Source organism: Xanthomonas sp. 3075, assembly GCF_014197275.1.
In the GTDB taxonomy this organism is placed as follows: Bacteria; Pseudomonadota; Gammaproteobacteria; order Xanthomonadales; family Xanthomonadaceae; genus Xanthomonas; species Xanthomonas campestris_B.
Map to the genome: position 1 here is coordinate 287,302 of NZ_JACIFI010000001.1, position 113,004 is coordinate 400,305.

A 113,004-nucleotide genomic window follows, 5' to 3' on the forward strand; every position below is an offset into this window, starting at 1 on the left:
GCTCTCGCGGTACGGCTGCAACGAGGGAATCTCATCCAGCAACTCGCTGCTGAGCTGTTGGATCTCCGGCGTGGCGGTCAGCTTGATCGACTTGTATTCCGGATCCGCGCCGGCGTCGTTGACCGCCTGCTGACGCAGCATCTGCAGATGCCCGAACAGCAACTGCAGCTTGGCGCGCGTCGGTTCTTTCTGCGGTAGCGCGATATCGTCGATTTTCAGCGTACCGTCGGGGGTGATTTCCGCATTGGCGGCCGGTGGACGGCGGATCATCACCGACTGGGTGGTGATCGCAACGCGTGGCTTGCCGCGTTCGGCGCGGCGGGACGACTGGTCGCCACAGGCGGTCAGGGCGCATAGCAGCAGCGCCATGCAAAGCATCACGAACTTGTTCATGGGGTCAATGGGTCGAGGGGAGCGCGCTAGTGTAATCCTGCCCCGGCCTGCTGATCGGGGCGGTGGCCGCCCCGACTGGCTGACAAAATGTCGCAGGCCGCTGTCGGTGGGTTGTTTGCGTGCAGCATTCGGCACCGTCCTGCGATCCATCCGGAGGCAGGCAACCGCTGCGCCTGCCAGTGGCTGCGCAGCGGCCGTCATCGCCGCGCTTACTTGCGGCAGTCGTCGACGTCGTTCTGGGTCAGGGTGGAGTACGGCGCGAATACCGGCACCAGTTGCGCAGCGGCGTCTTGCGCGCTGCGCAGCTTGGCCAGTTGATCGCAGATCTGCATCGCCTTGTGTTTGAAGGTTTCCGCCTCGGCCTGGATCTTGTCGCCGATCTGGTCGGTATTGCCGCTGAGCACGCCCTTGAGCGCTTCGCCTGCGGCATGCGCACCGAAGGCCGCGCCCTGGGTGCCGATGTCGATGCCTTTTTCGGCGACGCCCTGGATCTGCGCGTAGAAGCCGCGCATTGCCTGGCGCTGCGCAGCGTTCAGCGCCACCGGCTTGCCATCGATGCTGAGCGCGCCATCCACGCCGATGGTGGCGGCCGGGAGTCCGTCACGCTTGAGCGTCACGCTCTTGCCATTGAAGGTCACGCCACTGCCGCTGTTCTGGCCGGACATATCGACCGTGGGTTCGGATTTGCCGCAGCCGACCAGCAATGCACTCATCACCACTGCAGAGATAAACAATTTCATCGGTAGTCCCCCTTAGGTCGTCAATGAAGTGATCAGTTATCGGCCGGCACGCGCGTGGTGCCGGTGACATTCTCGACGTCGATATCGCCGCTGCCCTTGCGCGCGACGCCGACATCGCCGCGCACCTTGTGCACCGTCAGTGCGCCGGAGTTGACCGCGTCGACGCTGACGTTGCCTTGCACGTCGTCGATATCCACGTCGCCCGAACCGACCGTGCCCAGCGTGACGTTGCCTGCGACCCCGCGCAGTGTGACGTCGCCCGAGCCGACTTTGCCGACATCGGCCGCGCCACGTATCTGGCGCGCCTTGAGGTCGCCCGAGCCCACGCTCAGTACGCGCAGCGACCCCATGTCCTCCAGCTCGATGTCGCCGGAACCGACCTTGGCGGTCACGCGGCCTCTGGTCCGGCGAATGGCCATGTCGCCCGAGCCGACGTCGGCACTGACGGCGGCAGCGCCGCTGATGTCGGCGTCACCGGAACCAAGATCGAACTGCACCAGCATGCTGTCGGGCACGCTGCCGCGCAGGTCCAGATACGAGTAGCTTTCGCCGATGGAAATACGCAGCGGGCGGTCCTCCGCCAGGGCCACCACCAGCTTGTCGCCAACGCGCTTCTGGGTGATGGTCAGGCCCTTGAGCAGATTGGCGTGTGCTGCACAGGCGCGGCCGCTCAAACGCCCGCCGTTGCCGGGTGCTGCGGTCAGATGCAGGTCGTTGGAGCCGACCTCGAACAACACCGTCTTCACTCCCGTCAGTTGCAGATCCAGGCTGCGCGGTTCGGAGAACTTGCATTGCTCCTCGGCAAACGCCGCGCCAGGCAATGCGAACAGGATGGCCAGACTCAGACTCAGATGCAGGCGCATGCGGACCTCAGGCTTCGGAGCGCCGACGGCGCAGATAGATGGAAGCGGCGATCAGCGCGATGCCGATGGCGGCACCGATCCAGATGTCCGGGTCGCCGTAGACCCGCGAACTATCGGTGTGCTGCAACGCCCATTGCACCAGGTCGCTGGGGTTTTGCATCGCACTGCTGTCCAGATTGCCGCTGACGGCAAGCGGCGACCAGGTGCCGGGCAGGGCGCTGAGCAGGCCGCGATAGCCGACGATGTACCAGATCTCGCCGATCGGCAGCGAGACGCCCGGCATGGCCGCGAGAATGCTCAACATCACGCATGCCAGCAGCGGAAACAGCACCGCCCACAGGAACGGCTTGCTGGTGGCCCAGGCCGAGCAGAACATCAGCCAGCCTACGGTGGGCAGCGACCACAGCAAGCCCATCGGGACAGTCCGCAGCATCAGCCACAACAGCGAGAACGGATGCGAGTGAGTGGCCAGCCCCCATGGATTGGGCACGCCGGCGATCAACGCGCCGCCGATGGCGATCAGCCATAACGCCAAGCCGACCAGCACGCCGATGGCGATTGCGACAAGCGGGGCCAGCAACAACGCCCAGGCGGCTTTGGACAGCACCGTCTGCACGTCGGACACCGGCAACGATTTCCAGAACAGCACGCTGCGGTCGCGGCGGTCGTCGTAGAGGCTGCCAAGCGCGTAGAAAAACACGACAAACGCCAGCACCACCGAGGCGATGCCGATACCGCCCAGCAGTAGGCCGTCGCCGACCTGGCCAAGGGTGCGGGTGTACTCGGCCATGTCCGACATCGTCATGCTGTCGCCGACCATGTTGCGGCGGGCGCTGATCGCACCGATCACCGCGCCCAGCAGCGCGAAGAACACCGCGATACCGCCGGTGATGACCTGCGCCCAGACGAAGCCGCCACGGTGTTCCCAGTATTCGCGTTTGAGCAGCCAGCCGAAGGTACGGGCAGGCGATGCGTGGTTGGTCATGGCATTCATGCGTAGGTCCCCTTCATGACGGCAACAAACAGGTCGGCCAGGCCGGGATTGCGGGTTTCGCCGAAGCCGGCGAGTTGTGCCTTCGGCACGCCATCGAACAGCATCACGGTCTTGCCGAACGGCAGGCCACGTTCGTCGATCGGGTTCAAGGCGCGGGCGGCGTCGAGGTGCTCGGCAGTCACCAGCACTTCGGTGTAGCGCTCGGCCACGTTTTCCATGTCGGCGGTCAGCACGATGCGGCCGTCGCGGATGAACATCACATCGGTGAGGATGTGCTCGATCTCTTCGACCTGATGGGTGGTGACGATGATGGTCTTCTGCTCGTCGAAATAATCCTCCAGCAGACGCTGGTAGAACTGCTTGCGATACAGGATGTCCAGCCCCAACGTGGGTTCGTCCAGCACCAGGATGCGCGCGTCGATGGCCATCACCAGCGCCAGATGCAACTGCACGATCATGCCCTTGGACAGTTCGCGCACCCGCGATTTGCGGTTGAGCTGCGTATTGGCCAGAAAACGCTCGCACTTGGCGCGATCGAAGCGCGGATGCACGCCGGCAACGAAGTCGATCGCCTCGCCCACCCGCAACCAGCGCGGCAATACCGCCACGTCGGCGATGAAGCAGACCAGGTTCATCAGGGCGTTGCGCTGGGTCCGCGGATCCATGCCCAGCACGTTCAATTCGCCATCGAAATCGGTCAGCCCCAGCACGGCCTTGAGCGCGGTGGTCTTGCCGGCGCCGTTGGGGCCGATCAAGCCGACGATGCGCCCGGGGGCAATGGTGAAGCTGGTGTTGTCCAGCGCGAGCCGATGCTTGTAGGCCTTGCGCAGGCCACGTGCGTCGACTACATGGTCGTTGGAGACGGCAGTCATGGTGTTTTTCCCTGTGGCAACAGATCGTCGATGGATAGTCCCAGGCGCTGGATGCGTTCCAGCACCGCAGGCCATTCTTCGTTCAAGAAACGCTCGCGTTCGCTGCCGCGCAGCTTCTGTGCGGCTTCCGGGGTCATGAACATGCCCAGGCCGCGGCGTTTCTCCACCAGGTTCTCATCGGCCAATTCCTGATAGGCGCGCGAGACGGTGATAGGGTTGAGTTGGTAGTCGGCCGCCACTTGCCGTACCGAAGGCAGGGCGTCGCCAGGCTTGAGGATTCCATCCAGCATCATGGCAATGACCCGTTCCTTGAGTTGGCGGTAGATCGGAGCGCCATCGCTCCATTGAATGTCGGTCATGATCAGCTCCGTGGACGCAGGACCTGCGCGAAGGAGAAAAAGGGCATCGACAGCGAAGCGCGCAGGTGCCGACTGGGCCGGGTGCGCTCCTCGGGGGGAGTTGTCGCGTTTTCCGTAACCGCCTCCGACACGCCATAATCGGCGCCGGACTCCGTCATCTGACTGGAAGCGGCTCCCAGGCAACCAACGACGAGCAGGGTGCTGCCGAACAGCAACAGCGGAACTGGTCGCTTGACGCGTGTGCTGTTCATGGATTCCCTCTGCGTTGGGTGACTGGTGTTGTATTCAACTATAACACCGACACGCAGGTAGTCAACTCCTGTCCTACCCAACTGATGGCACCCCGCAGCGGCGGGTGGCCCTGAACCTTTCGAAGGGGATCGCGCATGTTGCTCAATCGCTTGCTAGTTGTTGTATTCGCTGGGGTTTTTTCGATGTCGGCCATGGCGGCGGGCACCCCCGTGCTGGATCTGGACTATCGACCGCTGGCCGGGAAGGCGCCAATCAACCTGAACCGTGCCTACGCAGGCAAGGTGGTGATGGTGGTCAATACCGCCAGCAAATGCGGCTACACCCCGCAGTACGAAGGGCTGGAAGCGCTCAACCAGCGTTTCGGCAGCCGGGGTTTCACCGTGCTGGGGTTTCCGTCCAACGACTTCCAGGGCCAGGAGCCCGGGTCGGAAAAGCAGATCCAGGAATTCTGCACGCTGACCTACGGCGTCAAGTTCCCGATGTTCGAGAAGGTGCATGTGCTGGGTGCTGAGGCAACCCCGCTGTATCAGCGCCTGACCAAGGCTACCGGCGTGGCGCCTGGCTGGAACTTCCACAAGTATCTGATCAGCCGCGATGGACGCGTGGTGGCGCAGTTCCCCAGCAAGATCAAGCCGGACGATCCGAGCGTGCTGGCGGCCATCGAACGCGAGCTCAAGGCACCGACGCGCTGAGGACGGCTCTCGCATCGCCGCGCGCGCATGCGACAATGCCTGTTCAGCGCCATCGGTGGCGTGTCTTTTCACTTTCGGGAAGTGCATCGAATGAAGATGGGAAAGCGCGGCGCGGCGGCGTCGCTACTGATGGTGGCACTGTCGGCGTCGATGCCGGCGATGTCGCAGCAACCGGCCGCAGCGGCCACCAAGGAGAAGCCAGTTTTGAATGCATCGTCTGAGAAGAGCACGCGCGAGAACGTCAGCTACGCCATCGGCATGGACGTGGCGCGTTCGTTCGAGCCGATTGCCCAGGACATCGACCTGAGCGCAATGCAGCGCGCCATCGAGAATGCATTCAAGGGTGGCAAGCCGCTGCTGTCCGACGAACAGACCCAGGCGACCGATACCGCCTTGCGCACGGCGCTGGCGGCCCGCAATGGCCAGCCGGTTCCGGGCATGGCACCGGGAAGCGCGCCGGCCGCGCCGTCCAAGGAAAACGTTGGCCTGATGCTCGGCGACCGCGCGGTCGGTCCGTCGCTGGCCGGCATCAAGGACGAGATCGATCTGTCGATCCTGATGGAGGCCGTGCGCACCGTGTTCGCCAAGGGCACCACGCGTCTGACCCAGCAGGAAGCCGCCGCCACCATGCAGGCGTTCGCCTCTGCCAAGCAAGGTGCGGTGGGCGCCAAGAATCGCGAGCAAGGCAATGCCTTCCTGGCCAAGAACAAGACCGAGAAGGGCGTGATCACCACCGCGTCGGGCCTGCAGTACATGGTGCTGCGCCAGGGCAGCGGCGAGCGCCCGATGCGAACCAACAAGGTGCGCGTGAACTACGAGGGCAAGCTGCTCGACGGGCAGGTGTTCGATAGTTCCTACCAGCGCGGCCAGCCGGCCGAATTCGGCCTGGATCAAGTCATTCCCGGTTGGACCGAGGGCGTCGCATTGATGCCGGTCGGTTCGAAATATCGTTTCTGGATCCCATCCAACCTGGCCTACGGCCCGAACGGCACACAGGGTGGGCCGATCGGACCTGACGCAACGTTGACGTTTGATGTCGAACTGATGGGTATCCTTCCCTGATCCCCCACAGGAGTACCCCCACCCATGCGAGTTGCGATCTTTGGTACCGGCTATGTTGGTCTTGTCACCGGTACCTGTCTGGCGGAAGTAGGTCATCACGTTATCTGCGTGGATATCGACCAGGCGAAAGTTGATGGTCTCAATCGTGGGGTGATTCCCATCTATGAACCCGGCCTGGAGCCGATGGTGAAAGCCAACCACGCCTCTGGCCGGTTGCGCTTCACCACCGACGCTGCAGAGGCGATCGCGCACGGCGAAATTACCTTCATCGCCGTGGGCACGCCGCCGGACGAGGACGGCAGTGCCGACCTGCAGTACGTGCTGGCGGTTGCGCGGACCGTCGGTCGTCATATCGACGGCCCGTCGGTGGTCGTCAACAAGTCCACCGTGCCGGTCGGCACTGCCGACAAGGTGCGCGTGGCGATCCAGGAAGAGCTGGACGCACGCGGCGTGGACCACGAGTTCGACGTCGTCTCCAACCCCGAGTTCCTCAAGGAAGGCGACGCCGTGGCCGACTGCATGCGTCCGGATCGCATCGTGATCGGTGCCAAGAAGCCGGCGGCCATCGCGCGCATGCGCCGTCTGTATGCGCCGTTCAACCGCAACCGCGACCGCATCGTGGAAATGGACGTGCGCTCGGCCGAGCTGACCAAGTACGCGGCCAACGCGATGCTGGCGACCAAGATCAGTTTCATGAACGAGATCGCCAATATTGCCGAGCGTGTCGGTGCGGACGTCGAGCACGTGCGTAACGGGATCGGTTCCGACCCGCGCATCGGCTGGCACTTCATCTACCCAGGCGCCGGTTATGGCGGCTCGTGCTTCCCCAAGGACGTGCAGGCGCTGGCCAAGACCGCCGAGCAGTACGGCATGCAGCCAACCCTGCTCAACGCGGTGGAGAGCGTCAACAACGCGCAGAAGGGTCACTTGTTCGAACTGGTGCAGCGCCACTACGGCGCCGAAGGAACCGGCAGCATCGCTGGCAAGACCTTCGCGGTGTGGGGCCTTGCGTTCAAGCCCAATACCGACGACATGCGTGCCGCCTCCAGCCGCCGTTTGATGGAGCAGTTGTGGGACGCCGGTGCCACCGTGCGTGCCTACGACCCGGAAGCGACCCACGAAGCCAAGCGCATCTTCGGCGAGCGCGACGACCTGACCTTCTGCGACGACGCATTCGCTGCGCTGGAAGGTGCCGACGCCCTGGTCGTAGTCACCGAGTGGAAGCAGTTCCGCAGCCCGGATTTCGGCAAGATCAAGCAGGCCTTGAAGGACGACGTCGTGTTCGACGGCCGCAACCTGTACGACCCGCAGGAGATCGAAGCCGCAGGTCTGGCCTACTACGCCATCGGACGAGGCCGTTCGTTGCATGCATGAGCAACTCTCACCGCGCGACCAGGAACTGGACGCGCGGTTGGTGGAACTGGAAACGCGCCTGTCCTTTCAGGAACAGGCGCTCAATGAACTGAGTGAAGCACTTGCGGACGCCCGTTTGACGGGCGCCCGCAATGCCGAACTGATCCGCCACCTGCTCGAGGATCTGGGCAAGGTGCGCTCCACGTTGTTTGCCGATGCAGCGGATGAACCGCCGCCTCCGCATTATTGATTGCAGATTGCCACCGCCATGAGCGATACCTTACGTGACCAGCTGCTTGGGTTGGGCTTCAAGTCCGCCCCCAAGCCCGAACGCAAACCCGACGCCCGGCCCGGCGCGCGTCACCATGGCAACGGTGGCAGGCCTGCGCCCGGCGGCAACAAGCCGGGCGGCCAGGGCAGGGGGCCGCAGCGGCCGCACGCCGCTGCGGCAACCGACGGCAAGGGCGAGCGCAAAAGCGATGGCAGGCCCGATCGTCGCAACGATGGCAAGCCTGCAGCTGCTCCACCTCCGCAGCATCCCAATGCCGACCGACGCGGCCCCAGGCCCGCACGCACGCGCGAAGATATCGATCTGGCCAAGGCCTATGCGATTCGCGCACAACGCGAGAAGGACGAGCGCATCGAAGCCGAGCGGCTGAAGCAGGAAGAAGCACGCCTGCGTCGCGAAGCCAAGGCCAAGCTCGAAGAACTGCTCAAGGACAAGGGGTTGAATCATGCCGACGCGGAGATTGCCAGGCATTTTCCGTATGGCGGCAAGATCAAGCGTATCTACGTGACTGCCGAGCAGCTCAAGGCGCTCAACGCCGGTGAGCTCGGTGTGTTGCAGCTCAATGGTCGCTATCTGTTGGTCACCGCCGAGGTATTGGCGGAGGCCGAAGCGGTGTTCGCACCCTCGGTGGCATTGAAGGTGGATCCAAACGCGCCAGCGGGTGAGGACCCTTACGCCGACCCCCAGTACCAGGTGCCAGACGACCTGGTCTGGTAACGCCGCACGACGCAACCATGTTGGCACCTGGGCACCCGATGGGTGCCCATCTGTTGAAAGGGCCACACAACGGCTGCGCGGCCGCCAGCGTGATGCGCTGGATCCGCAGCGATACGTTCTCGCTGCATCGCGGGGCCGGCCGTGGTCCATGCCAGCTGCGTCTGCCGGCGGCGTATCGCCGCTCACGCAGATTCAAAGCACCGATTTTTCGAGGATCAGGATGACGCGCTCGGTTTCAGGGACTGGTTACTTTGCCCATATCGATGGCTTGCGCGCGCTGGCCGTACTATCGGTCATCGCCTATCACCTGGATGCGAGCTGGTTGCCCGGTGGCTTCACTGGCGTGGACGTGTTCTTCGTCATCTCCGGGTTTGTGGTCAGTGCGTCGGTGGATCGGCTGCCGCGCATCTCGTTCGCTGCCGAGCTGACGCGGTTCTACGCGCGCCGCCTGCGGCGGATCGCACCGGCGTTGCTGGCCTGCCTGGTGACTACCGCGCTGTTTTCGACGTTGTTCATTCCCGAGTCGTGGCTGAGCGAAGCCAGCACGAAAACCGGCCGCATGGCGGTGTTCGGGTTGAGCAACTGGGTGCTGGCCAGTGTCGGGCAGGATTATTTCTCGCCGCGTGCCGAATTCAATCCATACACCCAGAGCTGGTCGCTGGGCGTGGAAGAGCAGTTCTATCTGCTGTTTCCGTGGATGTTTCTGGCCTGGATGCGTGGTGGTGCCGGGCGCGCCTGGTCGCTGGGTGTGTTCGTGCTCGCCAGCGCAGCGTCGTTGGGATATGCGTGGCAACGCACGCATGTGCCCGGACATGAGGTCACGTCGTTCTATCTGACCACCGCGCGCTTCTGGCAGTTGGGTGCCGGGGTGTTGTTGTACCAGCTGATGACGTTGCTGCGCGGTCGCGATGGGCGCAATCTGTTTGCCGCAGGCATCGGGGTGCCTGCGCCGCTACGCGCGGTGCTGTTGCTGTTGGCCCTGGCAAGCATCGGCAACGGCTTGTGGAACGCACGTCCCGGCCACTCGCCGTGGAGCGACGGTCTGTGGCCGGTACTGGGCACGGTGGCGTTGTTGGCGTTGCTGCATCGCCATGCCGACGGCTGGGTGGGGCGCGTATTCTCCGCCACGCCGGTGGTCGCGATCGGGCGCATTTCGTACTCGTTGTACCTGTGGCATTGGCCGGTGCTGGTGGTGCTGCGCTGGACCATCGGGCTGGAGACGTCGGGCGCCAAGCTGCTGGCACTGGTGCTGACGTTTGCATGCGCAGCGGCGTCGTATCGCTGGGTGGAACTGCTGTGGCGCACGCGGCGCCTGGGCGGCTGGTCGAACATGCGCGTGGTGATGGTCGGTATCGGCGCCTTGGTGCTGGCCGCTGGCGTGCAGTCGGCAGTGATCAAGTTGGCGCCCTATACGTCGTTGAGTACGGTCAGTCGTCATCCGCTGGACTGGTATGCGTACGCGCGCGGCTTGCGCAAGGAGCTGCCGGACTGTCGTCTGGTTGCGAGCAATGCGTCTGTGGCCGGGCAGCCGGTGCGGATCTTCGCGCGCGGACAGTGCGCGCGGCCTGCCGCCAGTCAGCGGCAGGTGTTCGTGATGGGCGACTCGCATGCGCTTGCTTACAACGAGCTGTTGCGTCGCTTTGCGGTGATGGAAGGCGGCAGCGTGCGCGTGTATGGGGTGGCCGGGTGTTCGGTCGCATCGATGCAGCCGGGGGGGCTGTCGGCAGGTTGCGATGCGTTTGTGCGTCCGGCGCTGGAGGATGTGGCTGCCAGAGCGCGGCCGGGCGATGTACTGTTTCTGCCTGGCCTGCGCGTGCCGCGCCTGGCCGAGCAGGATGTGGTGTTCGATCTGCACCGCAATATCGCCATATTGCAGAGCGAACAGGCACAGCACGAACGCGATGCGATGGTGGCCGGGACGATCGCGTTGTTGACGCCCGTGCAGGCGCGTGGCGTGCTGATCGTGCTGGAGGCGCCCAAACCGGTCCTTATGGCGCCGCCGTATCGCTGCTCGGACTGGTTCAATCGCGGCAACGCGATCTGCGCCAACGGCATGCAGATCGAGCGCAAGACGATGGAGGACTATCGCGCGCCGGCCCTCGACGGGCTGCAGCGTATTGCGGCTGGACTGCAAGGCGCCAGCATCTGGGATCCGCTGCCGCTGTTGTGCGATGCGCAGCTGTGCGCGCCGACGCAGCAGGGTCGGCCGCTGTTCTTCGATGCCGATCACTTGAGCGGTTATGGCAACCGTGTGCTGCTGCCGGGTTTTACCGTGCATCTGCGCAATTTGCCCGCGCCTGCATCGCCTGCTCCATGATCCATGCGCGTGGTGGGAGATGCACGGGCCGGTCACGGCACGCGCGCCACCATGCACGCCGTTATTGGTTGACGTAGGGGCGCGTGTTGCCGGCTGCGTCGCTGCTCACTTTTTGCCGATGGTGCCGTCTATGTCCATGTCCTCCAATTCCCTGCAGTCCCGTGCCGGTGCAGTCGCGCTTCTGACGATGCCTCGTGCTTCACGCCTGCATCCGGGGCGTCTGGCATCGGCCGGATTGGCGTTCGCGCTGTGCGTGGCCAGCCGGCCGGCGGCAGCGCAGAGCGAGGATGCACCGGCGTTCGATCGCCCTGGCATTCCGTTCGCTGCCGAAACGCTGCAGCCCGGCGTGTTTGCCTGGGAGCAGGGCCTGCCGGATGCGAGTACCGACCGCAGCGACGGTCAGCGGATCACCCAGTACAGCGCCGATACGATGCTGCGTCTTGGCGTGTCCCGGAACGTGGAACTGCAGGTGGGGAGCGACAGCTACAACTGGCAACATGGTGGCGGCAGGCGTGTGCATGGCGGCGGCGATAGCCAGGTCGGAGTGAAGGTGGCATTGCCGTCGCGCTCGGACAGTTTCCACTGGGCCGCACTGGGCACCTACAGCCTCCCGACCGGCAGCCGCGCGTTCAGCGACGGCTATGCACGCGAGGTGGGCGTGACCGCGTCCTGGGATCTGGCGCAAGCGCGCGCACTGGCGGTGTACGTCAACTACGCACGCGACGACACCGGACACACCTGGACGTTCTCACCCAACTACACCTTCTTTTCTGGCGAACATTTCAGTAGCTATGTGGAAGCAGGCGTGGACACCGGCAGCGAGCATTCGCGCGTGGCCGGTGCAGGCGGTGCCTGGCAGCTGCCGCACGCAATGCAACTGGACGTTTCGCTGCTGCGCGGACTGACCTCGGAAAGTCCGGATTGGCAGGGCGGGATCGGGTTGTCGATTGCGTTTCAATGAGCGAAGCGGCACGCCGCGCCTGTCGCACTGCTGCAGACGTGATTGCATTGCATCGTCTCCGACGTGGGTGCTGCGCTTGCGGCGACGTTCGATCGCCGGGAAATCGGTATCTGCCTGGTGGGTCTTTGACGCGATCAGTGTCCTGAAACGCGGTGTCTTTTTCCGACCCAAGGCGCGGTTGCTTTGGAGCACATGTCGGCGTGACATCTTTACGTGCTGTGTGAGCAGGCCTGCAGAGTTGACTGCCAGCCTTTAGATGAATGCCAGCGATCTGCGAAGGCCGTCATGTTGCACTGCCGCATGCATTGATTGCGGGGAAAAGGCCTAATTGGATCGATCCAATCAACGTTAGATGCATGCGCCCTTTTCTTACCGCAAGGCCCGCAACGTGACGCCTGCAAAGCCGACGGCTTCGGTTGGGCATGACGACGATGCGCGCCGCGTCCGTCGTGGTGCGGTGACCTTGCGTGATATCGCGCTAGCCATTGGCGTTTCCCGCGCGACGGTGTCGTTGGTGCTGCGCGGCAGCCCGCTGGTGCATGCGACCACGCGCGCGCGCGTGCAGGCCGAGCTGGATCGCCAGAATTACGTCTACAACCGCGCCGCCGCCAATCTGCGCCGCCGCACCTCGTCCAGCATCGCGTTGGTCATCAACGATCTGTCCAATCCGTTCTTCGCCGAATTCGCGGCAGGCGTCGACGAGGCATTGGGGGCAGCCGGCTACGTGACCCTGCTCGGCAGCACCGGCGAATCGACGCAGCGGCAGCAGGCGGTGCTGACCTCGCTGATGGAACACACGCCCGCCGGCATCATCCTGTCGCCGGCCGAAGGCAGCCAGGCGCAGGCGCTGACGCAGGTGCTGGGACGTCAACACAACGTGGTGCTGTTCAATCGTGAAGTGGAGGGCGCGCATTGGGATCTGCTGGCCCTGGACAACGAGCAGGGCGCGTTGCTGGCCTGCGCGCATCTGATTGCACAAGGGCACCGGCGCATCGTGTTTTTCGGCGGACATGCCCAATCCAGTTCCTGCCGCCAACGCCGTGCCGGTTACGCGCGCGCGATGACCGACGCCGGCCTGGCCGTGCACTACGTCGAATCTGCGCCCAATCGGCAGGACGCCGCACTGTGCGCCGAACGCATGCTCGGCAGCGCCGATCACGTCGGCGCCACTGCGGCGGTTTGCTACAACGACAGCGTCGCGTTGGGCCTGATGGCCGCCTTGACGATGCATGGCATCGTGCCGGGCCGCGACTTTGCGGTGACCGGCTTCGACGATATCGCCGAAGCGGTGTTGTATACCCCGGCGTTGACCACCTTGGCTGCAGATCCGCGTGCGCGTGGCCGGCAGGCCGCGCAGTTGGTGTTGCAGCGGATCGGCAGCCCCGAGCTTGCATCGCAGCGGCTGACCGCCGCGGTCGAATTGAAGATCCGCGCCAGCAGCGCATTCGCGCCAGGCTGCGGACCTTTGCTGCAGTCTTCCAACGATTCTCCCGTGCATTCCCCCACCAAGGCCTCAGGCCGCTGACCAGGCAATTCCTATGGTTTCCCTTTCCACGCAATCCACTGTGCCAAGCGGCAACAAGGCGCCCGTCAACAACGGCGTCGCGTTGTCGGTCGCCACCACGATCTTCTTCATGTGGGGCTTTCTCACCTGCCTCAACGACATCCTGATTCCGCATCTGAAGGCGGTGTTCGAGCTCAACTTCGCGCAGGCGATGCTGGTGCAGTTCACCTTCTTCGGCGCGTACTTTTTGATGTCGTTGCCGGCCGGCTGGCTGGTGGCGAGGCTGGGCTACAAGCAGGGCATCGTTGCCGGTCTGGCAGTGGCCGCGGTGGGCGCGCTGGGCTTCTGGCCGGCCGCGGAGCTGCGCGTCTACGGAGCGTTCCTCGGTGCGTTGTTCGTGCTGGCCACCGGCATCACCATCTTGCAGGTGGCGGCCAATCCGTACGTGGCATTGCTCGGTCCCGAGCGCAGTGCCTCCAGCCGTCTGACCCTGGCGCAGGCGCTCAATTCGCTGGGCACCGCGATCGCGCCGCTGTTCGGTGGCTGGCTGATCCTGTCCAACACCGTGATGAGTAGCGATCAACTCAAGGTGCTGCCGCAAGCCGAGCAACTGGCCTATCGCGTGCAGGAGGCCCAGGCAGTGCAGGGGCCGTACATCGGTCTGGGCATCGTGCTGTTCTTGCTGGCGATCTTCGTCTTTTTGTTCCGTCTGCCGGCGCTGACCGACGCAGGCGCGCAGAAGGATGAAAGCAAGCATTCCTTGCTCGATGCCTTGCGTCATCCACATGTGCGCTTTGGCGTGCTGGCGATCTTCTTCTATGTCGGCGCGGAAGTGGCGATCGGCAGCCTGATGGTCAATTACTTCTCGCTGCCGCAGATCGGTGGCTTCACCGAGCGTGAGGCGACCAACTACGTGTCGGCGTACTGGACACTGGCGATGATCGGCCGCTTCATCGGCTCGGCCTTGCTGGCCAAGCTGTCGCCGCGCGTGTTGCTGTCGGTCTTCGCTGCGATCAACGTGCTGCTGTTGGGGGCGACCATGCTCAGTGGCGGCATGGTGGCGGTGTATGCGCTGGTGGCGATCGGATTGTTCAACTCGATCATGTTCCCGACCATCTTTACCTTGGGCATTGAACGCCTTGGTCCGCTGACCGGTCGCGCATCGAGTCTGTTGATCATGGCCATTGTCGGCGGCGCCATCGTGCCGTATCTGCAAGGCCTGCTGGCCGACAGCATCGGCCTGCATGAGTCGTTCGTGCTGCCGCTGCTGTGCTACCTGTATATCGTGTTCTACGGCATCTGGGGCTCACGTCTGCGCGGTGCCCTGGCGGAGGTGCGCGCATGAGTGCCGTCAGAAACCAGGTGGTGTGCTTCGGCGAGGCCTTGATCGACATGCTGGCGTTGCCGGCGGAGGGTCCGCACGAGGCGCGCACCTTTGCGCAATATGCCGGCGGCGCGCCGGCCAATGTCGCCGTGGCGGTGGCAAAGCTGGGCGGTGCAGCGCATTTTGTCGGTATGCTCGGGCGCGACATGTTTGGCGACTTTCTGCTGCAGAGTCTGCAACAGGCGGGCGTGGTGACCGATGGCATCGTGCGTACCGATCAGGCCAAGACCGCGCTGGCCTTCGTTGCCTTGGACGAGGCGGGCGAGCGCAGCTTCAGTTTCTACCGCCCGCCGGCAGCGGATCTGTTGTTCCGTCCCGAGCACTTCGCCGCCGACGGCTTCAAACAGGCCGCCGTGCTGCATGTGTGCTCCAACAGCATGACCGAGCCCGCAATCGCGCAGTGCACGCTCGACGGCATGCGCCGCGCGCGCGCCGATGGCGCGATCGTCAGCCTGGATTTGAACCTGCGCCCGATGTTGTGGCCGCAGGATGTGGATCCTGCGCCGCTGCTGTGGGAAGCGCTGGCGTTGGCCGATGTGGTCAAGCTCTCGCGCGAAGAACTCGATTACCTGGCCGGCACGCTCGATGGCGATGCTAGCGCGGTCACCCAAAAGCTGTGGCAGGGCAAGGCCAGCTGGTTGCTGGTCACCGATGGTGGCGGGCCGGTGCATTGGCAGACGCGTACCGACTCCGGCCAGCTGCCGGCGTTCCGCGTGCAGGTGCGCGATAGCACCGCAGCCGGCGATGCATTCGTCGGCGGCTTGCTGTTCCAGCTGGCCGCGCGTGCGACCACGCTGGAGCAGCTGTGCGGCGATACCGGTGCGATCGGCGAGGTGATCCGTTTTGCTGCCGCAGTCGGTGCGCTGGCGGTGACGCGCAAAGGCGCGTTTGCGGCGATGCCCAGTGTCGATGAAGTCCATTCCTTGATCCAGGAACAACCATGAGCCGTTTAGCTGCGACCCCTGCACCCGATTTCCGTTCGGCCGACGTGCTGCGTCAGCATATTGCCGACACCATGGCGTTCTACCACCCGCGCGCGATCGATCCGGCGGGCGGGTTTTTCCAGTATTTCCGCGACGACGGTTCGATCTACGATGCCGGGCACCGGCACCTGGTCAGCAGTACACGCTTTGTCTTCAATTACGCGATGGCCTACCGCGAATTCGGCAATGCCGACTATCTGCAGGCGGTGCGTCACGGCCTGGACTATCTGCGCAACGTGCATCGCAATGCGGCCACCGGCGGCTATGCATGGACCTTGCGTGATGGTGTGGTCGAAGACGACATGAATCACTGCTACGGCGTGGCCTTCGTGTTGCTGGCGTATTCGTGCGGCCTGAAGGCCGGTGTCGATGAAGCGCGCGCATGGATGGACGAGACCTGGCAGCTGCTGGAAAAACATTTCTGGGAGCCGGAATTCGGGCTGTACCGCGACGAAGCCGATGCGCAGTTCAACTTCACCAGCTACCGCGGCCAGAACGCCAACATGCACATGTGCGAGGCGATGATCGCTGCGTATGAAGCCAGCGGCGAGCAACGTTATCTGGACCGCGCCCTGTCGCTGGCCGACACCATGACCCGGCGGCAGGCAGCCAAGGCCGATGGCCTGGTCTGGGAGCACTACGATCTGCAGTGGAACATCGACTGGGACTACAACCGCGACAATCCCAAACACCTGTTCCGCCCCTGGGGCTTTCAGCCGGGTCACCAGACCGAATGGGCCAAATTGCTGATGTTGCTGGATCGCTATGCACCTGCCGATTGGTTGCTGCCGACCGCGCAACATCTGTTCGATGTGGCAGTGGCGCGTTCGTGGGATGCGCAGCGTGGCGGGCTGTATTACGGCTTCGATCCTGAAGGCAAGGTCTGCGACGACGACAAGTATTTCTGGGTGCAGGCCGAGTCGTTGGCGGCGGCGGCGTTGCTGGCCCAGCGCAGCGGCGAGGAGCGCTATTGGCAGTGGTACGACAAGCTCTGGGATTACTCCTGGAAGCATATGATCGACCATCGCTATGGCGCGTGGTATCGCATCCTGGATGCGGACAACCGCAAGTACAGCGACGAGAAGAGCCCCGCCGGCAAGACCGATTACCACACCATGGGTGCGTGCTACGAGGTCTTGAACGTGTTGCGGCCGGCTGCGTGATGCGACACGGTCGGTGAGGTGTGCCGACCTTTCAATGACGTCAAGACGCCGAGATATCGATTCGGAGTCTTCGTTTAGCTGCAGTCAGACGTTGAGGTCAGAAGCCTGGTTGGTCGAGGGCGCGATGTCCTCACCGCTGGCGGGACACGCCGTGAATCCATCCCTGGAGGCTCGGTGGCGGCATCCATGCCGCCACACGGTCCCGCAAGCGGCGAGGACACCGCAGCAGAGACTCCGCTGGTTGCTGTGTTTAAACCCATGCATGCCGACCATCTCGACTGGTCCTTGCCCGCCAAGCGTCGCTGGACCTTACGCGGCATGGATGCCGCGTAAGCGCTTACAAGGACGTACTTGCAGCGTGTCCCGCGACGCTGGGCGGGCAAGGGCCCTGCAGCCAGGCGGCAGAGCATCCAGGCGGCAGATCAGCTGCCCTCACTCCGGGTCGTAATCCAGATTCGATGCCAACCAGCGTTCGGCCAGCGCCAGTGTGATGCCCTTGCGTTTGGCGTAATCGGCTGCCTGTTCCTTGCCAACTCGCCCGACTACGAAATACTGGCTCTTGGGATGGCTGAAGTAATAACCCGACACCGCTGCGGTAGGCAGCATCGCGAAGCTTTCGGTCAGCGTCATCGTGGTGTGGCGCTCGGCATCGAGCAGGTCGAACAAGGTGCGTTTTTCGCTGTGTTCCGGGCATGCAGGGTAGCCGGGTGCAGGACGGATGCCGCGATAGCGCTCGGCGATCAGTGCCTCGTTGTCCAATCCCTCGCCTTCGATGTACCCCCAGAACTCGGTACGCACACGCTGATGCAAACGCTCGGCAAGTGCTTCGGCCAGACGGTCTGCGAGCGCCTTGAGCAAGATGGAGTTGTAGTCGTCGTGCGCGGCTTCAAAACGCGCCACATGCGGGTCGATACCGATGCCGGCGGTGACTGCGAACGCACCGATCCAGTCCTGCTTGCCGCAGCTCCTGGGCGCGATGAAGTCGGCCAGGCAGAAGTCGGGGCGGTCGATGGGTTTGTCGACCTGTTGGCGCAGGAAGTGCAGGGAATGGGGAATGGAGAATCGGGAATGGTCAGGCGCTGATGGATCGCTTTGCGATTCCCGATTCCCGATTCCCGATTCCGCAGGCTCGTTGAGCAACACAACATCATCGCCCACACTATTGGCCGGCCATAGCCCAAACACGGCCTTCGCGGTCAACCATTTTTCGGCGACGATCGTGCGCAGCATCTTGCGTGCATCGCGATACAACTCGCTGGCCTGGGTGCCGACCACTTCGTCGCTGAGGATTGCCGGAAACTTGCCGGCCAGTTCCCAGGCCTGGAAGAACGGGGTCCAGTCGATCAGCTCGATCAACTCCTGTAGCGGATAGTCGTCGAACACATGCAGGCCCGGCTGGCGCGGGGTGGGCGGTGTGTAGTTGTCCCAATCGCCGTCGAAACGCTGGGCGCGTGCCTTTTCCAGCGAGACCAGACGCTTGGCATCGCCGCGGTTGCGGTGACGCGCGCGGATCTCTGCGTAGTCGGCATCGTTGGCGGCCACGAAGGCCTGGCGCAAGTCGCGCGAGATCAACGATTGCGCAACGCCCACCGCACGCGAGGCGTCCTTCACCCAGACGGTGGGCGAGGTGTAATGCGGGTCGATCTTCAATGCGGTGTGCGCACGCGAAGTGGTGGCGCCACCGATCAACAGCGGAATCTCGAAACCTTGTCGCTGCATCTCGCGTGCAACATGCGACATCTCTTCCAGCGACGGCGTGATCAAGCCGGACAGCCCGATCAGATCCGCATTTTCCGCGCGCGCACGGTCCAGGATCACCTGCGCGGACACCATCACGCCCAGGTCCACCACATCGAAGTTGTTGCACGCCAGCACCACGCCGACGATGTTCTTGCCGATGTCGTGGACGTCGCCCTTGACCGTGGCAATGATGATCTTGCCGTTGGACTTGCCGACATCGCCGGTGCGCAGTTTTTCCGCTTCGATGAAGGGGAACAGGTACGCCACCGCTTTCTTCATCACGCGTGCGGACTTGACCACCTGCGGCAGGAACATCTTGCCGGCGCCGAACAGGTCGCCGACCACGTTCATGCCATCCATCAGCGGGCCTTCGATCACATCCAGTGGACGCGTGGATTGCTGACGCGCTTCTTCGGTATCGATTTCCACGAATGCATCGATGCCGTGCACCAGCGCATGCGCCAGACGCGCACGTACCGGTTTGTCGCGCCAGGCGAGGTCTTCGACTTTCGCCGCGCTCTTGCTGCCCTTGTAACGTTCGGCGATTTCCAGCAGCCGCTCGGTGCCGTCCTTGCGGCGGTTGAGGATCACATCCTCGACGCGCTCACGCAGTTCCGGGTCCAGCTCGTCGTAGATCGGCATGCCGCCGGCGTTGACGATGCCCATGTCCATGCCGGCCTTGATCGCATGGAACAGGAACACCGAGTGGATCGCCTGGCGCACCATCTCGTTGCCGCGGAACGAGAACGACACGTTGGAAACGCCACCGGAGATATGGCAATGCGGCAGGGTGCGCTTGATCTCGCGGGTGGCTTCGATGAAGTCCACTGCGTAGTTGTCGTGCTCTTCGATGCCGGTGGCGACGGCAAAGATGTTCGGGTCGAAGATGATGTCTTCCGGCGGAAAGCCCACCTGCTCGGTCAGCAACTTGTAGGCGCGCGTGCAGATTTCGACCTTGCGCGCGCAGGTATCGGCCTGGCCCACTTCATCGAAGGCCATCACCACCGCAGCGGCGCCGTAACGCAAGACCTTGCGCGCCTGCTCGATGAATTGCGCTTCGCCTTCCTTGAGCGAGATCGAATTGACCACGCTCTTGCCTTGCAGGCACTTCAGGCCGGCTTCGATCACGCTCCACTTGGACGAATCCACCATCACCGGAATGCGCGCGATATCGGGCTCTGACATGATCAGATTGAGAAAGCGCGTCATCGCCTTTTCCGAATCGATCAGGCCCTCGTCCATGTTGACGTCGAGGATCTGCGCACCGTTGGCGACCTGCTGGCGCGCCACTTCCACCGCCTCTTCGTAGCGCTCTTCCTTGATCAGCTTGCGGAACTGCGCGCTGCCGGTGACGTTGGTGCGCTCGCCCACGTTGACGAATAGCAGGTCTGGGGTGATGACCAGCGGTTCCAGGCCGGACAGGCGGGTGTGGCGGGGAGTGCTCATACGATGCTCTGGTGGGCGTCGGACGTGGCGAATGTCCAGGCGAGACGATGATGATTGGCGGTCGGCAGGGCGCGGATCGCGATGGCCCTCATCCGCCCTTCGGGCACCTTCTCCCGCGTGCGGGAGAAGGTGGCGCGCAGCGCCGGATGAGGGCCAACGTACTGCATCACGCCGCCAGCTCCTGCGCACCCGGCAACTGCCGCGGCGGCAGATCCGCTACCGCTTCGGCAATTGCGCGGATGTGGTCCGGCGATGTGCCGCAGCAACCGCCGACCAGATTCAACAAGCCGGACTGGGCAAATTCGCGCAAGGTCTCGGCCATTTCCTCCGGTGTTTCGTCGTACTCGCCAAAGGCATTCGGCAGGCCGGCATTCGGATGCGCGCTGACGTAAGCGTCGGCGATCTGCGACAGCGTTTCCACATGCGGGCGCAAGTCCTTGGCACCCAGTGCGCAGTTCAGTCCCACCGACAGCGGACGTCCGTGCGCGACCGAGGCATAGAACGCCTCGGCGGTCTGCCCGGACAGGGTGCGGCCGGACGCATCGGTGATGGTGCCGGAAATCATCACCGGCAAGCGCCCGCCGCGTGCTTCGAAGACTTCTTCGATCGCATACAGCGCGGCCTTGGCGTTGAGCGTGTCGAAGATGGTTTCCACCATCAAGGTGTCGGCGCCGCCGTCGATCAGGCCGTCGATGGCCTCGCGATAGGTCTCGCGCAAGGCGTCGAAGCTGGTGTTGCGGTAGCCGGGGTCGTTGACGTCCGGGCTGATCGAGGCGGTACGGCTGGTGGGGCCGAGCACGCCGATCACAAAGCGCGGTTTGTGCGGCGTCAGCGCTTCGACTTCATCGCAGCATGCACGCGCGACCTGTGCGCCGGCCTTGTTCAATTCGTAGACCAGATGTTCCAGGTGATAGTCGGCCTGGCTCACCGAGGTCGCGTTGAAGGTATTGGTTTCCAGTAAATCCGCACCGGCATCCAGATAGGCGCGATGGATGCCGGCGATGATCTCCGGGCGCGACAGCAGCAGCAGATCGTTGTTGCCCTTCAGGTCGTGGCCTTCCGGGGCGTGGGCGTGATCGCAGCCGGGGCCATGCACATGCGCGCTGTCGTAGCCGTCGGCAAAACGGGTGCCGCGGTAATCGGGCTCCTGCAGGTCATGGCGCTGGATCATGGTGCCCATCGCACCGTCGATGATGAGGATGCGTTCGCGCAGCGCGGCGGTGAGCTTGGCCGCGCGCTCTGGGTGCAGCCATGGCAGCGTGAACGGGATGGAGGATTCGGCAGGGGGGATTGGCAGATGTGTCATGCGTTGGTTCTCCGCGGCGCGTTGCTCTTGCTTTCAACGATTCCCGATTCTCGACTTCCGATTCCCGGCTTCATCGCAATCAACGAAATCACTTCGAAATGCGGCGGGCGCTTCTCGCGTGTCACCGTCTCCAGGCTGGACACCTCCAGCCCGGCCTTCTCGGCGAACTTGCGCAATTCCTTGGCCGCAAAGCCGAGATTGACGTGGCCATAGGCATGCACTGCCGCGCGATGTTCGTGTTTGGCCAGGCTGCACAGCAGCAGCCGGCCGCCGGGGCGCAGCACACGCGCCGATTCGGCCACCGCCTGCGCCGGCTTGGCGGCATAGGTGAGCGCGTGCATCAGCACCACCAGGTCGAAGCTGGCGTCGGGGAACGGCAGTGCATGCATGTCGCCTTCGCGCACTTCCACGTTGCGCAGTTTGCGCAAACGCTCGCTGGCAGCGGCGACCACGCGTGCACTGGTGTCGATGCAGATGTAGCGGGTGGCGTGCGGCGCCACCAGTTCGGCCAGCACGCCATCGCCGGAGGCGATGTCGAGCACGTCGCCGGTTTCCAGCAGGGGCAGCGCGGTGCGTGCCAGCGCTTCCCAGGTGCGCCCCGGGGAGTAGTGCCGTTCCATGTCGCCGGCCACCGAATCGGCCCAGTTCTGGTCGGCGGCGCGATTCGCCAGCACGGCGGCCACGCGCTCGGCGTCCTGGCGCAGCAGCGGATCGTCGCTGCCGGTGCTCAGTGCCAGCCACAAGGCGCGCTGCGCCGGGTCCAGCGACACTTCATCGAAGCGGTAGTAGGCCGACACGCCGGCGCGGCGGTCGCGCACCAGCCCGGCCTCCTTGAGCTTGGCCAGATGCGTGGACACGCGCGGCTGCGCCAGACGGGTGATCGCCGACAGCTCGGCCACGGTGAGTTCTTCCTGCTCCAGCAAGGTCAGCAGGCGGACGCGGGTGGCGTCGGCAAACACCTTCAGGCGCGCCGACCAGTCTTCCAGATCCATGAATATCTCTATATCGCGATATGGAGATATTTTCGGCCCGGCCGGGTGTGGGGTCAACTACATACGCATGCGAATGGTTGTGGCTACAATGGGCGCTCAGCCTAGGCCTGGAGGGATGCGACGTGGATTTCAGCTTTACCGAAGAACAATTGATGATCCAGGATGTGGCGCGCCGCATCGCCCAGGAAAAGATCGCCCCCAGTGCGGAGCGGTTCGATCGCAGCGGCGAGTTCCCGCTGGAGAACATCCAGCTGCTCGGCGAAAACGGCCTGATGGGCATCGAAGTGCCGGCCGAGTACGGTGGCGCCGGCATGGACCCGATCAGCTACGCGTTGGCGATGATCGAAATCGCCGCCGCCGATGGCGCGCATTCCACCATCATGTCGGTCAACAACTCGCTGTTCTGCACCGGCATCCTCAAGAACGGTAGCGAAGCGCAGAAGCAGCTGTATGTGCGCGCGATCGCGGAGGGCACGCAGATCGGTGCGTTTGCGTTGACCGAACCTCAGTCCGGTTCCGACGCCTCGGCGATGCGTTGCCGCGCGGTAAAACAAGCCGATGGCAGCTTCGTGATCAACGGCAAGAAGAGCTGGATTACCTCCGGCCCGGTCGCCAAGTACATCGTGCTGTTTGCAGTGACCGAGCCGGACAAGGGTTCGCGCGGCATCACCGCGTTCATGGTCGATACCGACAAGCCCGGCTTCCATCGTGGCAAGACCGAGCCCAAGCTCGGCATCCGCGCATCGGCCACCTGCGAGATCGAGTTCGCCGACTACATCGCGCAGCCCGATGAGGTGCTGGGCGTGGAAGGCCAGGGTTTCAAGACCGCGATGAGCGTGCTCGATGCCGGACGCATCGGCATCGCCTCGCAGGCGGTCGGCATCGCGCGCGCCGCTTATGAAGCAACGCTTGCGTACGTGAAGGAGCGCAAGGCGTTCGGCGCGGCGATCGGCACGTTCCAGATGACCCAGGCCAAGATCGCCGACATGAAGTGCAAGCTGGATGCCGCGCTGCTGCTGACGCTGCGTGCGGCCTGGTTGAAGGGGCAGGGGCAGCCGTTCGGCACCGAAGCGGCCGTGGCCAAGCTCACCGCCTCGGAAGCGGCGATGTGGATCACCCACCAGGCGGTGCAGATCCACGGCGGCATGGGCTATTCCAAGGAAATGCCGCTGGAGCGCTACTTCCGCGACGCCAAGATCACCGAGATCTACGAAGGTACCTCGGAGATCCAGCGCCTGGTGATTGCGCGCGCCGAGACCGGACTGCGCTGAGGATTTGCCGCACAAGCGTTCTGCTGAAACATGCTCGGCGACGCCGGGAGCAGTGAGCTCCATGACGGCGCCTGCTCGAAGGCGTCTCGGAGATCATCTTCCTTCCCCCGCCTGCGGGGAAGGTGCCCGAAGGGCGGATGGGGCGGCACCTACATACATACAGAGCGCCCTCATCCGACGCTGCGCGCCACCTCCTCCCGCAGGCGGGAGAAGGGTGTGGGTGTGTCGTTGCATCGTGATTCCTGCCTCCGCCAGCTGGACAGGGTGAGGGCGCCTGTCTCGGATCAGCTTGTGACGCGCCAACAGTGCAGCCCACAATCGGGGGTCTTCCGCTCCTTCCGGCCGCGCATGATCCTGTTCCCCTTCCTGTTTCGTAGCCTCGGCCGGCGACTTGTCGTGACCGGCCTGCCCATCTGGCTGTGCCTGCTGACGCTGCCCGCGCTCGCGCAGACTCCGCCACCTTCGATCGTGCCGACCGACCGCTTGCAGGAGACATGGTGGGCACAGCGCCACGCGCAGGTGCTGGAACAGGTGAAACAACATGCCGATACGCCATTGCTGTTGATCGGCGATTCGATCACCCAGAACTACGAACAGGCCAAGGCGCCGGACGAAGACTTCCAGCCGACCTGGCAGGCCTTCTACGGTAGCCGCGGCGCGCTCAACCTGGGTTTCAGTGGCGACGGCACCGAAAACCTGCTGTGGCGGCTGGCCAATGGCGAGGTCGATGGCCTGCAACCCAAGGTTGCGCTGGTACTGATCGGCACCAACAACACCGGCCATCTTGGCCAGACCGCAGAGCAGGCCCAGCTCGGGATCGATGCGGTGGTCGCGGCGATCGAGCAGAAACTGCCACGGACGCACATTCTGTTGCTCGGCGTGCTGCCCAGCGCGATTTCCGCAGAGAAGTCGCGCCGCGATGCGCAGATCAATCAGGGCCTGGCGGTGCGCTACGGCGACAATCCGCGCGTGACCTATCTGGATGTCGGTTCGATCTTCTTTCGCGGCGGCAAGCTGCGCACCGAGCTGTTCTACGACACCCGTCTCCGTCCGCCAGCCGGTGCCTTGCATCCGGACACGCGAGGCCAGCGCATGCTGGCCGAAGCGATCGAGCCGACCCTGGCGCGGTTGCTGGGCGAGCCGCCGGCCAAGCCGGTGGCCGAGCTCGGCCGCGATTTTGCGACGTCCTTGTTGCCGGTCGATTGGCTGGAACAGGATTCCTACGACTGGTACGCCCGTCACCATGCAGCGCTGGCCGCTGCGCGTGCGCTGAAGCCGGAGGTGGTGATGATTGGCGATTCGATCACCCACTTCTGGGCCGGCCTGCCGCTGGCCACCCGCGTCAGCGGTGCGCAATCCTGGCAGTGGCTCTACGGCGCACGCCCGGTACTGAATCTGGGCTTCGGCTGGGATCGCACCCAGAATGTGCTGTGGCGCATCCGTCAGGGGGAGCTCGACGGTCTGGACCCGCAGTGGGTGGTGCTGCATATCGGCACCAACAATCTCACCGGCACCGCGCAATCGCGCGCCAGCACGCCAGCCGAGACCGCGCTGGGCGTGGAGGCAGTGGTGAGCGAGGTGCGTCGCCGCCTGCCCAATAGCAAGCTGATCCTGATGGCGATCATGCCGCGCGGCCGCCATGCCGACGATGCGCAGCGCGCACCGATTGCCGAGACAAACCGGCTGTTGATGGCGCGTTATGGCAAGGATCCATCGGTGCGCCTGGTCGATATCGGCAAGCAGTTGCTGCAGCCCGACGGCACATTGCCCGAGGCGCTGATGCCCGACGGCACCCATCCCAGCGAGGCCGGTTACGCCGTCTGGGCACAGGCGCTACGCCAGGCAGGGATCGCTGCCCGGCCATAAGCGCGTCCGCCGCGAAGGTGATAGGGCAGTGGCGTCACGTGGGGCGCTGCTGTCGTGCGTGGTGATATTCCGTTGCGCGATGACCGAAGGCTGGCGTCATCTGACGGGTGCTTCGTCTGCCCGATCCATCCACCGTTCCAGCAACGCGAGTACCCACGGCCGTTGAAGATTTCCAGACCCCAGATACCAGAAGACCCCCGATCGCTCGGAGGTCTTTTTAAACTGGTGCCCAGAAGAGGACTCGAACCTCCACGAAGTTGCCCCCGCTAGCACCTGAAGCTAGTGCGTCTACCAATTCCGCCACCTGGGCAGGTGAGCCGCGAATTTTGCAGCCTCCCGGTGGGCTTGTCAATGCCTGTCGAATCGCAATTGCAACCGGTTGGGCGAGCCTTGCTGCCCATGTGGCGGCCGCAAGGGGTACCATGTAAGCAATGACAAAGAAAAACACCCCAGATTCCGATCGGCCCAGTCGCCGCAAATCCACCAGCCCGGGCGAGTCCACCACCGCCGAAAAACAGAAGTTGCCGGGCTGGATGCCGGACTTCCTGGTCCGCGCCGCCGCTGGCGCGTCGACCAAGTCCGCAAATAAACGCGCTGCCGACAAGGCCGCCAACGCCTCGCCCGAACTGCCGGTAGCGCCCGCGCTGCCCACGGCGCCGGCACCACGCGCGCCGCATCCACGCAAGAGCGGTCCGCCTGCGCCGCCGCCGGAACGCCTTCAGCACGCGCCGACGGAAGTGGCCGCGCCGGCGACGGAAGTGTCTGCGCCGACGGCGGAGTTCAAGGATCCGCATGCCGATCGCGAAGCGCTGCGTTACGCCGAGCCGATCGCCAGCCGCGAAGCCATCCTGCAGCTGCTCGACGCCTGCGACGGCCCGCAGACCGCCGAGGAAATCGCCGAACAACTCAATCTCAGCGACCGCATCGATGCGCTGGGCAAGCGCCTGGCGGCGATGGTGCGCGAAGCACAGCTGGTGCAGAACCGTCGCGGCGGCTACGCGCCGGTGCAGCAGACCAGCCTGATCGCCGGTGTGGTGATCGCCAACCCGGAAGGCTTCGGCTTCCTCAAGCCGGACGAAGGCGGCGACGACCTGTTCCTGCCGCCGTACGAAATGCGCAAGGTCATGCACGGCGATCGTGCGCTGGCCAACGTCACCGGCATCGACCGTCGCGGTCGTCGCGAAGGCGCGATCGCCCGCGTGCTCGAACGCCGCATGTCGCGCATGCTCGGGCGCTTCTTCTACGAACATGGCGTGGCCTATGTCGACCCGGACGACAAGCGCGTGCAACGCAACGTGCAGATCGCACCGGACGGCATCGGCGACGCACGCGAGGGGCAGCTGGTGGTGTGCGAACTGATCGCGCCACCGGATGCGCGCCGCCCGGCGATCGGCAAGATCATCGCGGTGCTCGGCGACAAGCTGACCCCGTCGCTGGTGGTGGAAATGGCCATCCACGGCCACGAACTGCCGCACGAATTCCCGCAGGAAGTGCTGGACGAAGCCGCGGCAGTGCCGTTGGTGGTCGAGCCGCAGATGATCGGCGGGCGCGTGGATCTGCGGCAGATGCCGCTGGTCACCATCGATGGCGAAGACGCCAAGGATTTCGACGACGCGGTGTATTGCGAACCCAACGCAGACGGCTTCCGTCTGGTGGTGGCGATCGCCGACGTGTCCAACTATGTGCGTCCCGGCACGCCGCTGGACGACGAAGCGCAGAAGCGTGCCACCTCGGTGTATTTCCCGGGTTTCGTGGTGCCGATGTTGCCGGAGACCCTGTCCAACGGCATCTGCTCGCTGATGCCCAAGGTCGATCGCATGTGTTTCGTCTGCGACATGCAGGTAGGACGCGATGGCGAAGTGACCGGCTCGCGTTTTTACGAAGCGGTGATGAACTCGCACGCGCGCCTGACCTATAACCAGGTCTGGAAGGCGGTCGGCGAAGACGATGCCGATACCAAGGCGTTTATCGGCCCGTTGCTGCCGCAGGTGCAGCGCCTGCATCAGCTGTACAACGTGTTGTCGAAGGCGCGCACGCATCGCGGCGCGATCGAATTCGAAACCTCCGAAGTGCGCTTCGTGCTCGACAACACCGGCGAGGTCACCCAGGCCGGCATGCTGGTGCGCAACGATGCGCACAAGCTGATCGAAGAATGCATGATCGCTGCCAATGTCGAGGCCGCGCGTTATCTGCTGAGCATGCATGTGCCGGCGCCGTACCGCGTGCACGAGCGGCCGCCGGAGAGCAAGTTCGAAGACCTGCTGGAGTTCCTCAAGGAATTCCAGTTGAGCCTGCCGGCGTGGAGCAAGGTGCGTCCCGGCGATTACACCAAGTTGCTGAAGAAGGTGCGTGCGCGCCCCGATGCGGCGTTGCTGGAATCGGTGCTGCTGCGCAGCCAGAGCCTGGCGGTGTATTCGCCCGACAACAACGGCCACTTCGGCCTGGCGTTGGAGGCGTATGCGCACTTCACCTCGCCGATCCGGCGTTACCCGGACCTGCTGGTGCATCGCGCGATCAAGCATGCGTTGACCGGCGCCTCCCCGGAAAAATACATCTACACCCCGCGTCAGATGGCCGCGTTGTCGCTGCAGTGTTCCGAGCGTGGTCGGCGTGCCGACGAAGCCGAACGCGAGGTCGATGAGCGTTATCGCGCCGCGTGGATGGAAAAGCATGTCGGCGGCCAGTTCGATGGTGTGATAAGCGGCGTGACCGGCTTCGGCCTGTTCGTGGAGTTGACCCAGTCCAAGGTCAACGGCCTGGTGCACGTCACCCAGTTGCCGCAGGACTACTACCAGTTCGATCCGATCCGCAAGACGCTCAGCGGCGAGCGCCGTGGTCGCGCGTTCCGGCTGGGCGATCCGGTGCGCGTGCTGGTGCTCAAGGCCAGCATGGAAGAGCGCAAGATCGACTTCCGTCTGGCCGAGGATCGGGACGATACGTCCGAGGCTCCGCTGCCGCCGCGCGCGCAGCCGCCCAAGCGCAAGAAGAAATCTTACTGAGGCGCATCAATACTGCGTTGCGATCAGCCGCCTGCCGGTTGATCGCAATCAGTGATGGCCGCTGGGCCGGAAGCACATGCCTGCCGCGAAGCACACGCCTTGCGGTGGGCACGCTCTATCGCGGGTGCCCGTCACCGCAGGTCGGCCGTGACGTGGCAGGCCACAGGCCCTACCATTCCCCTTTATCTCTTCGTATGTCCGCGCAATGAGCAAGCAGAATCAGTGGATCGTCGGTGTCAACGCTGTCGCCTCGTCGATCGAGAACGACGCCGACAATGTGCGCGAGGTATTGATCGAGGCCGGTAGCAAGAATCCGCGTCTTACCGAGATCGAAGAGCAGGCGCGCCGCAAGGGCATCGACGTGCGCCGGGTCAACACCCAGGCGCTGGACGGCGTGGGCGGGCAGGTACGCCATCAGGGCGTGGTCGCGCGCTACGCAGCGGCACGGCTGTGGGCAGAAAACGAGCTTGAAGCATTGGTGGCCGCGGCCGAGGGGCGCGCGCTGCTGCTGATCCTCGATGGCGTGCAGGATCCGCACAACTTGGGTGCGTGTCTGCGCAGCGCGGCTGCGGCCGGCATCACGGCAGTGGTCATTCCCAAGGACAAGTCGGCCACGGTGAATGCCACTGTGCGCAAGACCTCGGCCGGTGCGGCCGACCGCATTCCGGTGGTGGCGGTCACCAACCTGGCGCGCTGCCTGCGCGATCTGCAGAAGCAGGGCGTGTGGCTGTACGGTTTGGCCGGCGAGGCCGAGGCGTCGTTGTACAGCGTGGACCTGCGCGGCAATGTCGGGCTGGTGCTCGGCGGCGAGGCCGATGGCCTGCGTCGGCTTACCCGCGAACATTGCGACGGCCTGGTCAAGATTCCGATGCCGGGCGATATCGAAAGCCTCAACGTGTCGGTCGCCGCAGGCGTGACCTTGTTTGAAGCGGTGCGGCAGCGCCTGGCCGTGTAATCGCGCCACGTCGGGACGCATCCGTCAGGATTGGCGTGTGGCGAGCGTTGATCGGCTGGTAGAGCGGTGCTCTGTGCCGGCAACAGTCGGTCAGGTGCGTGCAGCTTTGCGCAGATGCTGGTCGTCCGGTGTTGCCGCTCGCAGCTTCAACGCTTATGCATCAATGCTTTCGGGCGCACGCCAGCCGCCCCTCGGCGCGTGTGCGCTTTTTTGCCTACCATATGGATTGTGAATGGCGCGTCATGTCAGATGAACGATGGGGTGGACGCCCGGCAGTCGGGCGGAAATAGCGGCGCAGTCGGCGTGGTGCTGAGGGGAGAGTCGCGCTGGCTGCGCTGGATCGGTGCCTGTGGCTGGCTGCTGCTGGCATGGTGTTCGTTCGCTGCGATCGCCGCACCCGCAGGAACCGCGCGATTGCGCGACTACGCCATCGACAGCTGGAGCTCGCGTAACGGTCTGCCGCACAACTCGTTGCGCGACATCGCCCAGACCCGCGATGGCTATTTGTGGTTCGCCACCTGGGAAGGGCTGGTGCGCTACAACGGCCTGGAATTCAGCGTCATCGATCGCAGCACGCGCCCGGGCCTGCCCGATAACGGCGTCGGCGCCTTGTACGTGGATCGCGATGGCGCGCTGTGGCTGAGCGATGCGCGCGGCAATCTGGTGCGTCACAGTGCCGATGGACAGTGGCGGCACTGGCAGCGGCAAGGTCAGTGGCCGCAGGCGCTGATCCACGCGATGACCATGGATGCCGACGGTCGTATGTGGTTGCTGTTCGAAGGCCACGGGCTTGGCTGCCTGTGGCCGGATGGGCGCTTCGACTATTTCCCGCCGCGCGATGGCGTGCCGCTGCAGAGCAGTTTTCCGCGCATGGCGTTCGACGATCAGGGCAGGCTGCTGATCGGTACGCTCGATGGGCTCGTCTACCGCGAGCCGGATGGGCACATGCATCGTGCGCCGGCGGCATTCGGCCTGCCATCGGGGCTGGCATGGCCATATCGCGCGACGGACGGCACGCTGTGGGTGGTCGCAGGCGAGCAACTGTATCGGCTGCAGGGCGAGCGCGCCGAGCTGGTGCATCGGGTGCCGGGGCAGGGCCGCTTCACCGCGATGCTGCAGGATCGTCATGGCGACCTGTGGCTGGGGAGCGAAAATCAGGGGCTGCTGCGTATCGGCAGTCATGGCGTGGAGCATCTGCCGGCCGGTCGCAGCCTGCCCAGCGGACGCATCGTCAGTTTTCGCGAGGATGCCGAAGGCAGCATCTGGGTCGGCACCAATGGCGGGCTGTTCCGGCTGCGCGAAACCCTGTTCAGCAGTTACAGCCAACGCGATGGCCTGAGCGGCGACTACAGCCGCGCCATGCTGGAAGACCGCGATGGCAGTTTGTGGATCGCCGGTAGCGCCGGGCTGGATCGCATGTTGCCGGATGGGCGCATCGTACCGGTGGCGGTCGCCACGCCGTCCGGGCGTCGGCTCTCGGTGCTCAGCCTGGCGTTGGACCGGCAAGGCGATCTGTGGGTCGGTACCTTTGCAGACGGCGTGTTCGTGCTGCGCGATGGACGCGTGTTGCGGCACTATGGCGAGGCCGAGGGCATGCCCAGCGGGCATGTCCGCGCCATCGTGATCGACGACCACGCCGTGGTGTGGCTGGCCACCCAGCGCGGTGTGGTGAAGTTGGTGGACGGTACGCCTGTGCCACTGGCGATCGACGGCATGCCCGCCAGCGTGGTGACTGCGATCGCTGCGATTGGGAAGGCGCTGTGGATCGGGTCGGTCGATGGTGCGGCGGTGTTGCGCGACGGCAAGCTGCATCAGCTGGACCTGCAGCGCCTGGGTGGTGCGCGCAGCGTCTTCGGCTTCCAGGCCATCGGCGACGCTGTCTGGATCTCGACCGATCGCGGTCTGTATCGGGTGCGCAACGGGACGATCGCACGCGTGGGCCTGGAGCAGGGCATGCCGGTGGATACGGTGTTCCAGCTGGTCGTCGACCGCCTCGGCAATGCATGGATCAGCAGCAATCGCGGCATGCTGCGCACCGGACTCGACACGCTCAACGCCGTCGCCGATGGGCGCGGCAAGCTCGTCATCGAACGCTATGGCGAGATCGACGGCATGGGCAATGCGCAAGCCAATGGCAGCTCCGGCCCGAGCCTGATCGAACGCGCCGATGGCTCGGTGTGGGTGGTCACTGCAGGCGGCGTGAGCTCGGTTGCCCCGTCGCGTCTGCAATCCTTTCGCGAACGCCGCGCACCGCCTGCGCTGATCGAGAGCGTGCAGCAGGATGGCCGCCCGTTGGCGTGGCGGCAGCAGGCAAGATTGCCCGGTGGACATCGCCTGAATGTGTCCTACGTCGGCATGAGTTTTCTGCTGCCCGAGCGGATCGAATACCGCACGCGCCTGGAGGGACTGGACGGCGACTGGACCGAACGTGGCCGGCAGCGCAGCGTGGAATTCATCGGCTTGCCGCCGGGGCGTTACCGCCTGCATGTGGCCGCCCGCCACCCGGGCGGCGCGTGGAGCCGGCGTGAAGCGGTGTGGGCGTTCGAGATCCTGCCGTGGTGGTGGCAACGGCAGGACGTGCGTTTTGCAGCGGTGCTGGCTGCGATTCTTGCGCTGGCCCTGGTGTATCGATTCCTGTTGCGCCGCTACACCACCCACAACGCACGATTGGCCGAACTGGTACGCAAACGGACCGAAGACCTGCAACTGCAGGCGCAGCGGCTGCTGCAGGCCAATCAGGAAAAAACCGACCTGCTGACGCGGCTGCGTATCAAGTCCGATGTGTTCGAGCGCCAGGCGCACGAGGACGCACTGACCGGGCTACCCAATCGCCGCCACTTCGACGAAGCGCTGGCGCGCGATATCAGCCGTGCGCGGCGCAGTGGTGGGCCATTGGTCCTGGCGATCCTGGACATCGACCACTTCAAGCGCATCAACGATCACTATTCGCACGCCAGTGGCGATGCGGTCCTGCATGAAGTGGGCGTGCTGCTGACCGCCGCTGCCCGCGCCTCGGATCTGCCGGCGCGCATGGGCGGCGAAGAATTCGCCTTGCTGCTTGCCGATACCACCCTGGATGAAGCGCAGGCGCTCTGTCTGCGCATCCGCGCGCTATTCCATGCACGCCACGACTGGGGCGGTGTGGACGGCCTGCAGGTGACTTTCAGCGCCGGTGTGGCCGAATTGCGCGATGACGACACCGGCGCATCGTTGATGCAGCGCGCCGACCATGCGCTCTACCAGGCCAAGAGCGCAGGGCGCGACCGGATTTGCGTGGGCTAGGGCGGGATGGGGGAGTCGGGATTGGAGGTTGGGAATAGGGAATAGGGAATAGGGAATCGAGCTTGGTGCTAGGTGAGACGGCAAAGCCAGCTGCGCGCATCTCCCTTCTCCCGCTTGCGGGAGAAGGTGGCGCGTAGCGCCGGATGAGGGGAGTGCGGCTACAGGTTCAAGCCTGCCCCCATCCGCCCTTCGGGCACCTTCCCCCGCAGGCGGGGGAAGGGAGCTTTTCGCTGTGGTTAGGCTGTCGGCGCACGAGGCGCTCACGTCCTGCAGCCCGTCGCCGCTCTCTTCCCCCGCAGGCGGGGGAAGAGAGCTTTTCGCTGTGGTTAGGCTGTCGGCGCACGAGGCGCTCACGTCCTGCAGCCCGTCGCCGCTCTCTTCCCCCGCAGGCGGGGGAAGGAAGCTCTTCGCTGTGGTTAGGCTGTCGGCGCACGATGCGCTCACGTCCCTGCAACCCGTCGCCGCTCTCTTCCCGCGCAGGCGGGGGAAGGGAGCTTTTCGCTGTGGTTAGGCTGTCGGCGCGCGATGCGCTCGCGTCCCTGCAACCCGCCGCCGCTCCCTTCTCCCGCCTGCGGGAGAAGGTGCCCGAAGGGCGGATGAGGGCGCGGTTGTCGCGGTCATCCTGCTTTTAGCTCGAGCAACATCGCGCGTTTGCCAACAATCCCCAATTCCAGCCCACTCAGCCGACGCGGGGCCCCGGCCAGGCATTGGCGATCGCGCAGAACAACCGTGCGGTTTGTTCGGTGTCATACACCGCGCTGTGCGCATCGGCGGTGTTCCAGTCCAGGCCTGCCGCTTGCGCGGCGCGCGCCAGCACGGTCTGCCCGTAAGCAACACCGGCCAAGGTCACCGTGTCGAACACACTGAACGGATGGAACGGATTGCGTTTATGGCCCACGCGCGCAACCGCCGCATTGAGAAAGTTCAAATCGAAATGCGCGTTGTGGCCCACCAGAATTGCGCGTTGGCAACCATATTTCTTCACTGCCGCACGTACCGGCGCGAACACGTGGTCCAGCGCGTCCTTTTCCTGCTTGGCGAAGCGAAACGGGTGGTCGAGCACGATGCCGGTGATTTCCAGCGATTTGGGATCGATCTCCAGGCCCGGCGCCGGCACCAGATGCGCACTGGCGGTTTCCCCAGGGAAAAAACGTCCTTCGGCGTCCATTTCGATCGGTACGCAGGCAATTTCCAGTAGCGCGTGCTTGTTCCAGTCGAACCCGCCGGTCTCCACATCCACCACCACGGGCAGATAGCCGCGGAAACGCCGCGACATGGGCATCAGGGAGGGGGCAGGCTGCAGGTCGACCGGTTCGTTCATGCGCATAGCCTAGCAGGTCGCATCACCGGCTCGATCCTGGCGTTACGCATTGTTGATCCAGGCCCTGCGCAAAAGAAGGCCCGACCCGCGTCGCCGCAGATCGGGCCCCCCTCCGCCTGTTGTTGGCAGTCTGGCCGTCAGATCAGCGGCCGGTCACCACGCTGGCAATCAGGCCGGTGGCCACTGCAATCAACACGTATTGATTGTCCACACGGCGCCACTCATGCCCGCGCGGTGGTTGCTTCAGATGATGCCTGCGGTAATCGGCGACATGGTTGCCGCGATGGCCCGGCGCCAGGCGCTCACCGCGTTTGAACGGAGGTCCAGGACGGTCGTTGTGGTGGTCGTCGTGACGGATATCGCGCCGATCTGCGCGCCTGTCATCGTGGCGGTCGTCGCGACGGTCAGGGCCATGTGCGTCATGCCGCTGTTCGATGCGAGCATGATCGTCGTGCTGCTGCTGGGGCGCAGCGAACGCTGCACCAGAGGTCAGCAGCGACAAAATCACGAGAGATCCAATGATCTGCGTCATCTGCCTACCCTGCGTCACAGGAACGGCCTGTGCCACCGCAGCCTAGGTGCGATCAGATGAATACGTAATGATATTAGGCCTTTCAGCCTGCCCATCAGGGTGCCGGCAGGCGCTGCCGGCACGCGGATTCGTCAGATCACTCCGGTGGTGCTGGTGTCGTCGCGCTTCACGCGCGGTGGCAGCGGCTGTTCGCCATGCACCAGGAACCACACGTTCTCGGCGATGTTGGTGGCATGGTCGCCGATGCGCTCTAGATTCTTGGCCATGAACAACAGATGCGTGCACGGGGTGATGTTGCGCGGGTCTTCCATCATGTAGGTCAACAGCTCGCGGAACAGGGCGGTGTATTGCGCGTCCAGGCGGGCGTCTTCGTCGCGCACGCGGATGGCGGCATTGGCATCCTTGTCGCGATACGCCAGCACGGCGTCGCGCACGGCGCTGGCGGCCATCTGGCCGAGCGCGCGCAGGCCCACCGTCTGCGGCAGCGGCGGTGCGGAATTGAGTGCGATCGAGCGCTTGGCGACGTTTGCCGCGTAATCGCCGATGCGTTCGATGTCGGCCGGGATACGCAGGCCGGCCAGGATCTCGCGCAGGTCGCGCGCCATCGGCCCACGCAACGCCAGGCGCATCACGTCGTGACTGATCGCATGCTCAAGCGCATCGATCGCCTCGTCGTTGACCACGATGCGGTGTGCCGCGCTGTCGTCGCGGCGCTCCACCACATCCAGTGCGGCTTCCAGCTGCGCCACTGCCGTGTCGCCCATGCGCACGATCTCGGCGACAAGACGGTTCTGCTCCTCGTCGTAACTTTTGACGATGTGGTCGTTGAGGTGCTGGTTCATCGTGGTCTCGATTCGTGGCAATGGTGGAAGCCCGCCGCTGTGTTGGCAGCATCGCACGCGATGTAAAGAGCGTGCAGGGCAGGGTGTGACGGTGCTACTTCTTCAGTCGGGCGCTGCTGCGTAGTGGGACGACATCAACCGAAGCGGCCGGTGATGTAGTCCTCGGTCTGCTGCTTGGACGGTTGCGAGAAAATCGTTTCGGTGCGGTCGTGTTCGATCAGGTCGCCCAGGTACATGAAGGCGGTGTAGTCGGACACGCGCGCGGCCTGCTGCATGTTGTGGGTCACGATGACGATCGTGTAGTCGCACTTGAGCTCTTCCACCAACTGCTCGATGCGGCTGGTGGAAATCGGGTCCAGTGCCGAGGTCGGTTCGTCCAGCAGCAACACGTCCGGCCGCAGCGCCACCGCACGTGCGATGCACAGACGTTGCTGCTGGCCGCCGGACAGGCCCAGCGCGCTTTGCCCGAGCTTGTCCTTGACCTCGTCCCATAACGCACCCTGACGCAGGGCGTGCTCGACACGATTCTGCATGTCGGCCTTGGAGAGTTTTTCGTGGTGACGGATACCGTAGGCGACGTTTTCGAAGATCGTCATCGGAAACGGCACCGGCTTCTGGAACACCATGCCGACCTTGCTGCGCAGGCGGTTCATCGGGTACTTCGGCGACAGGATATTCTCGTTATCCAGCAACACTTCGCCACGCGCTTCCATCTTCGGGTACAGCGCGTAGATGCGATTGAAGATGCGCAGCAAGGTCGACTTGCCGCAACCGGACGGCCCGATCAGCGCGGTGACGCGCTTTTCCGGAATCTCGATATTGATGCTCTTAAGCGCGTGGTACTTGTCGTAATAGAAATCCAGATTGCGTGCGGCCACCTTCACCGGCGCCTGCGCGCTTGGCGCCCCCTTGGCGGCCGGAACAGCGATGCGATGCATCGGCTTGGCGTTTTGGAGATCGTTCATGTCGGGTGTCCGGAGGGAAAGGTCAGTCATTGGAGATCTTGTTGCGCAATAGCAGGGCACGGGCGCCCAGGCTCACCAGCAGCACGAACACGGTCAGCACCAGCGCGCCCGACCAGGCCAGGGTCTGCCAGGTCTCGTAGGGGCTACCGGCGAACTGATTCATGATCACCGGCACGCTGGCCATCGGCTGGAACACGTTGCTGTTCCAGTACTGATTGCCGAACGCGGTGAACAGCAGCGGTGCGGTCTCGCCGCTGATGCGTGCCAGGGCCAGCAGGATGCCGGTGAGGATGCCGGCCGAAGCGGCGCGATACAGCACCTGCACGGTGACCTTCCACTGCGGAATACCCAGCGACAACGCCGCCTCGCGCATCTGCGCCGGCACCAGACGCAGCATCTCGTCGGTCGTGCGCACCACCACCGGCAGCACGATGAAGGCCAGCGACAGCGCGCCTGCAAACGCGGAGAAGCGCCCGCCGGTCTGCATCACGTACAGCGTGTAGACGAACAGGCCCAGCACGATGGACGGTGCCGACAGCAGGATGTCGTTGACGAAGCGCACCACCACGCCGGCCTTGCGCGCATTGCCGTACTCGGCCAGCCAGGTGCCGGCGGCAATGCCTAATGGCGTGCCGATCGCGAGCGCCAGGCCGCACATCACCGCACTACCGAAGAAGGCGTTGAGCAGGCCGCCTTCCTGCATCGGCGGGGGTGTCATCTTGGTGAACAGATTGACGTCGATGCCCGGCACGCCCTTGGACAGCAGGGTCCACAGGATCCAGGCCAGGAAGAACAGGCCGAACAGCGCGGTGGCGCACGACAGCAACAACGCCACCACATTGGTCACGCGGCGGCGGTTGTAGAGGGATTGCGAGGCCGAGGACATCAGTTGCCCTCCCGGCGCGACAGTTGCATCAGCATGAAGCGCGCAATCGCCAGCACGATGAAGGTCACGATGAACAGCACAAAGCCCAGCAACAGCAGCGCCGACCGGTAGGTCTCGGTGGCTTCGCCGAAGTCATTGGCGATCAACGCGGCGATGGTGGTGCCAGGCTCCAGCAGCGACGGCGACAGCCGCACCGTGTTGCCGACCACGAACGCCACCGCCATGGTTTCGCCCAGCGCACGGCCCAGGCCCAGAAACACGCCGCCGATCACCGCCGAGCGCGTATACGGCAGCACGATGTCCCAGCTGACTTCCCACTTGGTCGAGCCCAGTGCGTACGCCGATTCCTTCAGGCGCGTGGGCACGGTCAAAAACACTTCGCGCATCACCGATGAAATGAACGGGATCACCATGATCGCTAGCACGAAACCAGCAGTCAGCAGGCCGATGCCCAGCGGCGGCCCCTGGAACAACGGGCCGATCACCGGCAGCGTGCCCAGATGATCGTTGAGCCATGGCGTCACGTGCTCGGTCATCACCGGCACCAGCACGAACAGGCCCCACATGCCGTAGATGATCGACGGGATGCCGGCCAGCAATTCGATGGCCGTGCCCACCGGGCCACGCAACCAGCGCGGCGCCACTTCGGTGAGGAAGAACGCGATACCGAAACTCACCGGCACCGCAATCACCATCGCAATCAAGGCGGTGACCAGCGTGCCGTAGATCGGCGCCAGCGCGCCGTATTTGTTTTCGACCGGATTCCAGTCGGCGGAATAGAAAAAGCTCAGGCCCTGCATCTGCAAGGCATGGCGTCCGCCCCACAGCATCGACAGCGCAGCGCTGCCGAGTGCCAACAGGACGAAAACGACCGTGGCGGCCAGCGCGAGTTTGAACAGGCGGTCGGCACGCGCATCGCGCAGGTCGCGGCCGCGTGGTGCGGTCATCGCTTTGGGAATGGCGGAGGCATTCATTCGATTGGACTCGTCACCCGCGCAAGGGCGGGAGCGTGAGACATCAGGAACGGCGAGGCGCCCGCAGGCACCTCACCGCCGAGCAGCCCGCCGTGTGGCGGGATGCAGGCATTACTTGAACTCGCTGGCCCAATAGGACTCGATCTGCTTCACCAGCTCCGGCGGCAGCGGCACGTAATGCAATTCGCTGGCCTGCGCCTGGCCGTTTTCCAGCGCCCACTTGAAGAAGTCCAGCGTCGCCTTGCTACGCGCCGCATCCTTGGGCTGCTTGTGCATCAGCATGAAGTTGGTGGCGGTGATCGGCCAGGCCTTCTCGCCCGGTGCATTGGTGATCACCAGGTTGAAATCCTTGGCATTGGCCCAGTCGGCGCTGGCCGCAGCGGCGGCGAAGCTGTCCGCGTTCGGTTCCACCCACTGGCCGGCTGCATTCTGCAGCGAGGTGTAGGGCATCTTGTTCTGCAGTGCGTAGGCCAGCTCGACATAGCCGATCGAGCCCTTGATCTGCTGCACGTACGAGGCCACGCCTTCGTTGCCCTTGCCGCCGACGCCACCGGGCCACTGCACGGAGGTGCCTTCGCCGACCTTGCTCTTCCACTCCGGGCTGACCTTGGACAGGTAGTTGGAGAAGTTGAAGGTGGTGCCCGAACCATCCGAACGATGCACCAGGTTGATCTTGGTGGCCGGCAGGGTCACGCCCGGATTGGCCGCGACAATCGCCGCGTCGTTCCACATCGTGACCTTGCCCAGGAAGATGTCGCCCAGCAGTGCGCCGGTCAGACGCAGCTTGCCCGGTGCGATGCCTTCCACATTGACCACCGGCACCACGCCGCCGATCGCGGACGGGAACTGGCCCAGGCCGGCCTGCTGCAGTTCGGCGCTGTCCAGCGGCTTGTCGGTCGAACCGAAATCCACCGTGCCGGCCTTGATCTGCGCAATGCCGCCGCCGGAACCGATCGACTGGTAGTTCACCTTGTTGCCGGTGGCGGCATTGTAGTCGGCCGACCACTTGGACACCAACGGGTAGATGAAGGAGGCGCCGGCACCGGAGATCTCGGCGCTCTTGCTGTCGCCGGCAGACGCACCGGCGGTGGGGGCGCCCTTGGCGGCATCGCCGGATTGCGCGTCCTTGCCTGGCGAGCAAGCGGCCAGGGCGAGGGCGATGGTGAGAGACAGGGCGGTCAGGCTGGCCGACTGCAGTTTCATGGAAGCTCCGAGGCTGGATTGGCCGGTGGGTCCGGCAGACCACGCTATGAAATGATGTTTTTGTTACACGTGCATGACAGTGCCTTCTGGCAAGCCATCACAAAAAAAACGCGGACCCCAGAGGATCCGCGTCCCGGTGCCGACGCCGGGAGAGAAGCGGCGTCGTTCCTGTACGTTTTAAGAGCAACCAACGACCACCTAGCCAGCGGTGCCGGACGAGCGCCGGACCCGAGTGTACGGGTGCGATATGACGATTCCAGGCGCCGGCCGCGCCCGCCTCGGTGGCGAGCACAGCCGTGACGCGGCCGCCTTAGTGGGGCAGATTCTTGGCCCAGTAGGTCTCGATCTGGGTCACCAGGCTGTCCGGTAGCGGCACGTAGTCCAGCTGCTTGGCTTGCGCATCGCCCTTGCTGTAGACCCAGCGGAAGAATTCCAGCGTGTTCTTGAGGCCCGCGGCATTCTTCGGCTTCTTCTGCACCAAAATGAAGTTGGTGGCGGTGATCGGCCAGGCGTTGTCGCCGGCGGCGTTGGTCATCACCAGGTAGAAGTCCTTGCTGTTGGCCCAGTCGGCGCTGTTGGCCGCGGCGGCGAAGGTTTCATCGGACGGCTGCACGAACTTGCCGGAGGCGTTCTTCATCGCGGTGTAGGCCATCTTGTTCTGCAGCGCGTACGACAGCTCGACATAGCCGATGCCGCCCTTGATCTGCTTCACATACGCGGCCACACCCTCGTTGCCCTTGCCGCCGATCCCGGTCGGCCACTGCACTGCCGTGCCTTCGCCGACCTTGCTCTTCCAGTCCGGGTTGACCTTGGACAGGTAGTTGGTGAAGTTGAAGCTGGTGCCCGAGCCATCCGAGCGGTGCACCACGGTGATCTTGCCGTCCGGCAGCTTCACGCCCGGGTTGAGCGCGGCAATCGCCGGATCATTCCAGGTGCTGACCTTGCCCAGGAAGATATCGCCCAGTGTCTTGCCATCCAGCTTGAGCGCGCCGGGTGCAATTCCTGGCACGTTGACGACCGGCACCACGCCGCCGATCACCGACGGGAATTGCGCCAGGCCGGCTGCGGCCAGTTCTTCCGGCTTGAGCGGGGCGTCGGACGAACCGAAGTCCACGCTGGCCGCCTTGATCTGGGCAATGCCGCCGCCCGAACCGATCGATTGATAGTTGACCTGCTTCTTGGTGGCCGCGTTGTAATCGGCCGACCACTTGGACATCACCGGATAGATGAAGGATGCACCGGCACCGGTGACATCGGCAGCCTGGGCGCACAGCGCCAGCGACGCGGCGAGCACGCCGACGGCCAGACGGGTCTTGAATGCATGGATCACGGAACTACTCCTGTAGCGAAGAAGGAAAGACGTCCCGCACGGAAGCCATTGCAGGGCAAGGGTATGACCGCGCGGTGTCGCGAACATGACAGGGCAGTGACGGCAGGACGCCAGGCGCGCGTGGCCGGATCGGGCGCGCCGGCTGGGCGGTGACGGCGCCGCACGCGCTCGACCGAGCATCATGCGGCGACCGACCCGGCGATCACTTACCAATAGAACTGCGCGCGTGCCTCGATGATCGACGGGTTGTCGTCCACCAGGCCACGCGTGGCGCTGTTGTAACGGGTGCTGTCTACCTTCGCGTAGTCGAGTGCGAACTTGAAGTTGGAGCGCCAGTACCAGTTGGCACCGACGGTCCACACGTTCATCTTGCCGCCCAGCACGCCGTCCACGAACGGGGTGTTGCTGTTGGCGATCAGGTGGCCATCGTTCAGGTCCAGGGTGTCGTAGCGCACGGCCAGCTGCCACAGGCCCGATGCCGGTTCGTTCGGCAGCGGGGTGGTCGGCACGCCGGCCTTGTAGCCCCAGGTCTCGCCGGTGATGTTCCAGACGCCGCTGACGTACCAGCCGTCACTCTTGTAGTCCTGCGCGTTGTTGCCGATGCGCTTGGCGTTTTCCTGGAAATATTCGCTCTGCAGCTTGAACGGCCCGGTGACCCACATCGCCTCGGCACCGGCCACACCCACGCGATCCACATTGGTGATGGCGCCGCTGTCGATCAGGCGGATGGTGGTGAGGTCGGCGTCCGGACGTGCGCGCAGGCGCAGGGTGTCGTCGTCGGTGTCGTAACCCAGGTAGCTCAGGCCGAAGTGCAGCACATTGCCGCTCTCGTTGATCGGCGCCCAGGTGCCGCGCGCACCGTAGCCGCTGCCATGGGCCTGGTTACGGGTCAGTTCGCGGCCGAAGGCACTGGCAGTCACGCTCCAGTTGTTGTCGCCCATGCCGTACGCCACGCCCAACCGGCGCGAGATGCCATAGGTATTGGTCACCGACGCCTTGGAGACGAAGTCGTTGTTCTTGGTGCTGGACAGCTCTTCCAGGCTGTTGGGCTGCTTGAACTGACCGATCTGCAGGTAGTTGTTGGCGTTGCCGCCGAACTTGTACTTGATGTTGTTGTCCAGAAAACGGCCGGTGCTGCGGATGGTGGTGCCGCGGATGGTCACTTCCTTCAGCACACTCGGGTCGTACCCGGCCACCCATTCGACATTGCCCGGGCCCTTGCCCTTGAGCACCAACTCGGCGCGACGGATGCTGAATTCGGAATTGTCGCCATTGGCGCCGATCGGACCATTGAGGTCCTGCACATCGTTGTGGAACCAGTTGCCGTCGGCCTGGACCAGGCCTTCGAGCGAGATCTCCGAGCCACCGATCATGTCGATGGCGATTTCAGCATGTGCAGCAGGCGCGGCCAGCGCCAGCAATAGGGCGGAGCCAAGCAGGGTCGGAGAGAGTTTCATGGGTGCGCTGCAACCTGAGAGAAAGTGAGCGCAGGCTATGGCGTGAAAGTTGCGTTAATGTGACAACTTGAGATCGCGTCGTTATTTTATTTTTGCCAATCAAGACAATGATTTACGTGTGTTTAGATCTTGTCAGAATGTGTCAGAAGTCTGAACAAGACGGAGGGTTATGACAACTATGACACTGCCTGAAAGGCCGGTGCCGCCGAGCTCTACCATGCTGTGACCTGAACCGGAGTTTCCGCGCGGCGACTTATCCCCGCATTGGTGCGTCGCACCACTTGCACTGGGGCGGTCTAAATTGTTAGTTTCGAGGCCATGTTTCCTCGATTCCTCCACTTGCTGTTGGTCTGCCTGCTCGCGCTCACGGCGTGGTCGGCAGCCAATGCGCACACCCGCATCCACGATGCGCTGGTGAGCGATGGCGTGGCGGTGATGGTGGATGCTGGCGAAGAACGCGACGCAGCCGAAGATCTGCAGGACGACGCGGACGCACAGTCCCAGGTCGATACGCACTCTGCAGACGACATCCCCTTGCTCTCCCAAGCATGGCCGGTGGTCGCGCGGTATTTTCCCTCTTGGTACGCGCATTACGCGCCAGCATCTCAAAAACGCGACCTGATCCCGCAACTGCGTCCTCCTAACGCACTGCGCGCCTGATCCTTCGTTCGTCGCGTCAACCGGTGCCACGCACCGGACTCCTTTTTGATTTGTTCGTCTTTGCAGTTCGCGGCTTGCGCCGCGGATGGCCTTTTCGTTGCCTAGAGGTATCTCCCATGGAAAGTTTGCTTGATGGTTTTCGTCATTTCCGCAAGGAAGTGTATCCGCGTCAGAGCGCGCGCTTTCATGAACTCGCTGCCGGCCAGAAGCCGCATACGTTGTTCATCACCTGCGCCGATTCACGCGTCATGCCGGAGCTGATCTTCTCCGCGCAGCCCGGCGAGTTGTTCGTCTATCGCAACATCGGCAATGTCGTGCCGCCTTATTCGCAGCACGTCAGTGGCGTGGTTGCCGCCATCGAGTACGCCATCGCCGTGCTGGGTGTGCGTCATATCGTGGTCTGTGGCCACACCGATTGCGGCGCCATGAAGGCGGTGCTCAAGCCGGAATCGCTGGAAACCGTGCCCACCGTCGCGGCCTGGCTCAAGCACACCGATGCTGCGCGTCACGTCACCGAACACCACGGTCACGATCCGCAGAGTCAGGAAGCACTGAACTGCATGACCGAGGAGAACGTGGTCTCGCAGCTGGATCATCTGCGTACGCAGCCAGTGGTTGCAGCACGTCTGGCTGCCGGCACCCTGCGCATCCATGGCTGGATCTATGACATCGCCCATGGCGAGATCAGCGCCTTCGATGCCGAGAAGGGTGGCTTCCGCTCTTTGCTGGGCGAGAACACACCCGAAGCCACCCCGCGCCCGCGACTGCAGCAAGCAGTCCGAGCCGAACTTGCCTGACCGGAGCCGACCATGAACACATCGGGTATCGGCGGATATTTCCGTCAGGGACTGTTTGGACGTGATTTGCTTTCGTCTGTGGTGGTCTTTCTTGTCGCGCTGCCGCTGTGCATGGGCATTGCGATCGCTTCCGGCATGCCGCCTGCCACAGGCTTGATCACCGGCATCATCGGTGGACTGGTCGTCGGGTTCCTGGCGGGCTCTCCCTTGCAGGTGAGCGGACCGGCCGCCGGCCTGGCTGTGTTGGTGTTTGAACTGGTCCGCGAGCACGGCATCGCGGCGCTCGGCCCGGTGATCCTGCTGGCCGGTGCGATCCAGCTGGTTGCCGGTCTGTGCCGCGCAGGCGTGTGGTTCCGGATGACCTCGCCGGCCGTGGTGGCCGGTATGTTGTCGGGTATCGGCATCCTGATCGTGGCATCGCAGGCGCACGTGCTGATGGACGCCGCTCCCAAGGCGCGCGGTCTGGAAAACTTCGCTGCATTGCCCGCCGTTGTATGGCAGGCGATCACCGAAGGGACCGGACGCACCGCGTTGTTCGTGGGTCTGGCCACCATCGGCATCATCCTGGCGTGGGACAAGCTGCGCCCGCAGCGCCTGCGGTTTTTGCCGGGTGCGTTGATCGCAGTGGTCGTGGTGACCGCGACGGTGCAGTTGCAGGGCCTGAACGTCAACAAGGTCGATGTCCCGACCAACCTGTTCTCGGCGATCACCATTCCCAGCTTTTCGGACATCTTCGGGGTGTTCAATGCCACCTTGCTGGTCTCCGCGGTGACCTTTGCCTTCATCGCCAGCGCGGAAACCTTGCTGTCGGCGGCGGCAGTGGATCGCATGCATCAGGGCGCGCGCACCCAGTACGACCGTGAGCTGGCGGCGCAGGGCGTGGGCAACATGCTGTGCGGTTTCCTGGGCGCACTGCCGATGACCGGTGTGATCGTGCGTAGCGCGGCCAATGTGCAGGCAGGTGCGGCCACGCGTGCATCGACCATCCTGCATGGCAGTTGGTTGCTGGTATTCGCGATGCTGCTGCCGTGGCTGTTGCGGATGACGCCGGTGGCGTGTCTGGCCGGCATCCTGGTCTACACGGGCGTGAAGATGATCAAGATCGGGCAGGTCAAGGAGCTGGCGACCTATGGTCGTGGCACTGCGGCGATCTACCTGGCGACCACCTTTGCGATCGTGGCGACCGACCTGCTGACCGGTGTGTTGATCGGCTTCGGTCTGTCGCTGTTCCGTCTGGCCCTGCACTCCTCGCGCCTGAAAGTGGACGTGCGCGAGCACGAGCACAAGAAGGACGAAATGCATCTGACCCTGCAGGGCTCGGCCACGTTCCTGAAAGTGCCGGCGATGGCGCGGACGCTGGAAAGTGTGCCGCCCAATACCGCACTGCATCTGGACGTGGCCAAGCTGCATCACGTCGACCACGCCTGCATCGAGTTGTTGCGCGACTGGAGCCGGAATGCGGCATCGCGCGGCTGCGAACTGGTAGTGGACTGGAACGAGCTGGATCGACGCGTGGAAGGCCAGCCGAAGGTGGAAAGCGTGCTGGTCGAACAGCGCGTGGAACAAGCCAAGGCGGCGTAAACCTGCTGCAAACGCCCGGCGTCCGCGCCGGGTGACCTCTGTCGTGACCGGGTGATGCATGGCGCCGCAAGACGCATCATCCGGTCACGATTTTTTTGGCCGGGAATCGGGAGTCGGGATTGGGGAATCGGAAACGCCGGGATTGGCCGTGCTGATACGAGACGCCTGGTGCCTGGCTAGTTGTTGCGACGGTTTTGCTAAGAGCAGCTAACAAAACCTGGCGAGCGAGCGCCTGTCAGTGAGTGCAGTGGTTTTGTCGGTCGTATCTTGGTGGATGCAGTCAGAAGTCCAGATCAAACACGGAGTGGGTCGAATGCGCGGTGCCCTCACCGCTGGCGGGACACGCCGTGAATCCGTCCGTGGAGGCTCGGTGGCGGCATCCATGCCGCCACACGGTCCCGCAAGCGGCGAGGACACCGCACCAGAGACTCCGCTGGTTGCTTTGTTTAAACCCATGCATGCCGACCATCTCGACTGGTCCTTGCCCGTCCAGCGTCGCGGGACCTTACGCGGCATGGATGCCGCGTAAGAGCTTACAAGGACGTCCTTGCAGCGTGTCCCGCGATGCTGGACGGGCAAGGGCCCTGCAGCCAGGCCGCAGATCAGCCGGCCTGCAGTAGGCTGACGCGAGGTCGTTTTGTTAGCCGCTCTAAGGCGTGTCAGCCATGTTGATTCAGATTGCGTCAGCTTTTGGGAATTGTCGGCCGTTCGGCTGGCGCAGGCGTCTTGTCGCGGTAGCGGCATAGATCGTGGATCACGCAGCCTGGGCAATCGGGTTTGCGTGCCTTGCAGACGTAGCGGCCATGCAGAATCAGCCAGTGATGTGCGTCATGCAGAAAGTCCGCAGGAATGACCTTGACCAGCGTGTCCTCGACCGCGCGCACGTCCTTGCCCGGCGCAAGACCGGTGCGGTTGGCGACGCGGAAGATATGCGTGTCCACCGCCATGGTGGGCTCGCCGTACGCGGTGTTGAGCACCACGTTCGCGGTCTTGCGACCGACGCCCGGTAGCGCCTCCAGTGCCGCGCGATCGCGCGGCACCTCGCCACCGTGTTGCTCCAGCAGGATCTTGCAGGTGGCGATGACGTTCTTTGCCTTGGCGTTGAACAGGCCGATGGTGGCGATGTAGCGCTTCAGGCCTTCTTCGCCAAGCTCCAGAATAGCGCCTGGCGTGTTGGCCACCGGATACAGCTTGCGGGTGGCCTTGTTGACGCCGACGTCGGTAGCCTGCGCCGATAGCAGCACGGCGATCAACAGCTCGAACGGCGTGGTGTATTCCAGCTCGGTGGTCGGGTGCGGATTGAGTTCGCGCAGGCGCTCGAACATTTCCTGGACGTCGGTTTTGCGCATATTGCTGCCGCGCCGTCTCGGCGCAGCGGGACGTGCCTCGTTCATGGCTGCGCTCCACCGGCAGCCTTGGCCTTGGCGCGGGCCAGGATCGCGGCGGCCAGCGGCGGCAACGCGGGTGTTGCCGGTTGGCTTGGGACGGGTGCAGGTGCTCGGCGTGCATCGCGTTCGGCGGCGCGACGTTGCAGACGTGCGGCGCGTGCGCGGTAGCGTTCACGTGCGGCCCAGGCATCGCGCAGGCGGTGCTGTGCGGCCATCACGATCGCGCGCACATGCGGGCACGCCGGGTCCAGCAGGTCGTCGCGTGGATCGGGCTGGTACTCCATCAAACCGAGTGTCAGCGCGCGATCGAGATCGTCGGCTTGCACGCAGTCGACTAATTGCAGCGGTAGCGGACGCGTTGCCGGTGTGGGGTCGAACGTCATGGTCGATGAATCAGCGATTGCGGAAATGCGCGGGGCGCTTGTCGAGAAACGCGCGGGTGCCTTCGCGCATGTCGTCGCTGGCGAACAGCAACGCGAATTGCGCGGTTTCCAGCTGCAGGCCTTCTTCGATGGCGCATTCGCCACCGAACACCACCGCATCCAGAATGCCGCGCAGGGCCAACGGTGCGGCATTGGCCAGGCGCTGTGCCAACGCCAGCGTTTCTTCCTGCAACGCCTCCGGCTCCACCACGCGGTTGACCAGACCCAACTGCAATGCGCGCGCCGCATCGATCGGCAGGCCGAGCAGGCACAGCTCCAGCGCCGCCGCCCGCCCGGTCAGGCGCAACAGCCGTTGCGTGCCGCCGAAGCCGGGAATCAGGCCGAGATTGATTTCCGGCTGTCCCAGGCGTGCGGTGGATGCGGCGATGCGCAGATGGCAGGCCATGGCCAGTTCCAGCCCGCCGCCGAGCGCAAATCCATTCACCATCGCGATCACCGGCTTGGGCATCCGCTCGATGCGGCGCATCAGGTGCTGGCCGAGCAGCGAGAACTCGCGTCCCCGCATCGCCGACAGATCGCACATTTCAGCGATATCGGCGCCTGCGACAAACGCCTTGGGGCCGGCGCCGGTGAGAATCACCGCGCGTACGTTGTCCGCGCCTGCGGCATCCAGGAACGCCTGGTCCAGTGCCCGCAGCGTTTCCTGGTTCAAGGCGTTCAGTTTGTCCGGTCGATTGACCGTGATCGTCCGTACACTGGCGTGGTCGGCGATCAGAATGACGTGACTGGACATGGAAATCCTTGCGAACGTAAAAAATTAGTAAATGCGGAACTTCCGAAAGCCTTGCTGGTCATAGCTTTCGTGATAAGTAGCGGTTCGGTATCGCGGCCGCTATCCTAGCGCGTCATCTCAGGCGGCAGACCCGTCCTGTGCCACCACCCTGGAGAATTGTTTGATGAAGTTGCGTTCTATCGCGGTCGCTGTGGCGGCCCTGGCCCTGACGGGCAATGCACTGGCCCAGGACACGACGTCCGAGAAGGGCAAGTTGAGCTACTACTTCGGTTATGACTACGGCAACAACCTTGCCGAGCTCACCGGTCGCGGCGAGCAGCTCGACATCAACTCGGTGGTAAAGGGGTTGCAGGACGCCTATGCCAAGAAGCAGCCGGCAATCACCGCCGACCAGCTGAAGCCGGCCGTCGAAGCGTTCCAGAAGCGTGAGCAGGGCCGTGCCCAGCAAGCCAAGGCCGAGTACGAAAAGGCCGCTGCCGCCAACAAGACCAAGAGCGACCAGTTCCTGGCCAAGAACAAGGGCACCGCTGGAGTGCAGACGCTGCCGAGCGGCGTGCAGTACCGCGTGATCGAGGCAGGCAAGGGCGCCAAGCCGACCCAGGCCAGCACCGTGCAGCTGGAAGTGGCCGGTCCGTTCCCCTTCGGCGACCGCGAGAAGGCACGTCCGGCCCAGCAGATCCCGGCCATCAAGGTCAGCGAAGTCGAAATGCAGGCCATGCGCGACACGCTGCTGCAGATGCCGGCCGGTTCGAAGTGGGAAGTGACCCTGCCGCCGGAAAAGGCATACGGTGCCGATCCGCGGACGCCGTTCCCGCCGAACGTGGCTGTGCAGTTCGAGATCAAGCTGGTCAGCGTCAAGTAATTGCGTTTGATGGTGCGTTGACAACGCCGGCCACCAGGCCGGCGTTGTCGTTTATCGCATCGGTGGCCGATGACATGGACCGGTGCGCGACGCAGCGGTGGCAGGAGCGAGCGATGACAGGCACCGATTCCGATCCCAGCAGTCTGCCCAGCCCGTGTATCGGTGTATGTTCGTTGGACGCGCAGTCGCACTGCGTCGGCTGCTTGCGCAGTCTTGATGAAATTGCACGTTGGATGAGCATGAGCGACGCCGAACGCCAGCGGTATCTGCACACGGTGCTGCCTGCACGCGCCCTGGCTGCGCGCTTGCCCGAGTCTGCGCAACTGCGGCGGGCGTTGTATCCGCTGGAGACCGCGCCTGCCGGGCCGGGCTGGAATCATGCCGAATTGATCGATCTGACCGAGGCGGGTGCGTCCGCCGAGGCCGCTGTGCTGTGCGGTCTGGTGCCGCGCGCGCAGGGCACCATGGTGCTGTTGACGCGGCGTACCGACAGCCTGCGCCACCACGCCGGACAGGTCAGCTTTCCGGGTGGGCGGATCGAGCCGTCGGATGCCGATGTGGCCGCCGCCGCCTTGCGTGAGAGTTGCGAAGAGATCGCGCTTGGCGCCGATCAGGTGCATGCGCTGGGCTATCTGGATCCGTTTTTGACCGTGAGCGGTTTTCGCGTGACGCCGGTGGTTGCGGTGATCGACCCGGCATTCGTGCCGGTACCGCAGCCTGATGAAGTGGCCGAGGTGTTCGAGGTGCCGTTGGCCTACCTGATGGACCCGGATAATCTGCGCAGCGTGGCGCTGGAGTTTCGCGGTCGGCCGCGCCAGGTGTTGGAATACGACTGGCCCGGGCAGCGCATCTGGGGCGCCACTGCGGCCATCCTTCTGAATCTTCGTCGTCGCCTGGAGCAGGTTGCATGAGGACTGAGCTCAACTGGACCACGCTGGTCGACAGCACCACGCTGGCGGCCGCCCTGCAGCATCCGCAACTGCGCTTGCTGGACGCGCGCGCAGCGCCGCCGACCGCGCCGGACCCGGACGCCGCACGCAAGGCATACGCACAGGGGCATCTGCCAGGCGCGCAGTACGCCGATCTCGATACCGATCTGGCCGATCTGTCGCGGCCTGCGCAGGGGCGCCATCCGCTGCCGCAGAGCGCTGCCTTCGCCAAGCGTCTGGGCGCGTGGGGTATCGATCCTGACAGCCAGGTGGTGGTTTACGACGCCGGCGACGGCAGCATGGCCGCCGCGCGGGCATGGTGGATGTTGCGACTGATGGGGCATCGCCGTGTGGCGGTGCTCGATGGCGGGTTTTCCGCCTGGCGCGCTGCCGGATTGCCGGAAACCACCGAGCATTCGGAGCTGAGCGACGGTCCGGCCTATCCGGGCAGTTTCGATCACGACGCCGTGGTCGAGGCCGAGCAGATCCTGGCGCGGTTGGATCAGGCGCCGGGCTGGTTGCTGGATGCGCGCGCGGGCGAGCGCTTTCGCGGGGAGGTGGAGCCGATCGATCCGGTGGCCGGCCATGTGCCGGGTGCGCTGAGTCGCCCGCTGGGTCTGAGCCTGCGCGATGGGCGTTTCAAACCGGCCGACGAATTGCGTGCCGAGTTGTCTGCGCTGCTGGGTGCGTATCGGCCCGAGCAGGTGGTGGTGATGTGCGGATCCGGCGTGACCGCCTGCCATCTGCTGCTGGCGCTGGAAGTTGCCGGGTTGTCGGGTGCGCGTGTTTACGCCGGTTCCTGGAGTGGTTGGTTGCAGGATCGGTCGCGACCGGTCGCGACCACGACCTGATTGCAGGCACAATAGCCGCAGGAACGGTGGTCTGTGGGGGACGCAGACTCGCTGCGCGGAGCGCAGTTTCTCGCAGTGCTGGGTGAATGCATGCGGTTGCAGTTGCAAGTTGGCGCGTTATGCGTCGCGGCGTCGTTGATGACTGCGTGTTCGGCAGGGTCGACGACTGGCGCCAGCGATGCGCGGGTTGCCGGTCATCGAAAAGGCGATGGCGCCGGGGTGGCGTACCAGCTCGAGCTGGCGCACGCGCGTGCACAGCGGTTGAAGCAGTTGCGCGCGCCCGACGGCTGGCTGAGCTACACCGGCTCCGGTCGCGTGCGTGCGGGCCAGTATCGCGTGGGCAGCGATCCGCACAGCGATATCGTGTTGCCGGCCGGTCCTGCGCAGTTGGGGAGGCTGAGCCTGGACAACCACGGCTACGTCTACTTCAAGGCCGCCGCCGGTGCAGTGGTTACCTTGAATGGCCGGCGCGTCGACCAGGTCACCCTGGATTCGGAACGGGCAGGGCAGCGCGGCGATCGCCTGGATGTCGACGGCCGGGAGTTCTATGTGGTGCAGACCGGCAGCCTGTTCGGCTGGCGGTTCCGCGACCCGACGGCGGCGGCGCTGAAGCAGTTCGATGGTCTGGAATATTTCCCGACCGACCCGCGTTGGCGTATCCAGGCCCAGTGGCAGCCCTATGCCAAACCGCGTACGACGATCTTGCTGACCTCGATCGGTACACCGCTGACGGTAGAGCTGCTCGGCGAAGCGGTGTTTTCGCGCAATGGCCAGCAATATCGGTTGCAGCCGCTGTTGCGCGAGGACGGGAAAGGGCTGTTTTTCCTGTTTGCCGATCGCACCAGTGGCAAGGAGAGTTATGGCGGCGCACGCTATCTCTACACGCCGCTGCCACGCGATGGCCGCGTCACGCTCGATTTCAATCTGGCAGAAAACCCTCCCTGCGCGCTGACGCAGCATGTGGTTTGCCCGATCGCCCCACCAGAAAACCGGCTGGATGTGGCGGTGAATGCAGGCGAGATGACGTATCGCGCAGCGGAGCGCTGAGCGCGATGCGAGTGACCCCGACCTCTGTGATGCGCGTTGATTGCGGCATGCAAGCGCGGCCAACGCGAGTGCGCAGGGCTGCTTGAAGGCCGCATGTCGGCGAGACACTCGCTGTGCAGGGCGGGGGAGTGTTGCAGGGCTTGCTGACCGCATCGCCAGGTTGCGTCGACACGCGGCGGCTTGCCGCACCGACACCTCGTGCACGCGTCAGGTAACGCGCTCAGCGCGGCGTATGCGACCAACTCACCGCAGCTTCGATCTGCGGCCACGGGAACAGCGGGCCGGGGTCGAGCTTGCGTTGGATCTTGCGCGACGGATCGTCGCTGGCCGCTTCCTGGGTGGTGTCCAGGGCCTGGTGCCCGGCGATCCGGCGCACCGACGGCAGCTGTTGTTGCAGCCACTGCAGCAGCGTGATCAGTGCGGCGATCTGCGCCGGCGGATACGGCTCGGTCATCGTCTGGTGGCGCGAATCCAGCCAATGCGGATAACGGCCGCTGTTGACCAGTTCGATGCCCAGCGTATGCGGGTTGTGGCCGCGCACGTGGTGGGCGACGCGCTCCAGGGCGACGTATTGCTGGATGCTGCCGTTGCGATCGATGTAGTAATGCCCGCTGTTGCCAGTGCCGCTGTCGTACAGCACGCGCTCGCCGTATTCGCGCGCCATCGCCATGTCCGGCAACTCGGTGCAATGGATGACCACCATGTCGATCTGGGTGAGCGCGCGGCGCGCCAGCCGCGATTCGTAGGACAACGGTGCGTAGGTGATCGGCGGAGACGGCAGGACGGCATCGGACATGGGACGAATGCTAGCATTCGACGATGGCTTTGAATCCCGACAGCCCATTGGGCAAATTGATGGCAACGCTCCCGCAGACCGGTCAGCTGACCTGGATCGGCGTGCGCCCGGCGCGCGATGTGGACATGATCGAGGTGGACGCGGCGCAGGCCACCACCGGCATTGGCCTGGTCGGTGATCGCTACAAGGGCGGCAGCGGCAAGCGCGGCGTGACCTTGATCCAGGCCGAGCACCTGCCGGTGATTGCGGCACTGACCGGTCACGCAACGATTGCGGCCGCCATGTTGCGGCGCAATCTGATGGTCTCGGGCATTCCGTTGATCGCCTTGAAAGGGCGGCGCTTTCGCATCGGCGAGGTCGAGCTGGAAGGCACCGATCCGTGCGATCCGTGTTCGCGCATGGAAGATGCATTGGGTGCCGGTGGCTATAACGCCATGCGCGGCCATGGTGGGCTGTGCGCCCGTATCCTGCGTGGCGGCGTGCTGCGCCTTGGCGATACGGTGCAGGCGCTATGAGTCGCGGTCACTGCATCCTGTCGCACGGGTTCGAAAGCGGTCCCGACGCGCTGAAAGTCACTGCCTTGGCCAATGTCGCCGAGCAGCTGGGCTGGACGCACGAGCGCCCCGATTACACCGACCTGGATGCGCGCCGCGAGGTGAGTGCGCTCGGCGATGTGCGTGGCCGCCTGCAACGCTTGCTGGACATCGCGCGTGCGGCCGCCGACAGGGGCCCGCTGGTGTTGGTCGGTTCCAGCCTGGGCTCGTATGTCGCCGCGCAGGTGTCGCTGCAGGTGCCCACGCGCGGATTGTTTCTGATGGTGCCGCCAACCCGGATGGGGCCCTTGCCGGCGCTGGATGCGGCGCAGATACCGATTTCGATCGTGCATGCCTGGCGCGACGAACTGATTCCTGCCAGCGATGTGATCGCCTGGGCGCAGCCGCGTGGTGCGCGCCTGTTGTTGGTCGATGACGATCATCGCCTCGCGGCGCATGTGGATGCCTCTGCACGTGCGTTCGCCGAACTGTTGCAGAGCCTGTGATGCGCCGCCGCCCGATCGACTGTTGCCTGCAGGATTGCCGATGAACGTCCTGATCCGCGAAGCCAGCGAAGGCGATGCAGCCGCCATCGAGATCCTGACGATGGTCGCGTTCATGCGCGCCGAGCACAGCCGGCATGACGAACAGCACGTGATCGCCGCCTTGCGCGACGACGGCGCACTGGCGTTGTCGTTGGTGGCCGACCATGACGGCTATGTCGTCGGCCATGTGGCGGTGTCACCGGTGTCGCTGTCGGACGATTCGCCCGGTTGGTACGCGCTGGGGCCGCTGGCAGTGGGGCCGGGACACCAACGTCAAGGGCTGGGCACGCGGTTGGTGCAGGCCGCACTGGCCAGCTTGCGCGAGCGGGGCGCAGCCGGTTGTCTGGCGCTTGGCGAGCCGGCGTTCTTCCAGCGGCTGGGCTTTGCGGTGGAGCCGGGGCTGGTAGTGCCCGATGTGCCCGTCTCCGAGCTGCAGGCGCTGGCATTCGGCGACCGCCTGCTGCCGCTCGCCGATGTGTCCTATCACCCGGCATTCGGCTTGGGCTGAGTGCACGCGGTGGCCGCTCACTGCGCGGGTGTTGTCGCAGCACCTGCAGGGTTAGACTGGTCGCACAGCAACTGCCTGAGGATCGGTCCAATGCGCCATTGATGCCGCCGTCGTGATGACGGCCTGACCCGCTGCTGATCCGGTTGGATCGGTGCGTGTGCTGGCATGCAATGGAGACGCTGATGACCTGTCCGTCGCTGACGCTGCAAAGCGTGGCGTATGCGCTGCCCGATGGCAGCCCGCTATTTTCCGATTTGAGTATCCACATCGACCAACGCGCCACTGGCCTGGTCGGGCGTAATGGTGTGGGCAAGAGCGTACTGGGACGCCTGCTGGCCGGCGAGTTGCTGCCCAGCGCCGGGCGCTGCGTGCGCAACGGCAGCGTGCATTACCTGCCGCAGCGGGTGAGCGTTGCGCCGGGGCAGCGCATTGCCGACTTGGCCGGGATTGCGCCGCTGCTGGATGCGTTGGACAGGATCGCCGCCGGTAGCGTTGCGCCAGACGATTTCGAACTGGTCGGCGAGCGCTGGACGGCACACGAACACTTCGCCGCAGAACTCGAACGGCAAGGGTTGGGAGGGCGCGATCCGCGAGCACTGTCCGCGCAACTCAGCGGCGGCGAAGCGATGCGCGTGGCGCTGGCCGGCGCGTTTGTGACCCAGCCGGACCTGTTGATTCTGGACGAGCCCAGCAATCACCTGGATGGCCCGCAACGCCAGCGGCTGATGGATCAATTGCAGGCATGGAGCGCTGGCTTGCTGGTGATCAGCCACGATCGCCTGTTGCTGGACACGATGCAGCGCATCGTCGAAGTGTCTGCCCACGGGCTCCGCAGCTACGGCGGCAATTACGCGTTCTATGCGCAGCAGCGCGCGCTGGAACAGCAGGCGGCCGGCGATCTGCTGGCCCAGCGCAAGCACGCACGCGCGCGCGGCGAGCAGGCGCTGCGCGAGCAGCATCGGCGTCAACAACAACGCCAGGCGCGGGGCGCACGTGCCGCCGGGCAGGCCAATCAGGCATCGATCCTGCTCGGCGGGCAGAAGCAGCGCAGCGAGGTCAGCGCCGGCCGGCTGCAACAGCACCATCAGGCCGAACAGGCGCGGCTGCGCGAGGCGGTGGTGCAGGCCGCAGCGCAGGTGGAGATCGATTCGACAATCGCGTTGCTGGCGCCGGCAACGCCAGCCGGCGTCGCATCGCGGCGGTTGGCGACGCTGCGGCAGGTGGAACTTGCAAACGGGCGACTGGGCGGGCGACGGCTGGAACTGTTGTTGCATGGGCCGCTGCGGATTGGCCTGGTCGGCCCCAACGGCAGCGGGAAGTCGGCGTTGCTGCAGCTGTTGGCCGGGCGCCTGCAGCCCAGCGCAGGGCGGTGCGAGGTGCATGTACCGGTGGCGTATCTGGACCAGGACGTGGGGTTGCTGGATCCGGCGCGTTCGGCCGCTGCACACCTGCAGGATGCAGACCCGGGCGCACAGGCCCACGCACAGCGGCTGCGCCTGGCGTTGCTGGGACTGGATCAGACACGCGCCGACCTGCCCACCGGCCAGCTCAGCGGCGGGCAGCGGCTCAAGGCGGCGTTGGCCTGCGCGCTGTACCGGGCGCAGCCGGCGCAGTTGCTCTTGCTGGACGAGCCGACCAACCACCTGGATCTGGCCTCGGTGGACGCGATCGAAGCGCTGCTGCGCAGCTATGCCGGTGCACTGATCGTCGCTTCGCACGATGCCGCGTTCCTGCAGCGGCTGGGGCTGCGGCAGCGCCTGGATACCGCGCAGCCGCAGTGGCGGCTGGCGCCGTGGTGAACCGCGTAGCGGGCCATCCGGCCACCGGGCTGGTAAAGCCGGCTCCGATGGCCGACCATTTGCGCCCCGCCCGCAGCGGCCACGGCTTTGCCCCTCCGGGCGCCGGCCCAGCGTCCTGCTCCCACGCTCGCCCCCACGGCCAGCGTCTTTATCGATACCTGCCTACGTGAAATTCTTCGCATCCTGTGCCAAGGGCCTGGAATACCTGCTTGCCGACGAGCTGCTGTCGCTCGGCGCCAGCAAGGCCACTGCCACCATCTCCGGCGTCAACGTCGAGGGCGACATGCGTGACGCGCAACGCGCCGTCCTGTGGTCGCGCCTGGCCAGTCGCGTGCTGTGGCCGTTGAGCGAGTTCGATTGCCCGGACGAGGACGCGCTGTATGCCGGCGTGTCCGAGTTGCCGTGGGACGAGCACCTGTCCGTCGGCCACACGCTGTCGGTGGATGCGCATGTCTCCGGGACCGCGATCACGCACGCGCGGTACGCGGCGCAGCGGATCAAGGACGCGGTGGTCGACACCATGCGCCGGCAGGGCCTGGAGCGCCCGTCGGTGGATGTGGAAAGCCCGGATCTGCGCCTGAACCTGTCGCTGCGCAAGGGCCGCGCCACCATCTCGGTGGATCTGGGCGGCGGCCCGCTGCATCGGCGCGGCTGGCGCATGGCGCAGAACGAAGCGCCGCTGAAGGAAAACCTGGCCGCAGCGGTGTTGCTGCGCGGCGGTTGGCCGCGCGCGTACGCCGAGGGCGGTGGCCTGCTGGATCCGATGTGCGGCAGCGGCACCTTGTTGATCGAAGGCGCGCTGATGGCCGCCGACGTCGCGCCCGGGCTGCAGCGCTATGGCAGTGATCTCCCCAGCCGCTGGCGCGGCTTTGACCGCGAGGGCTGGCAGCAGCTGGTGAGCGACGCGCGCGAGCGCGACAGTCTCGGCCGCGCCGCGCTCAAGCAGGTGATCCACGGCAGCGACATGGATCCGCATGCGATCCGCGCGGCCAAGGAGAACGCGCAGGTGGCCGGCGTGGCCGAGGCGATCTGGTTCGGCGTGCGTGAGGTGGGCGATCTGCAGACTCCGCCGCAGGCCACCGGCGTGGTGGTGTGCAATCCGCCTTACGACGAGCGTCTGGCGGCCGACGCGGCGCTGTACCGCCGCCTGGGCGATACCTTGCAGCGCGCCGTGCCGCAATGGCGGGCCAGCCTGCTGTGCGGCAATGCCGAGCTGGCCTATGCCACCGGGCTGCGCGCGGGCAAGAAGTATCAGCTGTTCAACGGCGCGATCGAATGCGCGTTGATCGTCTGCGACCCGATCGCGGTGCCGCGGCGCACCCCGTTGGCCGCACCGACCGCGCTCAGCGAAGGTGCGCAGATGGTCGCAAACCGTTTGCGCAAGAATCTGCAGAAGTTCAAGAAGTGGCGCGCGCGCGAAGGCATCGAATGCTTCCGCGCCTACGACGCCGATCTGCCGGAATATTCCGCCGCCATCGACGTGTATCAGCAAGCCGATGGCGATCGCCGCGTGTTTCTGCATGTGCAGGAATACGCAGCGCCGGCGACGATTCCCGAAGCCGATGTGCGCCGTCGTCTGGGCGAACTGCTGGCCGCCGCGCGCGAGGTGTTCGAGGTGCCGGGCGAGCGCGTGGCGCTCAAATCGCGCGAGCGTGGCAAGGGCGGCAGCAAGTACGGCCGCTTCGAGCAGCGCAATGAGGTCATCAATGTGCGTGAGCACGGCGCCTTGCTGCGGGTGAATCTGTTCGATTACCTGGACACCGGCCTGTTTCTGGACCATCGCCCGTTGCGCGGCACCATGGCCACGCAATCCAGGGGGCGGCGCTTTCTCAATCTGTTCTGCTACACCGGCGTGGCCAGCGTGCAGGCGGCGGTGGCCGGCGCGAGCTCCACCACCAGCGTGGATCTGTCCGGCACCTATCTGCAGTGGTGCGCCGACAACCTGGCCTTGAACGGCCAGGCCGGCAGCAAGCACAAGCTGGTGCAGGCCGATGCGCTGGCCTGGCTGGAAGCCGAGCGCGCGCATTTCGACGTGATCTTCTGCGACCCGCCGACCTTCTCCAACTCCGCGCGCGCCGAAGACTTCGACATCCAGCGCGAGCACGTGCGCCTGCTGCGTGCGGCAGTGGCGCGGCTGGCACCGGGCGGGGTGCTGTATTTCTCCAACAATTTCCGTCGCTTCAAGCTGGACGAGGAGCTGGTGGCCGAGTTCGCGCAGTGCGAGGAAATCAGCCCGCGTACGATCGATCCGGATTTCGAACGGCATGCGCGGATTCATCGGGCGTGGCGGTTGACGGCGTAAGGTCGCCCGGGTCGCGTCTGCCGGCCCGGGGTGCGCGTTGCGCTATCGGTCGTGTCCGCGCCCGCTTGGCTGCCGCACGCCGGCTCGTCGGTCTCCCTTGATCGCGCAGGCGCAGGCGCGGCCAGGTATGCGAGGGCAGGGTGCGGCCCCCAACAAGCCCGGCACAGGGCTGGGGTATGCTGATTCGCATGTATTGGAGTCAACGATGAACGCACCACCTCGCATCGCCTTTCTCGCCAGTCCTGCCGAACCGGCAGTGACCGCGCGCGCACGTCTGGTGCAGCGCTACGGCGATCATTCGCTGGACACTGCCGACATCGTGTGCGCCCTGGGCGGAGATGGCTTCATGCTGCAGACCCTGCATCGGCATGGTGCTTCCGACAAGCCGGTGTTCGGCATGAAGCTGGGCTCGGTCGGGTTCCTGATGAACCACTACCGCGACGACGAAGACAATCTGCTCGCGCGCCTGCAACGTGCCGAGCCCGCCTACCTGCGTCCGCTGGAAATGCTGGTGCAGACCGAGTCCGGGACCAGCGCAGGCTCGCTGGCCTATAACGAGGTCTCGCTGTTGCGGCAGACCCGTCAAGCCGCGCATTTGAGCGTGGACCTCAACGGCCAGACCCGCATCGCCGAGCTGATCGGCGACGGCGTGATGGTCGCCACCCCGGCCGGCAGCACCGCGTACAACTATTCCGCACATGGGCCGATCCTGCCGCTGGGTTCGCATACCCTGGCGCTGACTCCGATCGCCCCTTACCGCCCGCGTCGCTGGCGTGGCGCCATCCTCAAGGCCGATACCGAGGTGCGTTTCCGCGTGCTGGACCCGTACAAGCGTCCGGTCAGCGTCACCGCCGACTCGCACGAGATCCGCGACGTGGTCGAAGTGACCATCCGCGAATCCACGCAGCGCCAGGTGACGCTGCTGTTCGATCCCGAACACAATCTGGAAGAACGCATTTTCAGCGAGCAGTTCGCGGTGTGAGGGGCGGGGATTGGGCATTGGGCATTCGGGATTGGAAACGGCAGCAGCACGGCACGTAGTCTTTAGAATCGCGCGCACGCGCTACGATGCTGCGCGGATGCGCGATTAAGTCCCGACCTCCGGTTACTGCTTCAACCAATTCCCCACTCCCGATTCCCGAATCCCGGCCCCCAAATGACCGACAACTCCCCCAGGCTCCTGACCGTCGCGGTGACCTCGCGTGCGCTGTTCGATCTCGAAGAAGGCCATGCGCTGTTCGAGGCCGACGGCGTGGAGGCGTATTCGACGTTCCAGCGCGAGCACGAGGACGACATCCTGGAGCCGGGCGTGGCCTTTCCGGTGGTGCGCAAGCTGCTGGCGCTCAACCATGACGTGCCCGAAGACACCCCGCGCGTGGAGGTGATTCTGCTGTCGCGCAATTCTGCCGATACAGGCTTGCGTATCTTCAATTCGATCCAGCACTACAACCTGGGCATCGTGCGCGCGACCTTTACCTCCGGCGAGCCGACCTGGCCGTATGTGAAGCCGTTCGGTACCGATCTGTTTCTGTCGGCCAATCCGGAGTCGGTGCGGCGAGCGCTCACCCATGGCATCGCGGCGGCGACCATCATGCCGCGCGCACCGGGCGAGCGTGCCGAGGCTGCGGCGGCGATCGTGGACAACGACGAAAGCCGTTTGTCCACGCAGCTGCGTATCGCCTTCGACGGCGATGCGGTGATCTTCGGCGACGAGAGCGAGCGCATCTCGCGGGAGCAGGGCGTGGAGGCGTTTGGACGCCATGAGCGCGAGCGCGCACGCGAACCGTTATCGGTCGGGCCCTTCCGTAATTTCCTGTCGGCGCTGCATGCGCTGCAGTCGGCGTTTCCGCCCGGCGAGGCGTCGCCGATCCGTACCGCGCTGGTCACCGCGCGTTCGGCACCGGCACACGAGCGGGTGATCCGTACCCTGCGCGAGTGGGGCGTGCGTCTGGACGAGGCGTTGTTCCTCGGCGGGCGGCACAAGGGGCCGTTCCTGGAAGCGTTTGGCGCGGATATCTTCTTTGACGATTCGCAGCACAACATCGATAGCGCGCGGCAACACCAGCACGTGGCGGCCGGCCATGTGCCGCATGGCGTGGCCAACGACCCGCCGAGCAGATGAGCGATACACCGCGCACGCCCGGGGCCGCCGCGTTGCGCGCCACCTGGCGCACGCTCGAACTGTCTTTCGCCGATGACACCGTGCAGACGCGCATGGCGCGCTGGGCGCCGCATTGGTTGCTGCTGCCGTATACCCGCAGCATGCTGGCCGCGCTGTGGCTGCAGCCGCAGCCCGCGCGCATCGGCATCATCGGCTTCGGCGGCGGCGCGCAAGCCACGTTCTGTCACCGTTATCTGCGCACCACGCGCACCGAGGCGGTGGACGCCGATGCGCAGGTACTGGCGTTGCGCGATACGTTTGGCGTGCCGCGTGACGATGCACGGCTGGAGGTCACCCACGGCGACGGTGCGCAGTGGATCAGCTCCCGCGTCGGCCGCTACGACCTGTTGTTGCTGGATGCCTACGATGCGCACGGCATTCCGCCGGCATTGCGCACACCCGAGTTCTACGCCGATTGCCGCGCTGCACTCACCCCGGGCGGTGTGCTGGCGCTGAATCTCTACGCCGTGCCGGTGGCCGATCATCTGGCGCAGCTGCGTGCGCTCTTCGAAGGCCACGTGCTGTTGCTTGCCGAGGCGGATCCGCGCAATCAGGTGCTTTACGCCTGGAATGGCAAGCGCACCCCGCAGACGGCCGAGCAGGTGCTGGCGACGCTGCCATGGTCGGCGCGCCGGCAGTTGCGAGCACCGATGTCGCGGCTGCAGGCGGCATGGATGGAGCGGGCCTGGCGGTTTGCCTGAGGCCGGATGTCAGGCGGCTGCCGGCAGCGTCTTGTTGCGAGACCTGCGCTGCGCGACATGCGCGGCGGCACTGCGTTTCGCTGTTACCGGGTCGGCGGCGCGGTATCTGCCAGCGGCAGCTGGATGTCGGTCAGTCGCCAGCGCAGGCCTTGCCGGGTCAGCACGAAGACCACCGGTGTGCCGGTCGCAGTGTGCGTTGTGGCAGTGAAGCGGCGGCTGGATTCGAAGCGTTGTTCGGCAGCCTGCAGCGGGCGCGCAGGCGATGGCGCTGCATAGGTATCGGCACTGACGGTATCGCCGCTGACGCGATTCCAGACGCTATGGCCCTGCAGCAGCGCACCGATGCCCAGTGGCGTGACCAGGGTGTCCACGCCCGCACCGCTGATGCCGCTGGCAAGCTGCAAGGCGAATCCGCCGAACAGGCTCGATTGCAGGCTGCTGCCGGCCTGGCGAATCAGGTAATCGTCCAGCTGCGCCTTGAGGTTGACCCGCAGACTGGGGAAATCCACGTGGCGCTCCAGTTGCCCGGCATCACGATCGGCAATCGCTTGGCTGATCCCGCGAATGGCCAGGTACGGGCCGGCAACCACGTAACCGGCCACTAACAGCACGGCCAGTAAGGGCAGTAGCAGCCAGCGCTTTTTCATGGTTCCCCTTCCGGTGCGGTTGATGGCGGCGACGATATCGATGGCTGCGAATGCGCAGCGAAACACCGCCACCGGCCGTTGACTGACGGCGCGGCTTCGATCGCTCTGCGCGCGCTGCGTTGCATCAAAATTCCAGGTCCAGTGCGGCGCACAGGTAATCGACAAACGGTGCCAGTATCACCAGATCCGCATCGACGGTCTGGCGCAGGCGCGGGCCGGTCATGGTGGCGTCGTCCAGGTGGCGCAGATAGGCCCAGTTGCGATGCTTGAGATCGTCGATGAATTCGAAATCGTTGGGAAACCCGCGCGGTGCACGCACCAGTTTCTCGCTGTCGTCCAATGCAAATTTGCGGCGCAGTTTTGGTTCGTACGCGGCTGCTTTCCAGTTGGCGGGATTGTCGAAGATGAACTGGCGCAGTTTGCGCTGGGTGTCCGGCTCCGGATGCCACAGCCCCGCGCCGACAAAGCTCTCACCCGGCTGCAGATGGAGATAGAACGAGGGCGCCGGCACCTGGCGACGGCGTGCATGAAACAGCCGCGCGCCCTGCCAGTTCTTGTAGGGCGATTTGTCGTTGGAAAACCGCGCATCGCGATAGATGCGGAACAGCGAGCCACCCTGGGTCTTTGGATCGGCGCGATAGTGTTCGCTGACCTCGGCCAGCGCAGGCTGCAGATCGGTGATGAGCTGCAGAAACGGCTGGCGCACATGCGCCTCGTACTGATGCCGGTGGTCATTGAACCAGGTCTTGTCGTTGTGGCGCGCCAGGGCGCGCAAGAACTTGAAGCTGGCGTCGGAAAAATAAGTGGTCATAGCGTGCGTTGGAGGTCCGAACCCCAGGCGGCGAGCTGATCGAGCAGGGTCTGTTTGGTAGCATCGTCGCAGTGAGCAAGCCGTAAATCCGCGATCTGCGCATGGAACTGATCGAGCGTGACTTCGCCCAGGCCACGGTCTTCGAGCAGGCGTTGACGGCGGTACGCGTTCCAGCGTTCCTGCTCGTCGAACGACAGCGTCTGCGGCCAGTTGCGCGCACGGTAACGGAACAGCAGCTCGATCAGGCGTGGGTCGCGAAAGCGCGATTCCAGCGCGCCAAGCTCGGTCGGCGCGCTGGCCCGCACCTGTGCCAGCAGCCGCTTGTCGCCTTCGGCGAGGAAACCGTCGTAGAGCGATGCATCGGCATCGTTGACCGCTGGCGCCGCAGCGCGCTCGCTGCCATACACCTGGCGGACCTTTTCAGCCAGCTCGGGGCCGAGTTCGCGCAGGCGTGCGGCCTTGGCCAGCACGGCGTCGCGGTCCACGCCCAGGCGCTGCAAATCCGCCTCGCGCAGATGCTGCCAGGCCACCAGCGCGGGCGACTTGTTCAGATGCACTTCCTTCAATGGAATGCGCTGCTCGCCTTCGGGTAGATCGGCGGCGCGGATATACAGTCGGTCGGCGATCTCGTCCGGGCTCAAGCGCAACAGCACGTCCGGGTCGCCGTCCAGATCGAACACGATCACGCGGCTGTCGATGCGCGGATGGCGCGTCAACGGCAGCACGGCGGCGGCGCACATGCGCGAGGCCGGATAACGCTGCGAGATATGCAGCACCGGCTGCATGGCGATGACGTCCAGCAGCGTGGCGGCAAAGCGCTTGTCGCGTAGGCGCAGTGCGTAGTCCCATAGTTTGGGTTGATGCTGCTGGAATTTGCGCGCCATGCCGATGGTGGCGTACACGTCCGACAGCGCCTCGTGCGCATCGCCCTCGCGCACCGCGTTGGCATCGGCCAGGTGTTCGAGCTTGAACGAGGTGGCGCCGTCTTCGCGCTGCGGCCAGACGATGCCATCCGGGCGCAGCGCATGCACCAGCCGCAACACGTCGAGCAGATCCCAGCGCGAATTACCGCCGCGCCACTCGCGCTCGTATGGGTCGTAGAAATTGCGGAACAGCCCGCAGCGCACGAATTCGTCGTCGAAGCGGATCGAGTTGTAGCCCAGTGTGCAGGTCTGCGGCCGGCTCATCTGCTCGGAGATGCGCGCGAACGCTTCGGCCTCGCTCACGCCTTCGCGCAGTGCGTGTTGCGGGGTGATGCCGGTGACCATGGTCGCGTACGGGGAGGGCAGCAGATCGTCGGCCGGCTGTACGAAGAAGCTGATCGGTTCTTCGATCACGCGCAGTTGCGCATCGGTGCGCACCGCGGCGAACTGCGCGATGCGCGTGCGGCGCGGGTCCTGGCCGAAGGTTTCCAGGTCGTAGAAGAGAAAGCTGTCAGCCATGCCGTATGAAATCCAGATCTGCGGCGCGCTGTGGAGCGCGCCGCCGGTGCTGCCTAGTATCTCTCATCCGCACGCCGGCACGCTGACGCCGGCCTGTGCAGGCGGATCAGTGCGCGCCTTCCAGCGGCTGCAGACGCGCATGCACGACCGCTTCCAGCGCTGCCCAGTCGATGCGCGACAGGTCGGTATGCCCGCGTGTGGCCTCGACCAGGATCTCGCGCTGGATCTCGCTGCGCGCCAGGGCGATCGAATAACGCGTGCGCAGGAAGGTCACCATCGTGTAATGCGGCACGAAACGGGTGGGCCAGCGCGCCTGCAGTTGCTGTTCGAGCGCGCGCTGCAGCAGGAAGTCGGGATCGTCGACGCGGTCGCGCATCTCCAGATAGTTTTCCAGCGCCATCTGCTGGATCGCGGCCGCATCGTCGCGACGTGCGGCTTCGAACGCGGCGAACGCGGTTTCCAGATCGTCGTGCGTGTCCAGTTGCTGTGCCAGCGCCACGCAATCTTCGAACGCGCAATTCATGCCCTGGCCGTGGAACGGCACCATCGCATGCGCGGCATCGCCGATCAGCAGGGCGCGACCATCCAGATGCCAGCGGTCCAGCGTCAAGGTGCCGAGCAGTCCGGGCGGATGTTCTTCCCAATGTTCCTTGAGCTGCGGGATCAGCGGCAAGGCATCCGGGAAATCGCGCGCGAACAAGGCCAGCGCTTCGTCGCCGGTGCGCGTGGTGGCAAAGCTCGGCTCACCCGCGTTGGGCAGAAACAGCGTGACGGTGAAGGTGCCGCCATCGTTGGGCAGTGCGATGCACATATAGCGCCCGCGCGGCCAGATGTGCAGCGCATTGCGCTCGATGCGAAAACCCCCGCCCGGCAGCGGCGGAATTTCCAGTTCCTTGTATGAATGATCGAGGAATTCGGTGCGCTCGCCCAGCGGCGATTTGCGTTGCATCGCCGCGCGCAACGCCGAACCGGCGCCATCGCTGCCGATCAGGCTCTGGAAATGGATTTCGTGCGGCTGGTCGTCGCGGTCGTCGATGAAGCGCGCGTAGCCGGCGTCGAAGTCCACGGTATGCAGGCGGCGGTAAAAATGCACGCGTGCGCCGGACTGTTCGGCCAGATCCAGCAACGCGACATTCAACGCGGCGCGGTGGATCGACCAGATCACCTCGCTGTCGTCGCGCCCATAGCGCTGCAGCTGCGGCTCCCCAACCAACGGATGCACCATGCGCCCGCGCATCATCACCGCCTTGGCCATCACCGCCTCTTCGGCGCCGGCCTGGCGCAGCGCATGGCGGCCGCGTTCGGCCAATGCCAGGTTGATCGAGCGGCCGGATTCGTAGCCTTTGATGCGCGGATCGCCGCGGCGCTCGTACACAGTGACCTGCCAGCCGCGACGCGACAGCAGGATGGCCAGCAGGCAACCGGCCAGGCCGGCACCGATCAATGTCAGGGAACGAGGAGAGACTGCGTTCAATGCGATATCCAGCAGCGGCCGGACGCGAATGCCGGCAGGAAATGAGAGTGGCGCGACCAGCGCCGGTGCGAGGCGTGGTCAGCTGAGTGAAAGTGAGAAATCTATGGGTGCCTGTGCCTTACCGCGCCGCTGTGTACGCGTCGCGCTCAGCCGGCAGCCCAGCGTTCCACCTGCTCCACAAACTGGTGCAGATCGCAGAAACGGTTGTAGGAAGGCACCGGTGCGATGCGGATCACGTCCGGTTCGCGCCAGTCGCCAAGCACGCCGACCGACTGCAGATATTCGAACAGCGCACGTCCTTGCGTACGTCCACCGGCCACCCGCAACGACAGCTGGCAGCCGCGTCGCGCTGGCTCGGCCGGGGTGAGGATCTGCAGCACCTGCGGCACGCGGGCATGGATCAGCTGCTCCAGATGCCCGGTCAGTTGTTCGGATTTCGCACGCAGCGCCGGCATGCCGGCCTGATCGAACAGCTCCAGCGACGCCCGCAGCGGCGCCAGCGCCAGCACCGGCGGATTGCTCAGCTGCCAGCCTTCGGCGCCGGGCGAGGGCACGAATTGCGGGTCCATACGGAAACGGGTCTGCTGCTCGTGCCCCCACCAACCGGCCATGCGCGGCAAATCGCTGTTGGCATGGCGTTCGTGCACAAAACAACCGCCCACCGCGCCGGGGCCGGCGTTGAGATATTTGTAGTGGCACCACACCGCGAAATCCACGCCATCGTCGTGCAGCGTCAGCGGGATATTGCCGACCGCGTGCGCCAGATCGAAGCCCACCGCCGCGCCCTGTGCGCGTGCCAGCCGCGCGATGTCGCCCAGCTCGAACGCCTGGCCGGTGCGGTACTGGATGCCGGGCCACAGCACCAACGCAAGCCGTGGACCATGCTGCGCGATGGCAGCGGCGATCGCGTCCATCGACACCGTGCCATTGGGTTCGTCGGCTTCCACTTCGATCAGCTGCGTGGCCGGATCCAGCCCATGCAGGCGCAGTTGCGATTCCACCGCATGGCGGTCGGAGGGAAACGCACCGGCTTCGATCAGGATCGCGCCGCGCTCTGGCGTGGGACGGTAGAAGCTGGCCATCATCAGGTGCAGGTTGACGCTCAGCGTATTCATCGCGACGACTTCGCCGGGCAGCGCGCCGACCACGCGTGCCAGTCCATCGCGCACCAGCTGGTGGTAGGTCAGCCACTGGGTGGGGCCGGTGAAGTGGCCTTCCACTGCGAGTGCGCCCCACTGGTCGAGCACCTCGGCCACCATCGCGCGTGCTGCACGCGGTTGCAGGCCCAGCGAATTGCCGACGAAATAGGCCTGGTCCTGGCCGCCATGCTGCGGGAACACGAAGGCATCGCGCAGGTGGCGCAGCGGGTCGTCGGCATCCAGTGCAACGGCATGGGCGCGGGACAGCGGGTCGGTCATCACTAGGCTCGCAACGCAGGTTGGTGGCGCAGTTTACCTGCCGGCATCGTGTGCACCGTCATGCACGGCTGGTGGCTCGGAGGAGGCATCGGCTGGGGCTGGTCGGGCAGGGCGTAATAGATGGGTCAACGTGCCAATAATGTCGGTGATGCGGTCGACGGTGTCGGCCAGTGCAGCGGTGCTGGGCGAGCCATCGGGCAAGGTGGCTAATGCATCGGAGAGGCCGCGCTCGGCGCTACGCAAGGTGGCTGCTGCGGGAATGCCGCCGTGGATCAGGCAGTCGATCAGTTCCGACAATGCCTGGTCGGCCTGTTCAGCAAAGGCGGGCAGCGCCTCGAGCGTGGGCAAGGCGTGACCATCGCGCAGCACCGCTTCCAGCGACAAGGTGGCGCGAATCAATCGGTTACCGTTGGCCAGCAGCGATTCGGCGAGTGTGAGTTCGTGCAGATTGCGCCGGCTGCGCGGCTCGCCGCGCAGGCGCTCGATCGAGGCCTGCGCATTGGTGCGCGCCACGCGCGCGGCGGCGCGGGTATCGCTCAGATCCTCCATCTGGCCGAGCAACAAGTTGCGTAGATGATCGCGGTAGGCGGTCAACAGCTGCGCCAGCGAAGCGCGGATATGCCGGCGCTCGCGCGTGGGCCACAGCGCGTAGGCGATCAACGCCCATGCGCTGCCGGCGACCGTCGCCTGCAGGCGCGCACCGACGGCCTCGCCCGGGGCCACGCCTTCGAAGGACAACAGCAGCACCAGCATGCCGGTCAGAAACGCCACGCCGATGCCGTAGTTCACCTGCGTCAACAAGCGGAAGCCCAGGCAGAACACTGCCAGCAGGAGCATGCGGATGCTGGCGCCATCCATCGCCAGATGCGCCAGCACTGTGGCGACCAGCAAGCCGACGAAGGTGCCGGCCACACGCAAGGCGCCGAAGCTGAGAGTGCCGCCGAAATCCGGCTTGAGCACGATGGCGGTGGTCATCGGAATCCAGAAGCCGTGCGGAATCTGCTGCCAGCGCTGAAAGGCGATCGCCAGCGCCAGACAGACGCCACAGCGCACCGCATGCCGGAACGCCACCGACGACAGATCCAGATTGGCGCGCAGCGTGGCCCAGGTCGCTGCGGGCCTGAGTGCCGCAGGCAGGCGCGCTTCGGCCAATTGCGCCTGGATTTCGCCACGGCTGCTGGCCCAATGCGCGTTGCGGATGAGTGCGCGCAACTGGCCGCCCAGGCCTTGCGCGCGCGCCACCGCCACACGCACCAGCCGGCGCTCGCGGGTATCGGCATTGTCGTGTTGCAGGTGCGCCAGCGCAGCGACCAGATCGTCGAAGCCGGTCATCGAGGCATTGGCGGCGACCGGATCTTCGCCCATCGTCATCGCATACGCGAGTTGTTCCAGCACGATCGCGCTGCGTTCGAGCACGCGCTCGATCGCCGGGCGCGCCTGCGAGTCGGTCAGGCGGGTGTCGGCATCGGCCAGCGACAGCAGCTCCAGCCGCACCCGATCGCAGAGCTCGGCGATGATGCGAAAGCTCTGCACGGCGATCGCGCGCGAGCGATGCTCGCCGTGCAGCATCACCATCGCATCGAGCACTTCCTGCGTTGCCGGGGGCGCTGCGCTGGCTTCCGGGCGTTGCCGTGCGATGCCCGCCAGTTGCCGCATCAGATCGGCAAGTGCGAAGCGCTCCGGGCGATAGCGTTGCAGCGGCCATGCGGCCAATGCCAACACGACTTGGAGCAGGCCACCGGCGAAGATCAACGCTGCCACGCCCGGTGCCTGTTCCACCGGCAGGCGCATATCGGCGCTGATCACCAACAGGATCATGCTGGTCAGCCCGACCCGCGCCGCCACCGGGCCGAGCGCCACCAGCAAGCCGCCGCCTAGGCCGAGCAACAAGCCGGCAACGACCAGCGCAGGGGTGTGGTGGCCGACCCAGATGCCGAGCAGCGCGGCCAGCCCTGCTGCCAGCGCGGCCATCAACATGCGTTGCAGGCGTGCGCGGTATGGGCCGGGCTGGTCGGTGAACATGGTGTTGAGCGCGCCGGTGCACACGGCCAGACCGGCCGCGACCTGCCCGGTCGCCACGCCGAGCGCCAACGGCAACATCACTGCGGCGGTATTGCGCAGCGCGACGCGCAGCGGCACGTCGCGCGGTTTGAGGTCGATCAGGGTGCGCAGCATGGTGCAGATGTCGGTGCGCGCGACCGGCCCAGCAGGCCACGAGGGCCGACTGGCACATCGGACTGGCGCATCCGCGACGAGCGGTTGCTGCAAACATCTGCGGGCGATGTGCCGGTCATGCCGTTTGCGGCGCCTTGGGTCCGGTAGCGCCCAGCCAATGCAAGCCAGTGGCGCCGGCAAGCACTGATGACACCGATGGCGCGCGAACCCAGGTCAATCGCATCGCGTTACACCGGCTCGTTGCGGGCGCATGCCAGCGCCGATTCAGGCGTCAAGCGTGGCATAACGCTCCGGCGCGGGGTGCAGGTGTCCGCACTGTGCGCAGGTGCGCAACGCGAGCGATCGGTAGAAGTGATCGAACACCGGCGGGAAATCGGTTTCGATGTTGTGCAGCGGAAACATCGCTTCGTACAGTTTGTGGTTGCACTGCGGGCAATACCACTGCAAGCCGTCCTGCTCGTGCGCAAGACGCTCGCGCTCGATCACCAGGCCGATCGAGCCGGCGGCGCGTTGCGGCGAATGCGGCACTTTCGGTGGCAGCAGAAAGATCTCGCCGGCGCGGATCGGAATATCGCGCGCGACGCCTTCGTCCTGCACCTTGAGCACCATCTCCCCTTCGAGCTGGAAGAACCACTCCGGGCCTTCGTCGTAATGATAGTCGGTGCGCGCGTTGGGCCCGCCGACGACCATGATGATGAAGCCGTCCTGCTGGATGCACTTGTTGCCGACCGGCGGCTTGAGCAGGTGGCGGTGTTGCTCGATCCAGGCATGCAGGTTGATCGGCGGGACCAGCATCGACGTTCCTCGGCAAAGAAGGCGTCCAGCATAGCCAACCTGCGGCGCCGATGGGCGCCGCAGTGAGACGGTGTGCGGGTGCGGCTCAGCGTTCGGCGTGATCGGCCTGGATCTGGACCAGCGCCGCGTCGTAGCGTTCCTGCAGCAGCTCGGGGCGGTCGATCGACATGCCCAGATCATGCGCACGTCCGTCGCGCAGGCTATAGACCCAGCCATGCACGCAGAGCTGCTGGCCGCGGTCCCAGGCATCGCGCACGATGGTGGTGCGGCACACATTGACCACCTGCTCGAGCACGTTGAGCTCGCACAGCCGCGCGTGCTGCAGCGACAGGTCGCCGGCATCGTGCAGGCAGGCCTCGTGCTTGTCGGCCACATCGGTGACGTGGCGGATCCAGTTGTCGACCAGGCCCATGCGCTTCTGGGTCAGGCTGGCAAACACGCCGCCGCAACCGTAATGGCCGACCACCAGCACGTGCTTGACCTTGAGTACGTCCACGGCGAACTGGATCACCGACAGGCAGTTCAGATCGGTGTGCACCACCACGTTGGCGATATTGCGATGGACGAACACCTCGCCCGGCGCCATGTCGATGATCTGGTTGGCCGGCACGCGCGAGTCCGAGCAGCCGATCCACAGGTACTCGGGCGTCTGCTGGGTGGACAGTTTGGAAAAGAATTCCGGATCCTCGCGGTGGATGCGCTCGGACCAGGCACGGTTGTTTTCAAGTAAATGGTTGAGCTCGTTCATGGGGGGCAGTATTCCAGAAAACGCGATCGTGGTGGCCCCTGCCGGGGGCCGGGATGAATCAGCTTTCAGGCTCGGTAGTATCGGTGAACAGCCGATGTCCGGCCATTGCGCAGATGCGGAAACTGGCGCCACCGATCAACTCAACAGGTGGCGCCGATGGCTGACTTCAACGCGTTCTTTCCGACCCTGCTCAAGCACGAAGGCGGTTTCGTCAACGATCCCGCCGATCCGGGTGGGGCCACCAACAAGGGCATCACGCTGCTGACCTTCAAGGCCTGCGCCCAGAATCTGTTGGGCGTGGAGCCAAGCCTGGCGAACCTGCGCGCATTGACCGATGCCCAGGCCGGGGTCATTTACAAGACGCAGTACTGGGACCGGCTACGCGCCGACCAGATCGCACTGCAGCCGTTGGCCAACATCCTGTTCGACTTCTATGTCAACGCCGGCGCCAACGCGATCAAGCTGCTGCAGACCGTGCTCAATGGCCAGACCGGCGGCGCCTTGGTGGCGGACGGGCGGATGGGACCGGCGACCTTCGCCGCGCTGGCATCCAGTAACCAGCAGGACCTGTATGCACGCTACAAGGCCGGCCGCAAAGACTACTACCAGAGACTGGTCGCCGCGCGACCGGCGCTTGGCAAGTTTCTGAAGGGATGGCTGGCACGCGTGGATTCCTTTCCCGACTTGGTCTGAGCCGGTACCGGCCCAGCGACATCTCCGACCAGCGAACCCGACATGGCGCAAATATCCCTCAACGATCTGATCGAAGCACTGGCCGGCGCGGTCATCGACGCCCAGGACCGGATCGAACAGCACCAGATGGCCAACCTAAGCGCGTTCTTCGACGAGGACAACCGTCCCAGAAGCGTCCTGATCCGCTTGCCGTCGCAGCACCCGGAAGCGGGCGAGAACGACGAAGACCTGTATCGCGCACCGCTGTTGCCGCTGGTGTCGTCCAACGTCCTGCGCATCAAGGACGTAGAGATCAGCTTCGATGCACAACTCGGCGAACTCAGCGAGTTGGACGAGACCGTGTTGCCGGCGTCGCTGGCGGTTCCAGCCGCCGTCGAGGACTGGCATCCCAAGCCGCCAGCGCTGCCCGGCCAGATCGGCATCGACCTCGGCTCCAACGCAAAAAGTGCGCGTCACAGTGCGGTGCATGTCGTGTTGCGCGTGGAAGGCAGCGAGCCGACCGAAGGCGTGGCACGTCTCATTAATCGCCTTGCGCAGTCGCAAGGCGTGTTCAAAACGGTCAAGGGAGATTGATTCCGACCGTCATCGATTTTTACCAAACAACCACTCTTCAGGAGAACACCATGAGCGATATCGTCAATATGTCCGACCAATTCAAGGGCCTGCCGATGGCGGACCTGATCGGCGCCCCGTTGCGTGCAGCCTGCGATGCGCAGGTCATGCTGGCCCGCGCCACCGCCGACTTCATCAAGGTCATCGGCTTCCTGCCGCCGACCGACCCTGCCGATCCCAACGGAAACGGGGGCACGCGGACCGCGCAGTTCAAGTTCAAGCGCCCGGTCGAAGACCCCAGCGGTACCGGGATGGCCGAGGAGGAAGTCGAGATCGTTGTGCCGTTGCTGACCTTGGTCAACGTTCCCAATCTGAGCATTCAGACCGTGGATGTGACCTTCGACATGGAAGTCAAATCCTCGTTCTCGGAAAAGGAAGCCGAAGACAAGAGCCTCAAGGTGGATCTGGAGGCAAGCGTCGGCTGGGGCGTGTTCAAGGCCAAGGTCAACGTGCAGGGCTCTGTGTCCAGCCACAAGGAAAACACGCGCTCTTCGGATAACTCGGCCAAGTATCACGTCGCATTGCACGCCGAAGATCGCGGCACGCCCGAAGGGCTGTCGCGCGTGCTCGACATCCTGCAGACCGCCGCAGCGCCACGCAAAGTCGCCGCGCCTGTGCCGGTGCTCTAAGCGTCGCTGTTGAGTCCTGCACCTTTCCATCAACCGAGTCGTTGCCGATGATCGATTTGTCAGAAGTGAGCTACATCAAGCGCATCGTCGTCGGCAGCGACAACCCGGCAAAGATGCAGACCGCCGAGCAGGTCGAGGCCGCGCAGCAGCTGCTCAATCGCTGCCTCAGCGAAGCGCCCAAGGGGGCGATCGTCGGGATCGAGAAGAGCTTCAATATCCTGCAGCTGGGCGAACATCAGGTAGTGCTGCAATGGTTGTGCTACCACGTCGGGTTCAAGCGCAAGCCGATCTGGCTGACGGAGTCGTAGATGGCACGCGCGACCTATTCGCTGGACGCCTTTGTGGAGCTGCTCGATCAGGCTGTCCGACGAGCGCAACAGCGGTGCCGCCAGCGGCACGCCGCACTGGTGGATGCTGCGGCGGCCGCATGCGACATGGAGGTTCGCTGCGTGGATGGTGAGGAAACGGCTAAGGCCGGAACGGAGGCCATGCTCACCATTCCGGTCTGCCAATTGCGTGCGCTGCGGCTATCGCAAATCAGCGAATTTTCGTTGACGCTGCAAGTGCAGGTAGAGCCGGTCACGCACAGCGACGGCGCTCCCGGACTGGCACTGAGTATCGCGCCGCCACGTAGCCGTAAGCCTAGCCATACGCTGAAAATTGGCTATCAAGGCAGCGAGTGTCCGCGTGGCGTGCTTTGGTTCGATGGCATTGCGTTGAAGGAGTGGACGCTTCATCCGTTCGTGGACGTGCCACTTTCAGATCCCGGAGCGGTGCCGTGAGGTTGCTGCTGTCAGACGCCGATGCCCGTGCGGTCGCCGAGCGGCTGGGAACCGATGTGGCCGCCCTGCATGCAGATCGCTGTCGGCGGTCTCGGCGCCGGCGGCGATCCATCTTCATCATCTGCTTGGTTGCTGTTCTGGTGATTGCTGCAGCCGGTGTGCTGAGCAGCAGTTCGATCAATCTTTCCATCCTGTCCAACTTCTTATCGGAGCTTTCTCATGTCTGGTCAATCTCATCATCAACCTCACATCTTCCGCATCACCTCGGCAGTGGCCTTGTGTCTTTCGCTGACTGCAGTACAGGCCGCTCCCGCTGGCAGCATTCCGGCGGGTGACTGGCGCGGGATATTGTCCGCCAACGGCGGTGCGGGCCCGGTCTATGTCCGTCTGAGCGGACGCGCGGCGGGAGCCGACGGCACCCAGACGGCGGACGTGCGGTTTGGGCCTCCTTTCAATTGCGCGCTTGAGCTACGAGCGCAGCCGGGCGGTTACGCGCTGCTGTCGCGCAATGGCGGCAAGTTCTGCGACGCGCTAACCGGTGGGCGTGCGCAGCTTCAGGTGTCGGAGGGGGCGACGTCTGGTATGCAACTCACGCTGCCCGGCCGCGACTCGCCGTTGGTCGTTGCCTTGGACCAGAGCAGTACAGGATTGGCCGAAGCCGGGCGCTGGCGCGGGACGGGCCTGATGTCCGCACAGCTGGAGATCGTGGCGACCACAATCCGCCCGGGAGACGTGCTCGGTCGCCTGCGCTACGGCGCCCCTCGCGACTGCCAAGTGGAGTTGCGCTATGCCGGGCGTGCGGCAGGCACGTTGAATGCCTGGGTCGGGGCCAACGATAGAGGCTATTGCCGTCAGCTCAGCGATGACCAGGCCAGTCTGCGGATCCGCGACGATGGAAGCGCAGAGCTTGCTCTTGTTGTGAAAGGTCAGCGCGATACCGCGCTGTTTGAGCGGATGCCCTGAGATTGTTGCAGGGGCGCGTCTGCCAGTAAGGACATCATTTATGTGGAAGCGAGCCAGGATGCGCATGGGCCTGCGGCGACGCGCGGTGGCGCCGTCCGTCTCGCCGGCAGGATTCGCCGGGCCGGCATTCTCCAGCGTGCTTGAACAACTGGAGCTCGAATGCCGGGCCATGGTGTCCTATGCGCTAAAGCAGGGACTGGCCATGTCCCCCGATCTACCCGGCCGGCTGGCGGAACTACGGGTAATGCCTGGCGCTTCCCTGCACGGCGAAGCCGGCGCGCGCGAATTGGCCGGTCTGCACCGACAACTGGTGCGAGCGATCCAGCCGGCAACGCCGCAGGCGGTAGTGCTGATCGAGCGGGAGCGGCTGCGCGGCGGCCTGTTGCGCTGGCTCGGGCCGATTCCGCTGATCCGCACCTTGACCTTGAGCTCGGTCGGCTGCCTGGCTTCAGTGGTCGGGTTGGCCATGTCCAGCCTGGTTAACGAGCAGAACATGGCGCTGGGGTTTCTTGACTCCTCGGGCAGCACGCTGGGCTGGAATGTGATGTTTATCCTGGCCTGTGCCGGGCTTGGCGCAGCGTTTTCCGCGCTGTTCCAGGCCCACCGTTACGTCGCCGATGCGACATACGATCCGCGCTTCGATTCTTCCTATGCGGCGCGCATGATCTTGGGCCTCATCGCTGGCCTGATCCTGGTGGAGTTGCTGCCGGAGGATATGTTCGCCGAAAGTAGCCTGGGCGCGTTCGGAAAGCCCGCATTGGCAATGATGGGCGGCTTTTCGGCAAGCGCCGTCTATCGCCTGCTGCAACGCATGGTCGACGTCATGGAAACTGTCGTACGCGGCGATTCCGGCCAACAAGCCGCTGCCGCGATCCAGTCGCAGCGCGCATCGGCTGAGTCCGAAGGCATCCGCGTGCGTGGCGAACTTGCCGCAGGCCTGTTGGACCTGCAGCGTGAGATGGAAGCGGACCCGCGTCTGGATCAGGTGCGTCAGCAACTGACCGGCCTTGCCAGGCAGATGATGTCCGGCGATTCGTAATCATTCGTGCGTGAGCTGCAGCTAGACCAGCGTGCGTTTTTCATCAGCAGCCGTACGCAGAAACGATGTCTGGCGCAGCGTACCGAGCATCAGGTGGCGGTGTGCCTTGGCCTGGTGCGGCACAGTTCGCTTCGGCCCCGGTGCAACGTGCCTAACACGCGTCAGGCGAACGTACCCGTCGTGGCGTCGCAGCCATATCTGCACCGTTGTGAACACCAGCATTTGACGGTCGCTAAATCAGTCCAAGACCGATGGTCCCGAGGTGAGCGTATGACAAGCTCGCTCAAGTGCTCCTGCCGAGCATCTGTCGATTCGCTGCAGCGCGCCGCTCGAAAGCCGCTGCACATCGCCGACCCCATTCGTGCAACCGAGGGAATGATGAAGACACGTATCGTCGTCGCTGCTGATCGCACCATCCTCGTGGAAGGCATGGTCGCTTTGCTGCAAAAGGTTCCGGGTTTCGAAGTGGTAGGGCACGCCGAAGACGGGCTGGCGTGTCTTCAGATCGCTGCCAGAGAGCAGCCGGATATCGTCCTGGTGGATGTCCTGCTCCCTGGCCTCAATGGCATCGATCTGACGCGACGTTTGATTCAACGCAGTCCCAACAGCCGGGCAATCTGCATTGCTCCGTCCGACGCCTGCATGCGTGCCAGCGCAGTCTTCGAAGCTGGCGCAAAAGGATATCTGGCGCGAACCAGTACCTTCGCCGAATTGCTGCGTGCGATTCAGCTCGTTGGTCAGGATCAGATCTACATCAGTCCGCAGATGTCGCGTTCGCTGATCGCAGGACTGCGTCGAGCCGCCAAAGACGATTCTGCGTATACCCGGCTGACCTCACGTGAGCGCGAAGTCGTGCAGCTCTACTCCGAAGGCTTGTCGACCAGGCAGATCGCCACGCGCTTGCACTTGAGCGTGAAAACGGTGGGTACGCATCGCGAAAACTGCATGTTGAAACTCAATATCCAAAGTATCGCCCAGCTCACCCGGTATGCAATCGCGCAAGGACTTTCTCCGCTTGATCCTGCATCAGGCGGCGGCAGCGAGCCCTCGGAGGCGCTTGTGCCGCAGCGGTCGCGTCGGGCTGGCTGAGCGTTGGCCAAGCCCTGCGGGAGTAGGTGTGCCAGGCACGCAGCATTTAGCGCATGGCCGCAGTGTCTACGTGTGAGTTGGTGCTTCGATGCGCAGTTACTGATCGATGCATTGGCCGTGCCGTCCGCGCGATGCTCAACGATGTGGTTTGCGAACGTCTGCAGGCACCTTTCGTCACCGCTACGGCTGTAGCGGCAGTGAGATGCAGCGTCAACTTCCATCGCAGCGCCTCGTCGTCGCCGCGATCAGTCACTTGCTCGCGCCTTGTCCAACGCTGACGCCAGGGCCGCTTCACCTGCAGCATTGAGCGCACTCCCGCCGGTAGATCCGCGCATGGGCGCCTGGATCTGGGGTCCTGACCGATATCGAGGGATGGTCGGTCCTCGCACACTGGTGGTGCGTCCAGTCGCGCATCCGGCGCGTACAGCGACGCAACGTCACTCAATACAGGAGAGTTCTATGGAAACCATTTTGCGACTTGCTGCGACGGACTATGCAAACGCACTGAAAGCTGTGCGGGATGCCAATGAAAAAAAGGCTTGCGTCGAGGTGGCCTACGCGACGGAGAATGAAGAAGTTGAAGTCTCGCGCTACTTCTTGAAGTTCCCGAACTTCGAGTTGAACGCTTATGCCATCGGTGGCACGAAGTACACACTTGATAGCTATCAGCATGTAAGCAAATTTCCGAACGTCGCAAAAGCCGACTTGGCTGCCGCGTTGTCCAAGGGAGGAGAGCGCGGTACCGAGATGAATGATCGGTTGAGCGTCGTGGTGTGCCTGATCTGCGAGGCCGCGCGTTCGGAACCGATCGAACGCGCGATGCAGAAAGCCATCGCTGGGGAGCGCGTCGACTTGGCGCGCTACCGTGTGTTGATGAATATGTACGAGCATACGCTCGAATTCAAAAGAGCAACGAACGCTGCTGCGACGTTGCTGCCGCTGCAGTTGCAGGACTACATCGACTATGTCCAATCCAAGGCTTACACCGGCGGCAAGAACATCGCAGACACCATTCGTGCGCTGCAGTAGGCAGCCCGCCGCTGTGTCCATCAATCTGCAACGGCGGCATACGCCGTTGCGCATCAAGGAAACGGTATGAACATGTCCGAAAATGGCGTTACCACCGGGCAAGGCGACAATCTGGAGTTCATTCAATCGCTGGAGCGGGTGCTCGCACGTGATCGTGACGGCAAGCTGCTGCAGCCGCTTGCTGGCATGTCGTTTGCGCGGCCGATCTACCAGGTGCCGGTGACAGAGGTGGCGGAACCGTTGCGGGCGTTGGTCGCCAGCATCTTTCGCTCCACAGGCGTCTACGATGCGGTGCCTGAATCCAAGCACGGCGAAAATGTGCACGGTTCCATGCGCGACGTGCACCAGAACGACGACCGTGGCCGTCGCTACCTTCCGGTGCTCGCTTATCCAGCATCGCCGTTGGGGCGTGCCGGGCGTTATCACGACTACATCCTGGAGCGGGGCAAGGCATGCGTCCAGAACCGGCAGCGTGAACGTTCGGGCACGAGCGATGTGCTGACCGGGTATGTGGAATACACGGTGGTATTGGAGGGTTGCAGCAATGTGCGATTGATCTTCGACTATCTCAATACGCGCTTTTTCATCTCTCCCAATCACTACAAACCGTGGGCCAGAGCCGAGGCATTGGCTGCACGTCGCAATCTGGGAGTCGATCCGGCGCGGTATCGGCTTGCGCCGCACGAAGCGGGCATGGATGCGCAGAGTTGGCGCGACGACGAGTTGTATGGCCCGCATCTGCTGATCATGCTATGAGCGTGGCGAAGGGTGATGTCCGCCGCAGGGAGAGGGTGGGGCGATGACCTGCGCGCAGGTCGATTCGGGCGTTGGCCAACAAGGTAGCCGATGCGTCCCAACCTTCTGGTGAGCCGCTTTTCGCGTGTGCGGCTGCGGGCGTCTCAGCGCGTCGTATCGGCGTCCATGGCCGCCTGCATCAACGCTGCGATCGCGTGCGAGGCTTGGTCGGGTTGCTGCGCCAGGAGCTGGCTGACGCTGCGCTGATTGGCGGCAGGATGATTCTGACTGAGCTTGAAGGTGAGCTCGATGCGGCTGGGCACGAAGCGGAAGCCGACCAAGCCGCGCAGTTGGCGACGGTGACTGTCGCGCTCCATCTCGAACAGCCAGTCGCTGCCGACGCGCTGTTCGAAGTGCGTGCTCATGCGACCGATCAAATCGCCCAGTTCCGCCTCATCGCTTACCTGCTCGCAACGTCCATGCAGATGCGCGACCGCGTAATTCCAGGTCGGTACGCGCGCGGCCGCTTCCTTGTCCGGATACCAGCTCGGCGACACGTAGGCGTGCGGGCCCTGCACCACGATCACCGCATCGCCGGGCGCGCGCGCCTGCGGGTTCGGCCGCGCCCAATGGCCCTCGATCACAACTGCCTGCGCGTTGCGTGTGTACAGCACCGGTAGATGCGAGATTGCCGGCACTCCATCGTCGCCCTGGCTGATCACGGTGACGAACGGGTCGCGTGCCATCAGCCAGTCCAGCAGTGCCAGATCGGTCTGCACGAACGTGCGTGGAGCGTACATGTCAGGCGCGACCGCCCAGGGTCACCACCATGCGTTCGCGCAGGTCCGCATCGTCGTCGCCGCGCGGCGGCGCCACTTCGTCGAGCGAGAAGCCGCGCATCAGCGCGTCTTCTTCGTCCAGCCCGTCGAGCGCGACGAATTCGGCATCGAACAAGGCCGCGCGGGCGGTGTCTTCGCTGTCGTAGGGCAGGATCTTGCCGTCGCTGTCCAGGACTTCGGCGGTACCGGCTTCCTTGACGCGCAGGCGCGCCCAGATCAGCGTGTGGCCGATGGTGGCCAGCCACCACGAATCGTGGTCGTTCTGTGTGGTGTCGTGCTGTGTAGTCATGCCATTACCTTCGAAAGCAGGCCGAGCAGGGCCGCCATGCCCAGGCCGAACAAGATGGTCAGCAGCGAGAGCCAGGCGGGTGTGGCCAGACCGGACAGCGCACTGTCTCGGTAGCTGCGGTAGCGGCGCGCCAACAACCAGCGCCACGCGGTAGGGCTGATGAAGGCCGGGTCGCCGAAGCTGGCCAGCGCGTCGGGATGGCGGTCGCGCATGTGCACCAGGGTCAGTGGCCAGAAGATCAGCAGCGCGGTGAGTCCGGCGACGGCGACACCGACAAAACACAACGCGAAGAATAGAATCATGTGGCCGCCAGCAGCAGTGCGAGTTTGGGGAGTGTCGCGCCGATGACCAGCGCCGCGATGGCCCAAATCATCGGAACCGTGGCATGCCGGGTTGCGGCACGCGCGGTGTCGGTTTGCCACCAGCGTGGCGGTTCTGGCTGGAGCGATACCAACCGCGCCAGCAACACGCTGCGTACCGCCGTCAGTCCGGCCATAATCGCCGCCAGCCCGAAGGCTAGCGATTGCAGCGTTGGGGCGACGGCCGGCAAGTTCACTCAGAACTCCGCGCTGCCCGGCGCACGCGGGTAGGGGATGGCGTCGCGGATATTGCTCAGCCCGCACACGTAGACCACCAGGCGCTCGAACCCCAGGCCGAAGCCGGCATGCGGCACCGAGCCGTAGCGACGGAAATCGCGGTACCAGCTGTAGTGCTCCTTATCCAGGCCGAACTGCGCCATGCGCGCATCCAGCACATCCAGGCGCTCTTCGCGCTGGCTGCCGCCGATGATCTCGCCGATGCCCGGTGCCAGCACATCCATCGCCGCGACAGTCTTGCCGTCGTCGTTCAGGCGCATGTAGAAGGCCTTGATGTGCTCGGGATAGTTGGTCACCACCACCGGGCGGCCGATGTGTTCTTCGGTCAGCCAGCGCTCGTGCTCGGTCTGCAGGTCCAGGCCCCATTCGACCGGGAAATCGAACTTCTTGCCCGAGTCCTGCAGCAGCCTCACCGCCTCGGTGTAGTCGATCTGCTCGAACGGGGCATTGATGAAGGCTTCCAGTTTGGCGATCGCGTTCTTGTCCACGCGCTCGGCCAGGAATGCCAGATCGTCGCCGCGCTCGTCGAGCACCGCGCGGAACAGGTACTTGAGGAACTGCTCGGCCAGGCGCGCGTCTTCGGCCAGATCGGCGAAGGCGATTTCCGGCTCGATCATCCAGAACTCGGCCAGGTGGCGCGTGGTGTGGCTGTTTTCGGCGCGGAAGGTCGGGCCGAAGGTGTAGACCTTGCTCAGCGCCAGGCAGTACGCCTCCACGTTGAGCTGGCCGGACACGGTCAGGAAGGTTTCCTTGCCGAAGAAGTCGCGGCTGAAGTCCACGTTGCCCTTGGCATCGCGCGGCAGGTTGACCATGTCCAGCGTGGAGACGCGGAACATCTGCCCGGCGCCTTCGGCGTCGGAGGTGGTGATGATCGGGGTGCTGATCCAGTTGAAGCCGTTCTGGTGGAAGAAGCGGTGCACCGCCTGCGCCAGACAGTTGCGGATGCGGGTGACCGCGCCGAACAGGTTGGTGCGCGGGCGCAGGTGCGCCACTTCGCGCAGGAACTCCGGCGACATCGGCTTGGGCTGGATCGGGTAGGTCAGCGGGTCTTCGACCCAACCGACGATCTCCACGCCGTTGGCCTGGATCTCGAACGACTGGCCCTTGCCCTGCGACTTCACCAGCACGCCCTTGGCGATCACCGAGCAGCCGCTGGTCAGGCGCTTGATGTCGTCGAAATTGGGTAGCGCCTCGGTGGCCACCACCTGGATCGGGGCGAAGCACGAGCCATCGGTCACGTTGATGAAGGCCAGTCCGGCAGATCCGCGCAGCGTGCGCACCCACCCCCGTACCGTGACTTCGCCGCCTTCCGGGAGTTTTCCCGCAAGCGCATGTTCAACGCTGACCACCGTCATGACTTGTCCTCGCCGTAGCGACCTTGAATGGTCTGCGAGTTTACTGGCTGCGGACGCGCTGGCGCGAGCATCTGAACCGCTTGCGGTCGATGCGCTTGTCCAGGCCTTGCCATGCCTTGCCATGCCCCCACCTGTGGATGACGCGATAGCCGAGGACGCAGCCTCGGTCGATTGCAGCCTCGCTATACTTGTCGCCATCGTTTCCGGAGCCACCTCATGGCCATCAGCCTCACCCCCGCCGCGCTGGAGCGCGTGCAGCGTTTCGTGCAGCAGACCCCGGGTACGCTGGGGTTGCGCTTTGGTGTGACCAAGACCGGGTGCTCCGGCTGGGGCCATATCACCGATCTGGCGCGCGATCAGCGCGATGACGATGCGGTCTTCGAGCAGGGTGGGGTGCGTATCTTCGTCGATCCGGTCAGCCTGCCCCTGGTGGACGGCACCTGCATCGACTTCGGCAAGCACGGCCTCAGCGAGACCTTTACCTTCAGCAATCCCAATGCCACCGCCGAATGTGGGTGCGGGGAGAGTTTCACGACCGAAGCCGAGCATCGTTGAGCACGGCCTGAGTCGGCGGCATTGGCGTGATTTCCTTCTCCCGTCGGGACAGAAGGTGCCCCGAAGGGGCCGATCAGGGCGCGACTCGGAGATCTGCCGGCACACCCGATGACAGATGCCTCGCCACGCGCCGTCCGAATTGCATCACCGACTGCTCCACTGCTTCTCGCTCGGTACGCTCACCCCAAGCACCCGCGGCTCGGTCCGCGGTTGCGGCGCGGGCGCTCCAGGGCAGGCGCGACAGTGGCACGCAGGCAGTCCTGATCGCCCGGAGGGGACGCACTTAGAACCTCTCCGCCGGGCGCCCGGTTGCGGCTAAGCGACTGAACTGCCATACTTTCCTGCTTCCTACCCGGTTCCGGGCGGGAATCCTTGCTCCACCGGCCGCCTTGCGCGGTTTACCGGGGAGCTGTCCGGCCCACGTGGCCACATCCGAAAGGTAATACAACATGAGTCGTCATTACGAAGTCGTGTTCCTGGTCCACCCGGATCAGAGCGAGCAGGTCCCGGCCATGATCGAGCGCTACAAGTCGCTGATCGAGGGCGGTAACGGCACCATCCACCGTCTGGAAGACTGGGGCCGTCGTCAGCTGGCCTACCCGATCCAGAACCTGGTGAAGGCGCATTACGTGCTGCTCAACATCGAAGTCGACCAGGCCGTGCTGAGCGAGCTGGTGGAAAGCTTCCGCTTCAACGATGCGGTGCTGCGTCACCTGGTGGTCAAGCGCGATGGCCCGGACACCGAGCAGTCGCTGATCATGAAGAGCAAGGACGAGAAGGGCGACAAGCCCGAGCGTAGCGAGCGTCGTCGTCGTGACGACGAGGAAGGCGATGCTGCACCTGCCGCCACCGATACCGACGGCGACAACGCCGAAGCCGCTTAAGGAGCGCTGTCATGTCCAAGTTCTTCCGTCGTCGCAAGTTCTGCAAGTTCACCGCCGAGGGCGTCAAAGAGATCGATTACAAGGATCTCAACACCCTGCGTCAGTACCTCACCGAGAACGGCAAGATCGTGCCGAGCCGCGTGACCGGTACCAAGTCCAAGTACCAGCGCCAGCTGGCGACGGCCGTCAAGCGCTCGCGGTTCCTGGCGCTGATCCCGTACACGGACAATCACGACGTTTAATCCGAGTCGTTGATGTGAGTCCCGCACACAGCCCGCACGGTTGTATGTGAGTCCCTCACAAGAGCCCGCACATCCATGTGCGGGTTATTAAAATATAGAGGCCGGTCATTCGAGATGCGGTGTTGATCGTGCTCTTGCGATTCCCAAATCCCGATTCCCGAATCCCCGTCTTTTCGGACAGCAAACGTTGCGCCCGCCACATGCCGGCGCTAACGAATAACGGAGCACCACCATGGATCTGATTCTTCTGCAGAAAGTGACCAACCTGGGCAACCTGGGCGACAAGGTCAGCGTCAAGCCGGGCTACGGCCGCAATTTCCTCGTGCCGCAGGGCAAGGCCGTTCCGGCCACCGCTGCCAACGTCGAAGCGTTCGAAACCAAGCGTGCCGAGTACGAAGCCAAGGCCAACACCATCCTGGCCGATGCACAGAGCCGCGCCACCAAGTTCGAAGGCGCCAGCGTCACCATCGGCGCGCATGCGTCCACCGAAGGCAAGCTGTACGGTTCGGTCGGCCCGCGCGACATCGCCGAGGCCTTCACCGCCGCCGGCCTGCCGCTGGAAAAGAGCGAAGTGATCCTGGGCGAAGGCGCATTCCGCAATGTCGGCGAGTACGACGTTGTGCTGCACCTGCACGCCGATGTGGAAACCTCGGTCAAGGTCATCGTCGAATCCGACGCCTGATCCACGCCGTCTGCACGACCCGAAGGGCGCCTTGTTAGGCGCCCTTCGTCTTTGTGGTCGCCGCCAGTGATGGCCGGCCCGTTATACTCGTGCTCCATTGCCGGTGCCACGGCCCATAGATCTTTCCGATCAAGGGCTTAGATCCCGGCTTCACAGGAAAACGCGCCTGCCGGCCTTGCCCGCGCGGTGCCCGGAACCCTCAGTCTCATGCGCCTGTCCACGATCAAACTGTCCGGTTTCAAGTCGTTCGTCGACCCGACCACGTTGCACCTGCCCACCAACATGACCGGCATCGTCGGCCCCAATGGCTGCGGCAAGTCCAACATCATCGATGCGGTGCGCTGGGTGATGGGCGAGAGCTCGGCCAGCCGCCTGCGCGGCGACTCGCTGACCGACGTGATCTTTTCCGGTTCCTCGGCGCGCAAGCCGGTGTCGCAGGCGACGGTGGAGCTGATCTTCGACAACTCCGATCACACCATCACCGGCGAGTTCGCCTCGTTCAACGAGATCTCGGTCAAGCGTCTGGTCAGCCGCGACGGCACCAGTGCGTATTACCTCAACGGCACCAAGTGCCGGCGCCGCGACATCACCGACCTGTTCCTGGGCACCGGTCTTGGGCCGCGCAGCTACTCGATCATCGAGCAGGGCATGATCAGCCAGATCATCGAAGCGCGCCCGGAAGACCTGCGCGTGTATCTGGAAGAGGCTGCCGGCATTTCCAAGTACAAGGAACGCCGCAAGGAAACCGAAACGCGCATCCGCCATACCCGCGAAAATCTCGATCGCCTCGGCGATCTGCGCGAGGAAATCACCAAGCAGCTGGCGCATCTGCAGCGCCAGGCGCGCCAGGCCGAGCAGTACCAGGCCTTGCAGGAAGAGCGCCGGATCAAGGATGCCGAGTGGAAGGCGCTGGAGTACCGCGGCCTGGACGGACAATTGCAGGGCCTGCGCGAGAAGTTGAATCAGGAAGAAACCCGCCTGCAGCAGTTGATCGCCGAACAGCGCGATGCCGAAGCGCGGATCGAAACCGGGCGCGCGCGACGCGAAGAAGCCGCCGAAGCGGTGGCCAAGGCGCAGGCCGATGTGTATCAGGTCGGTGGTGCATTGGCGCGCATCGAGCAGCAGATCCAGCATCAGCGCGAACTCTCGCATCGCCTGCACAAGGCGCGCGATGAGGCGCAGAGCCAACTGCAGGAACTGACCCAGCACATCAGCGGCGATTCGGCCAAGTTGGCGGTATTGCGCGATGCGGTGGACGCTGCCGAACCGCAGCTGGAGCAGCTGCGCGAAGACCACGAATTCCGTCAGGAGGCGCTACGCGAGGCCGAAGCGCGCCTGGCCGACTGGCAGCAACGCTGGGAAGCCCATAACCGCGACACCGGCGAGGCCTCGCGTGCCGGGGAAGTGGAGCGCACGCGCGTCGATTATCTCGATCGCCAGTCGCTGGAAGCCGACCGCCGCCGCGAAGCGCTGGTCAACGAACGTGCCGGGCTGGATCTGGATGCGCTGGCCGAGGCGTTCGAGCAGATCGAGCTGCGCCACGAAACCCAGAAGACCTCGCTGGACGGGCTGACCGAGCAGGTCGAAGCGCGCAAGCACGCGCTTGGCGGGCTGCAGGAACAACAACGTGCCAGCCAGGGCGAGCTGGCCGAAGTACGCAAGCAGGCGCAGGCCGCGCGTGGCCGGCTGTCGTCGCTGGAAACCCTGCAGCAGGCCGCACTCGGCCAGGAGCAGGGCGCGGCGGTGGCGTGGCTGAAGTCGCGCGGGCTGGATTCGGCCGCGCGCGTGGGCGAACGCATCACGGTCGAAAGCGGCTGGGAAAACGCGGTCGAAGGCGCATTGGGGCAGTTGATCGAAGGCGTGCTGGTGGACGCGCCGGAACAACTGGTCGATGCGCTGGGCGAATTGGGCGACGGCCGCATCGCGCTGGTGTCCAGTGCCAGCGACAACGCCAACTTCGCACCGACCTCGCTGGCGGCCAAGGTGCAGGGGCCGATCGCGATCCGTCGCCTGCTCGCGCGTCTGCACGCGGCCGAGGATCTGGACGCCGCACGCACGCTGCAGCGCAGCCTGCCCGAGGGTGATTCGGTCATCACCCGCAGTGGCGAGCGGCTGGGCGAGGGCTGGGTGCGGGTGTCGCGTTCCGGCGCTGCCAAGCAGGGCGCGTTGCTGCGCGAGCGCGAGATCCAGGAACTGCGCGCGCAGATCGAAACGCTGCAGGAGCGCGAAGCCGAACTTGAGCAGCGCCTGGGCAGCTTCCGCGAGCAGCTGCTGGCAGCCGAACAGCAACGCGAAGATGCGCAGCGCCAGTTGTACATGGCGCACCGCAGCGTGTCCGAACTGGCCGGTCAGCTGCAGAGTCAGCAAGGCAAGGTCGATGCCGCACGCACGCGCATCGAACGCATCGAAAACGAGTTGTCGCAGCTGCTGGAAACGCTGGACACCAGCCGCGAGCAGGCGCGCGAAGCGCGCGCCAAGCTCGAAGACGCGGTCACCCTGATGGGCGATCTGCAAGGTGCCCGCGAGGCCCTGGAAAACGAACGCCGCCAGCTCACCGACGCGCGCGATCAGGCCCGCGATGCCGCACGCGGCGTGCGCGATGCGATGCATGCGCTGGCGCTCACGCTGGAATCGCAACGCACCCAGATCACCTCGCTCAGCCAGACGCTGGAGCGCATGGATAGCCAGCGCGGCCAGCTCGACACGCGCCTGGAAGACCTGGTCGCGCAACTCAGCGACGGCGATTCGCCGGTGGAAACGCTGGAGCACGAACATCAATCCGCCTTGAGCGAGCGCGTGCGCACCGAGCGCGTGCTGAGCGAAGCGCGCACCATGCTGGAGAGTGTCGATGGCGAGCTGCGCAGCTATGAGCAGACCCGCCAGCAGCGTGACGAACAGGCGCTGGCACAGCGCGAGCGCATCTCGCAGCGCAAGCTCGATCAGCAGGCGTTGGTGCTGAGCGCCGAACAGCTGTCGGCTGCCGTGGTGAAAGCAGGCTTCGTCCTGGAAGATGTGGTCAACGGGTTGCCCGAGGCGGCCAATGCGGCCGAGTGGGAAGCGGCGGTTGGCCAGATCGACGGCCGCATGCGTAGGCTGGAGCCGGTCAACCTGGCCGCGATCCAGGAATACGGCGAAGCTGCGCAGCGTTCGGAATATCTAGACGCGCAAAACCTGGATCTCAACACCGCGCTGGAAACCCTGGAAGAGGCGATCCGCAAGATCGACCGCGAAACCCGCGGCCGTTTCAAGGACACCTTCGACCGCGTCAATTCCGGCGTGCAGGCACTGTATCCGCGGCTGTTCGGCGGCGGGCATGCCTATCTGGAACTTACCGGCGAAGATCTGCTCGACACCGGCGTGACCATCATGGCGCGCCCGCCGGGCAAGCGCGTGTCCAGCATCTCGCTGCTGTCCGGTGGCGAAAAGGCGATGACCGCGGTGGCGCTGGTGTTTGCGATCTTCCAGCTCAATCCCGCGCCGTTCTGCCTGCTCGACGAGGTCGACGCGCCGCTGGACGAAGCCAATGTCGGCCGCCTGGCCAACATGGTCCGGGAAATGAGCGAGAAAGTGCAGTTCCTGTTCGTCAGCCACAACAAGGCGACGATGGAGGCCGCGCGTCAGCTCTCCGGCGTGACCATGCGCGAGCCGGGCGTCAGCCGTCTGGTCAGCGTTGACCTGGAAGAAGCCGCACGTTTGGCGGGTGCGGCATGACGTGCCATGCTTGTTGGAATATCGACACCTGTCACTCTTATGCGGAGGCACGCTGAATGTCCGACATGGCCATGATCCGGATCGGGATCCTGATCGCTGGACTGCTGCTGGTCGCGGCGATCTTCCTGTTCGGTCGCCCGAAGAAATCGCCGCAAGGGCGCCGGGTCGACAAAGAGGACGGACAGCCGCGCGAGCGCCGCGAGCCGGTGATTTCCGGCGATGCCGGTAGCGACGGTGAGCTTTCCGAGCGCACCGAAAGCGCCGCGCAGAGCGAGCTGAATCTGGACGATCAGGATGCGACCGGCGGCAACGACGTCGGCAAGCGCCCGAACCAGGATTTCGACAAGATCGTCTCGCTGTTCGTGGCCGCCAAGGCCGGGCAGGTGCTGCGCGGCGAAGACGTGGTGGTGGCAGCCGAGAAGACTGGGCTGGTGTTCGGCCACATGAATGTGTTCCACCGCCTGGTGGAAGGGTATCCAGAGCGTGGGCCGATCTTCAGCATGGCCAGCATCCTCAAGCCCGGCAGTTTCGACATGGCCAACATCCGCGAAATGCAGACCCCGGCGATTGCGTTCTTCCTCACCTTGCCGGCGCCGATGACCGCGCTGGATGCTTGGGAAAAGATGCTGCCGACCGTGCAGCGCATGGCCGAATTGCTCGATGGCGTGGTGCTGGACGACAGCCGCAATGCGCTGGGCCGCCAGCGCGTTGCGCATATCCGCGACGAACTGCGCGCCTACGATCGCCAGCACCAGGCGCCGCCGCTGACCAAGTCGCCGCGCTGGTGATTGCGCGTTGCGGGTGATCGCGTTTCATTGAGTTGGTGACTGCAAATCATCGCCCGTGAGTCATCACATTGGCGGTCTAAGCCGATTTGCCGCTGGACTCGCGCTGGCATAGAGGTAAACGATGACGTTTGCAGCGAGCGATGTATGGATCCGGCGCTCGCTGCGTTTGACTTCTGCTGCGCCTCTTCCAGCTCTTGCGCGGCAGGAAACCAAAGCCCCTCTCCCTGCGGGAGAGAGGTTGGGGTGAGGGTGCGGAGGCGCAGCCACTCGTGCGATTGGACGTTACTAGGCTGCGCTCGTACCCTCATCCGCCCCTATGGGGCACCTTCTCCCGGGGGGAGAAGGAATCAAAGCTCTTCTCCCTTCCAGAGAAGAATCAGCGCTTCGCCTTGGCAAACGCCTCGCGGAACCGCAGCATCTCCGCCTCGGTTCCCACGGTCACGCGCACGCGCTTGGGCCAGATCGGCCAGCTGCGGCCGACCATGACGCCTTGTTTCTGCATCGAATCGGCGAACACGCCGGCGTCGCGCTTGACGTCGAGCAGGAAGCAGTTGGCCTGCGTGGGCAGGCAGGTGTAGCCCTTGCTCTTGAGCCAGGCGATGGTGTCGTCGCGCACGCGGGCGTTCTCCGCGCGCCGGGTCTGCACCAGTTGCGGGTCGCGCAGGCTGGCGATGCCGGCGGCCATGGCCGGCACCGGTAGCGGATTGCCGCCCAGCGTGGCGAGCTTGGTCAGCAGGCCCGGCGGGGCGATGGCGGCGCCCAGGCGCAGGCCGGCCATGCCGTACAACTTGGAAAACGTGCGCAGCACGATCAGGTCCTGGCGTTGGCGTACCAGATCCACCGCCGAGGTTTCGTGGCTGTAGTGGATATAGGCTTCGTCGACCAGCAGCACGGCGCTGGCTGGCTTGTTGGTCAGCAGCCATTCGATCTCGGCACGCGGCGTGACCGAGCCAGTGGGATTGTTGGGGTTGCACACGTAGATCAAGCCAGCGGTCGGGTCGGCCTTGGCCATTGCCTTGACGTCGTGTGCGCCATCGGCCCGCAAGGGCACACGGCGCACCGGTGCACCATGTGCGGTGGCGACGTCGGCCACCGCTTCAAAGGTTGGGTCGGCGATGACCAGACCTGCGCGTGGCGAGGTGAACAGGGCGCTGCTGCGATTCAGCGGGTCGCTCGAACCGGGAAAAAACGCCATGTGGTCGTTCGGCAACTGCAACTCGCCGGCCATCAGGTTGCGCAGGTCCTGCTCCATCTCGAACTGATACCGGCCTGCACGCGCCAGCGATCGCGTTGCCGCGTCCAGTGCGGCGGGCGAGGGGCCGAGCGGATGTTCGTTGTAGTTGAGGTACACGGTGCCGGCGGCAGGCGCCACACCCGGGGCGGCAGGTGCGGCTGCACGTTTGCGGGCCGCCTCGGCTGGCGACATCAGCCCCAATGCGGAAACCGCCATGCCGGAACCGGCAAGGCTGAGAAACGAACGGCGCGAGACGGGCAACGACACGGTGAACTCCAGGCGGACAGGGCAAAGAGGGCGCCACGCTAGCGGGTTTGTGGCGGTGTGCCTATCGGCAACTGCCGAACGGGCTGAAAACGGTTATTCGCTAGGAAAGCAGGGTGGCTTCCCTGTCGACGTGAAGGCCTCTCCCGGGCGGGCGCTACGGCGGGCAGGCGCTGGTGCCTGCTTGCCTTTCGCGCACACGCGCACGAACCCGGCGGATGTGCCAGACACCGAATTCGGCCGCTGTCCGGGCGCTGCTTGAGCCAGTGCCTGCCCGTTAGACTATGCAGCCCAGAGCCCGCCCAGCGATCGCATGACTGTCAGCCCGGATCCCGCTCAGCGCATCGACGCCCTGCGTCGTCGTCTCGAAGACGCCAACTACCGCTATCACGTGCTCGACGAGCCGCAGATGGCCGACGTCGACTACGACCGCTTGATGCGCGAGCTGGAGGCATTGGAAGCGGAGCATCCAGAGTTCGCCAGCGCCGATTCGCCGACCCAACGCGTCGGCCATCTAGCCGCGTCGCGCTTTGCCGAAGTGCGGCATGCCTTGCCGATGTTGTCGCTGGGCAACGCCTTCAGCGATGAGGAAGTGGCCGAATTCGTGCGGCGTATCAGCGCGCGGCTGGAGGTGAAACAACCGCTGTTTTCGGCCGAGCCCAAGCTCGATGGCCTGGCGATCAGCCTGCGCTTCGAGAACGGCGAGTTCGTGCAGGGCGCAACGCGGGGCGACGGCGCCACCGGCGAGGACGTCAGTGCCAATCTGCGCACCGTCAAGGCGATTCCGCTGCGCCTGCGTGGCGAAGGCTGGCCGCAGGTGCTGGAAGTGCGGGGCGAGGTGTATATGCCGCGCGCCGCATTCGAAACCTACAACGCGCAGATGCGCCTGCATGGCGGCAAGGTGCTGGCCAATCCGCGCAATGGTGCGGCCGGTTCGCTGCGTCAGCTGGATGCGCGCATTACCGCGCAACGTCCGCTGAGTTTCTGTGCGTACGGCGTGGGCGAAGTGAGCGAAGGCGTATTGCCGCAGACCCATTCGGCCATCCTGGCGCAGTTGCGCGACTGGGGCTTTCCGGTCAGCGCCCTGGTCGAGGTCGTGCAGGGCAGCGACGGCCTGTTGGCGTACTACCAGCGTATCGGTGAGGCGCGCGACGGCTTGCCATTCGATATCGATGGCGTGGTCTACAAGCTCGACGATCTGGCCGGGCAGCGCGAGATGGGCTTTGTCTCGCGCGCACCGCGCTGGGCGATCGCGCATAAATTCCCGGCGCAGGAGCAGTCCACCACGGTGGAGGCGATCGAGATCCAGATCGGCCGCACCGGTGCGGCGACCCCGGTGGCGCGTCTGAAGCCGGTGCATGTGGCCGGGGTGATCGTCACCAACGCCACCTTGCACAACGCCGACCAAATCGCGCGGCTGGATGTGCGCGTGGGCGATACGGTAATCGTGCGCCGTGCCGGCGATGTGATTCCGGAAGTGGCTGGTGTTGTCGCCGATCAACGGCCACCCGGCACGCAGCCATGGCAGATGCCTACGCAATGCCCGGTGTGCGGGTCGGAGATCGTGCGCGAAGAAGGGCAGGCAGTGTGGCGCTGTTCTGGCGAGCTGACCTGCCCGGCACAGCGCAAGGAAGCGTTCCGGCATTTCGTCTCGCGCCGCGCGATGGATGTCGATGGCCTGGGCGAAAAGTTCATCGAAGTGCTGGTTGACAGCGGCGTGGTGCAGGGCGTGGCCGATCTGTATCTGCTCACTGTCGATCAACTGCTGCAATTGCGCCTGATCAGCACCGCCGAAAGCCCGCATGCGTTTCTGCGCGAAGCGCGCGAGCATCTGGCCGAAAGCAAATATCGTGAACTTGAAACCTTGATGGGTTTGCAGGGAGTGGATTTGGTCGATGGACAAGCTGTTTGGCCCGAAAATTGGCAGGCGAACGTTCTGCGCTTGCAATTCGAGGGATTCGATTGGAATCGCAAGAAGATCGCCACCAAGTGGGCCGACAACCTGATCGAAGCGCTGAAGAAATCGCGCGACACCACGTTGGAGCGTTTCCTGTTCGCGCTGGGCATCGAGCATGTCGGCGAGAGCACTGCCAAGGCCTTGTCGGCCTGGTTCGGCGATCTGGAGCTGATCCGCCACCTGCCGTGGCCGCTGTTCAAGCGCGTGCCGGATATCGGTGGCGAGGTGGCGCGTTCGCTGGGGCATTTCCTCGATCAGTCCGGCAACCAGCAAGCCATCGACGATCTGTTGCAGCGTGGCGTGCGCATCGGCGATGCGCACCCGCCATCGCCCAAGCTGCGCGATGCGCTGAGCTTTGCCAGCGTGCTGGAAGACATGGACATCCCCAAGGTGACCTCGGTGCGGGCGCAGCAACTGGCCGCGGTGGTGGACTCGTTCGACGCGCTGCGCAACACGGACGCCGACGCATTGTTGCAGGCCGGCATTCCGGCGCCGGTGGTGGCGTCGCTGCTGCAATGGCTGGATCGGCCGGAGAACGCGGCATTGGCGAGTGCCGCGCAGCGAGCGATGGAGACCGTGCTGTCGCGCCTGCCCGACGCCGACGCCGTGCAGAGCGGCCCGCTCGATGGACAGACCGTGGTCATCACCGGCACCTTGGCTGCGCTGACGCGCGATGCGGCCAAACAGCGCCTGGAAGCGTTGGGCGCCAAGGTCGCCGGCAGCGTCTCCAAGAAAAGCGCGTTTCTGGTGGCCGGCGAAGAAGCCGGTTCCAAGCTCGACAAGGCGCAGTCGCTGGGCGTGGAGATCTGGGACGAAGCGCGCTTGCTGGCCTTCCTCGGCGAGCACGGCCAGCAGCCATGACGGCGGCGCAGATCGACTTGGCCGCATTGCGGTTGCGCGCGCGGCTGAATGCCGCGATTCGCGAGTTTTTCGCCGAGCGCGACGTGCTGGAAGTGGAGACGCCGGTGCTGTCGGAGGCCGGCAACACCGAGCCGAATATCGAGAGCTTCAGCACCCGCTTCAGCGGCCACGTGGATGCCGGCGCGCCGGTGCGCTGGTTGCGTACCTCGCCGGAATATCCGCTCAAGCGTTTGCTCGCAACCGGGGTGGGCGATTGCTACGAGCTGGGGCGGGTGTTTCGCAACGGCGAAGCCGGCGGCCGCCACAATCCCGAGTTCAGCATGCTCGAGTGGTATCGGGTGGGGTGGAACGATCGCGCCCTGGCACAGGAAACCGTCGCGCTGGTGCGGCGCACACTTGCATTGGTCGAGCGCGAGGTGCGCGTGCAGGTGCTGACGTACCGCGAATTGTTCGCGCAGACCTTGGGCATCGACCCGCTGCGCGATCCGATCGAAACGCTACGCGCACCGCTACAGGCCATCGCCATCGATCCGCAGGGGCTGACCCGCGACGATTGGCTGGATCTGCTGATGACCCATCGCATCCAGCCGGACTTTGCCGGCGACACGCTGACCGTGGTGCACGACTGGCCGGCCAGCCAATGTGCATTGGCGCGTATCCGCCACGACGACCCGCCAGTGGCCGAGCGCTTCGAGCTGTACCTGGGCGCCTATGAGGTGGCCAACGGGTATCACGAATTGAATGACGCGCAGGAGCAACGCGCGCGTTTCATGCGCGACAACGCGGTGCGTGCCGCGCGCGGGTTGCAGCAGGTGCCATTGGATGAACGCCTGCTCGCGGTGTTGTCGCAGCTACCCGATTGCGCCGGTGTGGCGGTCGGCGTTGATCGCTTGTTGATGGCCCTGCGTGGCACCGCGCAGATTGCCGATGTGCTCGCGTTCGAGTTCGCGCGCGCCTAGCGCCGGCACCGCGTATCGGGTTGTGCCGCCGACGCCATTGCGGATCACAGGCCCGCAGTGCCATCCCGCTGTCATCGGCACTGTATTGCTTTCTTCACATCGATGATGCTCTCATCCTCCCGTCCACGGGGGGCGCGGCGCAGAGTGTGTTTGGGTGAGGAGTGTCGGCATGAAGTGGCTGGTCAGCTTATGCGGTTTGTGGTGCTTGCCGCTGCTGATGCTTGCCGACGCGCGTGCCTCGGATCGCGCCTCCGGCGTGGTGCGTTGCGAGTCCAAGGACATGGCGCGCACGCATTGTGCGATGGACACCGAACACGGCGTGCAATTGGTGCGCCAGTTGTCCGAAACCAGCTGTATCCGCGGCAGCGAATGGGATGTCGAACGCGACGGCGTGTGGGTCGAGCAGGGCTGCCGTGCGGAGTTCGCCTCCGCAGGCGTGCCGGCCTCCCCGCAGATGCGCCGCGTGGTGCGCTGCGATTCCAACGGCGGCAAGGTGGCCTGCCCGGTGGTGCTGCGCGGCGCGCCAGTCCGTTTATTGCGTCAACGCTCGATGTGGCCGTGCAAGGAGGGCCGCACGTGGGGCACCCGCCGTAACGAAATCTGGGTCTCGCGCGGTTGCGATGGCGAGTTCGAAGTCGGTGCCGAAGACGGTTCCGGCTTTGTGGCCGTGCCGCGCATGATCACCTGCGAATCGAAGAAGAACTCGCGCCGTACCTGCGGGGTGTCGGTGGAGCGCCAGGTGCGTGTGGGCCGGCAGATGTCCAAAAAAGACTGCGTGGAAGGCCAGACCTGGGGCTGGAGCCGCGATGGGGTGTGGGTGAACGACGGCTGCCGTGCCGAGTTCATCGTCGACTGAGAGCGGCTGACAAGCCTGTTGCGCGTTGGTCTATCGCTGAGCGGAGGATCTTGGCTTTCTCTGCACGCGGCTGATCTGCGGTTTGGCTGGAGGGCCCGCCCGCCCACCCTCGCGGGACACGCCGCAAGTACGTCCCTGTAGGTGCTTACGCTGCATCCATGCCGCGTAAGGTCCCGCGAGGGTAGGCGGGCAAGGACCAGGCGGGATGGTCGGCGTGCATGGTTGCAAGCAGTGCATGACGTGCGTTGTTTGAATAACGCCGCGTCGGATCAGCTTCGCAGCGCAACGCGATCGACAGGCAGGCTTCAACAAAGCAACCGGCAAACTTCCTGGTGCGGTGTCCTTGCCGCTTGCGGTACCGTGTGGCGGCATGGATGCCGCCACCGAGCCTCCATGGACGGATGTACGGCGTGTCCCGCGAGCGGCGAGGGCAGCGCGCGCTCGACCAACCAGGCTTTCGACTGCATCCAAACTGCTCGCTACGTTTTCCAGCCGCTCAACATACCTTCGCCTAGCATGCGCTTGAGGCATTGTTGCGCGCCGACCCCAGGCTGAGCACGGCAGGTCCACTGACTGGGCTGCCCGCGCGCCTTACAATAGCGCCATGAACGACAGCGCCCATATCGACTACGCCCGCTACGACCATATCCGCCCACTGCTGTGGACCGGCGATGCCCTGGAACTGCTCGACCAGCGCAAGCTGCCCTTCGTGGTGGAACATGTGCGCTGCGAGTCCAGCGACGCGGTGGCCGAGGCGATCCATTCGCTGGCCGTGCGCGGCGCGCCGGCGATCGGTATCGCGGCCGGGTGGGGCGTGGTGTTGGCGGCACGCGACATCGATGCCGATGGGGGCAGCGCCGCCTTGCAAAAACTCGAACCGGCGCTATTGCGGCTCAATGCCGCGCGTCCGACTGCGGTGAATCTGGCCTGGGCACTGATGCGTATGCGTCGGGTATTGGGCGCTGCCGGCGCCGACTGGCGCGAAGTGATCGCACGCGAGGCGCAAGCCATCGCCGACGAAGATCTGGCGGCCAATCGGCGAATGGGCGCGCTCGGTGCCGATCTGATCGCGGCAGGCAGCGGCGTGCTGACCCACTGCAATACCGGCTCGCTGGCCACTGCCGGCTTCGGTACCGCGCTGGGTGTGATCCGCGCCGGCGTGGCCCAGCAGCGCATCGCCAAAGTCTTTGCCGGCGAGACCCGGCCGTGGTTGCAGGGCGCACGCCTGACCGTGTGGGAGCTGCAGCAGGACGGCATCGACGCGACCCTGATCGCCGACTCGGCCGCCGCGCATCTGATGAAGTCCGGGCTGGTGCAGTGGGTCATCGTCGGCGCCGATCGCATCTGCGCCAACGGCGACACCGCCAACAAGATCGGCACCTATCAGCTGGCGATCGCTGCGCGCCACCACGGCGTCAGGTTCATGGTGGTGGCGCCGTCCTCGACCGTGGACATGGCCACCGCCGACGGCGAACAGATCGAGATCGAGCAGCGTGACCCGGGCGAATTGTTCGGCGTTGGCGGCGTGCGCACGGTGGCCGACGGCATCCACGCCTGGAATCCTGTGTTCGATGTCACCCCCGGTCGCCTGATCGATGCGATCGTCACCGAACGCGGGGTGATCGCGCAGCCGGACCTGGCGCGCATGCAGACAGCGTTCGGCAGCTGAGGCCAGCCCGGCGCAATAACGCGCCATTCGTCGCTAAAGTCCCGCAAGTGCTTGTTTCTGGCCGGTAAACCGGCGGTATCGGGCTGCCCCTTCGTGATACAATCCGGGGCTTGAATCGATCGGCGGGAGCGTGGGGTCGGCAGCCTGTCACCAGGGCGCCCCCGACGCGGCTTTCCGGCTCGCCCGCCACCTCACTTACGGAACCCGAATGGCAGAAACCGCCAAGGAAATCATCCAGGTCAATCTGGAAGACGAGATGCGCAAGAGCTATCTCGATTACGCGATGAGCGTAATCGTGGGCCGCGCACTCCCCGATGCCCGTGATGGCCTCAAGCCTGTGCATCGCCGCGTGCTGTTTGCGATGCACGAGCTGGGTGCCCATAGCAACAAGGCCTATTTCAAGTCGGCGCGTATCGTCGGCGACGTCATCGGTAAATACCACCCGCACGGCGACCAGTCGGTGTACGACACGCTGGTGCGCATGGCGCAGCCGTTCTCGCTGCGTTACATGATGGTGGACGGCCAGGGTAACTTCGGTTCGGTCGATGGCGACTCCGCTGCGGCGATGCGTTACACCGAGTCGCGCATGTCGCGGCTGGCGCATGAGCTGATGGCCGACATCGACAAGGAAACCGTCGATTTCCAGCCCAATTACGACGAGAAGGAGCAGGAGCCGACGGTCATGCCGACCCGGTTCCCGAGCCTGCTGGTCAACGGCTCGGCCGGTATCGCGGTGGGCATGGCCACCAATATCCCGCCGCACAATCTGACCGAAGCGATCAACGCCTGCATCGCCTTGATCGATACGCCGGAACTGGATGTCGAAGGCCTGATGGAGTACATCCCGGGCCCGGATTTCCCCACCGCCGGCATCATCAATGGCACCGCCGGCATTGCTGCCGGTTATCGCACCGGCCGTGGCCGCGTGCGCATGCGCGCCAAGGCCGACGTGGAAGTGGCCGACAACGGCCGTGAAGCGATCATCGTCACCGAGATCCCGTATCAGGTGAACAAGGCACGGCTGATCGAAAAGATCGCCGAGCTGGTCAAGGAAAAGAAGCTCGAAGGCATCAGCGAGCTGCGCGACGAGTCCGACAAGGACGGCATGCGCATCTACATCGAGGTCAAGCGCGGCGAGTCGGCCGAGGTTGTGCTCAACAACCTGTATCAGCAGACCCAGATGGAGTCGGTGTTCGGCATCAACATGGTGGCGCTGATCGACGGCCGCCCGCAGTTGATGAACCTCAAGCAGATGCTGCAGGCGTTCATCCGCCACCGCCGCGAAGTGGTGACCCGCCGCACCATCTACGAACTGCGCAAGGCGCGTGCGCGTGCGCATGTGCTGGAAGGTCTGACCGTCGCGTTGGCCAACATCGACGAGATGATCGAGCTGATCAAGACCTCGGCCAACCCGCAGGAAGCGCGCGAGCGCATGCTGGCCAAGACCTGGGAACCGGGCCTGGTCGGCGCGCTGCTGGGCGCCGCCGGGGCCGAAGCCTCCAAGCCGGAAGACCTGGCGCCGGGCGTGGGTCTGGCCAACGGCTTCTATCAGCTCAGTGAAGTGCAGGCTTCGCAGATCCTGGAAATGCGTCTGCATCGCCTGACCGGGTTGGAGCAGGAAAAGCTGACCGACGAGTACAAGCAGTTGCTCGAGGTCATCCAGGGCCTGATCCGCATCCTGGAAAACCCCGACGTGCTGTTGCAGGTGATCCGCGATGAACTGATCAATATCCGCGAAGAGTACGGCGACGAACGCCGCACCGAGATCCGTCACAGCGAAGAAGATCTGGACATCCTGGATCTGATCTCGCCGGAAGACGTGGTGGTGACGCTCTCGCACGCAGGCTATGCCAAGCGTCAGCCGGTGAGCGCGTATCGCGCGCAGCGCCGTGGTGGCCGTGGCCGCTCAGCCGCAGCGACCAAGGAAGAGGATTTCATCGATCAGCTGTGGCTGGTCAACACGCACGACACGCTGCTGACCTTCACCAGCAGCGGCAAGGTGTTCTGGCTGCCGGTGTATCAGTTGCCGGAAGCCGGCTCCAACGCGCGTGGCCGTCCGATCATCAACTGGATTCCGCTGGAACCCGGCGAGCGTGTGCAGGCGGTGCTGCCGGTGCGCGAATACGCCGACAACCGCTATGTGTTCTTCGCCACGCGCAACGGCACGGTCAAGAAAACCCCGCTGAGCGAATTCGCCTTCCGTCTGGCCCGCGGCAAGATCGCCATCAACCTCGACGAGGGCGATGCGCTGGTCGGTGTGGCCTTGACCGACGGCGACCGCGATGTGTTGTTGTTCGCCTCCAACGGCAAGACCGTGCGCTTCGGCGAATCCACCGTGCGTTCGATGGGCCGCACCGCCACCGGCGTGCGCGGTATCCGTCTGACCAAGGGCGAAGAGGTGGTCAGCCTGATCGTGGCAGAGCGTGCCGGCGGCATCGAAGGCGATCTCGAGGACGAGGGTGTCGAGGACGTGGTGGAAAGCACGGACGGCGTCGACGCGGAGGTGATCGACCTCGCCGAGAGCGACGACATGGCCTATATCCTTACCGCCACCGAGAACGGCTACGGCAAGCGCACCCCGCTGACCGAGTATCCGCGCAAGGGCCGCGGCACGCAGGGCGTGATCGGCATCCAGACCACCGAGCGTAACGGCAAGTTGGTGCGTGCGGTGCTGCTGGGCGCCACCGACGAAGTGCTGCTGATTTCCGATGGCGGCACCCTGGTGCGCACGCGCGGTTCGGAGATCTCGCGCGTGGGTCGCAATACCCAGGGCGTGACCTTGATCCGCTTGTCCAAGGGCGAAAAGCTGCAGGCGGTCGAACGCCTGGATGCGTCACTGGATGAAGCGGAAGATGTGGTGGACGACGTCGCCGCACCCGCCAGCGAGTTGCCTCCGACCGAAGCGTGATCGGGTGATCCGATCCACGCAGTTGACGAAAAACGCCGGCCCACAGCCGGCGTTTTTTATTGCGTGCGGTACCAATCTGCAACCCACCTTTGACGCTGCACGCAAGAGCGCAGCGATTGCGCAACTCCCGATTTCCGACTCAACCGACGTTCGCGGCTATCGCCTCTTCCTTCACTGCGTCCTGCGCATCCTGCGCCAGCGTTGCCTTGACGATGATCGAGCGGATGGCGTCGGTCGCCTCCGATAGCGGTACATCACTGCTCAGGCGCTGGAAGGTGTCGCGGCTGTTGTAGCCTGAGCCATCCTTCAAGTAGTGGTCGTACATCGACAGCAGATCCTGGCACGCCGTGATCAATGCAGCGACATTGCCGCGCAACAGTGCATGGCCGACCTGGTCGAAGCTGTGCAGGCAGTCCGCCAGCCAATGCAGGTCGTAACGGGCGGTGCTCGGTTCCGGGGCGTTGTGGCCGCGGCTGTAGGCGCTGTAACGGCGCAGGCTGCGCGCCACGCGTGCCACATGTCCGAACAAGGTGCCGATCTCGTTGGCGATGTCCAACTGCTGCACCATCACCATTGGAATCACCTGGTCGGCAGTGACCGCCTGCTGCGCAGATGCGTTCTGTTCCTGCTGCTCCATCGACTGTTTGAGCACGGCGTAGCTGCGCTGCAGCGATTCCAGCTCCAGCGTACTGGCGGCCGCACGCGCTTTCAGCTGCGACAGGGCTGCCTGATAACGCGCAAGACTGTCCTGGGTGCTCGCGTGCTGGCCGGATTCATCACGTAATTGCCGGCCCCGCACAAACGCCAGCACGGTGGCGATCAGCGCCCAGAGTGCGAATGCAGGCACCAGGTAGATCAAGATGCCCATAGAGATTCCTCGAAACGTTGCATACCTTGTCGGCCTGTACCGCGCAGACTTGAGGGCAATCGTCGCGACGGTGATGGCAGTCTGACTGCTGCGGTGGGTCGACCGGGCTGCAACGTGCCGCTCATGGCGGCTGTGGCCGTCGCAACGTCCGCCGGTTCGCCGCGATGCGGGGGACCGCTCCCGGGATCGATGCGTGACCGGCCACGCTGCGCCACAGCGTTGGAAAACCTGCCTGCAAGACCAACCGCTGCGCCTGCCTCGATCCTGTCGCACTCTGCACAGGTAAGTCTTGCTTTTAGACCGCCCCCCCTAACCAACGACATATTGTGGGTAAGCATCGCCGCATGCTCGAATCCAGCGATCCGCCAGCCCAGGGTTCGTCATGCGCAGATGGAGTGACTGTTGGTCCAGCGCATTGCCGGGCGTCGGCTCCCTTGCGTTGATCTGGATGCTGTTGTCCGCAACCGCACATGCAGCGCCACCGGCAACGCCGGCGCTGCCGATGAATGTGGAATACAGCGAGGCTGCGGATCTATTCAATCTGCTGGATAACCTGTCGGACTGGCTGCCCGGTTTCACCGTTCCCGTCTACCGCCGCTATATGGAAACGCACGGCGGTCTGGATGATGCAGATCGCGGCGCGCTCGCCGCTTATGCGGACTTCCGCCGTCGCACATCCGGGCTGGCAGAAGACGACACGCTGGATGCAGCCGAGCGCATTTTCGCGGCAGACGTGACCCGTCATGCGGATCCGTTTTCCCGATACTTTCTGGGAGGCGGGGAGTTCGAGGCGGCAGCGAACGCGGCGATTGCAGCGCAGTCGGCAGATGACCAGGTGATGCTACGCGCGTACTTCGCCCGCTTTGTCGGGCGTGCCACCCGCGCAATCGCGGTTGCGCCGCGTTTTGAAACGCAGACACGGTTGCTGAAAGAAGCATTGGGCAGCCCGGGCGTTGCTGGCTTGGCATCGGACATGCGCGCGTTCTTTGCAGTGCCACCGCCCCCGGTGTTCCAGGCGCGATTCGTGTGGTGGCCGGAGTCGGACAGCACCCAGGCCAAGGTGCGCGGGCGCACCATCCTGTTGTATTCGCAGCATGACGCGCCTGATGGCGCGCCATCGATGGATTGGACGCCGATCCTGTTGCATGAGTTGAGCCACTATCTGTCAGCAGGGCAGGGGTCTGAGCGCAAACGCGCCCTGGCCTCCAACTTCCTGCAGTTGTGCCCAGGTGCGTCCACGTTGCGTAACCCGCTCAACGCGCTGGAGGAGCCACTGGCCATCTACTGGGGCCAGTATCGGTTCGAATACGCTGTACGCGGGCGCTCGTTGCCGTTGTCGTCGCAGTGGTACATCCAGCCGGATGCCGATCGCGCGGCAAAGGCGATCGCAGCCGCTTATCCGGCACGTGGCCCCGCGCCGCACCTGGACGATGCCGCATTGCTGCGGGCCGCGGCATCGGCCTGCCAGCAGACAGATGTGGACAGCAAGAGCCACTGAACCAACGGGCTTGATTGCGGTCGTCCGACGCAGCGACGTAAAGCACGTTGTGCAGGCATCCACTTCACCTCGCCAGTGCGATGTGTCGGCATCTCGGCAGCGCGCAGCAATACACAGCGCGTTGTCCGCACGTTCTTGCTCAGCGCGAAATTCCGGGCAAATCCAGCCCTTTTTCCCTGGCGCACTCGGTGGCGATGGCATAGCCGGCATCGGCGTGACGCATCACGCCGGTGGCCGGGTCGTTCCAGAGCACGCGTTCGAGGCGTCTGTCGGCCGCGTCGCTGCCGTCGCAGACGATCACCATGCCGGCATGCTGCGAGAAACCCATGCCGACGCCGCCGCCGTGATGCAGCGAGACCCAGGTGGCGCCGCTGGCGGTGTTGAGCAATGCATTGAGCAATGGCCAGTCGGACACCGCATCCGAGCCGTCGGCCATGGCTTCGGTTTCGCGGTTTGGCGAGGCCACGCTGCCCGAATCCAGATGGTCGCGGCCGATCACCACCGGCGCTTTCAGTTCGCCGCTGCGCACCATGGCGTTGAAGGCCAGGCCGAGCCGGTGGCGGTCGCCCAGGCCGACCCAGCAGATGCGCGCAGGCAGGCCCTGGAAAGCAATCTTGTCGGCGGCCATCTCGAGCCAGCGATGCAGGTGCGCATCGTCGGGAATGAGTTCCTTGACCTTGGCATCGGTCTTGGCGATGTCTTCCGGGTCGCCGCTGAGCGCGACCCAGCGGAACGGGCCGATGCCGCGACAGAACAGCGGCCGGATGTAGGCAGGTACGAAGCCGGGGAAGTCGAATGCGTTGTCCACGCCCGCTTCCAGCGCCATCTGCCGCAGGTTGTTGCCGTAATCCACGGTGGGCACGCCGAGTGCGTGGAAGGTGAGCATGGCGCGGATGTGGTTGGCCATCGCCTCGCGCGCGGCGGCTCCCACGTCCTTCGGTGCGGACACGCGCTTTGCGTCCCATTCCTCCACCGTCCAGCCCTGCGGCAGGTAGCCGTTGACCGGGTCGTGCGCGGAGGTCTGGTCGGTCAGCAGGTCCGGCTTGATGCCACGTACCACTAGTTCGTCCAACACGTCTGCGACATTGCCCAGCAAGCCGACCGACAGCGGCTTCTTCGCCGTGCACGATTCCTCGATCAGGCGCAGCGCTTCGACCAGATCGTCGGTCCAGGTATCCAGATAGCCGGTGCGCAGGCGCATGTCGATGCTGGAGCGGCGGCATTCCACCGCCAGACACGAGGCGCCGGCCATCACCGCAGCCAACGGTTGCGCGCCGCCCATGCCGCCGAGGCCGCCGGTGAACAGCCACTTGCCGGCCAAGTTGCCGCCGTAATGCTGGCGGCCCATTTCCACGAAGGTTTCGTAGGTGCCTTGCACGATGCCTTGTGCGCCGATGTAGATCCAGCTGCCGGCGGTCATCTGGCCGTACATCGCCAGACCTTTCCGATCGAGTTCGTTGAAGTGGTCCCAGGTGGCCCAGCGCGGCACCAGGTTGGAATTGGCGATCAGCACGCGTGGTGCATCGGTATGTGTGCGGAACACGCCGACCGGCTTGCCGGACTGCACCAGCAGGGTTTGGTCGTCGTCCAGGCGGGTGAGCGCGGCGACGATCGCATCGAAGGATTCCCAATCGCGCGCGGCGCGGCCGATGCCGCCGTAAACAACCAGTTCCTGCGGGCGTTCGGCCACGTCCGGGTCCAGGTTGTTCATCAGCATGCGTAACGGCGCTTCGGTCAGCCAGCTCTTGGCGGTGAGCGTGGTGCCGGTGGCAGCGCGGATGACGCGGGTTGCATCGTGACGGGTCATGCCGGGTTCCTTGCAATCAACGCTGCGCCGCGCGCGGCGAGGTGGCGGGTGAGTGGTCGGTGGTTGTGGCGAATTGCAGGCAGGCCAGCAGGACGTGCCGCAGCACGGCACGCAAGGCCACCGCGTGCGCGGGTTGCCATGGCGAGGGCCAGTTTTCCGGAGTGATCTCGTCCGGCTCGCGCATGTAGCCGCGACACGCCAGCTCCATCTGCAAGCTGTGCACGCCGTGGTCTGGTTGCGCATAATGGCGGGTGATCCAGCCGCCCTTGAAGCGCCCATTGCGCACGGTGCTCGAGCCACTGCTGCGGCACAGCTGCTCCACCGCATCGGCCAGCGCCGGATCGCAACTGCGGTCGTCATTGCTGCCGATATTGAACTGCGGCAGCTCGCCATCGAACAGATGCGGAATATGCGAGCGGATCGAATGCGCGTCGTAGACCACGATGGTCGGATACCGCTCGCGCAAGCGCGCGATTTCGGCGGCGAGCGCTGCGTGATACGGGTCGAACCAGCGTGTGCGGCGCAAGGCGATCTGTGCCTGGTCCGGTGCAGCGCCGTCGGCATACAACGGTTGGTTGTCGAAGGTGGTCAGCGGGCATAGACCGGTGGTGTTCTGGCCCGGATACAACGAGGCGCCACTCGGGTCGCGGTTGACGTCGATCACCGAGCGCGAGATCGCGGTGCGCACGGTGGTGGCGCCCAGCGATTGCGCGAAGTCGTACAGCTGATGCACCCACCAGTCGGCATCGCGCCGTGCCAGCCACGGCGACACGAACTGATCGGCCACGTCGTCCGGCAACTCGGTGCCGGTATGCGGGAAGCTGACGATCAGTGGCGCGTCGCCTCGGTGTATTTCGAGCCAGGGCAGGGCGCTCATCGTTGCGTGCCTCGCATCAATACAATCGCCGAGACGTTTTGATGGCGCGATTGCGTGCCGTCAGCCTGCCAACTCATGCGTGCTGCTCCACACCTGGCAACGCCATGGCGACCGCCTGCGCGAGTGCACCCGAGCGCACCAACGTGCTGGCCGCCAGCATGTCGGGATGGAAATAGCGATCGTCCTGCAAGGTCGGCACCTGTGCGCGCAGCAATGCGCGTGCAGCTTCCAGCGCGGCGCTGGAGCGCAGCGGAGCATGGAAATCGCAGCCTTGCACGGCCGCCAGCAGTTCAATGCCGATCACGTGCGCGGCGTTCTCGGTCATCGCCAGCAAGCGCCGTGCGCCGTGCGCTGCCATCGACACGTGATCTTCCTGATTGGCCGAGGTCGGAATCGAATCGACACTGGCCGGATATGCGCGTTGTTTGTTCTCCGACACCAGCGCCGCAGCGGTCACCTGCGGAATCATGAAGCCCGAATTCAAGCCTGGGCGCGGGGTGAGAAAGGCCGGCAGGCCCGACAATGCGGGATCCACCAGCATCGCGGTGCGGCGTTCGCTGATCGAGCCGATTTCGCAGACCGCCATCGCCAGCATGTCGGCCGCAAACGCGACCGGTTCGGCGTGGAAGTTACCACCCGACAAGGCCTCGCCGGTGTCGCTGAAGACCAGCGGGTTATCGGAGACGCCATTGGCCTCGATCTGCAAGGTGCGTGCGGCCTGGCGCATGATGTCCAGCGCGGCACCCATCACCTGCGGCTGGCAACGCAGGCAATACGGATCCTGCACGCGCACATCGCCAAGCCGGTGCGATTCGCGAATGCTCGAATCGGCCATCAGATCGCGCAGCGCTGCGGCGACCGCGATTTGCCCCGGTTGGCCGCGCAACGCATGGATGCGCGCATCGAACGGGGTATCCGAGCCCTTGGCCGCTTCCACCGACAGCGCACCCGTCACCAGTGCGGCCTGCAACACGGTTTCGATCTCGAACAGGCCGGCCAATGCGCAGGCGGTGGAAAACTGGGTGCCGTTGAGCAGCGCCAGGCCTTCCTTCGCGCCCAGCACGCGCGGCTGTAGTTGCGCCTGCGCGAGTGCGTCGGCGGCGGGTAAACGTTGCTCGCCGACGAAGGCTTCGCCAACGCCGATCATCACTGCAGCCAGATGCGACAACGGCGCCAGATCGCCCGAGGCGCCGACCGAGCCCTGGCATGGCACCACCGGCGTGATGCCACGCTGCAGCATCGCCTCCAGCAACGCCAGCGTTTGCGGCTGCACACCGGAAGCGCCTTGGGCCAGGCTGGTGAGCTTGAGCGCCATCATCAGGCGCACCACCGGCACCGGCGTGGGATCGCCGACGCCGGCCGCGTGCGAGAGCACGATATTGCGCTGCAGGGTTTGCAGGTCCTCGCGCTCGATGCGCACGCTGGCCAGCTTGCCGAAGCCGGTATTGACGCCATAGACCGGCTCGCCGCGCGCAACGATCGCGTCCACCGTTTGCGCGCTGCGCAAGACAGCCGCCGCGCAGGCGTCGTCCAGGACGACCTCGGCGCCGCGATACAGCGTACGCCACTGCGCCAGGGTGACCTGGCCGGGCTGCAGGACAACGGATGCACTCATGACGACTCCGGTTTCAGCAGGAATGCCCGCGCCAGACGCGGGCATGGAGAGGGTTGAAGCCCATGCGATAGACCAGGTCGGCCGGCGCGTCGATGTCCCAGATCGCCAGATCGCAGTCCATGCCCGCGCGCAGCCGGCCAAGCCGCTCGCTGCGCCCAAGCGCGCGCGCGGCCTCGCGGGTGAAACCGGCGATGCACTCGTCCACGGTCATGCGGAACAACGTGGCGGCCATGTTCATCGCCAGCAGCGGGCTGGTCAGCGGCGAGGTGCCTGGGTTGCAGTCGGTCGCCAGGGCCAGCGGCACGCCGGCAGCGCGCAACGCGGCGATCGGCGGCACCTGGGTATCGCGGGTGAAATAGAACGCGCCCGGCAACAGCACCGCCACCGTGCCGGCGCTGGCCATCGCGAGGATGCCGGCCTGGTCCAGATATTCGATGTGATCGGCCGACAGTGCGCCATAGCGCGCGGCCAGTTGCGCGCCGTGCTGATTGCTCAGTTGTTCGGCATGGATCTTGATGTTCAAGCCGTGTGCCTGCGCGGCGATGAAGACCTGCTCGGCCTGCGCGGGCGAGAACGCCAGATGCTCGCAGAACACGTCCACCGCCTCGGCAAGACCTTGCGCGGCGATCGCCGGCATCATCTGCGTGCAGACCTCGTCGATATAGGTCTGCGCGTCGCTGCCCGGTGGCACCGCGTGCGCGCCGAGGAAGGTCGGCACCACTTCGACCTTGCGCAGTGCGGCGAGCTGGCTGGCCACGCGCAGCTGCTTGATTTCGTCCTCCAGCGTCAGCCCGTAGCCGGATTTGATTTCCAGCGTGGTCACGCCTTCGGCGAGCATGGCGTCCAGGCGCGGCAGGCTGGACGCCAGCAGCGCTGCGTCATCGGCGGCGCGAGTGGCGCGCACCGTGGACACGATGCCGCCGCCGGCTGCGGCAATCTCGGCATAACTGGCGCCGCGCAGACGTTGCTCGAATTCGTTGGCGCGGTTGCCGGCGTAGACAAGGTGGGTATGGCAATCGATCAAGCCGGGACTGATCCAGCGGCGCTGGCAGTCGTGCGCGGTGCCTGGCTGCAGCGCGGTGGCCTGCGCGGCCGGGCCGGCGTAGACGATGCGGCCGTCCTGGCAGGCGACCACGCCATCGTCCACGATGCCCAGGCCGCCATCGGTGGCATCCAGGGTCATCAGTTGTGCGTTCTGCCAGAGGACGTCGCAGTGCATGGCGCAGGCTCGTACTGTCTGATATGTATATACAATAGATTCGACGATCGAGGGTGTCCAGTGTCAGACCAACCGGTACACGCAATTTGGGCAGCCCGGGCTCTTTTGCCCGCTGGCTGGGCGAGTGGCGTGCGGATCACGATGGCGCACGGGCGCATTGCCGCAGTACAGGCCGATACCGCGCTCGCCGCCACCGATACCCGTGTCGAGGTGCTGCTGCCTGGGCTAGGCAACCTGCACAGCCACGCGTTCCAGCGCGGCATGGCCGGACTGACCGAAGTGGGCGGGCGCAGCGGCGACAGTTTCTGGAGCTGGCGCGAGTTGATGTACCGCTTCGTCGACCGGCTCGATCCCGACAGCCTGCAAGCGATCGCCGAACAGGCCTATGTGGAAATGCTCGAAAGCGGCTTCACCCGCGTCGGCGAATTCCACTATCTGCACCACAGTCCCAGTGGCGTGGCGTATGCGCATGCCGGCGAGATGTCCGGGCGCATCGCCGCTGCCGCCGCTGCCACCGGTATCGGGCTGACGCTGTTGCCGGTGTTCTATGCGCATTCGGATTTCGGTGGCGTGGCGCCGAACGCAGCGCAGCGTCGCTTGATCCACGGCATCGACGGCTTCGCGCGGTTGCTGGAAGACTGCCAGCGCAGCCTCGACGCGTTGCCGGATGCAGTGCTCGGGCTGGCGCCGCACAGCCTGCGTGCGGTCACACCGGAGCAACTGGCTGCGCTGGTGCCGCTCACCGATGGCCCGATCCACATCCATATCGCCGAGCAGCAGCGCGAGGTCGATGCGTGTCTGGCCTGGTCGGGCCAGCGTCCGGTGCAGTGGCTGCAGGCCAACGCGTCGGTGGATGCGCGCTGGTGCCTGGTGCACGCCACGCATGTGGATGCGACCGAGTTGCAGGCCATCGTCGACAGCGGCGCAGTGGTCGGGTTGTGCCCGATCACCGAGGCGAATCTGGGCGATGGGTTGTTCCCGATGCAGGCATTTGCTGCGGCGGGTGGGCGCTTCGGGGTGGGCTCGGATTCGAATGTGCTGATCGATGCGGCCGAAGAACTGCGGCTGCTCGAATACGGGCAACGTCTGCAGCGACAGGCGCGCAATGTGCTGGCACAAGGTGGGGTTTCCAGCGGGCGATGGTTGTTCGATCAGGCCGGCGAGGGCGCGGCGCAGGCGCTGGGGAGTGCACTGAGCGGGATCCGGGTCGGTGCGCCGGCCGATCTGCTCGAATTGGACCCGGCCCATCCGGCATTGCTGGCACGTAGCGACGATGCGTTGTTGGATAGCTGGCTATTTGCCGCACGCGGCAGAGCCGTGCGCACTGTCTGGCGTGCCGGGCAACAAGTGGTGCGCGGTGGGCAACATGTCGATCGTGCGCGCATCGCCACGCGTTTTGCCGGCGTCCTGCAATCACTGCTGAGCAAATGAGCGGACGCGCGCACAATGCGCATCCGACCGGAGACCTGCTGTGACCGCTTCCCCCACCGCCGCGCCAGGCACCTTGCATCAGCGCATCCGGCAGGATCTGGAACAACGCATTCATAGTGGGGACTGGCCGCCGGGTCACCGCGTGCCGCCCGAACACGAATTGATGGCGCAATACGCTTGCTCGCGCATGACCGTAAACAAGGTGCTCGGCTTGCTGGCCGACGCCGGCATGATCGAACGCCGTCGCCGCACCGGCTCGTTTGTCGCGCGTCCGCATCCGCATCTGGAACAGGTTGCGTTGTCGATCCCGGACATCGAAGTGGAGATGACCGCGCGCGGCCACGTGTACCAGTTCTCGCTGTTGTCGCGGCGACTACGCAACCTGCGTCAGCGCGTACCTCAGGAACGTGCCCTGGGCAGCAGCGGCAAGGTGCTGGCGCTGGAAAGCGTGCACCTGGCAGACGGCAGGCCGTTCGCGCTGGAGCAGCGCGTGATCGACACCAGCACGGTGCCGGAGGCATTGCTGCAAGCGTTCACCGACGTGGCGCCGGGAAGTTGGCTGTTGCGCAACGTGCCGTGGACGCGTGCCGAACACCGCATCAGCGCAGTCAGCGTGGATGCCGCGCAAGCCGAACGGTTGCAGGTAGACGATGGTGCGGCCTGTCTGGTCATCGATCGCCACACCTGGCGCGGCGATCAGCCGGTCACATACGTGCGCCAATTGTTTCTGGGCGGGTCCTACGATCTGGTGGCGCGGTTTGCGCCCGGCCTGCGTTGAGGCGGGTTGCCACGCGTTGGATGCGATCACCCAGCGAGTGTTTCACTGTCTGCCGGGATGCCGGCGAGGCTGTGCCGGCACGTCGCCCGCGCACTACGACTGCAAGTGCGCATACAGGAGGACGAGTCCGTACCGGACAACGGATCGCAACCGGCCGCCGCGCTGCGCTCAAATCGTCGTGCACTGACGCCAGCGTACCGGTTCGGCCACGCCCGGACGTGGGTTGAGCTGCACGCGGACGGTGCGCAGGTACGGATAGCGTTCCACGTGGCGACAGATCAAGGGCCAGGCCGCGCTGTCGTCGATGCTGCGATCCACCGCCAAGGTCGCCTGGCTGATCCAGATGCCACGCACCAGTCCTGGCGTCTGTGAGAGCGCTTTGGAAACTTCGCGCCGATACGCCTGCATGGTCGCCGCATCCGGTTCTTCGCCAGCCGGTGCCGGCGTGGCTGCGGGTGTCGATGGGGACGCCGGTGTGGCGACAGCAGCCGACGCCGTCGGTGTAGCAGACGGGGTGCGCACAGATGCCGGGGATGCGGACGGGGACGCCACCGCCGGTACCGGGTCGGGCGCTGCAACTGGCGTATGCAATGCAGGCACGGCGACCAGTGCCAGTACGGTCAGTACAGCACCGGCGATGCTGCTGTGCCGGATCGCGCGGCGACGTGCCTTGCCGACCACCGCGCTTTCGATATCGCCCGGCAGATACGGCTTGAGCAGCGGCCACAGGCGCGCACCATCCAGCACTTCGATCGATTGCTTTTCCGCAGCGGCCAGGCCCTCGTGCTCCATACGGCCTTCGGTGACCATGACGCCGCCACTGGCGCCGGCCAGCCGTGCCAGTGCACCCAACTCGTTCACTGCCGCCACGCCGATGCGATAGCTGCGCCCATGTTTGCAGGCCACCAGGCGGGTGCCGTGGCTGGTGTGCACCATGAAGTCGGCGGTAGGCACGCCGTCCTGCGGTAGCTGCACCGGCTGCCAGCCGCGTTGGTCCTGCAACACGCGTAGCACCGTGGCGGCGAAGTCGCGCCACTGCATATCCGCCAGTGCGCGTACGCCCTCATGTAGTTCATTGTCGGGACGACGCACGAGCCAGAGGTAAGCGCACGCCACCAACCAGAGCAGCGGTGCGGCCAGCAAGACAACGATCCAGGACGGGATGAGCATTAAACGAAGGTATGGCACGTATAACGAAACGTTGTGCCTAGAAGAATCCTTCGCGGAAGATTCGTCAATGGATCGCGGATGGAGATATCACAAGCCGTGATCCAGATAGCGAAAGACCCGCCAGTCCGAAGCCGTGAGGGGAGGGGAGCAAACGGACTTCGTGGAACAGGACTGGCGGGTCACTCCCGATTGTCCAAAAAAGCATGCTGCTTTGCAACATTCAACGGCTATCAGCGCGGAACCGTTAAAGAACGTGGAGAGTGCGTTAAGGACGGAGCGATCGCGTCTTGCATGGATGCGAGCGACCTTATTCGTGCTGCAGCGTGATGTCGCAGTCTTGATTAACGCCGGCCGCGGTCGGCGGCTGGCGAGTGCCGGAGTTGGCAGCAGTCTTCGGGCGACAGATCTGCGGCTTGGCTGCAGGGCCCTTGCCCGCCCACCATCGCGGGACCCGCCGCAAGTACGTCCGTAGGCTCTTATGCGGCATCCATGCCGCATAAGGTCCCGCGACGGTGGGCGGGCAAGGACTCGTCGTGACAGTCGGTGCATGGGTGCATGGGTGCTAGCGATGCACGAGGTGCGTTGTTCGGATAAAGGCGCGTCGTATCAGCTTGTCGACGCAAGCCGGCTAATAGACAGGCCTTCACCAAAGCAGCCGATCAACTGTCTGGTGCGGTGTCCTCGCCGCTTGCGGAACCCTGTGGCGGCATGGATGCCGCCACGGAGCCTAGAGGTAGAGGGACGTACTTGCGGCGTGTGCCGCGAGCGGTGAGGGCACCGCGCCCTCGACCAGCGCAGCTCGGGACCATCCACATGACGCCAGAGTGGACAAGACGGCCGCACCAGCTGGCAACCCGTGCTGCGTTGTTGACCGCTCTGATTCCGCGTGGATTTTTATTCCCTGTCGAACGCACCGGTATTTGTGGTGGTCGAACTGGCACCGGCTGGCGAGCCGGTGGCGGACGCATCGCTGCTGGTGGCCTGCGCTGCCTGGTTGGCGGTGCGATTGGCGCGCTTGGTGGCGGCGGTGTTGGCACGTACCTGGGCCTTGAGCGACTCCACCTCGCGGCGCAGGTTTTCCAGTTCGTCCTGTTCGGGGATATTGAGCGTACGCAGCACGCCCTTGACCCGTTCGTCGAAGGCCTTGCCCAGCTTGTCCCAGCCGCGCACGGCGGTGTCGCGTGCCTGCCCGAACTGGGTTTCCACTTCTTCGCGCAGCTCTTCGACGCTTTCGGCGGCCTTGCGCTGGCCGGTGCGCTCATAGGCTGCGCCTTCGCGCACCAGCGAGTCGAACAACTTGCCGCCTTCGTTCTGCACCCGACCTAGCGCGCCGAGTCCTGCCAGCCACACGGTCTGCGCCGATTCGCCAAGCCGGCGCGAAATCTGTTCGGCCTGTGCCTGAAAGCCCTGGGCCGCATTGTCGCGGTTAGCGTTCTGATCGTATCCGGTCGTCATGCGATGCTCCTGTAGGTTGCCAAAGTGACGTGGCATTCACCCTAGTGCCGATGCTGCATCGGGCAGGTGAAACATGGCCTGCTCAGGTCATGTTGCAAGCATCCGCCCATCAGGGGCGCAGCGGGTGACTTGGCGCTGAAGCACCCACCCGCAGATGTCCGACAGGAGCGCCGACTGGTCTTCGGGCTCAAGCGAGTTTTTCGGCCAGCAGGCGGCGAATTTCCGATTCCACCATCGGCTGCATCGCCGACAGCAGAAAGCCAAGCTCGGCGGTGACATGCACTTGCTGCGGCAGCAGCGCGATCGCGCCATCCACACCGGAACGTGCAATGCGCAAGGTGTCGCCTTCCCAATGCGAGGCGATGCCGTAGCGATCGGTCAACTTGCGCGCCGCCTCGTCGATCGCTGCGCGGGCCTGGGCCGGCGTCAAGGAGTGGTCGTGGCGGATATCGATGCTGGGCATGGGTTCGATGGGGAAGACCAAAGGAGCGCGCATTGTGCGCATGCGCGGGCCAGGCTCCAAGTGCGGCTGCCGGTCGCCGGCCACAACCGAGTGGCCGACGCCGCGCGTCGGTCAGGCGGGCACCGGTCACATTGTTGGCCGCTGCAGGAGGCAAACCTGCTAGGCTGCGGCCGGTGCGCGATCTGCAAGTTCATTTCACCCACCGGCAGCAGCCGGATCATTCCCTCAAGCCCGGCGTCCACCGGATCGTCCGCCATGCCTCCGGCAGTGTGCGGGTGGTTGCCGATGCGCAGGGCGCGTTGCTGTTGGCGCAGTTCTGCCTGGACCAACGCGGGCTGTGGCTGCAGGTCGCCAACGGCATCCGCGGTATCCACGTCAACGGCCGCCCGGTGCGTCGCATGGCGCTGCTGCGGCCGGGCGATGCGATTTATGCCGACGGTGTGGAAATGCTGTTGCGCAGTGCGCCGTCGAGCGCGCCGGCAGAGGTTGCGCTGGACGACCAGGCCAGCCTGAGCGAGGTCTGCCTGTTGCTGCGCGGGCTGGGTGGCCGCCATCACGGTCGCAGCTTCACGCTGGATCGCGCGCGTCTTGTTGGCAGCGACTCAGCCTCGGACATCGTCATCGACGACCCGGCGTTCGCCGCGCAGCATGCGCGACTCGAGCGTCACGGCGAGCGGGTGCTGATCCGCGATCTCGGCTCGGAGGACGGTAGCTGGATCAACGGCGTGCAAGTACGTGACGGCTGGCTGCAGGCCGGCGACCAAGTGGTGTTCGATGCCCGCCACCGCTTTGTCGTCGAGGTGCCGCGCACCCATCACGGCACCACCTGGGATCTTCCCGAGTCGGAGCCGTTGCCGACGCCGCGTGCCACTGCGGAGCCGGCGCGTGCGCCGATGAAGGTCGCGCGCTGGCCGTGGCTGCTGCTCAGCGCGGTGCTGCTGGCGGCGGCGTTGAGCGCCTTGCTGTGGTTCGGCGCGCGCTGAGTTTCTTCCAGACCCGCCACCCCAGCAGCACGGCGAGAATGCCGGCATACAGCGCCGGTTCGCGGATATCGGATTTCACCAACCACCAGAAGTGCAGCACCGCCAGCAGCCCGATCGGGTAGATCAGCATGTGCAGGCGGCCCCAGTTGCGCTTGAGCCGGCGCATCCATCCCTGGGTGGAGGTGATCGCCAACGGCACCAGCAATAGC

105 protein-coding genes and 1 tRNA gene (2 of these 106 cut by a window edge) are annotated in these 113,004 nt (G+C 64.9%); 58 read left to right on the plus strand and 48 right to left on the minus strand.

Translation table 11 applies throughout. The features are described 5' to 3' along the window. The 7 genes from GGR62_RS01270 to GGR62_RS01300 all read right to left on the minus strand — a co-directional run. A protein-coding gene (locus GGR62_RS01270) for a hypothetical protein (protein ID WP_184406130.1) crosses the window boundary here: on the minus strand, positions 1-393 show its 5' portion. It extends 30 nt beyond the left edge of the window; the window shows 393 of its 423 coding nt (coding positions 1-393); the start codon lies at positions 391-393; the stop codon falls past the left edge of the window. A gap of 209 nt (positions 394-602) precedes the next feature. Beyond that, positions 603-1,133 (minus strand): DUF2884 family protein, encoded by a 531-nt coding sequence (locus GGR62_RS01275; RefSeq protein ID WP_184406131.1) that lies wholly within the window; start codon positions 1,131-1,133, stop codon positions 603-605. Positions 1,134-1,165: 32 nt separating this feature from the next. Continuing rightward, positions 1,166-1,990: a DUF2807 domain-containing protein gene (locus GGR62_RS01280; protein WP_184406319.1), complete on the minus strand. Its 825-nt coding sequence runs from the start codon at positions 1,988-1,990 to the stop codon at positions 1,166-1,168. A gap of 13 nt (positions 1,991-2,003) precedes the next feature. Continuing rightward, positions 2,004-2,990, minus strand: coding sequence for an ABC transporter permease (locus GGR62_RS01285; RefSeq protein WP_184406133.1), 987 nt, complete (start codon positions 2,988-2,990; stop codon positions 2,004-2,006). After that, positions 2,987-3,862 carry an ABC transporter ATP-binding protein gene (locus tag GGR62_RS01290; RefSeq protein WP_184406135.1) on the minus strand — a complete coding sequence of 292 codons (876 nt, stop codon included), beginning with the start codon at positions 3,860-3,862 and terminating at the stop codon, positions 2,987-2,989. The genes GGR62_RS01285 and GGR62_RS01290 overlap by 4 nt, the downstream gene beginning before the upstream one ends. Further along, positions 3,859-4,221, minus strand: a complete 363-nt coding sequence (locus tag GGR62_RS01295; RefSeq protein WP_184406136.1) for a GntR family transcriptional regulator — start codon at positions 4,219-4,221, stop codon at positions 3,859-3,861. The genes GGR62_RS01290 and GGR62_RS01295 overlap by 4 nt, the downstream gene beginning before the upstream one ends. 2 nt (positions 4,222-4,223) lie before the next feature. After that, complete coding sequence (locus tag GGR62_RS01300) at positions 4,224-4,472, minus strand: hypothetical protein (RefSeq protein ID WP_184406138.1); 249 nt, start codon at positions 4,470-4,472, stop codon at positions 4,224-4,226. A gap of 135 nt (positions 4,473-4,607) precedes the next feature. On the opposite strand from GGR62_RS01300, the gene GGR62_RS01305 reads away from it, so the two are divergent. The 11 genes from GGR62_RS01305 to GGR62_RS01355 all read left to right on the plus strand — a co-directional run bounded on the left by GGR62_RS01305 (position 4,608) and on the right by GGR62_RS01355 (position 16,898). After that, complete coding sequence (locus GGR62_RS01305; protein ID WP_184406140.1) at positions 4,608-5,165, plus strand: glutathione peroxidase; 558 nt, start codon at positions 4,608-4,610, stop codon at positions 5,163-5,165. A 90-nt stretch (positions 5,166-5,255) separates the two neighbouring features. Then, the gene (locus GGR62_RS01310) at positions 5,256-6,227 is read left to right on the plus strand and encodes an FKBP-type peptidyl-prolyl cis-trans isomerase (RefSeq protein WP_184406142.1); all 972 of its coding nucleotides are present in this window, start codon (positions 5,256-5,258) and stop codon (positions 6,225-6,227) included. A gap of 24 nt (positions 6,228-6,251) precedes the next feature. After that, on the plus strand, positions 6,252-7,601 hold the full coding sequence (locus GGR62_RS01315; protein WP_184406143.1) for a UDP-glucose/GDP-mannose dehydrogenase family protein: 1,350 nt from the start codon (positions 6,252-6,254) through the stop codon (positions 7,599-7,601). Then, on the plus strand, positions 7,594-7,830 hold the full coding sequence (locus GGR62_RS01320) for a SlyX family protein (RefSeq protein ID WP_024939344.1): 237 nt from the start codon (positions 7,594-7,596) through the stop codon (positions 7,828-7,830). The genes GGR62_RS01315 and GGR62_RS01320 overlap by 8 nt, the downstream gene beginning before the upstream one ends. An 18-nt stretch (positions 7,831-7,848) precedes the next feature. Further along, positions 7,849-8,586, plus strand: coding sequence for a DUF2058 family protein (locus tag GGR62_RS01325; RefSeq protein ID WP_326520225.1), 738 nt, complete (start codon positions 7,849-7,851; stop codon positions 8,584-8,586). Positions 8,587-8,806: 220 nt separating this feature from the next. Further along, entirely contained in the window at positions 8,807-10,903 is a 2,097-nt protein-coding gene (locus GGR62_RS01330) for an acyltransferase family protein (protein WP_184406145.1), read from the plus strand. A gap of 118 nt (positions 10,904-11,021) precedes the next feature. After that, positions 11,022-11,864: a transporter gene (locus tag GGR62_RS01335; protein WP_184406146.1), complete on the plus strand. Its 843-nt coding sequence runs from the start codon at positions 11,022-11,024 to the stop codon at positions 11,862-11,864. Positions 11,865-12,216: 352 nt separating this feature from the next. Then, positions 12,217-13,389, plus strand: a complete 1,173-nt coding sequence (locus GGR62_RS01340; RefSeq protein ID WP_184406147.1) for a LacI family DNA-binding transcriptional regulator — start codon at positions 12,217-12,219, stop codon at positions 13,387-13,389. 13 nt (positions 13,390-13,402) lie between these two features. Further along, positions 13,403-14,713 (plus strand): L-fucose:H+ symporter permease, encoded by a 1,311-nt coding sequence (gene fucP, locus GGR62_RS01345; protein ID WP_184406148.1) that lies wholly within the window; start codon positions 13,403-13,405, stop codon positions 14,711-14,713. Continuing rightward, positions 14,710-15,696, plus strand: a complete 987-nt coding sequence (locus tag GGR62_RS01350; protein WP_184406149.1) for a carbohydrate kinase — start codon at positions 14,710-14,712, stop codon at positions 15,694-15,696. The genes fucP and GGR62_RS01350 overlap by 4 nt, the downstream gene beginning before the upstream one ends. Next, positions 15,693-16,898, plus strand: coding sequence for an AGE family epimerase/isomerase (locus GGR62_RS01355; RefSeq protein ID WP_184406150.1), 1,206 nt, complete (start codon positions 15,693-15,695; stop codon positions 16,896-16,898). The genes GGR62_RS01350 and GGR62_RS01355 overlap by 4 nt, the downstream gene beginning before the upstream one ends. Positions 16,899-17,330: 432 nt before the next feature. Here GGR62_RS01355 and metH read toward each other — a convergent pair whose 3' ends face one another. From metH to GGR62_RS01375, 4 genes are read right to left on the minus strand one after another with little or no spacing between them, the layout of a single operon-like run. After that, positions 17,331-20,084: a methionine synthase gene (metH, locus tag GGR62_RS01360; RefSeq protein ID WP_184406151.1), complete on the minus strand. Its 2,754-nt coding sequence runs from the start codon at positions 20,082-20,084 to the stop codon at positions 17,331-17,333. Next, positions 20,081-20,254, minus strand: coding sequence for a hypothetical protein (locus tag GGR62_RS01365; protein WP_184406153.1), 174 nt, complete (start codon positions 20,252-20,254; stop codon positions 20,081-20,083). The genes metH and GGR62_RS01365 overlap by 4 nt, the downstream gene beginning before the upstream one ends. Then, the gene (locus tag GGR62_RS01370) at positions 20,251-21,390 is read right to left on the minus strand and encodes a homocysteine S-methyltransferase family protein (RefSeq protein WP_184406154.1); all 1,140 of its coding nucleotides are present in this window, start codon (positions 21,388-21,390) and stop codon (positions 20,251-20,253) included. The genes GGR62_RS01365 and GGR62_RS01370 overlap by 4 nt, the downstream gene beginning before the upstream one ends. Continuing rightward, on the minus strand, positions 21,387-22,382 hold the full coding sequence (locus GGR62_RS01375; RefSeq protein ID WP_184406156.1) for a metalloregulator ArsR/SmtB family transcription factor: 996 nt from the start codon (positions 22,380-22,382) through the stop codon (positions 21,387-21,389). The genes GGR62_RS01370 and GGR62_RS01375 overlap by 4 nt, the downstream gene beginning before the upstream one ends. A gap of 152 nt (positions 22,383-22,534) precedes the next feature. Here GGR62_RS01375 and GGR62_RS01380 point away from each other — a divergent pair, with 152 nt between their 5' ends. Both GGR62_RS01380 and GGR62_RS01385 read left to right on the plus strand, forming a co-directional pair. Next, complete coding sequence (locus GGR62_RS01380) at positions 22,535-23,653, plus strand: acyl-CoA dehydrogenase family protein (RefSeq protein WP_260305336.1); 1,119 nt, start codon at positions 22,535-22,537, stop codon at positions 23,651-23,653. A gap of 348 nt (positions 23,654-24,001) precedes the next feature. After that, entirely contained in the window at positions 24,002-25,519 is a 1,518-nt protein-coding gene (locus tag GGR62_RS01385; RefSeq protein WP_260305290.1) for a platelet-activating factor acetylhydrolase IB subunit, read from the plus strand. Positions 25,520-25,742: 223 nt separating this feature from the next. Here the strand turns inward: GGR62_RS01385 and GGR62_RS01390 are convergent. Next, positions 25,743-25,829 (minus strand) — tRNA-Leu (locus tag GGR62_RS01390). Positions 25,830-25,950: 121 nt separating this feature from the next. On the opposite strand from GGR62_RS01390, the gene rnr reads away from it, so the two are divergent. The 3 genes from rnr to GGR62_RS01405 all read left to right on the plus strand — a co-directional run bounded on the left by rnr (position 25,951) and on the right by GGR62_RS01405 (position 32,755). Next, positions 25,951-28,518 carry a ribonuclease R gene (gene rnr / locus GGR62_RS01395; protein ID WP_184406160.1) on the plus strand — a complete coding sequence of 856 codons (2,568 nt, stop codon included), beginning with the start codon at positions 25,951-25,953 and terminating at the stop codon, positions 28,516-28,518. A 205-nt stretch (positions 28,519-28,723) separates the two neighbouring features. Then, positions 28,724-29,473, plus strand: a complete 750-nt coding sequence (gene rlmB, locus GGR62_RS01400; RefSeq protein WP_184406162.1) for a 23S rRNA (guanosine(2251)-2'-O)-methyltransferase RlmB — start codon at positions 28,724-28,726, stop codon at positions 29,471-29,473. A gap of 249 nt (positions 29,474-29,722) precedes the next feature. After that, positions 29,723-32,755, plus strand: coding sequence for a ligand-binding sensor domain-containing diguanylate cyclase (locus tag GGR62_RS01405; RefSeq protein WP_184406164.1), 3,033 nt, complete (start codon positions 29,723-29,725; stop codon positions 32,753-32,755). Between the two features lie 679 nt (positions 32,756-33,434). Here the strand turns inward: GGR62_RS01405 and rnt are convergent. From rnt to GGR62_RS01450, 9 genes are all read right to left on the minus strand, one after another. Then, positions 33,435-34,082, minus strand: a complete 648-nt coding sequence (gene rnt / locus GGR62_RS01410) for a ribonuclease T (RefSeq protein WP_184406166.1) — start codon at positions 34,080-34,082, stop codon at positions 33,435-33,437. Positions 34,083-34,218: 136 nt separating this feature from the next. After that, positions 34,219-34,608: an RcnB family protein gene (locus tag GGR62_RS01415; RefSeq protein ID WP_184406167.1), complete on the minus strand. Its 390-nt coding sequence runs from the start codon at positions 34,606-34,608 to the stop codon at positions 34,219-34,221. 131 nt (positions 34,609-34,739) lie between these two features. Continuing rightward, positions 34,740-35,450, minus strand: coding sequence for a phosphate signaling complex protein PhoU (phoU, locus tag GGR62_RS01420; protein ID WP_184406169.1), 711 nt, complete (start codon positions 35,448-35,450; stop codon positions 34,740-34,742). A gap of 134 nt (positions 35,451-35,584) precedes the next feature. Next, on the minus strand, positions 35,585-36,415 hold the full coding sequence (gene pstB, locus GGR62_RS01425; protein WP_184406172.1) for a phosphate ABC transporter ATP-binding protein PstB: 831 nt from the start codon (positions 36,413-36,415) through the stop codon (positions 35,585-35,587). A gap of 22 nt (positions 36,416-36,437) precedes the next feature. Continuing rightward, entirely contained in the window at positions 36,438-37,301 is an 864-nt protein-coding gene (gene pstA / locus GGR62_RS01430) for a phosphate ABC transporter permease PstA (protein WP_184406174.1), read from the minus strand. Then, positions 37,301-38,275: a phosphate ABC transporter permease subunit PstC gene (gene pstC / locus GGR62_RS01435; protein WP_184406175.1), complete on the minus strand. Its 975-nt coding sequence runs from the start codon at positions 38,273-38,275 to the stop codon at positions 37,301-37,303. Before pstC ends, pstA begins: the two co-directional genes overlap by 1 nt. Positions 38,276-38,386: 111 nt before the next feature. Then, positions 38,387-39,478, minus strand: coding sequence for a phosphate ABC transporter substrate-binding protein PstS (gene pstS, locus GGR62_RS01440; protein ID WP_184406177.1), 1,092 nt, complete (start codon positions 39,476-39,478; stop codon positions 38,387-38,389). A 310-nt stretch (positions 39,479-39,788) separates the two neighbouring features. Continuing rightward, positions 39,789-40,808 (minus strand): phosphate ABC transporter substrate-binding protein PstS, encoded by a 1,020-nt coding sequence (gene pstS, locus GGR62_RS01445; RefSeq protein WP_184406179.1) that lies wholly within the window; start codon positions 40,806-40,808, stop codon positions 39,789-39,791. 206 nt (positions 40,809-41,014) lie between these two features. Then, positions 41,015-42,265: an OprO/OprP family phosphate-selective porin gene (locus tag GGR62_RS01450; protein WP_184406181.1), complete on the minus strand. Its 1,251-nt coding sequence runs from the start codon at positions 42,263-42,265 to the stop codon at positions 41,015-41,017. 339 nt (positions 42,266-42,604) lie between these two features. On the opposite strand from GGR62_RS01450, the gene GGR62_RS01455 reads away from it, so the two are divergent. The 3 genes from GGR62_RS01455 (at position 42,605) to GGR62_RS01465 (ending at position 45,303) form a co-directional block, all read left to right on the plus strand. Continuing rightward, positions 42,605-42,925 (plus strand): hypothetical protein, encoded by a 321-nt coding sequence (locus tag GGR62_RS01455; protein WP_184406321.1) that lies wholly within the window; start codon positions 42,605-42,607, stop codon positions 42,923-42,925. Positions 42,926-43,041: 116 nt separating this feature from the next. Next, positions 43,042-43,722, plus strand: a complete 681-nt coding sequence (locus GGR62_RS01460; RefSeq protein WP_184406183.1) for a carbonic anhydrase — start codon at positions 43,042-43,044, stop codon at positions 43,720-43,722. A gap of 12 nt (positions 43,723-43,734) precedes the next feature. Next, positions 43,735-45,303: a SulP family inorganic anion transporter gene (locus GGR62_RS01465; RefSeq protein ID WP_184406185.1), complete on the plus strand. Its 1,569-nt coding sequence runs from the start codon at positions 43,735-43,737 to the stop codon at positions 45,301-45,303. Between the two features lie 683 nt (positions 45,304-45,986). Here GGR62_RS01465 and nth read toward each other — a convergent pair. Genes nth through GGR62_RS01480 form a run of 3 tightly spaced genes read right to left on the minus strand, consistent with a single transcriptional unit; the run spans position 45,987 to position 47,867 of the window. Then, the gene (nth, locus tag GGR62_RS01470; RefSeq protein ID WP_184406187.1) at positions 45,987-46,697 is read right to left on the minus strand and encodes an endonuclease III; all 711 of its coding nucleotides are present in this window, start codon (positions 46,695-46,697) and stop codon (positions 45,987-45,989) included. Continuing rightward, a complete protein-coding gene (locus tag GGR62_RS01475; RefSeq protein ID WP_184406189.1) occupies positions 46,694-47,074 on the minus strand; it encodes a hypothetical protein in 381 nt (126 codons plus the stop codon). Before GGR62_RS01475 ends, nth begins: the two co-directional genes overlap by 4 nt. A 10-nt stretch (positions 47,075-47,084) precedes the next feature. Next, complete coding sequence (locus GGR62_RS01480) at positions 47,085-47,867, minus strand: enoyl-CoA hydratase-related protein (protein ID WP_184406191.1); 783 nt, start codon at positions 47,865-47,867, stop codon at positions 47,085-47,087. A gap of 163 nt (positions 47,868-48,030) precedes the next feature. Between GGR62_RS01480 and GGR62_RS01485 the strand changes: the two genes are divergently transcribed. The 4 genes from GGR62_RS01485 to GGR62_RS01500 all read left to right on the plus strand — a co-directional run bounded on the left by GGR62_RS01485 (position 48,031) and on the right by GGR62_RS01500 (position 51,556). After that, the gene (locus tag GGR62_RS01485; protein ID WP_184406192.1) at positions 48,031-48,729 is read left to right on the plus strand and encodes an FKBP-type peptidyl-prolyl cis-trans isomerase N-terminal domain-containing protein; all 699 of its coding nucleotides are present in this window, start codon (positions 48,031-48,033) and stop codon (positions 48,727-48,729) included. Positions 48,730-48,842: 113 nt separating this feature from the next. Beyond that, entirely contained in the window at positions 48,843-49,640 is a 798-nt protein-coding gene (locus GGR62_RS01490; RefSeq protein ID WP_184406194.1) for a CoA pyrophosphatase, read from the plus strand. Then, positions 49,637-50,509, plus strand: coding sequence for a sulfurtransferase (locus tag GGR62_RS01495; RefSeq protein WP_184406195.1), 873 nt, complete (start codon positions 49,637-49,639; stop codon positions 50,507-50,509). Before GGR62_RS01490 ends, GGR62_RS01495 begins: the two co-directional genes overlap by 4 nt. Positions 50,510-50,599: 90 nt before the next feature. Further along, positions 50,600-51,556, plus strand: coding sequence for a DUF1684 domain-containing protein (locus GGR62_RS01500; protein ID WP_184406197.1), 957 nt, complete (start codon positions 50,600-50,602; stop codon positions 51,554-51,556). Positions 51,557-51,776: 220 nt separating this feature from the next. Here the strand turns inward: GGR62_RS01500 and GGR62_RS01505 are convergent, their stop codons facing one another. Next, positions 51,777-52,352: an N-acetylmuramoyl-L-alanine amidase gene (locus GGR62_RS01505; protein ID WP_184406199.1), complete on the minus strand. Its 576-nt coding sequence runs from the start codon at positions 52,350-52,352 to the stop codon at positions 51,777-51,779. 23 nt (positions 52,353-52,375) lie between these two features. On the opposite strand from GGR62_RS01505, the gene GGR62_RS01510 reads away from it, so the two are divergent. From GGR62_RS01510 to GGR62_RS01550, 9 genes are all read left to right on the plus strand, one after another. Next, positions 52,376-52,867: an MOSC domain-containing protein gene (locus GGR62_RS01510; RefSeq protein WP_184406201.1), complete on the plus strand. Its 492-nt coding sequence runs from the start codon at positions 52,376-52,378 to the stop codon at positions 52,865-52,867. Then, positions 52,864-53,391 (plus strand): YqiA/YcfP family alpha/beta fold hydrolase, encoded by a 528-nt coding sequence (locus GGR62_RS01515; RefSeq protein ID WP_184406203.1) that lies wholly within the window; start codon positions 52,864-52,866, stop codon positions 53,389-53,391. Before GGR62_RS01510 ends, GGR62_RS01515 begins: the two co-directional genes overlap by 4 nt. Positions 53,392-53,431: 40 nt before the next feature. Next, positions 53,432-53,938 (plus strand): N-acetyltransferase, encoded by a 507-nt coding sequence (locus GGR62_RS01520; RefSeq protein ID WP_184406205.1) that lies wholly within the window; start codon positions 53,432-53,434, stop codon positions 53,936-53,938. A 182-nt stretch (positions 53,939-54,120) separates the two neighbouring features. Next, positions 54,121-55,737: an ATP-binding cassette domain-containing protein gene (locus tag GGR62_RS01525; RefSeq protein ID WP_184406207.1), complete on the plus strand. Its 1,617-nt coding sequence runs from the start codon at positions 54,121-54,123 to the stop codon at positions 55,735-55,737. Then, positions 55,716-55,907, plus strand: coding sequence for a hypothetical protein (locus tag GGR62_RS21385; RefSeq protein ID WP_184406209.1), 192 nt, complete (start codon positions 55,716-55,718; stop codon positions 55,905-55,907). The genes GGR62_RS01525 and GGR62_RS21385 overlap by 22 nt, the downstream gene beginning before the upstream one ends. Continuing rightward, positions 55,904-58,039: a bifunctional 23S rRNA (guanine(2069)-N(7))-methyltransferase RlmK/23S rRNA (guanine(2445)-N(2))-methyltransferase RlmL gene (gene rlmKL, locus GGR62_RS01535; protein WP_184406210.1), complete on the plus strand. Its 2,136-nt coding sequence runs from the start codon at positions 55,904-55,906 to the stop codon at positions 58,037-58,039. Before GGR62_RS21385 ends, rlmKL begins: the two co-directional genes overlap by 4 nt. 205 nt (positions 58,040-58,244) lie before the next feature. Then, on the plus strand, positions 58,245-59,021 hold the full coding sequence (locus tag GGR62_RS01540) for an NAD kinase (RefSeq protein WP_184406212.1): 777 nt from the start codon (positions 58,245-58,247) through the stop codon (positions 59,019-59,021). A 174-nt stretch (positions 59,022-59,195) separates the two neighbouring features. Next, a complete protein-coding gene (locus GGR62_RS01545; RefSeq protein WP_184406213.1) occupies positions 59,196-60,161 on the plus strand; it encodes a 5'-nucleotidase in 966 nt (321 codons plus the stop codon). After that, a complete protein-coding gene (locus GGR62_RS01550) occupies positions 60,158-60,901 on the plus strand; it encodes a transferase (RefSeq protein ID WP_184406214.1) in 744 nt (247 codons plus the stop codon). Before GGR62_RS01545 ends, GGR62_RS01550 begins: the two co-directional genes overlap by 4 nt. A gap of 83 nt (positions 60,902-60,984) precedes the next feature. On the opposite strand, the gene GGR62_RS01555 is transcribed toward GGR62_RS01550, so the two are convergent. The 8 genes from GGR62_RS01555 to can form a co-directional block, all read right to left on the minus strand. Next, on the minus strand, positions 60,985-61,548 hold the full coding sequence (locus tag GGR62_RS01555) for a DUF2939 domain-containing protein (RefSeq protein WP_184406215.1): 564 nt from the start codon (positions 61,546-61,548) through the stop codon (positions 60,985-60,987). A gap of 124 nt (positions 61,549-61,672) precedes the next feature. Continuing rightward, positions 61,673-62,359, minus strand: coding sequence for a DUF2461 domain-containing protein (locus tag GGR62_RS01560; protein ID WP_184406216.1), 687 nt, complete (start codon positions 62,357-62,359; stop codon positions 61,673-61,675). Continuing rightward, positions 62,356-63,801 carry an exodeoxyribonuclease I gene (gene sbcB / locus GGR62_RS01565; protein WP_184406217.1) on the minus strand — a complete coding sequence of 482 codons (1,446 nt, stop codon included), beginning with the start codon at positions 63,799-63,801 and terminating at the stop codon, positions 62,356-62,358. The genes GGR62_RS01560 and sbcB overlap by 4 nt, the downstream gene beginning before the upstream one ends. 106 nt (positions 63,802-63,907) lie before the next feature. Next, positions 63,908-65,275 carry an NAD(P)/FAD-dependent oxidoreductase gene (locus GGR62_RS01570; RefSeq protein WP_184406218.1) on the minus strand — a complete coding sequence of 456 codons (1,368 nt, stop codon included), beginning with the start codon at positions 65,273-65,275 and terminating at the stop codon, positions 63,908-63,910. A 146-nt stretch (positions 65,276-65,421) separates the two neighbouring features. Next, positions 65,422-66,693 carry a kynureninase gene (gene kynU, locus GGR62_RS01575; RefSeq protein ID WP_184406219.1) on the minus strand — a complete coding sequence of 424 codons (1,272 nt, stop codon included), beginning with the start codon at positions 66,691-66,693 and terminating at the stop codon, positions 65,422-65,424. Positions 66,694-66,726: 33 nt separating this feature from the next. Next, entirely contained in the window at positions 66,727-68,868 is a 2,142-nt protein-coding gene (locus GGR62_RS01580; RefSeq protein ID WP_184406220.1) for an FUSC family protein, read from the minus strand. Between the two features lie 264 nt (positions 68,869-69,132). Beyond that, positions 69,133-69,663, minus strand: coding sequence for a 3-hydroxyanthranilate 3,4-dioxygenase (locus GGR62_RS01585; RefSeq protein WP_184406221.1), 531 nt, complete (start codon positions 69,661-69,663; stop codon positions 69,133-69,135). A gap of 85 nt (positions 69,664-69,748) precedes the next feature. After that, positions 69,749-70,411 (minus strand): carbonate dehydratase, encoded by a 663-nt coding sequence (gene can, locus GGR62_RS01590; RefSeq protein ID WP_184406222.1) that lies wholly within the window; start codon positions 70,409-70,411, stop codon positions 69,749-69,751. A gap of 156 nt (positions 70,412-70,567) precedes the next feature. On the opposite strand from can, the gene GGR62_RS01595 reads away from it, so the two are divergent. The 11 genes from GGR62_RS01595 (at position 70,568) to GGR62_RS01645 (ending at position 78,003) form a co-directional block, all read left to right on the plus strand. Continuing rightward, a complete protein-coding gene (locus GGR62_RS01595; RefSeq protein WP_184406223.1) occupies positions 70,568-71,104 on the plus strand; it encodes an N-acetylmuramidase in 537 nt (178 codons plus the stop codon). Positions 71,105-71,146: 42 nt separating this feature from the next. Beyond that, positions 71,147-71,677 (plus strand): DUF2589 domain-containing protein, encoded by a 531-nt coding sequence (locus GGR62_RS01600; protein WP_184406224.1) that lies wholly within the window; start codon positions 71,147-71,149, stop codon positions 71,675-71,677. Between the two features lie 50 nt (positions 71,678-71,727). Next, positions 71,728-72,345, plus strand: coding sequence for a DUF2589 domain-containing protein (locus GGR62_RS01605; RefSeq protein ID WP_184406225.1), 618 nt, complete (start codon positions 71,728-71,730; stop codon positions 72,343-72,345). 47 nt (positions 72,346-72,392) lie between these two features. Continuing rightward, complete coding sequence (locus tag GGR62_RS01610; RefSeq protein WP_184406226.1) at positions 72,393-72,653, plus strand: hypothetical protein; 261 nt, start codon at positions 72,393-72,395, stop codon at positions 72,651-72,653. After that, positions 72,654-73,127: a hypothetical protein gene (locus GGR62_RS01615; RefSeq protein ID WP_184406227.1), complete on the plus strand. Its 474-nt coding sequence runs from the start codon at positions 72,654-72,656 to the stop codon at positions 73,125-73,127. Beyond that, complete coding sequence (locus tag GGR62_RS21390) at positions 73,124-73,462, plus strand: hypothetical protein (protein ID WP_184406329.1); 339 nt, start codon at positions 73,124-73,126, stop codon at positions 73,460-73,462. The genes GGR62_RS01615 and GGR62_RS21390 overlap by 4 nt, the downstream gene beginning before the upstream one ends. Continuing rightward, positions 73,347-74,090 (plus strand): hypothetical protein, encoded by a 744-nt coding sequence (locus tag GGR62_RS01625; protein WP_184406228.1) that lies wholly within the window; start codon positions 73,347-73,349, stop codon positions 74,088-74,090. Before GGR62_RS21390 ends, GGR62_RS01625 begins: the two co-directional genes overlap by 116 nt. A gap of 169 nt (positions 74,091-74,259) precedes the next feature. Further along, entirely contained in the window at positions 74,260-75,129 is an 870-nt protein-coding gene (locus GGR62_RS01630; RefSeq protein ID WP_184406322.1) for a hypothetical protein, read from the plus strand. Positions 75,130-75,504: 375 nt separating this feature from the next. Next, positions 75,505-76,218: a response regulator transcription factor gene (locus GGR62_RS01635; RefSeq protein ID WP_184406323.1), complete on the plus strand. Its 714-nt coding sequence runs from the start codon at positions 75,505-75,507 to the stop codon at positions 76,216-76,218. Between the two features lie 459 nt (positions 76,219-76,677). After that, the gene (locus tag GGR62_RS01640; protein ID WP_184406229.1) at positions 76,678-77,247 is read left to right on the plus strand and encodes a hypothetical protein; all 570 of its coding nucleotides are present in this window, start codon (positions 76,678-76,680) and stop codon (positions 77,245-77,247) included. Between the two features lie 66 nt (positions 77,248-77,313). Further along, a complete protein-coding gene (locus tag GGR62_RS01645) occupies positions 77,314-78,003 on the plus strand; it encodes a hypothetical protein (protein ID WP_184406230.1) in 690 nt (229 codons plus the stop codon). Positions 78,004-78,146: 143 nt separating this feature from the next. On the opposite strand, the gene GGR62_RS01650 is transcribed toward GGR62_RS01645, so the two are convergent. The 5 genes from GGR62_RS01650 to asnS are packed head-to-tail and all read right to left on the minus strand — an operon-like array spanning position 78,147 to position 81,061. After that, positions 78,147-78,782 carry an FMN-binding negative transcriptional regulator gene (locus GGR62_RS01650; protein WP_184406231.1) on the minus strand — a complete coding sequence of 212 codons (636 nt, stop codon included), beginning with the start codon at positions 78,780-78,782 and terminating at the stop codon, positions 78,147-78,149. A gap of 1 nt (position 78,783) precedes the next feature. After that, positions 78,784-79,110, minus strand: coding sequence for a hypothetical protein (locus GGR62_RS01655; RefSeq protein ID WP_184406232.1), 327 nt, complete (start codon positions 79,108-79,110; stop codon positions 78,784-78,786). Continuing rightward, complete coding sequence (locus GGR62_RS01660) at positions 79,107-79,412, minus strand: hypothetical protein (RefSeq protein WP_184406233.1); 306 nt, start codon at positions 79,410-79,412, stop codon at positions 79,107-79,109. Before GGR62_RS01660 ends, GGR62_RS01655 begins: the two co-directional genes overlap by 4 nt. Continuing rightward, positions 79,409-79,666, minus strand: coding sequence for a hypothetical protein (locus GGR62_RS01665; RefSeq protein ID WP_184406234.1), 258 nt, complete (start codon positions 79,664-79,666; stop codon positions 79,409-79,411). Before GGR62_RS01665 ends, GGR62_RS01660 begins: the two co-directional genes overlap by 4 nt. Beyond that, positions 79,667-81,061 (minus strand): asparagine--tRNA ligase, encoded by a 1,395-nt coding sequence (asnS, locus tag GGR62_RS01670; RefSeq protein WP_184406235.1) that lies wholly within the window; start codon positions 81,059-81,061, stop codon positions 79,667-79,669. A gap of 216 nt (positions 81,062-81,277) precedes the next feature. Here asnS and GGR62_RS01675 point away from each other — a divergent pair, with 216 nt between their 5' ends. The 6 genes from GGR62_RS01675 (at position 81,278) to zipA (ending at position 87,923) form a co-directional block, all read left to right on the plus strand. Next, on the plus strand, positions 81,278-81,616 hold the full coding sequence (locus tag GGR62_RS01675; protein ID WP_184406236.1) for an iron-sulfur cluster assembly accessory protein: 339 nt from the start codon (positions 81,278-81,280) through the stop codon (positions 81,614-81,616). A gap of 449 nt (positions 81,617-82,065) precedes the next feature. Next, the gene (gene rpsF / locus GGR62_RS01680) at positions 82,066-82,500 is read left to right on the plus strand and encodes a 30S ribosomal protein S6 (RefSeq protein WP_055844662.1); all 435 of its coding nucleotides are present in this window, start codon (positions 82,066-82,068) and stop codon (positions 82,498-82,500) included. Between the two features lie 11 nt (positions 82,501-82,511). Beyond that, positions 82,512-82,742 carry a 30S ribosomal protein S18 gene (gene rpsR, locus GGR62_RS01685; RefSeq protein ID WP_005991243.1) on the plus strand — a complete coding sequence of 77 codons (231 nt, stop codon included), beginning with the start codon at positions 82,512-82,514 and terminating at the stop codon, positions 82,740-82,742. 232 nt (positions 82,743-82,974) lie between these two features. Further along, the gene (rplI, locus tag GGR62_RS01690) at positions 82,975-83,424 is read left to right on the plus strand and encodes a 50S ribosomal protein L9 (RefSeq protein WP_039411457.1); all 450 of its coding nucleotides are present in this window, start codon (positions 82,975-82,977) and stop codon (positions 83,422-83,424) included. 207 nt (positions 83,425-83,631) lie between these two features. Continuing rightward, entirely contained in the window at positions 83,632-87,135 is a 3,504-nt protein-coding gene (gene smc, locus GGR62_RS01695) for a chromosome segregation protein SMC (RefSeq protein WP_184406237.1), read from the plus strand. Between the two features lie 56 nt (positions 87,136-87,191). Beyond that, on the plus strand, positions 87,192-87,923 hold the full coding sequence (gene zipA, locus GGR62_RS01700; RefSeq protein WP_184406239.1) for a cell division protein ZipA: 732 nt from the start codon (positions 87,192-87,194) through the stop codon (positions 87,921-87,923). 376 nt (positions 87,924-88,299) lie between these two features. Here the strand turns inward: zipA and GGR62_RS01705 are convergent, their stop codons facing one another. Beyond that, entirely contained in the window at positions 88,300-89,424 is a 1,125-nt protein-coding gene (locus GGR62_RS01705; protein ID WP_184406241.1) for a pyridoxal phosphate-dependent aminotransferase, read from the minus strand. A gap of 310 nt (positions 89,425-89,734) precedes the next feature. Between GGR62_RS01705 and ligA the strand changes: the two genes are divergently transcribed. The 5 genes from ligA to gyrA all read left to right on the plus strand — a co-directional run bounded on the left by ligA (position 89,735) and on the right by gyrA (position 98,631). Continuing rightward, positions 89,735-92,239 (plus strand): NAD-dependent DNA ligase LigA, encoded by a 2,505-nt coding sequence (gene ligA / locus GGR62_RS01710; RefSeq protein ID WP_184406242.1) that lies wholly within the window; start codon positions 89,735-89,737, stop codon positions 92,237-92,239. Beyond that, the gene (gene epmA / locus GGR62_RS01715) at positions 92,236-93,198 is read left to right on the plus strand and encodes an EF-P lysine aminoacylase EpmA (protein ID WP_184406244.1); all 963 of its coding nucleotides are present in this window, start codon (positions 92,236-92,238) and stop codon (positions 93,196-93,198) included. Before ligA ends, epmA begins: the two co-directional genes overlap by 4 nt. 169 nt (positions 93,199-93,367) lie before the next feature. Further along, complete coding sequence (locus GGR62_RS01720; RefSeq protein WP_184406246.1) at positions 93,368-94,054, plus strand: DUF3011 domain-containing protein; 687 nt, start codon at positions 93,368-93,370, stop codon at positions 94,052-94,054. A 604-nt stretch (positions 94,055-94,658) separates the two neighbouring features. Then, positions 94,659-95,723, plus strand: coding sequence for an S-methyl-5-thioribose-1-phosphate isomerase (gene mtnA / locus GGR62_RS01725; protein ID WP_184406248.1), 1,065 nt, complete (start codon positions 94,659-94,661; stop codon positions 95,721-95,723). Between the two features lie 208 nt (positions 95,724-95,931). Beyond that, complete coding sequence (gyrA, locus tag GGR62_RS01730) at positions 95,932-98,631, plus strand: DNA gyrase subunit A (RefSeq protein WP_184406249.1); 2,700 nt, start codon at positions 95,932-95,934, stop codon at positions 98,629-98,631. A gap of 139 nt (positions 98,632-98,770) precedes the next feature. On the opposite strand, the gene GGR62_RS01735 is transcribed toward gyrA, so the two are convergent. Further along, positions 98,771-99,499: a hypothetical protein gene (locus tag GGR62_RS01735; RefSeq protein ID WP_184406251.1), complete on the minus strand. Its 729-nt coding sequence runs from the start codon at positions 99,497-99,499 to the stop codon at positions 98,771-98,773. Between the two features lie 448 nt (positions 99,500-99,947). Here GGR62_RS01735 and GGR62_RS01740 point away from each other — a divergent pair, with 448 nt between their 5' ends. Next, on the plus strand, positions 99,948-100,997 hold the full coding sequence (locus GGR62_RS01740; RefSeq protein ID WP_184406253.1) for a hypothetical protein: 1,050 nt from the start codon (positions 99,948-99,950) through the stop codon (positions 100,995-100,997). A 139-nt stretch (positions 100,998-101,136) separates the two neighbouring features. Here the strand turns inward: GGR62_RS01740 and hutU are convergent, their stop codons facing one another. The 4 genes from hutU to hutI all read right to left on the minus strand — a co-directional run bounded on the left by hutU (position 101,137) and on the right by hutI (position 106,515). Beyond that, a complete protein-coding gene (gene hutU, locus GGR62_RS01745) occupies positions 101,137-102,804 on the minus strand; it encodes a urocanate hydratase (RefSeq protein ID WP_184406255.1) in 1,668 nt (555 codons plus the stop codon). 16 nt (positions 102,805-102,820) lie between these two features. Continuing rightward, the gene (hutG, locus tag GGR62_RS01750) at positions 102,821-103,681 is read right to left on the minus strand and encodes an N-formylglutamate deformylase (protein ID WP_184406257.1); all 861 of its coding nucleotides are present in this window, start codon (positions 103,679-103,681) and stop codon (positions 102,821-102,823) included. Positions 103,682-103,754: 73 nt separating this feature from the next. Next, entirely contained in the window at positions 103,755-105,296 is a 1,542-nt protein-coding gene (gene hutH / locus GGR62_RS01755) for a histidine ammonia-lyase (RefSeq protein WP_184406259.1), read from the minus strand. Positions 105,297-105,309: 13 nt separating this feature from the next. Further along, on the minus strand, positions 105,310-106,515 hold the full coding sequence (hutI, locus tag GGR62_RS01760; RefSeq protein WP_184406260.1) for an imidazolonepropionase: 1,206 nt from the start codon (positions 106,513-106,515) through the stop codon (positions 105,310-105,312). A 60-nt stretch (positions 106,516-106,575) separates the two neighbouring features. On the opposite strand from hutI, the gene GGR62_RS01765 reads away from it, so the two are divergent. After that, positions 106,576-107,946, plus strand: coding sequence for a formimidoylglutamate deiminase (locus GGR62_RS01765; protein WP_184406262.1), 1,371 nt, complete (start codon positions 106,576-106,578; stop codon positions 107,944-107,946). A gap of 40 nt (positions 107,947-107,986) precedes the next feature. Then, on the plus strand, positions 107,987-108,724 hold the full coding sequence (hutC, locus tag GGR62_RS01770) for a histidine utilization repressor (protein ID WP_184406264.1): 738 nt from the start codon (positions 107,987-107,989) through the stop codon (positions 108,722-108,724). Positions 108,725-108,892: 168 nt separating this feature from the next. Here hutC and GGR62_RS01775 read toward each other — a convergent pair whose 3' ends face one another. From GGR62_RS01775 to GGR62_RS01785, 3 genes are all read right to left on the minus strand, one after another. Next, positions 108,893-109,894, minus strand: coding sequence for a restriction endonuclease (locus tag GGR62_RS01775; protein WP_184406266.1), 1,002 nt, complete (start codon positions 109,892-109,894; stop codon positions 108,893-108,895). Between the two features lie 894 nt (positions 109,895-110,788). Next, positions 110,789-111,349, minus strand: a complete 561-nt coding sequence (locus GGR62_RS01780; protein ID WP_184406267.1) for a phasin family protein — start codon at positions 111,347-111,349, stop codon at positions 110,789-110,791. Positions 111,350-111,536: 187 nt separating this feature from the next. After that, complete coding sequence (locus GGR62_RS01785; protein WP_184406324.1) at positions 111,537-111,812, minus strand: polyhydroxyalkanoic acid system family protein; 276 nt, start codon at positions 111,810-111,812, stop codon at positions 111,537-111,539. 173 nt (positions 111,813-111,985) lie between these two features. Here GGR62_RS01785 and GGR62_RS01790 point away from each other — a divergent pair, with 173 nt between their 5' ends. After that, the gene (locus GGR62_RS01790; RefSeq protein ID WP_184406268.1) at positions 111,986-112,795 is read left to right on the plus strand and encodes an FHA domain-containing protein; all 810 of its coding nucleotides are present in this window, start codon (positions 111,986-111,988) and stop codon (positions 112,793-112,795) included. Here GGR62_RS01790 and msrQ read toward each other — a convergent pair. After that, positions 112,737-113,004 carry the final stretch of a protein-methionine-sulfoxide reductase heme-binding subunit MsrQ gene (gene msrQ, locus GGR62_RS01795; protein ID WP_184406269.1) on the minus strand. The gene runs 389 nt beyond the window's last position, so the window shows 268 of its 657 coding nt (coding positions 390-657); its start codon lies off the right edge, out of view; it ends in the stop codon at positions 112,737-112,739. The two genes, GGR62_RS01790 and msrQ, sit on opposite strands and share 59 nt — an antisense overlap.

What these genes read in the sequence shown, in the direction of transcription:
- GGR62_RS01275 (WP_184406131.1), bottom strand. Translation starts at nt 1,133, where the DNA reads ATGAAATTGTTTATCTCTGCAGTGGTGATGAGTGCATTGCTGGTCGGC.
- GGR62_RS01285 (WP_184406133.1), bottom strand. Translation starts at nt 2,990, where the DNA reads ATGAATGCCATGACCAACCACGCATCGCCTGCCCGTACCTTCGGCTGG.
- GGR62_RS01290 (WP_184406135.1), bottom strand. Translation starts at nt 3,862, where the DNA reads ATGACTGCCGTCTCCAACGACCATGTAGTCGACGCACGTGGCCTGCGC.
- GGR62_RS01295 (WP_184406136.1), bottom strand. Translation starts at nt 4,221, where the DNA reads ATGACCGACATTCAATGGAGCGATGGCGCTCCGATCTACCGCCAACTC.
- GGR62_RS01300 (WP_184406138.1), bottom strand. Translation starts at nt 4,472, where the DNA reads ATGAACAGCACACGCGTCAAGCGACCAGTTCCGCTGTTGCTGTTCGGC.
- GGR62_RS01305 (WP_184406140.1), top strand. Translation starts at nt 4,608, where the DNA reads ATGTTGCTCAATCGCTTGCTAGTTGTTGTATTCGCTGGGGTTTTTTCG.
- GGR62_RS01310 (WP_184406142.1), top strand. Translation starts at nt 5,256, where the DNA reads ATGAAGATGGGAAAGCGCGGCGCGGCGGCGTCGCTACTGATGGTGGCA.
- GGR62_RS01315 (WP_184406143.1), top strand. Translation starts at nt 6,252, where the DNA reads ATGCGAGTTGCGATCTTTGGTACCGGCTATGTTGGTCTTGTCACCGGT.
- GGR62_RS01320 (WP_024939344.1), top strand. Translation starts at nt 7,594, where the DNA reads ATGCATGAGCAACTCTCACCGCGCGACCAGGAACTGGACGCGCGGTTG.
- GGR62_RS01325 (WP_326520225.1), top strand. Translation starts at nt 7,849, where the DNA reads ATGAGCGATACCTTACGTGACCAGCTGCTTGGGTTGGGCTTCAAGTCC.
- GGR62_RS01330 (WP_184406145.1), top strand. Translation starts at nt 8,807, where the DNA reads ATGACGCGCTCGGTTTCAGGGACTGGTTACTTTGCCCATATCGATGGC.
- GGR62_RS01335 (WP_184406146.1), top strand. Translation starts at nt 11,022, where the DNA reads ATGGTGCCGTCTATGTCCATGTCCTCCAATTCCCTGCAGTCCCGTGCC.
- GGR62_RS01340 (WP_184406147.1), top strand. Translation starts at nt 12,217, where the DNA reads ATGCATGCGCCCTTTTCTTACCGCAAGGCCCGCAACGTGACGCCTGCA.
- fucP (WP_184406148.1), top strand. Translation starts at nt 13,403, where the DNA reads ATGGTTTCCCTTTCCACGCAATCCACTGTGCCAAGCGGCAACAAGGCG.
- GGR62_RS01350 (WP_184406149.1), top strand. Translation starts at nt 14,710, where the DNA reads ATGAGTGCCGTCAGAAACCAGGTGGTGTGCTTCGGCGAGGCCTTGATC.
- GGR62_RS01355 (WP_184406150.1), top strand. Translation starts at nt 15,693, where the DNA reads ATGAGCCGTTTAGCTGCGACCCCTGCACCCGATTTCCGTTCGGCCGAC.
- metH (WP_184406151.1), bottom strand. Translation starts at nt 20,084, where the DNA reads ATGAGCACTCCCCGCCACACCCGCCTGTCCGGCCTGGAACCGCTGGTC.
- GGR62_RS01370 (WP_184406154.1), bottom strand. Translation starts at nt 21,390, where the DNA reads ATGACACATCTGCCAATCCCCCCTGCCGAATCCTCCATCCCGTTCACG.
- GGR62_RS01375 (WP_184406156.1), bottom strand. Translation starts at nt 22,382, where the DNA reads ATGGATCTGGAAGACTGGTCGGCGCGCCTGAAGGTGTTTGCCGACGCC.
- GGR62_RS01380 (WP_260305336.1), top strand. Translation starts at nt 22,535, where the DNA reads ATGATCCAGGATGTGGCGCGCCGCATCGCCCAGGAAAAGATCGCCCCC.
- GGR62_RS01385 (WP_260305290.1), top strand. Translation starts at nt 24,002, where the DNA reads ATGATCCTGTTCCCCTTCCTGTTTCGTAGCCTCGGCCGGCGACTTGTC.
- rnr (WP_184406160.1), top strand. Translation starts at nt 25,951, where the DNA reads ATGACAAAGAAAAACACCCCAGATTCCGATCGGCCCAGTCGCCGCAAA.
- rlmB (WP_184406162.1), top strand. Translation starts at nt 28,724, where the DNA reads ATGAGCAAGCAGAATCAGTGGATCGTCGGTGTCAACGCTGTCGCCTCG.
- GGR62_RS01405 (WP_184406164.1), top strand. Translation starts at nt 29,723, where the DNA reads ATGAACGATGGGGTGGACGCCCGGCAGTCGGGCGGAAATAGCGGCGCA.
- rnt (WP_184406166.1), bottom strand. Translation starts at nt 34,082, where the DNA reads ATGCGCATGAACGAACCGGTCGACCTGCAGCCTGCCCCCTCCCTGATG.
- GGR62_RS01415 (WP_184406167.1), bottom strand. Translation starts at nt 34,608, where the DNA reads ATGACGCAGATCATTGGATCTCTCGTGATTTTGTCGCTGCTGACCTCT.
- phoU (WP_184406169.1), bottom strand. Translation starts at nt 35,450, where the DNA reads ATGAACCAGCACCTCAACGACCACATCGTCAAAAGTTACGACGAGGAG.
- pstB (WP_184406172.1), bottom strand. Translation starts at nt 36,415, where the DNA reads ATGAACGATCTCCAAAACGCCAAGCCGATGCATCGCATCGCTGTTCCG.
- pstA (WP_184406174.1), bottom strand. Translation starts at nt 37,301, where the DNA reads ATGTCCTCGGCCTCGCAATCCCTCTACAACCGCCGCCGCGTGACCAAT.
- pstC (WP_184406175.1), bottom strand. Translation starts at nt 38,275, where the DNA reads ATGAATGCCTCCGCCATTCCCAAAGCGATGACCGCACCACGCGGCCGC.
- pstS (WP_184406177.1), bottom strand. Translation starts at nt 39,478, where the DNA reads ATGAAACTGCAGTCGGCCAGCCTGACCGCCCTGTCTCTCACCATCGCC.
- GGR62_RS01450 (WP_184406181.1), bottom strand. Translation starts at nt 42,265, where the DNA reads ATGAAACTCTCTCCGACCCTGCTTGGCTCCGCCCTATTGCTGGCGCTG.
- GGR62_RS01460 (WP_184406183.1), top strand. Translation starts at nt 43,042, where the DNA reads ATGGAAAGTTTGCTTGATGGTTTTCGTCATTTCCGCAAGGAAGTGTAT.
- GGR62_RS01465 (WP_184406185.1), top strand. Translation starts at nt 43,735, where the DNA reads ATGAACACATCGGGTATCGGCGGATATTTCCGTCAGGGACTGTTTGGA.
- nth (WP_184406187.1), bottom strand. Translation starts at nt 46,697, where the DNA reads ATGAACGAGGCACGTCCCGCTGCGCCGAGACGGCGCGGCAGCAATATG.
- GGR62_RS01475 (WP_184406189.1), bottom strand. Translation starts at nt 47,074, where the DNA reads ATGACGTTCGACCCCACACCGGCAACGCGTCCGCTACCGCTGCAATTA.
- GGR62_RS01480 (WP_184406191.1), bottom strand. Translation starts at nt 47,867, where the DNA reads ATGTCCAGTCACGTCATTCTGATCGCCGACCACGCCAGTGTACGGACG.
- GGR62_RS01485 (WP_184406192.1), top strand. Translation starts at nt 48,031, where the DNA reads ATGAAGTTGCGTTCTATCGCGGTCGCTGTGGCGGCCCTGGCCCTGACG.
- GGR62_RS01490 (WP_184406194.1), top strand. Translation starts at nt 48,843, where the DNA reads ATGACAGGCACCGATTCCGATCCCAGCAGTCTGCCCAGCCCGTGTATC.
- GGR62_RS01495 (WP_184406195.1), top strand. Translation starts at nt 49,637, where the DNA reads ATGAGGACTGAGCTCAACTGGACCACGCTGGTCGACAGCACCACGCTG.
- GGR62_RS01500 (WP_184406197.1), top strand. Translation starts at nt 50,600, where the DNA reads ATGCGGTTGCAGTTGCAAGTTGGCGCGTTATGCGTCGCGGCGTCGTTG.
- GGR62_RS01505 (WP_184406199.1), bottom strand. Translation starts at nt 52,352, where the DNA reads ATGTCCGATGCCGTCCTGCCGTCTCCGCCGATCACCTACGCACCGTTG.
- GGR62_RS01510 (WP_184406201.1), top strand. Translation starts at nt 52,376, where the DNA reads ATGGCTTTGAATCCCGACAGCCCATTGGGCAAATTGATGGCAACGCTC.
- GGR62_RS01515 (WP_184406203.1), top strand. Translation starts at nt 52,864, where the DNA reads ATGAGTCGCGGTCACTGCATCCTGTCGCACGGGTTCGAAAGCGGTCCC.
- GGR62_RS01520 (WP_184406205.1), top strand. Translation starts at nt 53,432, where the DNA reads ATGAACGTCCTGATCCGCGAAGCCAGCGAAGGCGATGCAGCCGCCATC.
- GGR62_RS01525 (WP_184406207.1), top strand. Translation starts at nt 54,121, where the DNA reads ATGACCTGTCCGTCGCTGACGCTGCAAAGCGTGGCGTATGCGCTGCCC.
- GGR62_RS01540 (WP_184406212.1), top strand. Translation starts at nt 58,245, where the DNA reads ATGAACGCACCACCTCGCATCGCCTTTCTCGCCAGTCCTGCCGAACCG.
- GGR62_RS01545 (WP_184406213.1), top strand. Translation starts at nt 59,196, where the DNA reads ATGACCGACAACTCCCCCAGGCTCCTGACCGTCGCGGTGACCTCGCGT.
- GGR62_RS01550 (WP_184406214.1), top strand. Translation starts at nt 60,158, where the DNA reads ATGAGCGATACACCGCGCACGCCCGGGGCCGCCGCGTTGCGCGCCACC.
- GGR62_RS01555 (WP_184406215.1), bottom strand. Translation starts at nt 61,548, where the DNA reads ATGAAAAAGCGCTGGCTGCTACTGCCCTTACTGGCCGTGCTGTTAGTG.
- GGR62_RS01560 (WP_184406216.1), bottom strand. Translation starts at nt 62,359, where the DNA reads ATGACCACTTATTTTTCCGACGCCAGCTTCAAGTTCTTGCGCGCCCTG.
- sbcB (WP_184406217.1), bottom strand. Translation starts at nt 63,801, where the DNA reads ATGGCTGACAGCTTTCTCTTCTACGACCTGGAAACCTTCGGCCAGGAC.
- kynU (WP_184406219.1), bottom strand. Translation starts at nt 66,693, where the DNA reads ATGACCGACCCGCTGTCCCGCGCCCATGCCGTTGCACTGGATGCCGAC.
- GGR62_RS01580 (WP_184406220.1), bottom strand. Translation starts at nt 68,868, where the DNA reads ATGCTGCGCACCCTGATCGACCTCAAACCGCGCGACGTGCCGCTGCGC.
- GGR62_RS01585 (WP_184406221.1), bottom strand. Translation starts at nt 69,663, where the DNA reads ATGCTGGTCCCGCCGATCAACCTGCATGCCTGGATCGAGCAACACCGC.
- can (WP_184406222.1), bottom strand. Translation starts at nt 70,411, where the DNA reads ATGAACGAGCTCAACCATTTACTTGAAAACAACCGTGCCTGGTCCGAG.
- GGR62_RS01595 (WP_184406223.1), top strand. Translation starts at nt 70,568, where the DNA reads ATGGCTGACTTCAACGCGTTCTTTCCGACCCTGCTCAAGCACGAAGGC.
- GGR62_RS01600 (WP_184406224.1), top strand. Translation starts at nt 71,147, where the DNA reads ATGGCGCAAATATCCCTCAACGATCTGATCGAAGCACTGGCCGGCGCG.
- GGR62_RS01605 (WP_184406225.1), top strand. Translation starts at nt 71,728, where the DNA reads ATGAGCGATATCGTCAATATGTCCGACCAATTCAAGGGCCTGCCGATG.
- GGR62_RS01610 (WP_184406226.1), top strand. Translation starts at nt 72,393, where the DNA reads ATGATCGATTTGTCAGAAGTGAGCTACATCAAGCGCATCGTCGTCGGC.
- GGR62_RS01615 (WP_184406227.1), top strand. Translation starts at nt 72,654, where the DNA reads ATGGCACGCGCGACCTATTCGCTGGACGCCTTTGTGGAGCTGCTCGAT.
- GGR62_RS01625 (WP_184406228.1), top strand. Translation starts at nt 73,347, where the DNA reads ATGTCTGGTCAATCTCATCATCAACCTCACATCTTCCGCATCACCTCG.
- GGR62_RS01630 (WP_184406322.1), top strand. Translation starts at nt 74,260, where the DNA reads ATGGTGTCCTATGCGCTAAAGCAGGGACTGGCCATGTCCCCCGATCTA.
- GGR62_RS01635 (WP_184406323.1), top strand. Translation starts at nt 75,505, where the DNA reads ATGATGAAGACACGTATCGTCGTCGCTGCTGATCGCACCATCCTCGTG.
- GGR62_RS01640 (WP_184406229.1), top strand. Translation starts at nt 76,678, where the DNA reads ATGGAAACCATTTTGCGACTTGCTGCGACGGACTATGCAAACGCACTG.
- GGR62_RS01645 (WP_184406230.1), top strand. Translation starts at nt 77,314, where the DNA reads ATGAACATGTCCGAAAATGGCGTTACCACCGGGCAAGGCGACAATCTG.
- GGR62_RS01650 (WP_184406231.1), bottom strand. Translation starts at nt 78,782, where the DNA reads ATGTACGCTCCACGCACGTTCGTGCAGACCGATCTGGCACTGCTGGAC.
- GGR62_RS01655 (WP_184406232.1), bottom strand. Translation starts at nt 79,110, where the DNA reads ATGACTACACAGCACGACACCACACAGAACGACCACGATTCGTGGTGG.
- GGR62_RS01660 (WP_184406233.1), bottom strand. Translation starts at nt 79,412, where the DNA reads ATGATTCTATTCTTCGCGTTGTGTTTTGTCGGTGTCGCCGTCGCCGGA.
- asnS (WP_184406235.1), bottom strand. Translation starts at nt 81,061, where the DNA reads ATGACGGTGGTCAGCGTTGAACATGCGCTTGCGGGAAAACTCCCGGAA.
- GGR62_RS01675 (WP_184406236.1), top strand. Translation starts at nt 81,278, where the DNA reads ATGGCCATCAGCCTCACCCCCGCCGCGCTGGAGCGCGTGCAGCGTTTC.
- rpsF (WP_055844662.1), top strand. Translation starts at nt 82,066, where the DNA reads ATGAGTCGTCATTACGAAGTCGTGTTCCTGGTCCACCCGGATCAGAGC.
- rpsR (WP_005991243.1), top strand. Translation starts at nt 82,512, where the DNA reads ATGTCCAAGTTCTTCCGTCGTCGCAAGTTCTGCAAGTTCACCGCCGAG.
- rplI (WP_039411457.1), top strand. Translation starts at nt 82,975, where the DNA reads ATGGATCTGATTCTTCTGCAGAAAGTGACCAACCTGGGCAACCTGGGC.
- smc (WP_184406237.1), top strand. Translation starts at nt 83,632, where the DNA reads ATGCGCCTGTCCACGATCAAACTGTCCGGTTTCAAGTCGTTCGTCGAC.
- zipA (WP_184406239.1), top strand. Translation starts at nt 87,192, where the DNA reads ATGTCCGACATGGCCATGATCCGGATCGGGATCCTGATCGCTGGACTG.
- ligA (WP_184406242.1), top strand. Translation starts at nt 89,735, where the DNA reads ATGACTGTCAGCCCGGATCCCGCTCAGCGCATCGACGCCCTGCGTCGT.
- epmA (WP_184406244.1), top strand. Translation starts at nt 92,236, where the DNA reads ATGACGGCGGCGCAGATCGACTTGGCCGCATTGCGGTTGCGCGCGCGG.
- GGR62_RS01720 (WP_184406246.1), top strand. Translation starts at nt 93,368, where the DNA reads ATGAAGTGGCTGGTCAGCTTATGCGGTTTGTGGTGCTTGCCGCTGCTG.
- mtnA (WP_184406248.1), top strand. Translation starts at nt 94,659, where the DNA reads ATGAACGACAGCGCCCATATCGACTACGCCCGCTACGACCATATCCGC.
- gyrA (WP_184406249.1), top strand. Translation starts at nt 95,932, where the DNA reads ATGGCAGAAACCGCCAAGGAAATCATCCAGGTCAATCTGGAAGACGAG.
- GGR62_RS01735 (WP_184406251.1), bottom strand. Translation starts at nt 99,499, where the DNA reads ATGGGCATCTTGATCTACCTGGTGCCTGCATTCGCACTCTGGGCGCTG.
- GGR62_RS01740 (WP_184406253.1), top strand. Translation starts at nt 99,948, where the DNA reads ATGCTGTTGTCCGCAACCGCACATGCAGCGCCACCGGCAACGCCGGCG.
- hutU (WP_184406255.1), bottom strand. Translation starts at nt 102,804, where the DNA reads ATGACCCGTCACGATGCAACCCGCGTCATCCGCGCTGCCACCGGCACC.
- hutG (WP_184406257.1), bottom strand. Translation starts at nt 103,681, where the DNA reads ATGAGCGCCCTGCCCTGGCTCGAAATACACCGAGGCGACGCGCCACTG.
- hutH (WP_184406259.1), bottom strand. Translation starts at nt 105,296, where the DNA reads ATGAGTGCATCCGTTGTCCTGCAGCCCGGCCAGGTCACCCTGGCGCAG.
- hutI (WP_184406260.1), bottom strand. Translation starts at nt 106,515, where the DNA reads ATGCACTGCGACGTCCTCTGGCAGAACGCACAACTGATGACCCTGGAT.
- GGR62_RS01775 (WP_184406266.1), bottom strand. Translation starts at nt 109,894, where the DNA reads ATGCTCATCCCGTCCTGGATCGTTGTCTTGCTGGCCGCACCGCTGCTC.
- GGR62_RS01780 (WP_184406267.1), bottom strand. Translation starts at nt 111,349, where the DNA reads ATGACGACCGGATACGATCAGAACGCTAACCGCGACAATGCGGCCCAG.
- GGR62_RS01785 (WP_184406324.1), bottom strand. Translation starts at nt 111,812, where the DNA reads ATGCCCAGCATCGATATCCGCCACGACCACTCCTTGACGCCGGCCCAG.